This window comes from Bombella sp. ESL0378 (assembly GCF_009725845.1).
Lineage (GTDB): Bacteria > Pseudomonadota > Alphaproteobacteria > Acetobacterales > Acetobacteraceae > Bombella > Bombella pollinis.
The window spans coordinates 171,353-286,695 of the sequence record NZ_WNIF01000006.1; the positions used below are offsets into that span (position 1 = coordinate 171,353).

The window sequence follows — 115,343 nt, forward strand, 5'->3', positions numbered from 1 at the left end:
CATAGGCCTGCTCCTGCGCTCCTAACCATAAGGTGGGGTAATGTGCGGATTGTACGCCTAAAGCGCGCGCATGTTGAGCCAGCTTTAAGCCCTTTTGCCGCCCTCCACGAACCTTATAACGCGCCCTGCTCCATACCCCATAACTGACAAGAGAGGCCCGTAAATCCACCACCGCCTCCCACCGATAACGCACAACATCGCGCCATAGAGCAAGCCAATGCTGATTATAAGGGCCTTTCTCCATTACAATCAGCCGTTCGCAACGCGGCATATAACGAAAGAGGTCACACACAGCCGGGCCGCATACGATGGTAAAATATGCCTGCGGATAGCGTGCCATCATGGCCGAAAGGGCAGCTAAAGAGATAACAGCATCCCCCAACCGATGCGCCGTGATGAACAGGACGCGCTTCACTCTCGCATCCAAAGGGGGTTATCGACCGCCTCTAAAAACTGGGCATGACGGGCTAATGTAGCTTCATCTGGCAAGGCCATAGGGCGCGGGGTTCGCCCTGTTACCGCCTTACGCTTTACCCGCCCCTCTGATAAAGTTCTTTGTGTTTGCTCATTACCCAGCCCCAAACCGCGTTGTCGTCCACCGATAAGCTCTACATACACATCGGCAAGCAAGCGGCAATCAAGCAACGCATTATGCGTGCCACGCTCGGAGAGGTCGATATTAAAACGACGGCAGAGCGCATCCAAATTCGCAGGCATACCGGGGAACTTCTTCCGCGCCATAATGACTGTATCAACCGCGCGGCTTTCATAATCCAATGGTGGACGCCCGGCCCGTTTTAGCTCCGCATTGATGAACTTGAAGTCAAACGGTGCATTATGGGCTATCATCTTCCCATCACCGATGAAGGCTAAAAACTCATCAGCAATATCAGCAAAAAGGGGTTTGCTCTCCAAATCGGCCAACGTAAAACCATGCACTTTTGTGGCCTCAGCCGGGATGTCTCGCTCTGGATTAATGAGGACGTGGAAGTAATTTTCCGTCCGCAAATCATTCACCAATTCCAAAGCAGCAATCTCAATGACCCTATCGCCAGTATCAGGGTCTAGCCCTGTGGTCTCTGTATCAAAGAGGATAGAACGCGTCATATCTTCCCTTCCTGTGCAGAAGCCTCATCCCTCTCCTGCCGTAATTGCTGCAAAAAGCGATGAATCTGCCGCGCACTAAACGCACGAGACAGTCCCGTTTTTATCACGATATCGGCCCGCTGTCGTCTCTCTTGGTCTGTCATTTGGCGTGTCAGAAAGGCTTTGGCCTCCTCAACACTCATCTGCCCGCGATGTTGATGACGCTGCCGCAAACGCGCTATCCGCACAGCGAGCGGGGCCTCCACCACCATCACGGCTGTGCAATCACGCTCTGCTCCTGTTTCCCACAATAAAGGAATATCCAATACGCAAAACGGCACGCCCCGCGCCCGACACCGCGCCAAAAATGCGCGTCTTTCTTGCCTAACAAGGGGATGGATTATCTGCTCCAACCGGGGCAACACAGCTGCATCTTGCCCGATGAGCCGCCGCAGAGCCACACGGTCTAACTGCCCATTATGCACCACCGCAGGGAACGCCCGTTGCAAAGGCCCAATAGCCCGCCCATGAGGGGCTTGTAGGCGACGCACGCAAGCATCAGCGTCAAAAACTGGGACCTTAGCACGGCGAAATAAAGCCGCGATCGTACTTTTCCCCGCTGCCATTCCCCCTGTAAGGCCCAGAACATACATAACTAAGTAAGGTCTGCCATCAAAAGGTCAAAGCTCTGCTTATCAACCTCTGGCCATAGACCAAACCACGCATGAAACCCAGCCCGCGCTTGATACAGCAACATCCCTAAGCCCTCTACAGTGCGTAACCCACGCTGTTGAGCAGCGCGCAATAAAGGAGTTTGGAGGGGGGTATAAACAATATCAGCAACACTCAACCCTAATTGAGCCTGTTGGAGGATGCTGGGCCAATCTGTCTCATCATGGCCACCCATACCAAGTGATGTCGCATTGATGAGTATCTGCATCTCCCCTAAACGGGCAGGCCAATCCGCCCATGGCAACACAGCCCCTGCCCCAAGAGCCGAGACTAAGGCTTCAGCCCGTGCGGCCGTCCGATTGGTGATGAAAACATCGCACCCGCAATCCTGCAAGGCTGCAGCAATCGCCCGTGCTGCCCCACCTGCACCAAGAATCAACACAAACCCGCTGGGAGATACGGCATGAGCCCGCAAATTATCGCAAAAGCCCGTGCCATCCGTACAATCACCAAGGATGCGCCCATCCTCAAAGCGTAGCGTATTAGCCGCACCGGCCCGCTTTGCGGTCATTGTTAGCTCATCACATAAGCGAAAAGCCTCCTCCTTATGGGGGATTGTAACATTTACGCCGCGAAATCCCGCTGCTGCCAAGCCACGCAACGCGACCTCTAACTGCCCCGGCGCAACAGGCAGAGGGACATAAGCCCCATTGATCTGATGCACCTTACACCAATGATTATGCAACATAGGCGAGCGTGAATGGGCAACAGGCCACCCAATAACGCCCGCTAAAACCGTTTTACCATTAATCATCATGCTCTCTCTTTGCGTTGCGCCCATAAAAGCGGCAAGAGACGTGCCAAACGCTCCGCCCATGCGCGTTGCCCAGCGTCATCGGAGATTAAATCTTGCCTAATTTCAATCTCCAAAGCAGGGAGCTGACGCCGCCCTGCATGATAAGGCACGCTATATTCATTATGGCTATTTAACACATAAGGCTGATTATCCCCCACACATAACCCGCCTTCTGCCTCCAAAAGGGTACGCATAAGGCGCGCTGAATGTGGGTCATGATCATGCAAAAGGCCAATCTCCCACGGGCGCGGCTCTCCACCCTCCATAGCGGGGGTAAAGCTATGGAGAGAGACAAACAAAAACTCCCCTTTATCCCGCTGAGCAAGATGACGCTCTATCTCATCATGATAAGCATGGAGTATCTCCTCCTCCCGCGCATACCGCTCTTGCTGGGAAAGATTCTGATTCCCCGCAATCGCCGTGCCATCACTCACCGGCGGGATAGACGTCGGATGCCCTGCGGCTCGGTTACAATCAATCACCAGGCGAGAATAGACCTGCTCAATCAACAAACATCCCAAAGCGTTTTGCAGATGCCGCCCAACCTCCTTAATGCCAATATCATAAGCGATATGCCGCTCCCATGCCTGAGGAGGTACCCCCATATCCCCCAGAGACGAAGGCACAGCCCGCCCGGCATGGTCGCTAATCATCACAAAGGGACTTTCCTCCCTTGCGGGGAGACTATGATAGGGCAAAGGGTCTGCCGCGCTTAATAACGGCATGGTTGGCGCGCGCGTCATTCAGTCTCCTGCAATAAATTACGAATTATAGACGCAGCCTGAGCTTCATCCCATGTCACCCCACCATCGGAGATAGCCCGCACCTGACCGCTTGCATCAATGAGCAGCGTCATCGGCAAGCCCGGATCTTTCACCGTTTTGATGAAAGGTTGCACATGCTCACGCTCTGCGACCCATACGGGTAAACCCACAGCATGCAGGCGGGGCAAAGCCGCTACTACTTGCTCTGCTGACCCACTATCTAACGCTACAGGCACAATGGGAAGATCGGGATGCGCCTTTAACAAGGCTGCAAGCTTAGGCAATTCCTCCCGACAAGGTAGGCACCATGTCGCCCATAAATGCAGCATATAAGGCTTATTTTCATGCAATGGGAGGGTCGCCTTCTGCCCTGCTACGCCAGTGACGGGAAGCATCACCGGGGCAGAGAGAGCGGGCTCTGGCTCCAATTCTTGCAGATTCTGCAATCCATCAGCCTGCGCGTAATTGTGCCTTACCCCCACAGCCGCTACAGTAAGGAGAGCCAAACAAACGGCACCTACGCGAATCTTCTTTAAGTATCTCATCATATCGGTCCTCATGACGCACCCTAATACCAGCAACGCCTCCCCTGCAAATAAACCAGCCGCTCCCGAAGCTGCCAACCCCCAATGGGGTGGACGTTTTGCCAGTGGCCCCGCCGCGATTATGGAGGAAATCAACGCCTCTATTGGGTTTGATAAAACCCTCTGGCGGCAAGATATTCGCGGCTCGCTCGCTCATGCAGCTATGCTGCGCAAGGTTGGCCTACTTACAGCCCAAGAAGAAGCCGAGATTCAGAGCGGCTTAGCAGCCATTGGTAAGGAGATTGAGGAAGGGACATTCCCCTTCTCCCCCGCTTTGGAAGATATTCATATGAATATCGAATCCCGCCTCTCTGAGCGCATTGGTGAGGCTGGTAAACGTCTACACACCGCCCGCTCTCGCAATGACCAAATCGCAACGGATTTCCGCCTTTGGGTGCGGGATTCCATTGATGGCATCATAGAGCAAACCGAAGCCCTCATGCGGACCCTCGCCCGCCGCGCTTTGGAGTATCACGATACCCCCATGCCGGGCTTTACGCATCTTCAAGTTGCTCAGCCTGTGACCTTTGGGCATCATTTACTCGCCTATGTGGAGATGCTCTCCCGCGATGCCTCTCGCCTGCGTGATGCGCGCCGCCGGATGAATGAGTGCCCCCTTGGCTCTGCCGCGCTTGCGGGGACCTCTTTCCCCATCGACCGCGAGATGACGGCCCAATCCCTAGGGTTTGACCGCCCTACAGCTAACTCTCTTGATGCTGTATCTGACCGTGATTTCGCGTTGGAATATCTCTCCGCCCTCTCCCTAGAGGCGATGCATCTCTCTCGTCTCTCTGAGGAGATTGTACAATGGGCGTCTGCCGCGTTTAATTTTGTGCATCTCTCAGATGCCTTCACAACGGGCTCCTCCATCATGCCGCAAAAGCGTAACCCTGATGCGGCGGAGCTTGTCCGCGCCAAAGTCGGCCGCATTACGGGAGACCTCATCGGCTTACTAACCGTCATGAAGGGCCTGCCCCTCGCTTATGCGAAAGATACGCAAGAGGATAAAGAGCCTGTTTTTGACGCAACAACGGCCATCACCCTCTCCCTCGCCGCGATGGAAGGCATGATTCGGGACCTCAAAGCCAATAAGGCACGCATGAGGGAGCTAGCGGGGGCAGGTTTCTCCACCGCGACAGACCTTGCCGATTGGCTTGTACGCGCACTGCGCCTCCCCTTCCGCACGGCGCATCATGTTACAGGGCGGCTTGTGAGTTTGGCCGAGCAAAAAGGCTGTGACCTTGCCGACCTCTCCTTAGAAGAGATGCAGGCTGTAGAGCCCGGGATTAATGCCTCTCTCTATGAGGTTTTGACGGTTGAATCCTCCCTCGCGTCACGCACGAGCAAGGGCGGGACCGCTCCGCAGAATGTACATGCTCAAGCCACTGCATGGCTAGAACGCCTTAATCATCATAAAGAAGGAGAGTAAGATGCGCTCCATCCGTACGACACTCATCAAACTAAGCCTTCTTGCCCTTGTGGGGGGAAGCATGCTGTTTGGGCTAAATGCTTGCGGTCAATATGATGACCCGCAACCACCCGGCCCCGCTAACAAAGTAACGTACCCGCAGCCTTATCCGCCAGAATAAGGCTAAGACAGTAAACATCATCTAATGCATGGTGCTGCAACATTTAAGGGGACAGCACCATGCCATCCCATGCGGGCCTTACATCCTCTGGCAATAAGCGGCAGAGGGACTCATAATCCATATCCGGCCCCATATGGGTCAGGACTGTATGACGGGGGCGGAGTTGTTCACGCCACTCCAACACGCGCCCTACCCACCCATGAGAGGGATGAGCCTTCCGTTGAAAGCACCCTACCACCCACATGGATAGATTCTGCAAAACCGTGAGGGATTCAGGGGGGAAGCTCTCAACATCAGTGCAATAAGCAAAATCCCCTACCCTAAGGCCGAGGCTCCTCGTCCAACCATGCTTCTGCGGGAAGATATGGCCTGTTAAAGGGCCAAGACTAAAGGGGCCATAATCTGGGACCTCTTGTACGTCAAAAGCCGGGCAATAGAAATTACCGCCCTCCCACGGGCGAAAAGCGTAAGAGAAACGCTGCCGCAATTCACTCAATACCACCTGGCTCGCTAACAGTTGGATGGGACGGCCAATCACACGATTCACCGCCCGTAATTCATCTAGCCCTGCGATATGATCACTATGTGCATGGGTGTAAAAGACTGCATCAATATGTGTCAGCCCATTATGAAGCATTTGCTGGCGGAGGTCTGGCCCGCTATCGACTAACAGACGAAACCCCTCATACTCTATCACAATAGAAGAGCGCAGCCGATAATTCCGCTGATTAGCAGGGTCACACACGCCCCATATCCCCGTAGCAGCTCCTTCAGCACCCCCAATCATCGGGACACCGGCCGAGCCACCACAACCGAGGATTGTCACCTTCATGCAGCACTCTTTGTAAAAAGACGCTGCGTATTAGCCCGCGTCACTGCCGCAAGCTGCTCCATCGTCATCCCACGCTCCTCAGCTAAACGCTGCGCCGTATGCATAACATAACCCGGCGTATTGGGCTTGCCACGCTTAGGCACAGGGGCCAAGAAGGGGCTATCAGTCTCCACCAAAAGCCGATCTTCAGGGGCATGACGCGCAACCTCGCGGATTTCCTCGCATTTTTTAAAGGTCAAAAGACCAGAGAAGCTAAGATACCCCCCCAACGCCAAAGCCGCCTCAGCAAGCTTCGCCCCAGAGGCAAAACAATGGATTAAGAAAGGGAACGCCCCTTTCTCATGCTCATCCCGCAAGATAGCAATCGTATCGTCATCAGCTTGACGCGTATGAATCACCAACGGCAAACCCGTTACCCGCGCGGCCTCGATATGACGGCGAAAAGAGGCTTGTTGCGCAGGCTTCACCGCCTCTGTCCCGTGGAAATAATCCAACCCAGATTCCCCAATCGCCACAACTTGCGGGGCCTCAAGAGCTGTGAGCATCTCATCAAGACTAGGGAGGGCCTCCTCATGGGCATGGTCGGGATGTGTCCCCAACGCACACCACACACGCAGCTCCGGGCTATCATGCGCGGTTAAAGCCAGTTGGCGCGCCCGCTCTGACCAGCGCGTGCCAATCGTAATCATCCCCGCTAACCCATGATGCCGCGCAAACTCCAAAGCGGCTGGCACGTCCTCTAGCCGGTCCAAATGGCAATGAGTATCAATCAGCCCCTTCATGCGCCTTTTTCATCCTCCACAAAGCGCGGGAATAGCCCTTGCGGTTTTGGCAACACCCGCCCGCCGGGGAGGGGTGTTTCCAACGCTTTAAAACAACGCTCAGCCTCCTCAACACCTAGCTGGTCGAGCATCTTCGCCATCGTATCAGGCATATAAGGTTGGAGCAAAGTCGCCACTGTGCGGATAACATCGACCAACACGCGCAATACATCAGCCATGCGGGCGGGGTTTTCCTTCTTCAACACCCAAGGGGCTTGCCTATCAATATACGCATTCGCCTCACGGATGAGTTTCCAAATCTCCTCCAACGCATCACTAATGGCCAAACGCCCGATATAATCACGCGTCATAGAGGGCAGAAGGCTGGCTTGTGCTAAAATATGCTCATCATCTTCCTGCAATGCGCCACGCTCTGGCAACACACCATCAAGATTACGCGCAATCTGGCTGAGTGTTCTTTGAGCAAGATTGCCGAGGTCATTGGCTAATTCGACATTCATCCGCGTAATGAGCGACCGGCGGCTAAAGTTAGAATCCCCTCCAAAGGGGACTTCCCGCATTAAAAAGAAGCGCAGCTGGTCTAGCCCGAACTCATCAGCAAGGGCTTTGGGGTCCAACACATTACCAAGCGATTTGCTCATTTTCTCGCCTTCAACGGTCCACCATCCATGAGCAAAAACACGTTTAGGCAAGGGCAAACCTGCGGCCATGAGGAAGGCAGGCCAATAAATGCAATGGAAGCGGATAATCTCCTTACCCACCACATGCACATCCGCTGGCCAATGCACATGCCGCGGGTCCTTCATATCAGGATAGCCCACGGCGGTGAGGTAATTCGCCAAAGCATCGAACCACACATACATGACATGGTCCGCATCGCCGGGTACCTCAATGCCCCATTTAAAGCTCGTCCGGCTGATGGAGAGGTCCCGCAGACCCTGCTTTACAAAGCTAATCACTTCTCGCTTTGGCCCATGAGGGCCGATAAAGTCGGGATTCTCCTCATATAACGCCAATAATTTGTCTTGGAAGTCAGACAGGCGGAAGAAGTAAGAGGGCTCCCGCACCCATTCTAGCGGAGCCCCAGAGGGAGCCGTCCGGCTGCCATCGGGATGTTTGGTAATCTCATCCTCGCCCACGAACATCTCATCGCGTGTGGAGTACCACCCCTCATAAGCATCCAAATAGATATGGCCATTTTCCGCCACTTTTTCCCATAATGCTTGGGCGGCCTTTTTATGGCGCGGCTCTGTCGTGCGGATGAACTCATCAGTCTGCACCGCCATATCACGCTGCATCTGACGGAAGCTTTGGGAGATACGATCGGCAAACTCTTGCGGCGGAACAGACTGCGCTTTTGCGCTTTGCTCCACTTTTTGACCATGCTCATCCGTCCCGCTGACAAACAACACCTCTTGGCCATCTAACCGATGGAAACGTGCAATGACATCACACGCAATAGAGGTATAGGCATGGCCAATATGTGGCGCGCCATTCACATAAAAAATGGGGGTCGTGATGGTAAAACGCCGCGTCATAAGCCGTCCTATCTCGCTTCAAGTCTTTATACTGCCACCTGTTATTGCCAGCCTTTAGGGGGCTAGAGCAAGGGCTTCTCGGAGTGCTTCTGCTTTATCAAGGTTAAAGCGTTCTGTCTGCTGGCGCAGTTGCGCTAGCTGACGAACACGCTCCGCCCGCTCTGCGGCTTGTAGGCTGTTGCCTTCCATCGCCGCATCCCGCGCTTGCGTGGCTAAAGCCTCACTAAACAAATCACAAAAAAGGGCAAAGCCCTCCCCTTCGCGCGCAATCTGCTTAACACGCTCCCACATCTCAGAATCCATAGCCGTGCCTGCTATCACCTGCTCAACCAAGCCCGCGCATAAGCCATCACGATCTTGTGCCAAAAAGAGCGCACGCCCCGGTGAGCCATGAGCGCGGCGTAGCAAATCAGCAGATATATCGGGAATCAAGGCCCGCATGGCCTGCTCATCCAAGCCAGAAAGCGTTAAAGGCCGACAACGGCTCCGCAGCGTAGGCAATAACGCGCCGGGAGCTGATGTTGTCAAAAATAACACAGCCTTAGGAGGAGGTTCTTCCAGAATCTTTAACAGCGCATTCGCCGCAAAGCGATTTAAGCTCTCCACCCCATCTACAATCACAACGCGCCACCCGCCCTCTGTAGCGGTATGATGAAGAAACGTCTGTACCGGCTGGACCTCTGCAACCGTAATCTCGCCCTTCAACCGCCCTTTGCGCGGGTCAATCTTACGAGCAATCTCCAACAAATCCCCATGTGTACCAGCGGAGATGCGCCGCCCGGCAGGGCTATTTAGGTCACTTCCCCCCAATAATTTACGCGCAAGATGAAAGGCCAAAGTCGCCTTCCCCACCCCCGCTGGGCCAGAAATCAACCACGCATGATGCAAACGCCCAGACTGCCACGACTCCTCAAACCGTTGTACAGCCGCTTCATGCCCCCATAAACGCGCGGCCTGTCGCGGTTCTGGCAGGCTCACGATGCTCCCCTCTTTTGGGCGAGATATTGGGTCACAACCTCATATAAACGGGCTTGTACCTCTGCCTCTGAAGGCTCTGCATCCACCCGAACAATGCGCTCCAAATCGCACTCAGCCATGGCCTGAAAGCCTTCACGCACGCGCTCATGAAAAGCCGCTTGCTGGCCCTCGTAACGGTCCAGCTTGCCCCCACGTTGTGCGATACGTTTATGAGCGACCTCACAAGGGAGGTCCAACCATAAGGTCAGGTCTGGCTCCCCACCAACAAGCTGACGCAACGCATTGATGAAGGCTAAAACCTCCGGCTTCTTCTGGCCTATCCCATAACCTTGATACGCCCATGTGGAATCGTGGTACCGATCACACACCACAATCTGCCCCTCAGCTAAGGCGGGGTGAATCACTTTGGCGAGATGGTCCGCTCTAGCTGCCATATGCGCCATAATCTCGGCCTGCCAGCAAAACTCCGCCTCGCCAAAAAGGAGAAGATTCCGCAAGGCTTCCGCCGCAGGGGTACCACCGGGCTCGCGCGTTTGATAAACGCGCCATCCATCCGCCCGCAAACGCTCACTCAAAAGGTGGGATTGGGTAGTTTTACCCCCGCCTTCTCCACCTTCTAGCGTGATGAAGATACCGGGATGCTTACTCCGGCGCATGGCCAAATCGTGCCATAAGCCGCCCCACAATGCCCAACTCCTCCACAGAATCCACCGTATAAAGCGGTGAATATACACGCGGCTGACCGGGCAACCCAGCCGATACATGGCCGGACTTCTGCCCTACAACAACGGGTGCAGCAATCGGAGATGGATAATCCACGCTAATTTGCACCCTCGAGGACCAGCCGATAGGGATTGTCAAACTAACATCCTCTGCCACGGCAAGGGCCACGCTGCGATGCTCTCCCATCCAAACAGCCGCTTTAGGCTCGACCACCTGCCCACGACTTAGGAACTTAACTGTCTCAAAGCTAGAAAACGCCCAGCTCATCAATCGTTCCCCTTCATGAGCGCGCTCATTGGTAGAAGAAGTCCCGTTAATGACGACAATAATGCGATTCCCATTATGCTCCGAGCTTGCACAGAGGCCAAAGCCACCCGCATCCGTATGGCCTGTTTTTAAACCATCGGCTAACCCTTTATCGACAAGAACATTTCTGTTGCCTTGGCGAATATGATTAAAGGTAAACTCCTTCTCCCCAAAGAAGTGATAATAACGCGGGAAGTCAGAGATGAGATGTTGGGCCAGTGCTGCCACATCCCGCGCGCACATATAATGGTCATCCGCAGGCAGGCCGGTCACATTCATAAAATGAGAATTATGCAAGCCGATACGATGGGAGGCTTCATTCATCAAGGTGACAAATCGTTCCTCAGAGCCAGCAATCCCCTCCGCTAAGACCACGCAGGCATCGTTACCCGACTGGATGAGCATGCCGCGGATTAAGTCCTCCACGCTGACAGAACTCCCCAGCGGCACGAACATACGCGAGCCTTCCATCCGCCACGCCTTATGGCTAACGGGGAACATCTGCTCCAGCCGAATACGACCAGAGGCGAGAAAGGCAAAAACAACATAAGCCGTCATCATTTTTGTTAAGGATGATGGCGGCATGCGCTCCTCCGCATTGCGACTGAGCAATACGGTGTTGGTCGTACTATCAAGAATATAAGCCCAACGCGCAGAGGTTGGCATCGGCCCCATAGGGGTTGTGGCATCCCCTGTAGCCGAATCCGAAACACTCGCCGAATGCGCGGCAATGGCTTGTTTTACAGCCAGATTCCCTTGCTCTGACCGCGCGGCCCCTTTAGCGTGCCCCAGCCGTGATAATGCCAGTAAGGAACAGGCCGAAAAACCTGCTACTCCCCCCATAAGAGAACGTCTTGTCTGCACGTCAATCCCCGCGCTATAGGCCCTGCCACAATGGCGAAGCCCTCTTTTTAGAAACCATCATGCCATACCCGATAAAACATCTTAGCGGGTAATGTAATCACCTAAAATCCCAACCGCTAATGCGTAATAATCGGACGGATTATAAGCTCGTATCGCTCGGAAATTACGATAAACAAGGAAGGCTTGTCCACCAGGCCCATCAGGTTGAAGCAAACTCCCCTCAGCTTGCGGGGCTAAAAAACGCGATGACTGCACAGGCCGGACACCTAACGCCGCCCATGTCCCCACCGGATGAACGGCAGCGTGACGCGATTTTGTTGCAGCAATTTGTTGGAACTGCCCATGAACTCCCAAGGGAACCGTTACTTCCTCCCCCCATGGCTCCCCACGCTGCCAACCAGACCGGCCTAAATAATGCGCAATAGAGGCAAAAACATCGGCCTCAGAGGTCCAAATATCGCATTTGCCATCACCATCACCATCGGCACCATAACGCAGATAAGCACTCGGCATGAATTGCGGTTGCCCCATCGCCCCTGCATAACTCCCCATCATCCGCGCGGGAGCTATCGCCCTTTGACCAAGAATATGCAGGGCCTTTAATAATTCACTCCGAAAAAAGGCGGCCCGGCGTCCATCATAAGCGAGTGTGGCAAGGGCGTCGATCACATTAAACCGCCCTTGCGTAGCCCCAAAGCCGGACTCCAAACCCCATATGCCCATAACGCTCGATTCATCACTGCCAAACCGCGCCCCTAATGGGCTGAGTGTGCCTTTAACACGCTGATAAACCTGTCGCCCTTGCTCTATGCGCGATGAGGTAATGACACGCTGACGATACTGCGCCCATGTCATTGTAAACTCAGGTTGATGACGGTCTAAGCGTAAAACCTCCTGATTCGGCTGTGCCGTCAACGCTAACGCTGCCTTCAACACATCAGAGGGGACATCTTCTGCAAGGGCCTGTTGGCGAACTCCCTGCAAAAAGGCCTGATACGAATCCCCACGCGCCCATGCATTCCGTGCGCCCCAGAGCGGCACGCTAGAGGCTACCGTACTGGCCATCATAGTTGCTAAAAGCTTACGTCTACCTAGCATATTAACCATCCCACACTATCCCTTCCTCTATAAAAACCTTATCCCACATCATGCGTTGTAGGAATTGAAGAACAATCTATTTCGTGCCACAACGCGCTCTCTTCATAGTTAAGGCCGTTTCTTTGTGATTCGTCTCAATGCTCTTATGGCGTCCCAGCCTCTTTGGTTGAAGGCGTTCTCAATCATCCTTGGTACGTTCATCCTAGAGGATGTTGCAACCGTCTTAGCGGCCACTGCTGCTAAAAATGGCAATATTTCCAGCATAGCCGCTTTATTAAGCCTTTATGTAGGAGTTGTTGTTGGGGATGTTGGATTATACGGCCTTGGCCTTGCTGGGAGCCATTGGCAATTTCTTAGACGTTTTCTCACATTGCCGAGTGAGGAACAGGCCCGCAAATGGTTCTCCCGCAACATCATTGCAGTTGTCGCTATTGCGCGTTTTGTCCCCGGTGTGCGCTTGCCACTTTACACGGCTTGCGGGTTTTTCCGTGCTCCTTTCTGTGCGTTTGCCCTTACAGCCATTGCCGCAACATTAGTATGGACGAGCTTACTCTTTCTTCTCTCCCTACATATTAGCGGGTGGCTTCTCGCCCATAAAACCGGCTGGCGTTGGGCGGGTATTGTAGGATTCGTACTCTGTATTTTCATGATGGGCCGCTTCATCGGTCATCTTCAGCGTAGAAGTCACAAATCATGACCCTTCAGTCCGACCATAATGGTTCCTCCCTCTCTCTATTTGAGTTTTGGCCTGACAAAATCTTCTATACCCCCATTGCACTTTATTGGTTCTTTATGGGGTTACGCTACGGGGATTTAACCATCCCTACCGCGGCTAACCCTCGTATTGAAACAGGCGGGCTGTGTGGGGAGAGTAAAAGCTCCATCTTCGATCTCGCTGGCCCTATCGCCCAAGAAGTCATCGCCCCTTATCGTGTTATCCAAAATGACGCTCAGGCCTTCGAAAAAGTACTCGCTGCTTTGGATTCATTAGAGATTACCTACCCCTTCGTATTGAAGCCTGATATTGGCTGCAACGGAACAGGCGTAAAGCTCATCACCTCTCAAGACATGCTCCAAAATGTCCTGCCCCTGTTCCCTACCGGGGTGGCGTTGATGGTGCAAAAGCTTGTCCCCTATCCATCGGAAGTTGGCGTTTTTTACATTCGGCATCCTCGTGATGAAAAAGGCCATATTACCTCCCTCACCTACAAGGAGTCTCCCATCCTTACTGGTGATGGACATTCAACATTAAAAGACCTTATCCTCAACGACCCACGCATGGGGCAGATTCCTCAATTATATCTTCCTCGTATTAAGGGGCGGGAAAATGAGGTTCTGCCTGTTGGAGAGACGCTTTCACTCCTCTTTGCGGGGAATCATTGCAAAGGGTCCATCTTCCGTAACGGTAAGCAAGACATCACCCCTGCGCTAGAGGAACGAATCTGCGCCATTGTGCAGGATATACCTGATTTCCACTTTGGACGAATTGATCTTAAAGTCCTCTCCCCTGAATCCCTGCGTGAGGGGAAGGACTTCCAGATTATCGAAATTAATGGTGTCGGGTCAGAAGCTATCCATATTTGGGACCGCAGAACGACTCTAGCCGAGGCCTACCTCACCCAGTTCTACCATTATCGGCAGGCCTTCCTCATTGGGGCTGAAAAACGCAAACAAGGGTGGAAAAGCTCAGGCATCCTCGGCACGCTGCGTTCTTGGTTAAAGCAACGCCGCCTCCTCGCCTCTTATCCAACAAACGACTAAGCCACGCGCTTTTTTAAAGCTGCCCCGCACCGAAGATATAATTGCTAATCTGCTGCTCCAAAGAGAGCAGCGGATGCGCGTCCATAATTACAGCCCCAGCAGGTAAAGTCTGGGTCGCCTTACCGGGCATTATCTGCAAGGCATTATCCCCACCCACAGTGGGTGCCCCGATACCAACAGCCGTATCGGACGGTAATTTTAAACGATCCTCCACCACAAAGGACACATCCACAACGGCTGTCTCTGGGTTCAGGGTAATCGCCTTCACCCGGCCAACCGTCACCCCGGCAAGGTCTACATCCGCACCATTGGCTAGACCATTTGCGGAGCTAAAAACAGCATGATAGCCCACCATATGCCGCCCCGGCCCCTTTAGCAGCCCCAGCCCATAGGCCAAGAACGTGCAGGCCGCTATAAGAACACAGCTACTGGCGATAAATGCCCCACCACGCCCTTTAATCATTGCCTGCATAGACACCTCGAAATCTCATCGACCTTCTGTTACCATTATGGCGAAATGAAGGGCTTGATAACATATTACACATTCACGTTATCATGTCCTTTTACACCCTACCAGCGTTGACGCGTATTTTCCCCGCTTCTCCGTAATGAAGCACGACATCATGGTCCTTTTATGACATTATTTCAGGCTGTTATCCTCTCCCTCCTCCAAGGTATTACAGAGCCCTTCCCTGTCAGTAGCTTGGGTCATGCTGTTCTCCTTCCTGCTTTGTTGCATTGGCCATTGGATGAGCATAGCCCACTCTTTCTGCCCTTCTTAACCATGTTACATGTTGGCACACTGGTTGCTCTCGCTCATGTCTTTTGGGCCGATTGGTGGATGATTCTTTCTGGGCTTTTTACGCCGCGTCAAACCCCACAAAAACGCTCTCAAGCACTACATTTATGCCGTTTGCTCGTAGTGGCAACGCTACCAGCGGTGTTCATCGGGGGGATATTTGAGCATTATCTCCGCCATATATTTGCCAGCCCCCTTATGGTAGCGGGTTTTCTTACCCTCAATGGCCTTTTGCTCATCACGACAGAAGCTATGCGCCGCCGTGCTTTACGCCAGACACACTTTAGTAAAAACGATTCACCTAAGCTTGATTCCCTAACCCTAAAAGATGCTCTTTCGATAGGTTTTTGGCAGTGTCTTGCCCTGCTCCCCGGCCTCTCACGCTCTGGCGCAACCATCAATGGTGGTTTAATGCGCGGGCTAGACCATCTTACAGCCACACGTTTCTCCCTCCTCATGGCTCAACCGATTATCCTTGCCGCTACGGCTAAAGAAGCGTGGCAGCTCCGCCATGCTCACCTCTCCACCCCTATCATTGAACAATCCCTCTTAGGGGCCTTCATTGCCGGAATCACGGCGTTTATTTGCTCGCGCTTATTATTGCGCTTCTTTAAGGAGGAGAGCCAACATACCTTAACGGGCTTTGGTCTTTACTGCCTCATTGCCGGTATTGGCAGCGGATTATGGCTCTATATCGCCCCCTAAAAGCAGAAAAAAGACATCTCATAATTTACAAATGCGCTCTAAAAGGCCATGAAAGAAATATTCCGGTATCATACCGTTTTCGGAGCGTTATGGATGAATAAAGCCCGCCGCAAAACTCTTGCCCAAATCCAAGCCACAGGCAAGCAACACAACCTCAAGCGCAGCCTTGGGGCAACGCAGCTCCTCCTCTTAGGGGTTGGTACGGCTATCGGGGCGGGGGTTTATGTCATCACCGGGACAGCCGCGGCGGAATATGCTGGCCCTTCTGTCTTACTCTCCTTTCTCATCGCTGCAGCGGCCTGCCTTTTTGCTGCACTTTGTTACGGAGAGTTAGCCTCTACCTTCCCCGTATCTGGCTCAGCTTATTCTTACGCTTATCTCTCCATGGGGGAGAGGATGGCATGGGTTATCGGCTGGCTCCTCTTGTTGGAATATGGCGTTGCTGGCACGGCTGTTGCCGCTGGTTTTTCGGGGTATCTTACCTCGTTGTTGGAAAACTTTAACATCCATCTCCCCGCCATTATTACCCAAACGACCTTTCAATCTATTCCTCATTCCACCAGTGGGCTTTTATCATTTCACCATAGCATCAACCTACCGGGGCTGCTTGTGATGCTCTTTATCAGCCTCATTCTCATACGCGGGATTGAAGCTGTCGCACGGTTTAATACGACTTTTGTGTGCATCAAAATCGCTGTTCTTGCCCTCTTTGTGGCGATTGGTGTGTTTTATATAAGCCCTGCCAACTGGCATCCCTTTATTCCCCCCTCACAAGGGAACTTCCATTTCGGCATTGCGGGGATTTTTCGGGCAGCGTCTATCATCTTCTTTGCTTATGGCGGATTTGAGACCGTCTCCACCGCTGCGGCAGAAGCCCGCAACCCAACGCGTGATGTCCCTATCGGCATCATTGGTAGCCTTGTAATTTGCACCATCGTTTATGTAACCGTTGCCGCTGTCCTTTTAGGGGTAGCCCCTTACCATCTTCTTGATAGAGCTGACCCTTTAGCGGTTGCCACAATGCTCATCCATAAGCCATGGCTTGCTTTGCTCATCAATGCAGGGGCAACCATCGGCCTTTTCTCGGTCCTAATTGGGCTGCTTTATGCAATCTCCCGCATGGTCCATGCCATTAGTCATGATGGTTTATTGCCACGCGTCTTCAGCATTATTCATCCCCAGTTTAAGACCCCATGGCTCGCCACAATTCTGCTCGGCCTCCTCATGGGAGTGATGAGTGCAACCATGCCTATCGCCCTCCTAGGAGACCTCCTTTGCATTGGGACGACCCTAGCCTTTGCCATGGTCTGCTTTACCGTTATCTGGCAACGTAATCAGGACCCCAAGGCGCATCGTCCCTTCCAAGTGCCACTGGGGGCTATCTATATTCGTGGTATTTGGTTGGGCATTACCCCTTTATTAGGGATTTTCTTCTGCCTTTGTATGCTCATACCCCTTGGGCTGAACATTATACGCTCCACACTCAACGGAAATCTCATCCCATTGCTCTTTTTCATCATCTATGCCGCTCTCGGGGTATGCACTTATCTCTTTTATGGGCGACATAACTCGACTATGAACCAGAAATCTCCCCATCACCCTCATAATCATCACTCCTAACGCCATTACTGGATAGCCTCTCACTCTTATGCCTAAACACTCTCGTCACTCCGCTAAGAAACGTCGTGATCCACGGCGGAAAACGATGGATCAAATCACGGCGGAAAATGATTCCATGACGCTTAAACGCAGCCTAACGGCCACCCAATTACTGCTAATGGGAGTGGGGACGACCGTTGGGGCAGGTGTTTATGTCATGACGGGTACTGCCGCGGCAGAATATGCAGGTCCGGCCGTCCTGCTCTCCTTCCTTATTGCCGCAGCATCCTGCTTATTTACGGCCTTTTGTTATGGGGAACTTGCTTCAACCTTTCCCGTAGCAGGCTCCTCCTACTCTTATGCTTATATCGCTATGGGAGAGCGCACGGCATGGAACATTAGCTGGCTCATGCTGTTGGAATATGGCATCTCTTGCACGGCAGTGGCGGCTGGGCTTTCGGGCTATCTAAACTCCCTATTAGGCATCTTCCACATCCATCTCCCGCAATGGTTAACCCATACCAGCCTACAGCCTGTCCCCGGCTCTGAAGGGACTGCCCTAACAGCGGGATGGCGGCTCGATCTTATTGGGTTTCTCTCCGTAATTTTGGTGACGGCCTTATTAGCCCGTGGGGTGGAGGAATCGGCACGCTTTAACTCCCTCATCGTAGCGTTAAAGATTGGCGTGTTATTTCTCTTTCTCATTATCGGCGTGGGCTATATTACCCCTGCCAACTGGGTCCCTTTTATCCCGCCTGCTCAAGCGAATTTCCATTTTGGCGTGGCAGGGATTTTCCGTGCCGCCTCAATTATCTTCTTTGCCTATGGCGGGTTTGAGGCCGTCTCCACCGCCTCCTCCGAAGCCCGCAATCCAACGCGAGATATTCCTATCGGGATTATCGGCAGCTTGCTTATCTGCACCGTTATCTATGTCGCTGTAGCAGCTGTTCTATTAGGGATTGTCCCTTACGCTAAGCTTGATGTTGCAGACCCCCTCGCCGTAGCCACGCAAATTATGGGCAAGCCATGGCTTGCGCTTTTAGTCAATGGTGGGGCAACCATTGGCCTTGCCTCTGTGCTGCTGGGTTTAATGTATGGGCAATCGCGTATCCTGCTAACCACTGGGCGCGATGGATTAATCCCCTCCGTCTTTAGCGAAATACATCCCCGTTATCGTACCCCTGCGCGTGGAACCTTCATTATGGGCGGGATTATTGCCCTTATGACGGCGACCCTCCCTATTGATATTATCAGCGACCTCGTTTCCCTCGGTACGGCCCTTGCCTTTGCCATGGTCTGCTTTACCGTCATTTGGCAACGTAATTACGCACCTGAAACTAAACGCCCTTTCCGCGTGCCTTTAGGGGGAATCCGCATTCGCGGTTTTTGGATTGGTGTTACACCCCTTCTCGGAATTATCTTCTGCCTTGTGATGATTCTACCGCTGCTCTTTAATATGGTGCATGCCCTATTGGGAGGAAACCCCGTGCCTGTCCTTCTCTTGGTCGGCTATTTCCTCATCGGGGTACTAACATATCGTTTTTATGGATTTCACAACTCCCTCATGGCCCCATCGCGCCCTCACGAGCAAGGGACATCATCTCACCCGGAGTGAGCCCCACTCTCCGGCCCCCTATAGCTGCCCGGCGGGGGGCAGTGTATAGGGGGTGAGAGCAATGTATCGGGGTCTGTTATGTCCAGCTTCGCCCCTGTCTCGGGCGAGACAAATGCCACACGCCGCCGCGGCAGGGCTTGAGGGAAATGCTCCCGAATATGGGCAATAGCCTTCTCCCGAATATCGCAGCGTAAATCCCAGCTCTGCATCGCATTGCGCGCACTCGCAATGATACGCACTGACATAGCTTGGTCTGTACAGTCAGACACTTGGGCATCAAACACCTTGCCATCCCATAAAGGGCAGCCCCGTACGATTTCCCGCAACACATCGCGGATTTCATCCATTGGGGCATCATAATCCAACCAAAGAAACACAACCCCCGTAATCGCTGCGGAATTATGAGTCCAATTCTCAAAACGATTTTCAAGAAAATAAGAGATAGGCACAATATGACGCCGCCAATCCCAGACGCGCAGCACCACATAGGTGGCTGTTATCTCCTCCACCCAGCACCAATCCCCATTAATCACCACCAAATCTTCCATACGGATAGGCTGGGTAATGGCAATTTGTACCCCAGCGATAAGATTCGTCAGTAAGCCACGGGCTGATAAACCGACAATCAAAGACGCTGCACCAGCAGAGGCAAAAAGAGACACCCCATATTGCTTCACCGAAGGAAAGAGCATTAACGCTGAAGCAACCGTGATAAGGCCAATTAGGATCTCCCCCAGCCGCCGCAATACTTTAATTTGCGTCTGATGGGCACGCGCCATGATGTCATCTGCATAATCTAGCCGCTCCAGACGGTTAAGATACGCCTCTGACATTAAGCGAAATGTAGTGATGAGGGAGAAACCAAATACCAAAATCAACACAAAGAATAGGAAAAGGCGAAGGTCTTGCTCTTGATCGTAAGAAAAGCCTGTCGCTGCGGGTAAGGCGGCGAGGAGCGCAAATACCGTCACCATCACCTGCATAGGCCGCCGCAATGCACTCACCGTATTGCGAATCATCGCCCCGCTACGCGTACCCGGAATACGCAAAATGAGCGCACTAGCCCCATAACCTAAATAAAAGGCCGCCAACCCCACAATCAGCAACATAAGGATAGATACGATGGCCGGTGGTAACCAAGACAACGCATTGCTGAAAGTGAACAAGACATCTGTAAAATGCTGAGACAAAAAGGCCGCCCCCATTCTCTTATGGCTAATATGGCTGAACGTTCACGAGGGAGAAAAATAACAGCCACATCTCTGAAAGAACATAGAAAAGAATAAAAAACGCAAACTCTATTCCCCTAGAGTGTTGACTCACCCAGCCGCTTGCCATAAAAGCACACCCATCGTGAGCGCGGGCTTACGAAGACATGATGGCGGCGTAGCTCAGTGGTAGAGCAGGGGAATCATAATCCCTTGGTCGGCGGTTCAAATCCGTCCGCCGCTACCATCTTCTTCCTATAAAATGATGTGGCGTTCTTCGATATGCGTGCTTTAGCGCAAGCGCGTTATATTGCTTGGCGTTTTGCACCACTTCTCTTTATAAAAAAAGCAGATTGACCTAAGGCCAATCTGCTTCCTCCATCTCCCCCTTACGAGAGATAATCAATCTTCATCATCCTGAGGCTCAGCGTCCTCCTCATGACGTTCAGCACGTCTCCGCCGTTCTGTGGGGCGGCGTTCACTGCTGCTCGCTACAGGGGCAGAATCATCTTCATCCTGCTCTCTACGCTCCCGTGCATCGCGGCGTTCTTGCCGTGCTTGCTCATAATTGCGCTGCCGCTCGGCACGTTCTTGCTGAGCAGCTTGTGCGGCTTGATTCATCGCATTCAAAACGCGGAAATAATGCTCCGCGTGTTGGAAATAGGCCTCCGCCTGCACACGATCGCCTGTCCCAGTTGCATCGCGCCCTAGCTGAAGATATTTCTCAAAAAGCTGCTGAGCTGTGCCACGAATACGCAAATCCGGCCCGTGACTCTCAAACACATGGTTCCGGTTCAGAGGAATCTGACCATTATTGCCGCGGGACGTTCCCCCGCCCCCGCCTGCACGATGATGACGGTTCCTCATTCGCTTCATATTCTCAAACCCGCAATCTTTTCAAAATGGTGCATTAAAGTCGCCAATTTGTTGCTTCTTCTTATTACGCTTGGGAAGAAACACCAGAACAAAGAGGCAAGGGCTATCGCTGCCCGCATCACCTCTCTCTTTAACAAAGCGTAATCTATCAGGCCTTAGCGCATAAGCCAACCGCTTTCCTACGAAAAGGTAAGAACCAACGCACGTTCTATCCCGCCAAGGTCTTTCCGGCACGCTACACGCTTTAACCCCTCGGCCTCTGCTAATAGGGTTACGGCCTCGGCTTGGCCTATCCCTAGCTCTAAAATTGCACAGCCATCCTCTGCCAATAAATGCGGTAGGCTTTTGCATAAAGCACGATAGGCGATTAACCCATCATCTCCACCATCTAAAGCACGATGTGGCTCATACTGCCGGACCTCCGGCATGAGCTGTGCCATGGCCTCATGCTCAATATATGGCGGGTTAGAGAGCACCACATCAAAAGGCCCTTTCACTGCCTCTGCCCAGCAGCCTGCAATAAAAGCGGCTCGCTCTGCTAAGTGATTCCGCCGCGCATTATGCTGGGCTAACTGCGCAGCTTGGGGCGCAATATCCACCCCCAATCCCCACGCTTGCGGATACTCACTAAGAGCAGCCAGGAGCAAGCAACCCGTCCCTGTCCCTATATCCAGAATCGAGCGTACAGACTCACGCTCTGGCTTATGCGCCAATAACGCCTCAATTAGGCTCTCACTATCCCCGCGTGGGATGAGTGTCTCTGGTGAGACGGAGACATCCAACGTCCAAAAGCCCTGCTCCCCCGTGATGAAGGCCATAGGCTCCCGCGCACATCGCCGCTCCAGCGCGGTGGAAAAACGATCCACAGGTGCTGCCTCAATCTCCGTAAGGTGCATAAGCTCCAGCGGCGTACATTCACACGCCCAGCAAAGTAATAAACGTGCCTCAGAGCTAGCATCTTCAATCCCTGCGAGAGAAAGCCTCTCCACGGCGTGCCGTAAAAGGTCTATTTTACGCATAACATCATCTCCGACGGCTCACCTGTCTTTTTTGGGAGGATAACATGACCATACGCCCGTACCTTCGCTCCGTACTCTTATCCTCTTTAGGCGGTTTCATCCTCACCGCCTCGGCATGGAGTGCCACAACACCCCCCATGCCCGATGGCCCAACGGGAGGGAGTTTTACCGTCCATGATGGCCGCGCCTCGGATGAATTATCCGAGGAATCACGCCTTTATGTAAATGGACAGCTTGCAGCGACCTTCCATCTCGACCTCGCCCATGCTGATGATTCCGCTATTATTCCACTACCTTTAGGCCGGACGGACCTGCCTTACAGCCTGTGCGGTACAATCACCATTATGCGTGATGGCCATGCTGTAACGCGCTCAGTAAGTGGGGAAGGTATCCTCCATAACCCTGATGGGCATTATTACGAAGCCATCGGCACAGAAGAGTTTAAAGATTTCTTCTTGATGGATGAGGATGACCCTACCGCCGCTGAGCATCGCAATGGCCCTTCTTCCCGCTGTATTACCTCCAACAGCTAATCGCGACCATTAAGGCTGGCCGATTTCCTCTGCCAAGAGGGCCATCTGCTCATGATGGGTGAGCGCATTGACAATCTCACCAAACTCCCCGCCCATCACCTGAGCAATCTTATAAAGAGTCAGATTAATGCGGTGGTCCGTCACGCGCCCTTGGGGGAAATTATAGGTCCGAATCCGCTCTGACCGATCCCCCGTCCCCACTTGGGACTTACGATCTGCCGCGCGGTTCTCATGGGCTTTTTGGCGTTCTGCCTCATAAAGACGAGCGCGCAAAATCTGCATTGCCTTGGCCTTATTGCGGTGCTGGCTCTTTTCCTCCTGCATCGCTACGACAACACCCGTGGGTAAATGTGTGATACGGACAGCACTTTCAGTCTTATTCACATGCTGTCCCCCTGCACCGGAGGCACGATACACATCAATCCGTAAATCTTCCTCATTTACCTCCACATCCACTTCTTCCGCCTCTGGCAGAACAGCGACTGTAACAGTGGAGGTATGTATCCGGCCTTGGCTCTCTGTCGCAGGGACACGTTGAACCCGATGCACACCAGATTCATACTTAAACCGTGCAAACACGCCGCGCCCTGTGATGGTCGCCATCCCCTCCTTCATGCCAGAAAGTTCACTCTCTGTGAGGGACATGACCTCAAAACGCCAGCCGTTATTTTCAGCAAAACGGCGATAAGCCTCAAATAATTCTGCAGCGAAAAGAGCCGCCTCATCCCCACCAGCCGCGGGTCGAACCTCTAAAATCGCGCTACGCTCATCAGCATCATCGCGAGGGAGCAGTGCAAGCTGCATCGCCTGCTCCAAAGCGGGCATTTCCGCCTCGACCTCTTCTAGCTCTTGCTGAGCAAGCTCTTTCATCTCCGGATCTTGCAAAAGGCTTTGCGCCTCTTTGAGACGTTTCTGCCCCTCTTGCCATGCCCGAATCGCCGCAACAGGCTCCTCCATCGCCGCATAATCACGCGATAGACGGGAGAAAGCCTCTCCCTCCACCTCACCAGAGGCCATGAGAGCCTGCAATTCCTCAAAACGAGCAATAATCAGCTCTAGCTTATGCTCAATCGCCGTGCTCATGAGTTCCGAGCGCGCTCCAAAGCCTCAACAAGCTGCCCAATGGGGACTTCCTCTTGCTCCCGTGTGGCCAGATGACGCAACTGCACCACATCACGAGCGAGGTCATCATCACCGAGGAAAAGAACATGAGAGGCACCAGATTGCACAACGCGATCCATCCGCTTCTTCATATTCCCCCGCGTCTCTATCGCAAGGGAGAAACCATGGTCACGCAATGTGCGGGCAAGAGACGCTGCCTTAAGCAAGGCTGTATCTCCCATAGGGAGAATCGCAACATCGCTCACCTCCTCCGCAGGGGGGGCAATTAATGCCGCAAGACGCTCAATCCCCGCAGCCCAACCGATACACGGCACGGCAGGGCCGCCCATCTCCTCCACTAATCCTTCATAACGACCACCAGCCAACACCGTCCCTTGTGCGCCCAATTTATCCGTGACGAACTCAAAGACTGTATGGCTGTAATAATCCAACCCACGCACAATGCGGGGATTCTCCACAAACGCGACGCCAAAAGCCGCTAAGGCCGCCTTCAACTCCTGCCAGAAATGACGAGAATCCTCATTAAGGAAATCATCAAACGCAGGGGCATCCGCTAAGAGGGCTTTATCCTGCTCGGCCTTACTATCCAAAATGCGCAAAGGATTCAGCGCAAGCCGTGCCCGACTCTCTTCCGAGAGACGCTCTTCATGCTGGCGAAAATAAGCGACCAACGCCTCCCGCCATGCCATACGGCTCGCTTTATCGCCCAGCGTATTTAGCTCCAACGTGAGGTCATCACCCAAGCCAAGCGAGACCAGAAAATCCCGCGCCATGGCGATAATCTCTGCATCTCGAAAAGCACTCTCCGCCCCAATCAGCTCCGCCCCAATTTGATGAAACTGGCGAAAACGGCCTTTTTGTGGACGCTCATAACGGAACATCGGTCCCGTATAGAAAATCTTCTGCGGGAGGGCTTGCGTCAACGCATTGGAGACTAACGCCCGTGCAACCCCCGCTGTTCCTTCTGGACGTAAGGTGAGGCTCTCACCACCGCGATCCTCAAATGTGTACATCTCCTTAGAGACAACATCCGAGCTTTCCCCTAAGGAACGCGCAAAAACGGCCGTATCCTCAAAAATAGGCGTTGCCCATTGGCGAAAACCATAGCGGTGGAAGATTGTCTGCCCAGCGTCAATCACCCGCTGATGGCGGCGCATATCCTCGCCTAAAAGATCCTTTGTCCCGCGCGGGGGTTGCAAACGTGCCATTAATGTGCGGCCTTCTCAGCTGTACCGGCCTCTATAGCCTCCACGCGTGCTTCTACCAGCTGAACAATATGCTCAATCATATTGTCAGCGGGCATTGTATGATCCTGCTTACCCGCAGCATAGACCATATGGCGACCAGAGCCACCGCCTGTCACCCCAATGTCGGTCATCAAAGCTTCACCCGGACCATTAACCACACAGCCAATGATGGAGAGTGTCAACGGTGTTTTAATATGCTGCAACCGGTCCTCTAACGTCTGGACGGTTTCCACCACATTAAAGCCCTGCCGCGCACAAGAGGGGCATGAAATAATCTTCACCCCACGATGACGCAGACCAAGGGATTTGAGAATATCCCACCCAACCAGCACTTCTTCCTCTGGAGGGGCAGATAGTGAGACACGCATCGTATCACCCACGCCAGCCCAAAGGAGATTGCCAAGCCCTAGTGCGGATTTCACCGTCCCCGCACGTTTAGACCCGGCCTCTGTAATGCCAATATGAAGCGGATGGTCACAACAAGCAGCAAGCTGCTTATAGGCTTCCACCGCCATAAAGACATCCGAAGCCTTCACGCTGATTTTAAACTCATGAAAATCATGATCCTGAAGAATCTTCGCATGCTCTAACGCACTTTCGACAAGAGCTTCCGGCTTTGGCTCACCATATTTCTCCAATAGGTGACGCTCCAAAGAGCCAGCATTGACCCCAATACGAATGGAGCAGCCATGATCACGCGCTGCCTTTACAACCTCGCGCACACGCTCCGCACTGCCGATATTCCCCGGATTAATCCGCAAACAAGCGGCCCCGGCCTCAGCAGCCTCAATAGCCCGTTTATAGTGGAAATGGATATCCGCAACGATGGGGGTGTTGACCTCCTCCACAATGGTTTTTAAGGCCTCCGTACTCCCCACATCAGGACAAGATACACGCACAATATCCACGCCAGCTAATTCAGCTTTGCGTATTTGAGCAATTGTACCTTCAATATCTGTGGTGAGTGTGTTCGTCATAGTTTGCACCGAGACAGGTGCATCACCACCAACGGCAACATCACCAACATAGATCTTCCGTGATTTACGGCGTTCAATATGCTGATAAGGACGTAAACTGCTCATTAAAACCTCTCCGGGTTACTTCTCTTATAACCCATGATGAACCAACCTGCTCCCACATACAGAGCAAGCATAATAGTATGGCGGCGTTTATCAGTGCGCAGCCGCTGCAGGGGACGCTCCCGTTAATGGAGAGCCATAGCCATAATGACCCTGCGTGATGGCGGTAGCATCCACAGTTAGATTACGCACCACGCGCCCACGCTGCCCTAAAGGTGCGCTTACAACATTCCCTGTCTGAAAAACAACACCCCCCGCATTACCACAGGTGATGCGATAACTCGCCCCAGCCGTACCTTGCCATGTTTCACCCGGCTTCAGAACCTTCGCGAAAAGGACCTTCCCCGTTGAATCACTTACCTGCACCCAACTATCCTCACGCGCCACAATGCTTACAGCATCTTCCACGGGCTGAGCAGGCTGAGACGGCTGAACAACCGGCTTTTGTGCAGGTGTTGCCGCAACAGGTTGAGCCGCAGTTGAGGGGACATCCACCGGCTTTTGCTCCGCTGGCCCCTGCGTTGGAGACGTTGTTTGAACAGATGTAACAGGCCCATTAGCGATAGCCTGTCCTTCTTTATCAAAAGAGCTGCTTCCCTCCGTGGAGGATGGTAGAGCCTCCGGTGCTGGTGGTATGTCGGGCGTATCTTTGGCCGACTCATCTACCTTCTGCGCGCCTTCCTGCGGTGAGGTCGCTCCTACTGGGGGAGATACTGTAGCAAGCTGCTGAGGTTGTGTCTCTGAAGTGGATGTGACAGTCGCAACGGCCTTTTTCTCCACTGCTTGAGGGGCATTAGCCTCGCTTGTCATATGCGCAGGCAAAATGGACGAGCCTAACTCCCCATGGGAATAGAAATGATACCACCCCACATAACCACCGGCGATAACGATCAACCCAACGCCCAGTAGGAGCCACAAACCCGCAGAGCGTCCCTCTTGCGGGCCGGGAAGGTCTAGCTGCATTGTGTGTCGTTTTGGCACAAGGGAGGCAAGCTCTCGCTCGGCTTGCTCCATAACATTTGCAACATCAAGACCAAGGAAGTGAGCATAGCTTTTGATGAAACCAAACGCATAGACCTTATCGGGCAAATCCGCATAACGCTCGCTCTCAATCGCCTGAAGAGTCGCATGTCGCATTTTAAGATACGACTCAACCTGCTCTAAGCTCCAGCCTAGCTCTACGCGCCGCTTCCGCAAGCGGGCACCAAGCGTCACAGATGCCTGCCCGGCCATATCATGCCTTTTATTTGCTTCTGTCATGGTACCCTCTTGCTTGCCTTATTCCATACCCTGAAGGCGACGCTCACGCACTTGCAAAGCCTCGACTGCTTGATCCACCAATGTTGTAATAATCTCTGCAACAGGGCGAATCTCTTTCACCATCCCCACAGATTGTCCGGCCATCATCGAGCCATTTTCAACATCGCCTTCAATCACCGCGCGCCGCAACGCCCCAGCCCAGAAATGCTCAATCTCTAACTGGGCTGCTTCACGCTCAATCTGACCTTTACGGAAACGCTCAATCACATCAGCCTGATGTTCCATAAAATGACGCGTTGCAGCATTGGCTAAGCCGCGTACCGGGATGACGGGGAACCGCTCATCCAACTGTACGGACATTACAGCATCACGCGCATTACCGCGGCGGAAAGCCTGCTTAAAACGCTCATGCGCAATACTCTCCTGCGAGGCCGCAAAAATCGTCCCAAATTGGCCCCCAGCCGCCCCTTGCTCCAAGTAAGAGAGAACCGCATCCCCGCGGCCTAACCCCCCTGCAACAAACACGGGCACCTCGGTGATATTCGGTAATATCTCTTGAGCAAGAACATTCAACGAGACGGGACCAACATGCCCCCCGGCCTCAGACCCCTCAATCACCAGAGCCTCAATCCCTAGCTTGACCAAGCGTTTCCCCAAGGCCACAGCCGGCGCAAAACCCATAGCCCGCGCCCCACCATCACGCACACGGCGGATAATCGACCCGCTCGGCACGCCACCAGCTAAAACAACATGGCTGACATTATGCGCTAAGCAGACATCCACCAAGGCTTCTAACTTCGGGTGCATAGTGATGAGATTCACACCGAAAGGCTGGTCCGTAAGAGCTTGTGTCGCCACAACCTCCTCCTCCAAACGCTCCGGCTCCATCGCTCCACAGGCAATTACGCCAAATCCCCCTGCATTAGAAATCGCAGAAACAAGATTGCGCTCACTCACCCATGACATCGCCCCGCCAAGAATAGAGTACCGGCTCCCTAAAAAGTCACAGCCCGGCTTCCAAAGCTGGTCTAATACAGCGCGTGCCTTCATCTCGTCACTCATGGCTGTTCTCCAACAGGTGCATCCAAGCCATAAGCTGTGTGCAATGCACGCATAGCCAGCTCCATATATTCTGCATCAATAAGGACGGAAATCTTAATCTCACTGGTGGAGATTACCTGAATATTAATCCCCTTCTCCGCCAAGGTGCGGAACATGGTTGCCGCCACGCCTGTATTAGAGCGCATACCAACGCCCACCACGCTTATTTTGGCCACATTGCGGGAGGTACTTAATGCCCCATAGCCAATATCAGCCCGCATTTCCTCTAAAATCTGGCATGCCCGCTCAGCATCACCTTTCCCTACGGTGAAGGTCATGTTCGTGCTACGATCTGCCCCAATGCTTTGGACGATCATATCAATATTCAAACCTGCAGCCGATAAAGGGCCAAAAATCCGTGCGGCTATACCCGGTTCATCGGGCACTTGTCGGATGGTGATTTTCGCATCATCCATAGAATAGGCAATCCCGGTAACCAGCTTCTTTTCCACGCTTTCGTCCTCATCCACAACTATGGTCCCGCTCTTATCGTCCGTTTCGACAAAAGAAGACAGAACGCGCACATGCACCCTCTCGCGCATGGCAAGCCCAACGCTGCGTGTTTGCAGCACCTTAGCCCCTACAGAGGCTAGCTCTAACATTTCCTCATAAGTAATACGATCTAACCGCTGGGCCTGCTTTACGATGCGCGGGTCGGTTGTATAAATCCCATCGACATCAGTATAAATGTCACATTGGTCCGCCTTAATCGCCGCCGCTAATGCAACGGCTGATGTATCGGACCCACCGCGCCCTAACGTGGCAATACGCCCATGCGCATCTACCCCTTGGAAGCCAGCGATAACTGGCACTACCCCTTCATCCATACAGGCGCGCAAAGCACGTCCCTCCACATCTTCAATCGCAGCACAACCATGTGATTCATCGGTCCGTAATGGGATTTGCCATCCTTGGAAGGACCGCGCAGGCACCCCAATCGCCCCCAAAGCAATGGCTAATAAACCACTCGTCACCTGCTCACCAGAGGCGACAACAGCGTCATATTCAGCAGGATCAGCCTGTGAGTCGAGGTCGCGACAATAATGCACCATTTGGTTCGTCACACCCGACATCGCCGAGACAACCACAGCCACACGTTGCCCACGCGCACGCTCTTTTTTAACTTTCTCCGCTACAATGCGAATACGCTCTAAGTCTTTGACGGACGTACCGCCAAACTTCATTACGACTGTACGAGAAACAGATGGCGACGAAAGCGCATCATCAACGGACTGCGCTGTATCATCTGAACAGTCGGGCATGGACATCTGAAAGGCGGCTCCAATATTAAGGCTATCATTGCATAAATATCTGTCTCACATAGCTCCCCTGCCCTTTTCCGTCTAGCCACAACATGGCAGAAAAGCATCTCGACTCTTGGAGAGGTGCCAAAATGCCCATTTCATCACCATTACACGAACACTCTCACACGCACACCTCGTCCGTTGTGGAGGATGAAATTAACCAATTCGCAGCATTAGCCGCACAATGGTGGGACCCTAAAGGGCCTATGGCCCCCCTCCATGCTATGAATCCGCTGCGGACCTCATGGGTTTTCAAGCGTCTCCCCTCCGCCTTATTCTCCCAAGCGGCACCACCCAGCCTCCTAGATATTGGCTGCGGCGCGGGGATCGCTTGTGAACGCTTTGCAAGCCTAGGCTTTAACACATTAGGGGTTGATGCCAGCCAAGAGGGCATTAAGGCCGCCCAAACCCATTTGGAGCGTTACCCTTTACCCCCCCATGCAGCCCCTCTCCATTATATATGCAGCACAGCAGAAGCATTATTGGAGGAAGGACGGCAATTTGATGTTATCTCCGCTTTGGAGGTCATCGAGCATGTACGGGACCCGCAAGAGTTCCTCTCCACACTTGTAAGCCTGACAAAACCCGGCGGGTATATTGCCATCTCGACCATGGATCGCAGCATCCGCTCCTTCCTCATGGCGAAATTGGGAGCGGAATATCTGCTGCGCCTTCTGCCCATCGGCACCCATGATTGGAAGAAGTTTATCCGCCCAGCGGAGTTAGACCAAATGGCACGCCGAGCAGGCCTGCGGCTTTTGGACCTCAAAGGCCTTAGCTATCGGCCTCCTCAGTGGTATGAGAGCCATGATACGAGCGTGAATTACATCGCTCTTTTCCACAAACCCTAACATTTCAGCAAAAAGAAAAGGCACCTCATCACAAGGTGCCTTTCTTCCAGAAAACCCTACCTTATAGCGAGCTTATGAATCCGCCACCATAAAGGCAAAGGTGGTGGGGCTGCCCACAGCGGTAAAGTGATTGGTGAAGACAGGCTTGCCCGTCTCCCGGTCCACACGGAAGGCTGTCACAGAATCAGACCGCTGGTTCGCACAGAAGAGGAAGGTCCCGCTGGGGTCGAACATCATCGCACGGCCATAATCGGCATGCATCCAGACCTCATCCTCCAGCGTCAATGTGCCATCAATCCCTACAGAGAAGACAGCCAAAGAATCACCAAGACGGTTGGAGACATAAACAAAGCGGCCGCTCTCTGCGATCAAGATCTCAGCAGCAAGCGTGGAACCACGGAAGTGAGACGTCACCGTGCTGACAGATTGAATCTGGGTAATCTCCCCCGTTTGCGGATTAAACTTGGAGACCACAACCTTGGAGTTCTGCTCACACAGATTATACAGCACACGCCCCGTATGATCGAAGACGAAGTGACGCGGTGCAGAGCCCGGCTCCATCTCGTAGAACGGCTTCTTCGCAGGGATCAACTTACCTGTATTAAGGTCCAGCCGCCAGACATATACACGATCCAACCCAGCATCATCCACCAACACGAATGTACCGCTGGGGTCTGTGGCAATCATATGCGGATGCGCACCAGAGTGATCGGACACAGCGAAATTACCCTCTGGGTTATCAGCTGCGCGCTCAGGCTGTTTAGGGCCAGAATTATGTACAACATCCGTTGCTTTACCCAAAGACCCATCAGCATGGATAGGCAGAACAGACACGCTACCGCCCATATAATTAGCAACAAGCAAATATTTGCCTGAAGGATGAACACTTAGATGCGCAGGCACTGCCCCGCCAGAGCTTACCGTGTTCAACTTGGCCAATGTGCCATTGCGCGTATCAACCGAGAATGCCGTGACAGAGCCGCTACCGGCCTTATCAAAATCATTAACCTCGCTCAGCGCGTACAGGAACTTCCGGTTCCGGCTTAATGTGATGAAGGATGGGCTCGGGATGTCCATAAAGGTGGTAACCAAGGTTAAGAAACCCGTTTCCCGGTCCATCTCGAAAACGGCAATCCCCTTACCATAGCCTGTCACACCGGGCGGCCCGTGTTCCGTATAACCACCAACGAAACACAAAATACGCGGCTGTTGCGCCTGCTCGGCTTTAACACTACGCAGCGGTGACAGGGCTGTCGCAGCCCCTAGCCCAGCAAGCCCTAGAGCGAATTGACGCCGGGAAAAACTCTGTGACATGACGTATCTACTCTCCTTCAACTGCACCCCATGGCCAAGAAAATAAATTAAAATTTTATTTTCTGCCGATTCACTCCACCCCTACAAGAAAAAAGGGCCTAACACTAGCCACCTTTCTGCATACGACATTGCGCACCAATAGCAGGAGAGTCTATGCGGCTCCATGTCTGGGTTTGGCCAAAAAGACTCAGCCCTACATAGCCGCGTAATTTCAACGTCCCATCTTTTGCCAACCACATACTCGCCTGATACCGGCTTCCCGTCCGTGGGTTAAGCACCGTTCCATGCCAATGACCATTCTTACGGGGAATCATATCGCTGATGATTTCCATCCCACATTCCGAATGACCCGTATAATCCTTCTCTGGCTCGGCTTCGGTATAATCCATCCCGACCAAATAGCCGCATAATTTAGCAGCATCATTTTGGCATGATTGGATGAGGAAAATACCATCCTTCTCCTTAACCAACCATGTACCAGCCAAAGGCGATGATGCCGCATAGGCGGATGAAAAGGCTGCCATGACCAGCCCCCCAACAACGCCCATCAAACCTGTATGAAAGGCGTTAGGAACGGCCCAAAAGCGCATCCAACTGGCCCGCTTTCTCCAACTGCATAAGCTCACTGCACCCTCCTATGGCTTTCCCATCAATAAAAATCTGTGGAACAGTTGTCTTCCCACCAGAACGCTCCTGCGCCTTTTCGCGCTCGGCAGAGCCACGAGGGGCGTGGATTTCCTCAAAAGGCACGTCTTTCGCTTGAAGCAGCGTAATTGCACGCACGCAATAAGGACAACCTGGTTGCGTATAAATCTCGATCTTTGGCATTACAAAACTCCTTCCCTCTCAAAGTAACGTTACCCGCGCTGCCACTAGAATATCTACCGAAACACAGCCAATCTCAAACAATGCTTTTGCACAACTCCCCAATGTTGCGCCTGTCGTCAAAATATCATCCACCAAAATGACAGAACGCCCCTGTAGGAACTCACAATGCCGCGGATTCACCGTCATGGCCCCCGCTAATTGGTGATGCCTCCCATGCCGTGATAGATGAGCTAACGCCTCCGTACGGAACTGCCGTTTTAGCCCATTAGGGCAATGGGCCAGCCCCTGTTTACGCGCAATGACGCGCGATATTAGAGCCGCTTGATTATAACCACGCGTCCATAAACGCCAACGATGGACTGGAACAGGCACAAGTACCGTATCTGGCTTTAAAATGTCCGCCCCAGCAGTGGTCATAAACCGTGCTAATGTTGCAGCATGTTCGGTTTTACTGCCATATTTTAAGCCCATGATGAGCTGACGCGCTTGACCTTCATATAAAAAGGCAGACCGGCCTTTCCGCCATAAAGGCGGGCGTATTTCGCACGTCTCACACAGCCACCCGCGCTCTGCCACCTCATCTTGGGTAAGAGGCAAAGCGCATACATCACAAAAGGGCGGATGCACAAAACGGATCGCATTAAAACACGCCCCGCACACACCCGCACTCCCGGGTGCGATTTCACAACCGCAAGATAGACAACTGGGCGGGAGGAGCCAATCCAGAACATTACGCCCGCATTGCCGTCCCCAACGAGCTAAACCCGCCGGTACATCCCCCTCCCACATCAGTTTAGAGCTTAATGACCAGCGGCCGCCGCATCAAAATCCGGGGCTTGCAGGCCAGACGCCTCTAATTGCGCGGTAAAAGCTGCTTTAAGCCGCGCTAACCCCTCATGAGTGCGTGCCTCAATCCGCCCGACTAGCACTGCCTGCGTGTTAGAGGCCCGCAAGAGCCACCAGCCATCATCCGTGTTCACCCGCACACCATCTACGGAGGAGACATCAGCCCCTTCCTTCTCCAGACGGGAGGCGACCTCTTTGATAACATCAAATTTTCTAAGGTCATCACAGGGGAAGCGCAACTCTGGCGTATTGACCATCTGCGGCAAGCCCTCACGCATCTCCGCTAATGTACCGGTGAGACGGGCAACAATGCCAAGCACGCGGATAGCCCCGTAAAGAGCATCATCAAAACCGTACCATTTATCTGCAAAGAAAATATGGCCCGACATTTCCCCTGCCAGGGGTGAAGACGTCTCCGCCATTTTACTTTTGATGAGCGAATGACCCGTCCGCCACATGAGCGGTTTACCACCGGCTTTGCCGACTTCATCAAAAAGAACTTGGCTCGCCTTCACATCAGCAATGATGGTCGCACCAGGATGCTTCTTCAGCACATCACGCGCTAAGAGAACGAGGATTTGATCGCCCCAGAGAATCTCTCCCTTACCATCCACAACGCCTACGCGGTCCGCATCGCCATCAAAAGCGATACCAACATCGGCCTTACGCGTCCGCACCTCTTTGATGAGGTCCTGTAAATTGCCTTCCACAGTAGGGTCAGGATGATGATTGGGGAATGTCCCATCAATCTCTGGATATAGAATCGTATGCTCACCGGGGAGTTTCTTAATCAGACGAGTGAGGACCTCCCCCGCGGCGGAATTACCATTATCCCACACTACCTTGAGCGGCCTCTCGCCGTCATAATCCTCAAGAAGGCGGGCAATATAGGCTTCGGAAGGGTCGATGGTCTCAACGCGACCTTCAGCCTTAGGCACAACATCGCCTTGCGCGGCCAAACGCCCCACCTCACGAATCTGCTCACCAAAGAAGGGCTTGCCCTTCATCATCATCTTAAAGCCATTATGATCCGGCGGATTATGGCTTCCTGTAACCATAATCGCCCCATCAGATTGCCCCGTAACGGCTGCATAATAGAGCATCGGTGTTGGACCACGACCTACACGCCGCACTGTCACGCCAGAATCCACAGCCCCACGGACCAAGGCTTCTTCCAAAGACGGTGAGGAGAGACGGCCATCATAACCGACCGTCACCACATGCCCACCATTACGGCGAACCATACTGGCAAAGACGCGCCCTAGAGCATAAGCATCTTCGGGATGGAGGGTTTTACCTACAATGCCGCGAATATCATATTCACGCAGGCTTGTTGGCTCAAAATCATGCTTAAACGCAGTCATCTTACGGCTTACCCCTCACACATATTTCTTTAAGAAAGCGCGGACATCATCAGCAAGGTCGTCGCGTTCCAATGCCATGGCGACCTGAGCCTCCAAAAAGCCGAGCTTGCTCCCACAATCAAAGCGCGTCCCTTCGTAGCGCAACCCGTGGAAGGGCACCTTACCAATCATCTCCGCCATAGCGTCCGTCAGCTGGACCTCTCCCCCTACGCCCGTTTTTAACGCAGAGAGCGGTTTCAAAACATCCGCTGTGAGAACATAACGGCCAATAATCGCGAGGTTCGAGGGGGCATCCTGCGGGGCGGGCTTCTCAACAAGGCCGGTGACTTCCACCTTCTGCCCATCATCTTTACCAATCTTGAGGACACCGTAACGGTCTGTCCATTCGTGAGGGACCTCATTTACGGCGACAACATTACCACCTGTTTGATGATACACATCGGCCAATTGCGCTACACAACTACGCCCCCCATGGACGATATCATCCGGCAGAAGAATGGCAAAAGGATCATTACCAATAAAGTTACGCGCACACCAAATAGCATGACCCAAACCAAGTGGATTCTGCTGCCGCACAGCCACGAGAGATCCCGCCTCCACGCTGCTACTCTCCAGTGCTTTCATGGCCGATTCTTTTTGACGTGCCTGCAGCGTGGCCTCAAGCTCATAAGCAACATCAAAATAATCAATCAAATTATCTTTACCACGAGCCGTTACAAGACAGAACTCCTCAATCCCTGCGGCACGGGCTTCATCAATCGCATATTGAATTAAAGGTTTATCAACAACTGGGAGCATCTCTTTCGGCATAGCCTTTGTCGCCGGGAGAAAGCGCGTCCCCAAACCTGCAACCGGCAAAACGGCTTTTTTCAATGGCTTAATCATCTTAGCTCTCTTTCTGTCCGTTCCTACTCTTGTACATTCATACTGAGAGGCATGCGTTAACTTAATAAACACCCTCTCCGAAGCGGGGCTAGTGTAAAAGAAAACACAAGCTTAACGCCACCCCATACAAGGAGATGAATACAAACGAATAGGGGTTTTTTTATGAATTTATAGCAATCTGCCAGATGGGCAGAGGAACCATCCCTTCATCCTTATGAAAGAAATGGTGCGGCCGAGAAGACTCGAACTTCCACGGGGTTATCCCCCACAAGCACCTCAAGCTTGCGCGTCTACCATTCCGCCACGGCCGCTCCGTGACAAGCGGTCTTTTTTGCCTAAGAAGGCGTGACCGCTTCGGTGACATCGCCTATAGCTTAGCCACGCAGAAAGGGCAATGGTCATGACACAGTTTTATGAAGAAATTATTTGGCAGAGAGACAATACCCTCTCCCCCTACCCCCACGCTCTCACGTTTATGCAGCAAAATGTGGAGGCCATTGCCCATCACCAAGCCCCACAACGTATTTGGCTAACAGGACATCCACCACTCTACACAGCTGGTACATCAGCGAAGGCAGAAGACCTCATCAACCCACATCATTACCCAACATTTGAGGCCGGACGCGGTGGGCAATGGACATATCATGGCCCCGGCCAACGCATTGCCTATATTATGCTCGACCTCACACGCCCGCACGGCCCCCTCCCCGCACGGGATATACGCGCCTTCGTCCAATATTTGGAACATTGGCTCATTATGACCCTCGAATCCCTCAATATCGAAGCCTTTACGCGGGAGGGACGCATTGGCGTATGGTGCTTTGATGCCCAAACAGGGCAAGAGGCAAAAATTGCCGCTTTAGGCATCCGTGTAAGCCGCTGGGTCAGCTGGCATGGGATTTCCCTCAATGTCGCGCCAAACTTAGAGGATTTTGATGGTATCATCCCCTGCGGCATACGCGATTACGGCGTTACCAGCCTGCAACGCTTTAACCCCTCCCTTACCATGGCGGAAGCTGATGCCGCCTTGCTAAAAAACTGGGTTGCCCTCTTTGGCCCTGTTAAGCAGGAGGGATGAAGTGGCTTTCATCCAGCGGTTGATTCTCTTGCACATCAAAGAGGGAAAGGCCGAAATGATGATGCCGCCCATCAACCCCCTGTATGCCAATCAAGCTCAACTTGCCCCGCACATCAGAAAATTGCAGGGTCAGCAACCCTTGGGAAGGGTCGTTCGCTTCCGCTAGGGAAATTTGCAGCGATTCTTCACCCCGTGCGACTTGTGTTACCTGCACATCTTTATCAAAGCTGATTGGATGGCGTAGTAGCAACCCCATTGGGTTACGCTTTAGCGATAAATGCGTCACGGCTCCATTATCGTCATTGCGTAAAATCAGATGACCATCACGCGCAACAGCCCGCGTTGCATGTGGGACGTCATACACCATCTCAAAACGCCCCGGGACGTAGAAGAAACGACCATCTCCCTGCTGCTGGGCCGGTCCATCCTGAGCAAATTGCGCTTGGATGGAACTCAACCCGTTTAAATATGCTTCGACCCGATGAATATCATGCCGCTCCCCTGCGGCAAGATGGTCATATCCTGCTGTAGCGCACCCTATTAAAGAGAGCGACATGACCAGCAAAACAGACCACAGCCTGACATGATAAATCGCACCATAGCGCATGAGCCGAGAGCATAAATCCTTCACGCAGATATCTCCCCTTTTAAGGTCAAAGAAAGGGCGTGCAAACCGCTCTCAAACTCTGCGGCCAAAAGCTGATGAACAAGGCGATGGCGTTCTACCGGCTTCATCCCATCAAAATGACGACTCACAATATGCAGACGATAATGCGTCTCGCCCACCTGCCCCGGCCCTCGCGCCTCCTGCTGTGCACTGCGTGCGTGGGCATGATGGCGATGGCGTGCGCTTTCATCATGAATCTCTAGCTGAGAGGGCATCAATGCTTCCTCCAGCATTGCCTTCATACGCTCGGCTCTTGTCATTAACTTTCTTCCACGCTGACCCACAGATAACTAGGGAACATACGCCCCTTCACCGCCTTGTATAATAGAAAACTTTCCTTCTCTAAAAAAGGATGCTTGCATCTAAGGCGAACCTCTCCCCATATCGTCCATTATGCAACGCAAATCCTCTCGTCATAAGGCCTTCGCGCCCGACCCAGATGCCCCAGAGCAATGCTGCGACCATCCTGATTGCGACCTTCCTGCTGGCTATCGTGCCCCACGCGGGCGGGATAATTTGCGCGCTTATTACTGGTTTTGCCTAGAACATGTCCGCCTTTATAATGCGAACTGGGATTATTACCGGGGCATGACACCCGGCCAGATTGAGCGGCATCTACGTGAGGATACCTCATGGCAACGCCCCTCTTGGAAGATGGGCACACCGGGGCACGATTCTGCACGCACCTCTTTTACGCTTGATGGGCTGCATGACCCGTTGGATATTCTTGCAGGCCGTAGGGCTCGCCCTTCACACGCTGCTGAGACTCGCAAGCAAGCTCCCCCCGCCCTGCGTGACCCCCTTGCTCAGCTTGATCTCGACTGGCCAACCACTATTGAAGTGGTAAAAACACGTTATCGTGTCCTTGCGCGCCGTTATCATCCCGATGCGAATCAGGATGACCCGCGTGCAGAAGAACGCTTTAAAGTCATCGGGACGGCCTATGCCACACTCCGCGCACACTTCGCCCATAATACAGACTATGAGGACAGCAATGTGCCATAATGACGCTGCCCCTCTTTTCTTCCCATTATAGGGTGATTATGTAATCGTACTGATGAAGTCCATAATCAGAGGTTATTCCCTCCTCCGCCACATTTCTTCATGACAGGATTTTCGCTATGGCTCTTCCCTCTACACAGTCTCTTTCTGACATATTGCCAGCGACTCCCGATGCACAAAAATCAGCACGGGAGCTTTTCGGCCTGGATTTAGATTTTGATGTGCCCCTCTGGTCCAAAAAGACAGACCATGTGCCAGAGATTGACCCGAGCTATCAATTTGACCGCGATACGACCCGCGCGATTCTGGCGGGGTTTATGTATAATCGCCGTGTGTTAGTGCAGGGCTTCCATGGGACGGGGAAATCCTCTCATATCGACCAAATTGCCGCACGTCTTAACTGGCCTTGTGTACGCATCAATTTGGACAGTCATATCTCCCGCATCGACCTCATCGGCAAAGATGCCATCACGCTAGAGGATGGCAAACAAATCACCGAGTTCCGCGAAGGCTTGTTACCATGGTGCTTACAAAGCCCATGCAGCCTCATTTTTGATGAATATGATGCTGGGCGGCCTGATGTAATGTTCGTCATCCAACGCGTGTTGGAGACTGATGGTGCCCTTACTTTGCTGGACCAAAATCGTGTTATCCAGCCTCATCCCTCCTTCCGCCTTTTTGCAACAGCCAATACAGTAGGGCTGGGTGATACAACGGGGCTGTATCACGGCACGCAGCAAATCAACCAAGGGCAGATGGACCGTTGGAACATCGTCACCTCCCTCAATTACCTCCCCAAAGAGCAGGAAGTCCGCATCATCAAAGCCAAAATGGGCGGTAAGCTGGATGATACACTCATCGGGCAAATGGTAGAGCTTGCCGACCTTAGCCGCGCAGGCTTTATGAATGGCGATATTTCCACCGTTATTTCCCCCCGTACGGTCCTCTCTTGGGCGGAAAATATTGACATCTTTAAAGATGTTCCTTTCGCCTTCCGCCTCAGCTTCCTCAATAAATGTGATGAGGCAGAACGCAGCATCGTTGCTGAATATTATCAGCGTTGTTTTAATGCCTCACCTTTAGGGTGATTTATGTCTGACCCGCACGACCTTTTCCGCAAGGCGACCTTAGCCACACAGCGTGCTTTAAGTGGGCAGCAGGACATTCCCTTAACCCCTGCTCTAGCCTCTTTAGAGCGTGCGGCTCTTACCCCGGAGGAGATAGCTTATATCCGTGGGGCGACCGATGCCGCAGCCCTACAGCAACGGCATCACGACCCTGCAAAGCGCGTCACTTTGGCGGATGCTCAAACGCAAATCATCACCGATGGGATGGAGCAAGCCCGTTGTGAGATTTATGGCTCCCGCCATATGGCCGGGGTGCGGGCGAATATAAATAACCACCTCGCCCGGCGGCTCTACGCGCTTAATAGCGCGCGCATGATGGAGCGTGCAGATATGCCCGCCCCCCTCGCGTTAGAACTCCTCACGCGCGAGGCACTCTCTGGCCAAAGATTACCAGAAGAGATAACCGGCCCCGCCTTGGCAGAATGGCGACAAGCCCTTGGCCCCAAAGCCCGCGCTGCTTTAGAGACGCTCGCCCTCGTCCAAGACGACCAATCACGCTTCCACCAAGCCACACAACATTTTGTAAAAACCTTCACTCTAGAAGAAACGGGCCAAAGTGATGAGGAAGAGCCGGAATCCTCTAGCTCCCGTAATCAAAATCAGAGTGAAGACAGTGAAGCTGGAGAGTCCGCCTCCCCCGACCCACAAGGCGAGGAGGAAGAAGAAGGCAGCTCTGACGATGAGCACTCCATCCTCAATGATGAAGCGGAAGATTCCACCTCCAGCGGGGAGGACCCGGCCTCCGATGAGATTGAGGCCCTTCTTGCAGAAGGGGAAAATGGGTTTGAGCAACCTGCTGGCCCCTCTGAGATGCGTGAGGATGAGCCACCCTGCCCAATTACGGGCCTTGGAGGGTACCATGCTTACACGCAGGAGTTTGATGAAGAAATCCACGCCCATGAGCTTTGCGACCCGACCGAGCTAGACCGTCTGCGCGAAAGGCTGGATGAGCAGTTGCAACAAACCCAAGGGTTTGTCTCCCGTCTGGCGCATCGTCTGCAACGTAAGCTTTTGGCCCAACAGCAACGCCGTTGGCATTTTGACCAAGAAGATGGGATTCTTGATGCAGCCCGCCTGCCGCGTATCATCAGCAATCCTTCTCTCCCCCTCTCTTATAAGCAAGAGGGCAAGGCGGATTTCCGCGATACGGTCGTCACTCTCCTGATTGATAATTCAGGCTCTATGCGCGGCCGTCCCATCACCACAGCGGCCATTTGTGGCGATATTCTTGCCCGCACGCTCGAACGCTGCGGCATTAAAGTGGAGGTTCTCGGCTTTACTACCCGCGCTTGGAAGGGCGGCCAAAGCCGTGTGAAATGGAGCGAAGATGGCCGCCCTAAAGAGCCGGGGCGGCTTAATGACCTCCGGCACATCATCTATAAATCAGCCGACACTCCATGGCGGCGTGCCCGGCGTAATATTGGGCTGATGCTCCGCGAAGGGTTGTTAAAAGAAAATATTGATGGTGAGGCCCTCCTCTGGGCATGGAAACGTCTAAAACATCGGCCAGAACATCGCCGTATTTTAATGGTGATTTCCGATGGGGCTCCAGTGGATGATAGCACCTCCTCCGCTAATGGGCCGGAATATTTGGATCTGCATCTCCATCGCGTCATTCATCAGCTCGAAAATGACCATGCAGGGGAACTCTTGGCCATCGGCATTGGGCATGATGTCACCCGCTATTACGCCAATAGTGTGACCATTAGCTCGGCTGAGGATTTAGGCGATACGATGGTGGCCCAACTCACAGCTCTCTTTGCCCCGCCCTCTGGTAAGACAAAACGGCGCGGATAATTTTCCCGCGCCCCATTGCCAGAAGGGCCAGACTCCGCCACTCTGCAGGGTACTATGTTACATTCTTCTACACATCGTCTCCGTATGGCAGCGCACGCAAAAGGCTTAGGCTTACTGGCTCTTTTAGGGGTTATGGCCCTGCCAGCAGCATATGCTGAAACACTGCCCCATCTTTCAGCCAACTGCTTTACCTATAGCCCCGGGCAAGTGAGTAAGACGAAGCAGGGCGGCCTCATCATCAAAAACATGCAGGCGGAACTTACTGGCACGCAACATCGCATCACCGTGCGCTCCAGCACAGTGGTAGACCATAAACGCACCCTTGATGCAGCCGGTCTAGCCCGCCTTAATGCCGCTGTTGCTTATGCTGCCCTCACCGCTTATCACCGTGGCATGACGGAGGCTTGCGCTAACCAACCTCTACCGGGAGTGCAAGAAGTCAAAAATGCGCTGCCAGAAATGAGCTGGCAAGGCATCACCCTTACCCGGCCAGACCGAGCCTCCACCGCAAGCACGGCTCATGTGCGTGTCCTCAGCACAAGCCCGGCTATTCATTTCCTTTTTGATGCAAACGGGATGACCTCCCCACAGGCGATTCTCCTACCGCCGTCTGTCTCGGGAGATATTACCTTTATCCCCTCTTCTCAGCCGCCTTATCATGTAACGGTCAATCAACTCCATACGGCTTTAAATGGTAGTGATATTGATGGCCGAGGTGATGTTCTCGCCACGGTAGGGCGTGAAAATCTCAAAGCTGATGTTCATCTCTCCATCAGCCATATTGGGGAAATGATAGACCAGCTTGGCAAAATCGCCCCCACAAAAATCACCGCAGCTTTGCTTATTGCCCGCATCATGGGGGAGAGAGAACCCAACCACCGCACGGGGTGGCACATCACGCTAGAGCATGACACCATCCATGTGAATGGCGTTAAAGTCCCCATGCCTTTTTAAAAGGATGCGATAACGTCTTGCTTATTAGAGGCCACCCTTCCCGGTGGCCTTTTCTTTTACGCTTGTTTTAACTCCTTAATCCCCTCCAACGTCTTCATCTGCTCGGCAAGACGTGGGGTAACGCGATAGAATCCGGGCAGCCTAATCTCAATCGCCTGCGTTTCCTCCAGCTCTGGCAGCAAGACAACACGGCCTCGGCCACCCTTTACATCCTCTAACATTGTCTGAAGGGGGGCTAGAGCGATGGCGCGGTTAATCCATATCCGCAATTCCCCTTGCTCCTCAGCTGCAGCAGCCTCTAAATCTTGCACATGTTGGGCCGTAATACGCAGTGCATCACCATCTAGCTTCAACTCCGCCTGCACCAACACAGCCTGCCCTGCAACCAGCAAATCCCGACAGGCTTGCAATGTCTCGGAAAAGAGCGTGACCTCGCAACTCCCGCTCGCATCGGTCAACGTCACCCACGCCATTTTCTTTCCTGTTTTGGTGGGGCGTTCCTTCTTCTCCACCACACAACCAGCAATAGCAACACGCATCTGCCCTTGATGCGCCTTTGGCTCTAGCTGCACCGCAGGGGTCACAGCCAGCCGCCGCAACACATGCTTATACGCATCTAAAGGATGTGCGCTCATATGGAAGCCAATCACGCTAGCCTCATGCGATAACCGCTCGAAATCCGGCCAAGGGCGTACCTTCTTCAGCCGCAAGACTTCACGCAGGCTACTATCCACGCCGCCGCCAAAAAGCCCCGCTTGCCCGACCTCTTTCTCCTGCGCGCGCGATTGGGCACGGCGTAACACAATCTCCGCACTGGCAAAGACTGTGTGCCGGTCAGGCTCTAAATTATCAAACGCTCCAGCCTTGGCTAAACTCTCCATCTGAAGCTTATTGATATGACGGGAATCACAACGCTCGGCAAAATCTGTCATATCGCAAAAAGGCTGTGTGCCACGGTCTTTTACCAGGCCTTCCATCGCCACAAACCCAACACGCTTTACAGCAGCCAAAGCGTAACGAATCCCCAACTGCCCATCCTCTAACCGCTCGATAGAGAAATCAGCTTGGGATTTATTAATATCCACGGGCAAGACGGGAATCCCCATCCGTTTAGCCTCTTGGCACAAGGCGGCTAGCTTCTCCGTCTTTTCCCGTGCGAGGGACATACAGCCCGCAAGGAAAGGCACCGGGTGGTTCGCCTTCATCCATGCGGTTTGATAAGAAACCAACGCATAAGCCGCCGCATGGGATTTGTTAAAGCCGTAATTGGCAAATTTCGCCATGAGGTCGAACACTTCCTCGGCCTTCTCTGCCGTAATGCCCCGCTTTGTTGCGCCCTCACAGAAGATGGCCCGTTGTTTTTCCATCTCTGAGGCAATTTTCTTCCCCATCGCCCGGCGTAATAAATCCGCCCCACCAAGACTATAACCCGCCATCTTCTGAGCAATTTGCATCACCTGCTCTTGATAGACCATAATCCCGTAGGTCTCCTCAAGGATGGGACGAATCTCCTCATGGGGCGGCTCCCACGGGGCTCCATGTTTCCGGCGGCAATATTCGGGAATATTCTCCATCGGGCCGGGGCGGTAAAGCGACACCCCAGCAATGAGATCCTCCAACCGGCTGGCTGCCATCTGCTTGAGCATGTCGCGCATACCCGCGCCTTCAAACTGAAAGACGCCCGCCGTATCCCCCCGCGCCATCATATCGAAGGTTTTTTTATCATCGAGTGGAATATGGGAGAGGTCCACCTCCTCCCCTAAATCACGCAGAAAATCGACCCCGCGCTTGAGGATGGTCAATGTCGTCAAACCGAGGAAGTCGAACTTCACCAGCCCGGCTTGCTCAACAAACTTCATATTATATTGCGTAACGAGCATCTCACTACGCGGGTCTCGATAGAGGGGGACAAGCTCTACAAGGTCACGGTCCCCAATCACCACACCGGCTGCATGGGTGGAGGCATGGCGAAATAACCCCTCCAACTGCAAGGCAATCTCCAAGAGGCGGCGAATCATCTCATCATTATCGCGCATCTCCTGCAAGCGTGGCTCTTCCTCAATCGCTTGCGCTAAAGGCGTTGGCTTAGCCGGATTATTCGGGATAAGCTCTGCCACACGATTGACCATACCATAAGGCAAGCCCAACACACGCCCCACATCGCGCACTGCCGCCTTGGCTTGTAACTTCCCAAAGGTGATGATTTGCGCCACACGCTCATGGCCATATTCATCGCGCACATAGCGAATGACCTCATCGCGCCGGTCCTGACAGAAATCGATATCAAAGTCCGGCATGGAGACACGTTCAGGGTTGAGGAAACGCTCAAATAACAGACCAAAGGGGATGGGGTCGATGTCGGTAATCGTCAAAGCATAAGCCACTAATGACCCTGCACCGGAGCCACGCCCCGGCCCTACAGGAATATCATGCGCCTTCGCCCATTGGATGAAGTCCGCCACGATGAGGAAGTAACCAGGGAACCCCATGCGGGCGATGATACCGAGTTCCGTCTCCAATCGTTCTTCATACTCAGCGCGGCGGGCCTCGCCATCCTTCATAACCGCAAGGCGTTTTACCAGCCCTTCTTGGGCCATAGCACGCAAGGTTTCCTCCTCCGTGCTGCCTTCGCGCACTTTAGGGCAAACAGGCAAAAGCGGCTTGCGTGTATTCACCGCCGCAGCGCAATGCTGCGCGATAATCAACGTATTATCACATGCCTCTGGCAGGTCATGGAATAAAGCGCGCATCTCCTCCGGTGTTTTAAACCACGCTTGTGGGGAGACACGCCAGCGGTCCTCCTCCGCCATTGTCCGGCCTTGAGCAATACAGAGCAAAGCATCATGCGCCTCATGCAAATCCGGCGTAGGGAAGAAACATTCATTGGTGGCTACTAAAGGGAGGTCAAGCTCATCAGCTAAAGCGATGAGCTGAGGCTCTGTAACATCCTCACCCGCTTCATCCAGCCGGTTAATCTCCACCGCCACATAGCCATGAAACGCTTCTTTAAAGCGTTGGAGCATCTGTTTTGCTGCGTCTCTTTGCTCACCTAGCAATAATTTATTGATAGGCCCGCGATTACCGCCTGTAAGCAAAAATAACCCATTAGCCCGGCTGCATAAAACATCCAGCGGCATAGAAGGATCCGCCGAATCCCCGTTCAAAAAACCTTGGGTGGAGAGATATTGAAGATTCTCCAAGCCTTCTTCCGTGCGCGCCAACACAACCAACGGTTCTGCTGGAATACCGGGCCGAGCAGAGGGAGATGGTAAAGCTAATTGGCACCCAATAATCGGCTGAATCCCCGCCTTACGACATTGTTGGGAAAACTCCAGCCCGCCAAACATATTGCCGCTATCAGTCAATGCGACAGCTGGCATGGCGTTTCCTTCTGCCAACTTCACAAGGTCAGGCACGCGGATAGCACCCTGACTAAGAGAATAGGCTGAATGATTACGGAGATGGACAAAATGAGCGTAAGACATGCCCTCCATTTACCACGCCCTCATCCCCGCATGGAACAGAAAACAGATTTACGCGCGGAATGGGACGATGTGCCCTTCCGCCAATGTCACGGTGCGGTCCATCGCAGCAGCCAGTGCCTCATTATGAGTAGCAATAAGCGCGGCTACGCCTTCTTCTCGCACGATGCGTGTTAATTCCGCAAAAACAAGCTCCGCTGTTTTTGTATCAAGATTACCCGTTGGCTCATCAGCCAAGAGTAAACTAGGACGATTCGCTAGAGCGCGAGCAATGGCTGTGCGTTGCTGCTCCCCACCGGACATCCGCCCCGGCAAAGATTCTAACCGATGAGACAGGCCAAAGCGTGTTAATAAATCAACCGCTCGCAAACGTGCCTCGACACGGCTTACCCCCGCCGCTAATTGAGGCAGCATGACATTCTCACAGGCTGAAAACTCACCCAGAAGATGATGGAATTGATACACAAAGCCAATCTCATCACGCCGCAATGCTGTCCGCCCGCTCTCGCTCATTTTGCGAGTGCTACGCCCTTGAATCAGCACATCCCCAGAATCAGGACGCTCCAACAAACCTGCTAGATGCAGTAAGGTCGATTTCCCCGTCCCACTGGGGGCAACCAAGGCCACCAGCTCCCCGCTTTGTAGGGTGAAATCCGCCTCTTTAAGGATATGCAGCTCCTCATCACCGGAGCGGAAAAACCGGCTTAATCCCTCAAGGGATAAAACGTAAGCCTCTGAATCCTTACTCATGACGCAGAGCCTCCACCGGGTCCGTCTTTGCCGCACGCCATGAGGGATAAAGCGTAGCTAAGAGCGATAAAACCAACGAGAGCACCGCTACCTCTACCACTTGCGACCACACTAACCGCGCCGGGAGACGCGCTAGGAAATAGACTTCCGGGTTAAATAAGTTCGTCCCTGTTAGGGATTCCAAAAGATGGCGAATATGCTCGATATTGAGGGCAAAGCAAATGCCCAACCCCGTCCCTACCAGAGTGCCCACCACACCAACAGAGGCTCCGCACATCAAGAAGATACGCATCACGCTCCCACGGCTCGCCCCAAAGGTGCGCAGAATGGCAATATCGCGCGTTTTATCCTTCACCATCATAATGAGGGAGGAAATCACATTAAACGCCGCCACAAGGATAATGAGCGTGAGGATAAGGAACATTACATTCTGCTCCACCGTCACGGCATCCAAAAAGCCATTGGCACTATCTGTCCAATCCAGCACTTGCAGGCGCGGATCATTCAACGCATCCTCAATCTGGCGGCTAAGAGGCTGAATATTGAGCGGGTCATGCGTACTCACTTGTATAAGAGAGACACTATCGCCCATCATCAAAAAGGCCTGAGAGGCTGCCAAAGGCATGAGGATGACATTGCTGTTATAGTCGTTCCAATTCGCATCAAAAATGAGCGCGACATGCACCTTCCGCACCCGTGGCATCGTGCCAAACGGCGTTGCTTGACCATTGGGGGACAGGATGGTCAAGCTTGAGCCAACATGCAGTCCTGCACGCTCGGCCAAAGTCACGCCAATGGCCACCGCATCATTGCCGCGGAAATCCTCTAACCGGCCATCCATCACCCCTTGGGTGAGGGCTTTCCACCCCTGTAAATCCTCTGGGCTTAGCCCCTCCAACAATGCCCCGGTGGAGTAACGCCCCGCCTCTGCCAAAACAGTGCCTTGCGTCATGGGCAGAACCTGCGTCACACCGGGCACCTTACGGATGATAAACGCATCATCACGATAATTGCGAATTGGCTGCCCATAGGCATAGACGTTCAAATCCCCATGCAGGCCGAGAATCCGGCCCATGAGGTCTGCTTTAAAGCCATTCATCACGGCCATGACGATGATGAGCGTTGCCACCCCTAAAGCAATGCCAACAAGGGAGAAAAGCGCAATGACAGAGGCAAAACGCTCCCCCTTGCGGGCCCGCAAATAACGCAGGGCGATTGTTCGCTCAAACCGTCCGAACATGTTAGCCCAGCCCTAGCTTGGCCAAAGCGTCATCAAGCGGCAATTCACTCCGCTCGCCAGTAACACGGTGTTTTAGCTCCACCATACCGGCTTTAGCCCCACGCGGGCCGACAATAATTTGCCAAGGATGGCCCATCAGGTCAGCATCATTAAACTTCACACCAGCACGATCGGCGCGGTCATCATAAAGCAACCCTTCTGGGTCACGGCTATAAATGCTCTCACAAAGCTTATCACAAAGCTCATCACCGGGGCGAAGATTGAGCAAAGCTGCCCGATAAGGAGCCACTTCCTCCGGCCAAATAATACCGGCTTCATCATGAGAGGCTTCAATAATCGCCCCGACCAGACGGGAGACGCCAATCCCATAGGACCCCATATGCGGGTGCAACGGTGCCCCATCAGCCCCATTAACCTCAACGCCCATAGCCTCGGTATATTTCGTCCCGAAATAGAAGATATGCCCGACCTCAATGCCACGGCCACCACGCCGGCGCGACTCTGGCACGCTCTCCCAAGCTGAGAGGTCATGCTTTTCATCTGTAGCGGAATAGGTTGTCTTCACAATCTCGCGCAGTTTTTGGAGGTCATCCTCCTTCTGCGGGTCAAGACCGATGCTATCCCAGTCGATCTCATCCCACCCGGCATCATAAAAGACTTCACTCTCCCCCGTTGGGGCAAGGACGAGGAACTCATGGCTCAATTCCCCACCAATAGGCCCCGTATCAGCAGCCATAGGCACGGCTTGCACACCCAACCGGCGGAAAATCTTCAAATAAGACAACATGATACGATAATAGCTGCTTACGGCATCCTCATAAGAGAGGTCGAAGCTATAACCGTCCTTCATGTAGAACTCACGACCACGCATCACACCAAAGCGCGGGCGGATCTCATCCCGGAACTTCCATTGGATATGATACAGCATCTTCGGTAGTTCACGGTAGGATTTCACCGTGCTGCCAAAGAGGTCCGTCACCATTTCCTCATTGGTTGGGCCATAGAGCATCTCGCGCCCTTGCCGGTCCTCAATGCGCAGCATCTCCGGCCCGTACGCATCATACCGACCAGACCGCCGCCATAGCTCGGCAGATTGAACAGTCGGCATCAGGATTTCCTGACCACCAATTTTATCCTGCTCTTGCCGCACAATAGTAGCAATGTTGCGCAGGACACGCAGCCCTGCTGGCAGCCATGTATAAATGCCAGATGACGTCTGCCGCACAAGCCCCGCCCGCAGCATCAAGCGATGAGAGGCGATTTGTGCCTCGGCGGGGACTTCCTTCAAAGTGGGCTGAAAAGCCTGACTTAGACGCATAATATTAAGGCCTCAGACACGCAGAAGATGGACATCAACCAGCGGACGCTTCCGCAATTTCCGCCCCAAAGCGCGGCGCAGAGCCGTGCGTGCTGCATCGCGGAACGCTTGATCATCTTGGCGGAACTCATCGGGGATTTCATCAATCGCATAAGCGAACTCTTCCCGAATCCGTGCGCTTTCAGGGTCATCCCGCTCCAGCAAGCCTGGTGCGCTAATACGTGGCTCGCCGATAACATAGCCCTCATCATCCACGGCAAAGCTTGCCAGAACGATGCCGTTAAAGAGCATCCGCCGCCGCGCCGCTAAGACCCCACCCGTCATGGGGAGGAGGCGGTCGCCATCCAGAGCCAACAAACCCGTTGGCGCGGTATCAATCACCTCGACAGGCCCCGGCCCTAAATTGAGGATATCGCCATCCTCTAACAACACAGCCTCTGCCCCCGCCTCACGCGCTAAAGCCCCATGAGCGGTAAGATGACGCCATTCCCCATGTGTTGGGATGCTATAACGCGGGCGCACCAAGCTATAAAGATGCCGAATATCCCCACCTGTTGCATGGCCGGATGTATGAACCATGCCGTCTTTATCCGTCAGCACCGTAACACCACGGCGCGTTAGGTTATCTTGCACGGTCATCACCGCTTGCTCATTGCCCGGAATCACGCGGGAGCTGTAAATGACCGTATCACCCTCACCAAGTGAAATGGTGGAATGTGTATCGCTCGCAATGCGCGATAGAGCTGAACGCGCCTCACCTTGGCTGCCTGTGATAATCATCAACAGATTATCATCAAGGACATCCTTAATGTCATATTCCGTCAAGAAGGGCGGCAAATCAGCAAAATAGCCACATTCCCGCGCTGCTGATTCAAGATTGCGTAAAGAACGCCCTACCACCATGACCTCACGGCCAGAGGCTAACGCTGCTTTGGCGATGCTCTCCACACGGGCTACGTTACTAGCAAAGCAGGTCACAGCCACGCGCCCTTCTAGCCCGGCAATCATTTCTGTTAAGCCAACGCGAACATCCGCTTCGGACTGGGACCGCCCCTCCTTCATGACGTTCGTGCTATCACCGACAAGGGCCAACACGCCCTCATCCCCCAAAGCACGGAAGGTCTCTTCATCCGTCACAGGCCCAACAAGTGGGGTAGGGTCTAACTTCCAATCCCCAGTATGAATAATAATCCCGTGCGGTGTACGAATAGCTACCGATTGTGCTTCCACAATCGAATGGGTCACCGGGATGAATTGGAGGTCAAACGGGCCAACCTCAAAACGAGAGGATGGCATGATGATATGGATAACAACCTGATTCTGTAATCCAGCCTCAGTTAATTTACGGCGCAACACCGCAGCGGAAAAAGGCGTGGCATAAACCGGGCACTTTAAATACCGCCATAAATGCGCGACCGCCCCGATATGATCCTCATGCGCGTGGGTAATCACCAAACCGCGCAAATCCTTCTTACGCTCTGCAATAAAAACAGGGTCTGCAATAAGGACATCGGCCTCTGGCGTATCATTACCCGAAAACCCAATACCGCAATCAATCGCCAACCAATGCTCCTCACCGTTTTCACGCATACGGTAGAGGTTAAAATTCATACCGATTTCGCCCGTCCCTCCTAAAGGGAGAAAGGCAAAATCACTTACTTGCTCTGTCATAAACGCATCTGATCCTCTTCAAGCGTTACCATTATGCCCAAAGGCATTGCGGGCCTGTTGCCCAGAAAAATCAGTGATGAAACGCCCCTCATTCTGCTCCGCGAGAAGTCTTAACCCCTCCAGCGTGAGGTCTGGTGCTACTTCATCAAATAATGTCGTCCCCTCGGAGAAAAGCGGGGCTAAACCGCCTGTCGCCACAATTTTGGGACTCTTATCCATCTCACCGGCAATACGGTGAACAATCCCTTCAACCAGACCAACATAACCCCAAAATAAGCCTGACCTCATCGCCACACTCGTATTGCGGCCTATGGCCGTCATTGGTCGTCCTACACTCACACGCGGCAACCGTGCTGCAGCTTGATGCAACGCATCCATCGAGAGATTCACCCCCGGTGCAATCGCCCCACCGCAATAACGGCCCTGCGCATCAACAACATCAAATGTTGTCGCCGTACCAAAATCCACCACAACCAAGGGACCGCCACCATAAAGCTGACGTGCCGCAAGGCCGTTTAACAACCGGTCTGCCCCCAATTCTGCCGGGGTATCAACCAGCACATCCATTCCCCATTCCAGCTCATGATTCGCCACCAAAGGCTCCACATGCAGCCAGCAACGGCAAAAACGCCGCAAATCATACAACGCAGCCGGCACCACTGTGCCAATAATCGCCTGCGTTACACAATCCGCACCAATGCCTGCACGCTCCATCAACCCCAAAAGCCACGCGGCATATTCATCCGCTGTTCTACGGTCATCGGTCGAAATACGCCAGCGGCCAATCCATGATGAACCATCATGAATAGCAAAAACCACATTCGTATTGCCTGCATCAATGACGAGCAGCACAGCTCCCCCTACTCACAGATAACATCACCCGTCACAACCGAGGTCACAGTGCCATCATCTTGTGTGAGCAAAAGACGCCCCTGCACATCCAGTCCGGCAAATCGGCCTGATGTCCTCTTACCATGTCTTTCTAATATCAGTCGAGTACCTAGAGGGTGCGCACGTTTAAGCCATGCCTTCCATAAGGTAGCCTCGCCCTCCTTCTGCCACTCATTCCACCATTTATCAAAAGCCCGCAGAATAGACTCGGCACATAATTGTGGCTCAGGCGGTGGCTTTAATGCGGAGAAAGCCACAACCTTACGTTCGGTAAGGGTGGGAGCTTTCTGCAAATTGACCCCTATGCCAATAACAACCCAACAGACCGTTGCAAAGACCACTCCAGTCTCGATGAGGATACCAGCCATTTTATGAGAGTTAAGCAGAAGGTCATTCGGCCATTTTAAGTGAAGCTGCTGACACTCATCAGGTGATAAAGCCGCTGCTTCAACAAGCCCATCATAAAGAGCCAACCCGGCCAAATAGGGTAAAATTGAACGAAAAGACGCTGTCTCTGGTGCATGAAACAAAAAGGAGAAAGCGAGGTTCCCCTCTCCACTCTCCCATGTACGGCCACGGCTACCGCGTGCTGCGCTTTGGCGTCGTGCCAAAACAGCTAGCCTCGTCTTCTCGCCGGCCTCAGCGCGCTCTCGACAAAAATCGGAGGTAGATGCCAGCGTTTCATAAATCTCGAAACGCCAGGTCATAATAATAAACTTACAAAGGGATGGTGGGCAATGACGGGATCGAACCGCCGACCCTCTCGGTGTAAACGAGACGCTCTACCGCTGAGCTAATTGCCCGCCACGGTTTATAGACAAAACCCTAATGGAAGGCAACGGGGAATTTTCTTTTTTTACAAAAAAACTTCCCCGCTAATCTGTCAGGCAATTACTTGCTGACAGCGTCCTTTAAGCCCTTACCCGGCTTGAAACGCACAGAGGTAGAAGCAGGAATATCAATTTCCTCACCTGTACGCGGGTTACGACCCTTAGCAGCCTTACGCTGTGCTGTAACAAAGCTACCAAAGCCTACGAGACGAACTTCCTGCCCTTTGGAGAGGGTCTCCTCAATCGTCTTGAAAACAGCGTCCACAACATCCCCAGCCTTTGCTTTAGGGAGGTCAGCAGCTTCAGCAACAGCAGAAATAAGCTCCTGCTTGTTCAATGGTTTCTCCATGACAAACCTTTCTTATTAGTTAAGTGAATCAACCCACTGGGATTAGAATCACCTGATAGCGTTTCCACCTGCACTATGAAGCGGATTTTCCCTGCGTCAACCATCAGAAAGCAAGAATAGCCTCACTTAATGCCGAAAAGAGCGAGAAAGTCCCTTCGGAGTCTCTTTTTTGCCTTTTGTGCCTACTATATGCGCTCCCGGCAGAGCCTTAGGGGCCTCTGTCAATGCGACACTCAGCACATCATCCATATGATGAACGGGGATAATCTCCAGCCCTTCTTTCACATTTTCTGGAATCTCGGCGAGGTCTTTAACGTTCATTTCAGGGATTAACACAGTCTTAATCCCTGCGCGCAACGCAGCAAGAAGCTTCTCCTTCAATCCGCCAATCTCCAACACGCGACCACGTAAGGTAACCTCCCCCGTCATCGCAATATCATGCCGGATGGGGATGCGTGCCAGCGCACTGACTAGAGAAGTCGTCAAGGCTGCACCGGCAGAAGGACCATCCTTAGGTACGGCCCCTTCAGGCAAGTGCACATGAATATCGGTTGTCTCTAAGAGTTTAGGGTCAATCCCCCAAACATCCATACGCGACTTCACATAAGAAAATGCCGCAGAGACGCTCTCTTTCATAACATCCCCAAGCTTACCAGTTTGGCGAATATTGCCTTTACCGGGCATGGTCAGGCTCTCGATCGTCAGAATCTCACCACCAACTTGCGTCCATGCTAAGCCTGTGACGATACCAATCTGATCCACCTTATCTGTTTCGCTATGGCGATAGCGCGGAATACCGGCATATTTCTCCAGCGTTTCCGGTGTGACCTCAATGCTCTTTACCTTACTGCTGAGAAGCTCGCGCACCGCTTTGCGGGCAAGACGTGCAATCATGCGCTCCAAATTACGCACCCCAGCTTCCCGCGTGTAAGAACGAATCAACGCCAGCAGAGCCTCATCACTCACATGCCATTCACCGGGACGCAAATTATGCTCTTTAGCTTGCTTAGAGAGGAGATGCCGTTTTGCAATCTCCAGCTTTTCTGCCTCCGTATAACCAGAAAGACGGATAATCTCCATCCTATCCAGGAGCGGTTGCGGCATATCCAAAGAGTTCGCCGTGGTGATGAACATAATATCTGAAAGGTCGTACTCTACCTCCAGATAATGATCACCAAAGGTGCTGTTTTGCTCAGGGTCTAGCACCTCTAACAAAGCAGAAGATGGGTCACCACGCCAATCCGACCCCAGCTTATCCACCTCATCCAGCAAAAAGAGCGGATTATTTACTCCAACCTTTTTAAGCCCCTGGATAATCTTCCCCGGCATGGCCCCGATATATGTCCGGCGATGGCCGCGAATCTCGGATTCATCCCGCATACCCCCTAGGGACATACGCACATATTTCCGCCCTGTTGCGCGCGCAATGGAGCGTGCAAGAGATGTCTTACCCACACCCGGCGGGCCAACCAAGCAAAGAATAGGGCCTTTCAACTTCTTAGCCCGACTCTGAACAGCGAGATATTCTAAAATCCGCTCTTTGATTTTCTCCAACCCGTAATGGTCTGCATCCAGAACATCTTCTGCTTTTTGGAGGGATTTTGTAAGTTTGCTGCGCTTAGCCCATGGCAAGCCTACCAACCAATCCAAATAGCTACGCACCACAGTGCCCTCGGCGGACATCGGGCTCATATTCCGCAGCTTTTTCAACTCACTGCGCGCTTTTTCTTTCGCCTCTTGACTCAGGCCTTCTTTTTCAATCTTATCTTCAATTTCACTAAGCTCATCACGGCCATCCTCGCCTTCACCCAGCTCCTTTTGGATCGCCTTCATCTGCTCATTCAGATAATATTCGCGCTGCGTCTTCTCCATCTGTTTTTTAACACGGCTGCGGATGCGCTTCTCCACCTGAAGCACGTCAATCTCCGCCTCCATGCAGGAGAAAACACGCTCCAACCGTTCCTCAACAGACACAATCTCCAAAAGCTCTTGCCGCTCCGGAATCTTAAGATTCAAATGGCTGGCAATCGTATCAGCTAAACGTGATGGGTCCTCAAGCTGACTAACAGAGGTAAGAACCTCCGGTGCAACCTTGCGATTTAAACGGGCATAATCCTCAAAACGAGATAGAGCAGAACGCGCCAGAGCCTCACGCTCACCCGGCCGTGCCCCTAACTCATCAGGCACTATCTCCGCAGAGCTTTGGAAATAACCATCCTGCTCTTTCAGCCCCACTAAATGAACGCGGTGCAAGCCTTCCACAAGGATTTTTACCGTGCCATCAGGCAGTTTTAAAAGCTGAAGAACATTCGCAACCGTGCCAACACGAAAGAGGTCATCAACTGTTGGCTCATCTTTTGCCACATCCTTTTGGGAGACAAGTATAATCTCCCGCACATCCTCCGGCATTTGCTCTAGAGCATGAATGGACTTCTCCCGCCCCACAAAAAGCGGCACAACCATGTGAGGGAAAACCACAATATTGCGTAGCGGCAATACAGGCAGAACAGGCTTTTTAACGCGCGCTGGCCGCTTAACCCGCGCTTTAGCCGCGGCAGGTTCGGCCTGTTTTGCTTCCTCTTTCGCGCTAGAGGCCCGCACACGCCGTGCAGGGACCTTGCGCGGAGATGTTGGCGTTGCTTTATCAGCCGTTTTGCGGCGGCTAGTTTTTGTTTTCTTTTCGTCACTCATGATTTCAAGATCTCCATAACGGACGATCAAACCCCTATACCGCCCAATTAAGGCACGGCAGGGGCTTTCACTCTATGGGCTCAATGTGGGGTGTTGGGAGATGAGGGGCAAGACCCAACACCACAGGAAGCATACATAAACAGACCAAAACCGCTACAAAGCCGGTCAGTCTGCCTCCGTTTTAGCGTCATCACCTTCTGCATAGACATAGACCGGCTCGGCTTTGCCCTCTGCAACATCGCGATTAACAACCACTTTCTTAACCGTCTTTCGCCCGGGAAGGTCGAACATTGTCCCCATCAAGATTTTCTCCATGATGGAGCGCAAACCCCGCGCGCCTGTTTGACGTTCGATCGCACGAGCTGCAATCCCTTTAATCGCCTCCTCCTCGAACTCCAACTCCACCCCTTCCATTTGGAAGAGCTGCTGATATTGCTTCACCAAAGCATTCTTTGGTTCGGTCAATATCTGCACCAAAGCGGCTTCATCGAGGTCATTGAGTGTGGCGATAACAGGAAGACGGCCTATAAACTCCGGGATAAGGCCATATTTCATCAAATCTTCAGGCTCAATATCCTTAAGAATATCACCAAGCTTGCGATCATCTTCAGAGCGTACATCCGCCCCAAAGCCAATCCCACTTCCCTTACCGCGTGCGCTAATGACTTTGTCCAACCCAGCAAACGCCCCGCCGCAAATAAAGAGCATGTTCGTGGTATCGACCTGCAAAAACTCTTGCTGAGGATGTTTACGCCCCCCCTGCGGTGGAACGGAGGCTACGGTCCCTTCCATTAATTTTAGCAAGGCCTGTTGCACACCCTCACCGGAGACATCCCGCGTGATAGACGGGTTCTCAGCTTTACGGGAAATCTTATCGATTTCATCAATATAGACAATCCCTCTCTGGGCCCGCTCAACATTATACTCGCACGCTTGCAAAAGCTTGAGGATGATATTTTCAACATCCTCCCCCACATAACCGGCCTCTGTCAGCGTTGTGGCATCGGCCATTGTGAAGGGGACATCCAAAATCCGCGCTAAGGTTTGGGCTAATAAGGTCTTACCGGTCCCTGTCGGGCCGATGAGCATAATATTCGCCTTACCAATCTCTACATCACTGCCTGATTTTTCGGTATGCTCGAGGCGTTTATAATGATTATGCACCGCAACGGAGAGGACTTTTTTCGCATCGTCCTGCCCAATGACATAATCATTTAAAATCGCACAAATCTCACGCGGCGTAGGGACCGAACCGCCAGTCGTAATAGGGCCTGCCCCACGCTCCTCACGGATAATATCCGTGCATAACTCTACACATTCATTGCAAATAAAAACGGTCGGCCCGGCGATGAGCTTCTTCACCTCATGTTGAGACTTCCCACAGAATGAACAATAAAGCGTGTTTTTAGAATCGCTCTCTTTTTCGCTCATTACAGCTCCTCAAACCCATACTAGCGGGTATGTTCAGGCACCGGCCTTCTTCTCTGCTGGGTGGCGCAGCACGACTTCATCCACCAATCCGAAATCTTTCGCCTCTGTTGCGGAAAGATAGCGGTCACGCTCCAACGCTTCTTCAATTTCCTCTAAAGCGCGGCCTGTATGCTCACGATAAATCTCGTTCAAGCGGCGGCGAATCTGTAGAATCTCGCGCGCTTGAATCTCGATATCAGAAGCTTGACCCTGCGCCCCACCAGAGGGCTGATGCACCATCACGCGGGCATTGGGCAAGCAAAAACGCCGCCCCGCCTCACCAGCAGCTAACAACAAAGAGCCCATAGAGGCCGCCTGACCAATACACACCGTACTCACGGGCGAGCGGATATATTGCATTGTGTCATACATCGCTAAGCCAGCCGACACCACGCCGCCGGGACTGTTGATGTAAAAGGAAATCTCTTTAGTGGGATTAATACTCTCCAAATACAGCAACTGAGCGCAAATTAATGAGGAGACCTGATCATACACAGGCCCTGTGAGAAAAATAATGCGCTCCTGCAAAAGGCGGGAGTAAATATCAAAAGAGCGTTCCCCGCGCGAGGTTTGCTCCACCACCATTGGCACGAGTGTATTATTAAACACTTCCAGAGGGTTACGATCTTCAATGCCCATAGGTATTTTCCTTTACAACGTCCCCTCACCCTAGCCAGCCCGTTAGGCTTTGTCTTTGTGAGATAAAACAGCAACGCGGCTATACAAGAGGGCCAGCACCGGCAAGAGCAAAAAAAAGGGGCAGCGGCAGGCTGCCCCTTCTTTATATAATGCGGCGATTATTCCGCATCTGGCATATCAGCAAGCTCCTCGGCTGTGACTTCTTTATCCGTCACATCAGCAAGCTCAATGAGATAATCCACCACCTTATTTTCTAAGATAGGACCACGGAGGCTCTCAATGGCCTGAGGATTCTTTGTAAAGAACTCAAAGACCATCTGTTCTTGACCCGGATAGCGGCGTGCCTCCTGCTGTAATGCAGAAAGTAGCTCCTCCTGAGAGACTTGAATCTCTTGCTTACGACCAATCTCTGCCAAAAGCAGGCCGAGCTTTACGCGGCGTTCGGCAATTTTGCGATAGTCAGCGCGCAGGGTGTCTTCATCCTTCGCGGCATCTTGCTCATCAAGAGTGCCGTTTTTACGCTCTTCCTCAATCCGACTCCAAATCTGAGCAAACTCGGCATCCACCATGCTCTCAGGCGCATCAAAATTGGTCTTTTCGGCAAGAGCGTCCAACAGCTCGCGCTTAATCCGCATACGGGAAAGCTGTTTATACTCACCCTCGGCCTGCTCGGTGATGAGCTTACGCATTTGCTCAACACTCTCTAGGCCCAGCCCTTTAGCGAACTCATCATCAATGGTTGGGTCAACCGGCTTCTTTAGCGCGTTTGCTTTAATGTCAAACGTCACTTCTTTACCGGCAAGGTCAGCAGCTTGATAATTCTCTGGGAAGGTCACAGTAATGACGCGCTCATCACCGGGCTTCATACCTTCCATCTGGTCAGCAAAACCGGGGATGAAGCCTTCGCCACCAATCTCGACATTCACATCATCAGCGGTGCCACCCTCAAAAGGTGTGCCATCTTTTTTGCCAACGAAATTGACATTCAGCACATCACCCTTCACAGCAGGGCGGCTTTCTTCAATCACTTCAAATGTGCGGTTACGTTGTGCAACCTCACGCAGAGCTTTCTCTACGACCTCATCAGCAACTTTCGCGCTATAACGGGTCAGCTTTGTGCCAGATACATCGGGGATGGTAATCTCAGGCAGGACTTCCATCTCGATTTTAAACTCAAGGTCCTTACCGTCTGTCCCGGTAGAAACAACATCAACTTGCGGCTGCATAGCTGGGCGAATCGCCTCATCCTCTAGCAGCTTACGCACACTCTCCTGCACCAGCTTCTCAGCCACCTCAGCTTGAACAGACTCACCAAAACGCTGCTTTACAACGCTGGCGGGCACTTTACCGGGGCGGAAGCCGGGGAGTTTAACATCGCGACTCACTTCAGCCAGACGAGCCTCACACCGGCCCTGCAGGTCAGCGGCAGGAACAACTACTGTGAAAGACCGTTTCAGGCCCTCATTGAGGATGGGCTTAACCTGCATGAATCCGACATTCCTTCTCTATAATACAGGGGATCTCCAGCATCGTACATTTAAATGGAGAGTGCCTTGGTGCGGGCGGAGGGACTTGAACCCCCACAGCTTGCGCCACCAGAACCTAAATCTGGCGTGTCTACCAATTTCACCACGCCCGCATAAACCAGACGGCTATCTCCAGTACCAGCCCGTTTAAGGACCGATGCCTTCATTGTTCTGCGGATTTAACGCATGAACCCCTTCACGGCAAGGGGCCTTTCCTGCAAATCTCTCTTTTATGCTGTAAATTATCCCTTAATGCGCCATTTTCCTGCATCTTCCGGGCTATGAGAAGCTGCCTGACGCGCCAAACCAAGCTGGGCGAAGATATCTTCTGGCACAATCCATCCCCCCTTTAACGCCGCAGCGCGCCGTGCCGCCTCCCCGTGCACCCACACACTTGCCGCAGCAGCCTCCCAAGCGGGCATCCCCGCTGCGAGACATGTCGCGATAATACCGCTAAGCACGTCCCCTGCCCCTGCTACAGCTAAAGCGGGAGTGGCGTGACTATTAATCGCGACCCGACCATCAGGGGCTGCAATGATGCTATCGGCCCCTTTCAGCACGACCACAAGATTCAACTGCTTTGCTGCGTGACGGGCTGCCTGTAAGCGATCCCCCTGAATAGGCCCGAAAAGTCGTGCAAACTCCCCCATATGCGGTGTCATAACAGTCGCCCCCTTTAAACGCTCGGGATTCCCCGCAGCCCAAGAGAAGGCACCTGCATCAACAACAATCTGCCGCCCTTCCTTTTGGAGTAACGGAAGGGTGCGTCCCACTTCATCAGGCTGCAAACCGGGGCCACAAACCCACACATGCCGCCGTTTATCCTCCAAAGCAGCGGCTAAAGATTGGGTATCAACAATCGCGGCTGGAGAGGCGAGTCGATACATCATGGCGGCCGCCTCTGGCACTGTCAGCCGCACCATACCCGCCCCAACATGCCGCGCTGCCTCAGAGGCAAAAAAGGCTGCACCGGGCATCTCGGCCCCGCCGCACACACTTACCACACCACGGCTATATTTATGATCAAGCGGCTCTTGCTGCGGTAATGCCCATAAGGCAGGGCCATTCTCCCACATTATACTGCGCGTATCAGCTAAAATCGCTTCAGGAATGGCCAAATCAGCACACAGCACCTCCCCACAAACCGAACGTCCCGGCAAAAGCAAATGCCCCGGCCGCTTGCGGATAAGTGCAATGGTCTTAGCACATGGTGCTACCTGCCCCATCAAGCTGCCCGTTGCGCCATCAAGACCAGAAGGAACATCAATAGCAATAATGCGCGGTGCCGCTGCAAAAAAGGCTTCTACAAGAGGCGGTAATGGCCGATTCACCCCGGCCCCAAAGACGGCATCCACCACCAACTCCGCCCTTGCAGCTTCCTGCGGGGTAAAATCGACCACATCACCATGCCAGCGCGCCGCCATTTGCTGGGCCAAGCTGCCCTCAACAGGGGGCTGCGTCATCGCAACACGCACCGGCCACCCCCATGAGAGCAAATGCCGTGCCAGCACATAGCCATCCCCGCCATTATTCCCCGGCCCGCACGCCACCACAACACGACAGGGCTTTACATGCTGGCGGATTAGCCGTGCGGCCATCATGCCTGCACGCTCCATAATCATAGGGAGAATCGCCTCCATGGCTTGGTCCATCTGGCGTGTTTCTTCTGGTGATAAAAGAGCTGATGACAAAAAACTTTGCTGGGAAAGACAGGACATAAAGCAATCTTCTCTCTATAAAGGTGGGCGAACAGATTATGACACAGTATGGATGAACTATGACCAGCTCTCTGCTTTGGGGCGTTGTCCTTGCCCTACATCTTCTTTGTATCACCTATTGGGTTGGTGGGGCTATTTTCTGCCTACAAACACGCCGCACCACACGTTTATTAGACGCCCAACAAGCCAGCACGGTTTTATTACAGAGCTATAGCCGTTTTTTAAGAGCATTATGGCATGTTATTCCTCTTGCTATTCTCAGCGGCATTGCGCTCATCATCCACGCAGGTGGGCATCTACCATGGCCGTATCATCTTATGGCCCTGTGCGGCCTCTTAATGATTATTCTCTTTCTAAGCATGACTTTTGGCCCCTTACGGACGGCACGCCGTGCTTTGCGGCCTCAACCGCAGCTCTTTACCACTTTACACCGCCGTACTGCGCTCATGGCACTTTGTGGCATTATTGCCATCTTTGCCGGGGCTCTTGGTGGGGTGGGCTAATAAACACCCTGTTTTAACTATAAACCGCTTGGCCTTCACCTTGCCAAAAAGGGCTTTTGCAGATAACAAACGGGAAACGCATACTGCAGAAGGTCGTTTCCCCTATCTGCAAAATGCGCGTGGGGCTGTCCGACGGGGTGCCGGATGGCCAGACCTGTAACAGCAATAGTCCGAGAATCATTTGAGCAGCAAAACCTCCTCTGGTCCGTCCAAAACCCGCAGCAGCACAAGCCGCACACGGAAAACCCCTTCCCCACGCACCAAAACAGCTAAGGCAGAGGCCGAAACGGGAACGGAACCATTAAGCGATGAGGATGTGAAGGCCGACTCTACGCCTACCCCCCCTAAAAAGACGACCACGCGCCGCCGCACAACGGCAACGAGCCGCAAAAACGCCGTCACTCCTGCTGAGACAGAGAGTGGAGCTGATGCTTCTATTGAGGCTGAAGCTGCAACTGAGACGCCAAAACGCAAAACACCCACCCGCCGCCGTACAACCAAAGCTACCGCAGCGGAAGAGACCATTCTTGCTGACGGACCTGAAAAGAAGCCCGCTAAACGGACACGCCGTAAGACGGTGAGTGCAGATGAGGCCCCTACCACCACGGACGATGGCGAGGCCAAAGCCAAACCGGCTACGCGTAAAAGAACGACCCGCGCCAAAGCAAAACCCGTAGCCTCTGAGCCTGAAGTGACGGATGCGGACGAGGCTCCAGTCCCCAAAACGCCGCGTACACGCCGTAAAAAAGCGGTTGAATCAAAAACCACTGCACCAGCCGATAAGGCTATAGCAGATGGCGATTCTACCACACCAAAGACAAAGCCCCGTACTACTACGCGGAAGCGGGCAAGTACGCGCAACACTAAGAGTGCAGACGCCAATAAACCTGCTGAGCAGACCGAGACACAGCCCGTCACAGCGTCTTCATCGCAGCATAAAGACACCCCTCATCATGAGGATGCGGAGCAGGAAGGCCGTCCGCGCTTCCAAGACCTTGCCTTATCAGCCCCTATTCTTAAAGCTGTTGAGGCCATGGGGTATACTCACCCAACGCCTATCCAAGCTCTTGCCACGCCGGCAATTCTAGCAGGGCGTGATGTGCTGGGGGTTGCCCAAACAGGGACGGGTAAAACAGCCTCTTTCACGCTGCCTCTTCTAGAGAAGCTCTCCAAATCCCGCGCACGAGCGCGTATGCCGCGTTCGCTCATTCTGGAGCCCACGCGGGAACTAGCATTGCAAGTAGCAGAGAACTTCAAGCTTTATGGGGCACATCTCCGCCTGACCCACGCTCTATTAATCGGCGGGGGGAAACTGAATGAACAACGCGATATTCTTAATCGTGGGGTAGATGTACTCATCGCCACACCGGGGCGTTTACTAGATATGTTCGACCGCGGCGGGCTGCTGCTTACACAAACGGACACGCTCGTTATTGATGAAGCAGACCGTATGCTAGATATGGGCTTCATCCCTGATATTGAGCGCATTGTCAGCCTCCTCCCTCGCCAGCGTCAGACGCTTTTTTTCTCTGCGACGATGGCACCGGAGATTCGCCACTTAGCGGATAATTTCCTCAATAACCCGAAGGAAATCACCATTGCGCGGCAATCCTCTGTTGCTAGCACGATTACTGAAGGGCTGCTCATTGTCGAGAAACGGGATAAAAACCGCGCTATCTCCGCATTACTACGCCATGATGATGTTCAAAATGCCATTATCTTCTGCAACCGGAAGCGCGATGTTGATTCCCTAGAACATTACCTTACTAAACAGAAGTTCTCTGTAGGGCATCTCCATGGTGACCTCGCCCAAGATGTGCGTTTTGATACGTTAGAGCGTTTTCGCTCTGGTGAGTTATCCATTCTTGTTTGCTCTGACGTTGCAGCACGCGGGATTGATATTGGCGGGCTTTCCCATGTTGTGAATTACGACCTCCCCTTTAATGCGGAGGATTATGTTCACCGTATTGGTCGGACAGGCCGCGCAGGGAAGGAAGGAATCGCCTATAGCCTCGCCACGCCTGATGAGCAAAAGCTGCTCGAATCTGTTGAGGCCCTCACCGGTAAGAAAATTAAAGCTATAGAGGTTGAGGATTTCCCCTCCCTGCAATGGCGCGGCGAGGATGAGGCGAAACCATCTCATAAAAAAGATGGGGCGAAAAATACCCGCCAAGGGCGCAACAAACGCGCCCCAGAGGCAAAAACGGACGAGCAACCCACACCGCCGAAGAAGCAAGCTTCACGCGCTCTTCTTCCTGAGGCGCGTAAGCATGACCATAAACGCTCTGGTCGGGCGGAGCTGCTCCCCCCTGTGCCAGAGACAAATGGCATGCAGGATGGTTTTGGTGAGAACGTCCCTGCCTTTATGAAGGTCAGCTATCTGCCAGATCCGCATGAACCTTCTGATTCATGAGGGGGGATTCCCAGCAATGCCATCTCACGGTTGAGCAGCTAGGCCGCTCAGGCGATGGGATGGTGCGTTACGAAGGACGCAGCTATTACATCCCCGGCACATTGCCCGGTGAGCAGCTTCATCTACGTTTTCATCACGAATCAGTAGAGCTTTTGGGGTGGGATCATTATGCCCCGGAGCGTGTTGACCCCCCTTGTAGCCTTGCAGGCCGTTGTGGGGGGTGTACCCTCCAACATATGGAGCCTACCGCTCTCCTGCATTGGAAGGCCCAGCACATAGAGCGCGCTTTAACCAAAAGTGGGTTTACCGACCTCCCCACCCCCATAATGTATCAAACCCCACCTCATAGCCGCCAAAGGCTGGATGTGGCCCTGCAACGCGTGCCCGGTGGGGTTATTCTCGGCTTACATGAACGCGGTGGGGACCCCGTTGATATGACGGAATGTCCGCTCATCCGGCCAGAACTATTCGCTCTATTGCCCCCATTGCGTACATGCCTTGCCTCATTAGGGGCTTTGACAGGCCGGGGAGCTTTAGCAATTAATCTACTCGAAAGCGGACCAGACCTCACCTTAGAAACCCCCGCCCCTTTGAGCGGCTCAGACCGTGAAAAACTCGCAGCTTTTGCGCGTGCGCACCATATACCACGCATCACATGGCGGCCTGCCCCCGGCAAAATGATGGAAACTGCTGCCCAGAATGGCCCCGTTTTTCATCATTTTGGGGGTGTAAAAGTCACCCCGCCCCCCGCTAGTTTCCTCCAAGCCAGTAGCGAGGGTGAGGCCGCTATTTGCGAAGCCGTATTAGCAGGGCTGCCTCCCCTCAACCGTAAAGACCGCATTATTGAGCTTTATGCAGGCTGTGGGACATTAACCTTCCCCCTCGCACAGCATGGTTTTGTGAAAGCCTATGAAGGCGATAAAGCGGCTATATCCGCGTTACGCGCAGCCACGCATGGAAGTCGCGCTGAGGGAGCAGAGCGCGACTTAAACCGCCAACCTCTCCTCCCAACCGAGCTTAATCAGGCACGCGTTGTTGTGTTGGACCCACCCTATGCAGGGACGGGCAAGCAACTCGCCTCGCTTATACGCTCGACTGTGCAGGACATCATCTATGTAAGTTGCAGCCCTGCAGCGTTGGAGAAAGAACTTCCAGCCCTCCACAAAGCTGGGTTCGCCTTGCTCTCATGGCATGTGATTGACCAGTTCCTATGGTCAAGCGACGTAGAGGCCGTCTTAACACTCTCGCGCGACCCCAAACGCATCCGCAAGGCAAGAAAAGCACGGCAAAGCTAATCTCTATACCGCTTAAACGTGGAAACTTTCCCCGCAGCCGCACCGGCCTTTCTCATTAGGATTGGTAAAGGTGAATCCTGATTCAAGCTCCTTCACCTCATAATCCATCACAGTACCGATGAGGAACAAAGTGGCCTTGCGGTCCACCAGCAACGTCAAGCCATGGTCCTCAACGCGCTCATCCCCTGCTGTGGCCTCAGAGACAAAATCCATCTCATAAGACATGCCAGAGCAACCGCGCTTACCAACACTAATCCGCAAAAGCTTACCCTGCTCTGCCCCTTCATAAAGGGCTTTTAAACGGGTAGCGGCTTTATCTGTTAAGCTCATCAAGGGTGGTAAAGAACGCTTCTTGGGCATTTCTGTCATGATATTCCCCTTGCTTAAAACATATTCAAGGCCAAACGGGCCTGATCGCTCATCCGGCTCATATCCCATGGCGGGTCCCACACGACCTTAACGGTCACTTCCTTCACCGTGGGGACGGAAAGAACAGCGTAACGGACCATCTGGGGTAATTCTTGCGCGCTAGGGCAGTTAGGCGCGGTAAGGGACATCTCAATATCCACACGGCCATCATCATGCAAATCAATCGTGTAAATCAGCCCTAGCTCATACACATTCACTGGAATTTCCGGGTCAAAGACCGTCTCAATCGCAGCAATGACTTCATCTTGCTGTGGCGGCGCATCCACTGGTGGGGGGACAAGCTCCTCCTCCCCCGCATAAGCCTCCTCTTGCGTAGGCAGGGGCATCCCTCCTGTAGGCGTAGTCGCCTCACCTACCAGAGGGGCTGTGGAATCATTCATCATCTGGTCATCTGCGCCTGTCATAACACCCTCACGCAAGTAAGCTACGCGTACGCTCAATCCCGTGTGCCAGAGCGTCTATATCATCACATGTTGTATAGATAGCAAAGCTAGCGCGTGCTGTCGCTTGCACGCCAAGCTCATGCATCAATGGTTCGGCACAATGTTGCCCCGCACGGATGGCAATGCCCTGTTGGTCCAGCAGTACAGCCAAATCATGCGGATGAGCCCCCTCCACTTGGAAAGAGAACACCCCCCCACGCTCTACAGGGCGGCCCATAATGCGAACACCCTCTAGCCCCTCAAGCCGCTCTTGCGCATAAGCCACCAACTCACGCTCATGCGCTTCTATCCGCTCAGCCCCTATGCCCTCAACAAAGCGAATAGCCGCCCCAAGGCCGAGCACCTCCAAAATAGCGGGCGTCCCAGCCTCAAACTTATGCGGCGCATCCGCCCATGTTGCTGCTTTAAAAGAGACAGAGCGAATCATATCCCCGCCCCCTAGGAAAGGCGGCATCTCCTCCAGCAAAGGCAGCTTACCCCACAAAATGCCAACACCAGTTGGGCCATATAATTTATGCCCCGTAAAGACAAAGAAATCCGCACCAAGAACCTGCACATCTACCTTGCGATGCACGATAGATTGGGAGCCATCCAAAATGATTTTTGCCCCATAATGATGGGCCAGCTCCACAAGCCGCTTGGCCGGTGTAATGGTCCCCAACACGTTGGACATATGCGTGACTGAGACAAGAGCCACACGACCATCACGCAGCAAATCCTCATAAGCGGTCAGGTCAATATCCCCCGCAGCATTAAGCGGTGCAACGCGCAGCTCAATACCCAACCGCTCTCGTAACATAAGCCACGGGACGATGTTCGCATGATGCTCCAAGGCGGAAATCAGCACCGCTTGACCAGGTTTTAGCTGATTGCCTAAGGAATGAGCCAAAAGGTTAAGGCCCTCTGTGCTATTCTTTGTAAAGACAATCTCACGCCGGTCCGCTGCATTAAGGAAGCGCGCTACATCATCACGCACGGCCTCATAAGCCTGCGTGGTCCGCTCGCTCATATCATAAAGGCCGCGATGAATATTCGCATAACAATGCCGCGCCGCATGCCCCATAGCCTCGATGACACATTCCGGCTTTTGGGCCGAGGCCGCACTATCTAAAAAGACAAGCGGGCGGCCATGTGCCGTCTCTGAAAGAATGGGGAATTGGGCGCGTACATCATCCAACATGGCCGGGTAATGCCTTTAGCAAATAATGACGGAGGCTCTCATGCTCTACGAGCTCTACCGTCTCTAGCAAGAAAGCCTGTACGAGCATATCACGCGCCTGCGCCTCTGGCACACCGCGCGAGCGTAGGTAAAAAAGCTGCTCCTCATCCAACGCCCCCACAGTCGCCCCGTGGCTGCATTTGACATCATCAGCATAAATCTCAAGCTCTGGCTTGCTGTTCATCTGCCCTTTTTCAGAGAGAAGCAGGGCCTGATTCATCTGATACCCGTCCGTCTTTTGGGCAATTTGGTCTACCAAAATCTTACCCTGAAAGACCCCTTGCCCTTGCTCGGAGAGGACTGTCCGCACCGTTTGGCGGGATGTGCAATCCGGTGCGGCATGATGAATCATAGAGGACAGGTCATTCAGCCGCTCTCCATCCACAAGCTGAATCGCATTCACATTCGTATTGCTAAACGGCCCATTAAGCTGGCTAACAACCTCTTGCCGCGCTAAGGCTCCCCCTTGATTAAGGGTAAAGCTATCATAATTGCCTCGCTCCTCAATCTTGGCCCCAGCAATCGCAAGGCGTGCTGCAAGGGGGCTCTCTTTTTGATGCGTGATATGGCTGAAATGAGCCTCCTCCGCACAATGAACATCCATTTGCGGGTTTGTCAGATACCGCCCAGTCCCCAGCTGAATATCCAGCAAAGTCAACTTTGCCCCTTTTGCTAAGGTAACACTATGGTGCAAATGGGTGGAGACATCCTCGCCCTCAGTAAGGCTGACCATAATCACCAAACCCGCATCCCGCCCAGCGGGAACCTTCAACCGCGCACCCGGCTGACGCAAAGCGGCATTCAATCCCGCTGAAAAGCGCCCTGTTAGCAAGCGCGGTACAGCGGCCCCATCACCATATTCTTGCACTTCCATACAAGCAGGTAGATGGGACAATGCAGGGCAGAATTGCCCATTGGCAAAAACCAAAATCCCATCATGCTGAGGGAGGTCTAGCTCTGCCACGCTCTGCTTAATGCGCGCCTCCCCCAACGCAGGAGCAGCCTGCCATGCCACCCCATTAAGCGACTGCAGCGGCGTATAATGCCATGCTTCCACTCGTCTTGTCGGCAGCCCCTCCGTACCGAGCAGGGCTGCACGCTCCCCAGCACGACCCGTTAGAGCCTGCCAAGCTGCTGCCTTATTCTCACTCACGCTGCGGCCTCAAGAAACTGTTTATAGCCTTGTTTTTCCAGCAATTTGGCCACCTCTGGCCCACCGCTATGGATGATACGCCCATGGGCCATCACATGCACACGGTCTGGCACGATGTAATCCAAAAGACGCTGATGATGAGTAATCACCAAAGAAGAGAAATCCGGCCCACGCAGGGAGTTAACCCCCTCTGCCACAATACGCAGCGCATCAATGTCCAAGCCGCTATCTGTCTCATCCAAAATGGCTAAGGAAGGCTTCAATAAGCGCATTTGCAGCACTTCATTACGCTTCTTCTCACCACCGGAGAAGCCGACATTCACGGCCCGTTTGAGCATCTCATCCGACATGGAGAGACGCTTTGTCTCTGCCCGTACGAGTTTGAGGAAGCTTACAGCATCCAACTCCTCCTCCCCGCGGGCCTTGCGCACGGCATTAACGGCGGTCCGCAAGAAGTTAGCGTTATTTACCCCCGGCAATTCCACCGGAGCTTGAAAGGCCAAAAACACACCAAGAGCAGCGCGTTCTTCTGGCTCTAAAGCTAATAAATCTTGCCCCTTAAACTGCGCTGAGCCTGCCGTAACTTCGTAATCCTCACGCCCTGCCAGAACATAAGAGAGTGTGGATTTACCAGAGCCATTCGGCCCCATAATGGCATGAACCTCCCCTTTGGGAATCTCCAAGCTTAGGCCCTTTAGAATCTCCTTTGGGGTGCCATCAGCATCAATCTGGGCTTTCAGCCCCTCAATTTTTAGAAACTCACTCATACCTTACCCCACGCTTCCTTCTAGGCTGATTTGAAGCAATTTCTGCGCTTCCACAGCGAATTCCATTGGCAGCTCTTTAAGCACTTCCCGGCAAAAACCATTGACGATAAGCCCCACAGCTTCCTCCTCGGAAAAACCACGGGAGCGACAATAAAAGAGCTGGTCCTCAGAGATTTTGGAGGTTGTGGCCTCATGCTCGACACGCGCACTCAGAGAGCGGCTCTCGATGTAAGGCACTGTATGCGCCCCGCATTGGTCGCCAATAAGCAAGCTATCGCATTGCGTAAAGTTCCGCCCATTGCGTGCCTTTGGCTGCATCCGCACCAAACCACGATACGTGCTATCGGACTTCCCTGCCGAGATTGTCTTTGCCACAATGGTGGAGCGTGTATCGGGGGCGAGATGGATCATCTTCGTACCCGTATCAGCTTGTTGATGACCATTTGTTACGGCAACGGAGTAAAACTCCCCCACTGAGCCTTTACCGGCAAGAATACAGGAAGGGTACTTCCATGTAATGGCAGAGCCTGTTTCTACCTGCGTCCACGAGATGCGGGCGCGATCGCCTTTACAAATCCCCCGCTTGGTTACGAAGTTATAGATACCGCCTTTGCCATCCTCATCACCGGGATACCAGTTTTGCACTGTGGAATATTTAATGGAGGCATCCTCCATCGCCACAAGCTCTACAACAGCAGCATGAAGCTGATTTTCATCACGCTGCGGGGCTGTACAGCCCTCCAGATAGGACACTGTGGCACGGTCCTCAGCGATGATTAAGGTCCGCTCAAACTGCCCAGTATTACGAGCATTAATGCGGAAGTAAGTGGATAGCTCCATCGGGCAACGTACCCCTTTAGGCACATAGACGAAAGAACCATCGGTAAAAACAGCTGAGTTTAACGCCGAGAAGAAATTATCCCCCACTGGCACAACCGTGCCGAGATACTTCTTCACCAAGTCTGGATGCTCAATAATCGCCTCAGAAATTGGGCAGAAAATCACTCCCGCTTCGGCCAATGTTTTACGGAAAGTCGTCGCAACAGAGACGCTATCAAACACCGCATCAACGGCAACGGGCGTTTTTTGCCCGGCCCCCTCAACACCAGCGAGCATCTCTTGCTCATGCAGGGGGATGCCGAGCTTCTCGTAAGTCTTCAGCAGTTCGGGATCCACCTCATCAAGGCTTTTAGGCCCCGGCTTCTTTTTAGGCTGAGCGAAATAATGGGCATCTTGATAATCAATGGGAGGGTGCTTCACCTTCGCCCAATTTGGCTCGCTCATCTCCTGCCAAGACCGAAACGCCTTTAACCGCCATTCCAACATCCATTGCGGTTCTTTCTTCCGTGCAGAAATGAGCCGGACGATGTCCTCATTCAGTCCCTTAGGGGCGAGGTCCATCTCCACATCTGTCTCAAAGCCCCATTCATAATTGGACTTTGCCAGTTTCTCTACAGCTTCACGAGTTTCCGACACAGCCGGCATGGCATCCTCCCTGTCCTTCAGCTACACGCATTGTCGCTCCCGCCGATGCGGCAGAGGACGGATCAAACTTGAGAGCGGGGTTGGCCATATCCGCAAGGCTAATACTCTCTAACGCCTGACGAACAGCCTGATTGACCATATCCCATTGACCAGAGAGACCACAGGTCTCCCCATGGGCACATTCCCGCCCATCACAACAGGCGGTAACACGAATGGGACCATCCACAACCGTAATGACCCGCGCTACAGAAATATCCTTTAGCTCATCAACTAACCGGTACCCCCCACGCGCACCACGAAAGGAAACCACAAGCCCACCAGCGGCAAGGCCTTTTAACAGCTTTGCCACGGTTGGCTCTGGCACGCCTGTCTCCTGCGCGAGAGCCGCCGCCGTGGCCAAAGTCCCACGCTCCCCTAATCTTACGAGGACAACAGTCGCATAGTCAGCCAATTTGGATAGTCTCAGCACGGTGAAAACCCACAACCTCTGTTACGATTCTTTATTTAAGACCTGCACGGTCCGTATTCAAGGAGGTGGCCTATATTTTCCCGGGGGTCAAGCTTTATCTTGGGTTTTTTAGGCTATGGTACAAGCCAAACCAACAAAGCTTCTAACAAAGCTCCTACCACAAAACCCACCACGGTGCCATTCACACGAATATAAGCGAGGTCACGCCCAATACCGGCCTCTAACCGTGCCGAAAGGCTCTCTGCACTCCATTCTCCCATCACGCGCTCTATCATCCCTGCGGCATAATGCTGCGTAGCAGGCAGAGCCTTTATTACTGCTTGCTGAACTGCTTGGTTCATCCGATTAGACAAAACCGTCCCATGCGTTAAGCTCTCAATAAATTGCTGATAAATCGTGCGTAATGCCTGCATGCTTAGCCCATCATCACGCGCGCTATCATCCTCGACCATCATCCGCAAACGCTGCCATAAGCTCCCACTCCATTCCTTGACACTTTCATGGGCAAAAAAGGCCGTAATGCTCTCCATCACATCATGCGCACTTTGTGGGTCGTCCTCTAACTCCTGAATCTTTGTGCGTACCCACCGGGTAAAGCCATGTCTTAAATCGGAATCCATGGGGTCCACACGTCCCAACTCGGCCCGTAATGCTGTAAGCACTTGTGTTGCAATAGATGTTCCCATAGCCCAGCCAATCAGCCGTCCACCTTGCTCCTTCACCCGTTTTTCTACAAAACCTCGTAAATCCTCCTCGCGCGTTGTAACAAACTCCTTCAACTGAGCGAGAAAGAAGGAGAACACCTCCTGATGTATCTCCTCATCCACTAACGCTTTAAAGCCTCTCAACACTAGAGCTGTGACATCTTCACGCTTTAAGAGTGTGGGAAATAACGTCACTAAAAACGAACTACCGCGCCCATCGCCAATACGCTCTAAAATCGCTGGGGTCAGGTTGCGTAAATATCTTAGGATTTGATTCTCGATCTCTGGCTTTTGCAAAAAGCGCGCTAACAAAACAGGGAGATCAACTTGCTCTAATAGGCGAATCACCTCCACTTTTGTGAGAAAATGCTCCACCATAAACCGCCCCAAAGCACTCCCAAGCTGTGCTTTGCGTTGCGGAAGGATAGCCGTATGCGGGATAGGCAGCCCTAGAGGATGGCGAAATAAGGCCGTCACGGCAAACCAATCAGCAACCCCACCAACCACACCAGCTTGGCTACCAGCTTGGAGCATGTCCAACCATAATGGTGTGCCATATAGATGTTGCCATAGGCTCAACCGGCTAATAATTGCCACGCCGGAGGCTCCTGCCAGCAACAATGTCGCACTCAGAGAGACCCGATTTTTCCGCTGTGGAACGGACATGATAACGGTCACCCCCTCCTAAAGCCTCGATAAAACCCACGCTTATTAAAACGGAGGGGCTTATCCTCGCTCCTTAAAGTAAGTACGCAACAGTTTTTATCAATGCTTGGCTCTCTAGCACGATTCCGCCTATACAGGAACAATCACGTTAGAAGGGGAAGTGAGCCTTCCCTACCTAATAACCACAAATGAACACAAGCGAGACTGTTCCTCATGCCAGATTGCGCCTCCCCAACTGACGCATCGCCTGCCGAACTGATTAAATCCTACGCGGCTACGCTTACACATAAGCCGCATGACCTCTCCAGCCTCATTATTACATTAGCGGAAAAAATAAGTGCTCCGGGAGAGAATGAGACAATCAAACAGGCGATCCGTCTATTACGGGACCGCAACTTCACAACACGCGCTGCCGCCCTGCGCCGTTATATCGGCTTAGAGCAAAACGGGGCGGAGGCATCCCCTACCGAACGGTTACGCCATGTAGCAGAGCAGCTTGTAGCCCATGCAAAAACGCCGGATGACCTCGCTATAACGGGTTTTTCTGCCGTTTTTACAGCCCATCCCACCTTTGCTTTAGCCAATGATGTGTACGACCTTCTCGCCCAATGTGCGGAGGACCCGACCCATCCTCTCCCCATCCTACCGACCCATCGCCGTGCTGCCCCTCCCACATTGGATGAGGAACAGGCCCTCGCCCTTGCCGCCATCACGCGCGGACGCGATGCATTGGATGTCCTCGCCCAAAACATCTTCCAAGCAGCACGTCAGCGTTGGCCAGAGGTCAAGAACCTAAATCCCGCCCCTATCAAACTCGCAAGCTGGGTAGGATTTGATACTGATGGACGTAATGATATTGGCTGGTGGGATACAATCCGCATCCGCCTCGGCCTTAAAATCGCCCAGCTAGAACGCCTCTTAGAGGGGCTGAAAAAGATTGGACTGCACGATTCCCCTCTCGGGGAGCGCGTTCTTGCGGCCCTTATGGCCACTATGCAGCAACGCGATGCCTGCCCACGCTCCATCCCGGGGAAAAGCTTAACGCCAGAAGAGATTGTTCAATTCTCACACAAGCTCATCTCATTGCGCGAGACGGCCTTGCTTCATGCGGAAGATTTGCTCCCGCTCTTCCAAGCAGAGCGTGCCAAGCTGGATGACGCAACGGCTCAAGAGCTTGATGTCATCCGGGCTGGCTTTCTCAATCACGGTCTTGGTATCTCCCATATCCATACCCGCCTCAATGCTGCGCAGATTTATAATGTCGCACGCACGCGTTTAGGGTTGACGGACGATCCAACACTCCCCTTCCATCGCCGGGCTTTACTCTCCCATATTGATGCCGCGATGGATAACCTCAAACCCCTCGCGATTGATTTCGGGGCCTTGTTGGTTGAACCAAGTGCCGCCTCGCGTTTGATGATGGTGATGGCGCAGATCCTCAAACATATTGATTCCGGCTCGCCCATTCGCTTCCTCATTGCAGAAACGGAGAGCGGCTATACGCTGCTTGCGACTTTGTGGTTAGCGCGCCTCTTTGGGATTCGGGATGAGCAAATCGAAATATCTCCCCTCTTTGAGACTGAAACAGCTCTCGAAAATGGGGCGGAGATTCTTGAGGAAGCCTTCCGCTCTCCCCATTGGCGGGCTTATCTCCGTGTTAATGGGCGGCTCTCGCTGCAATTTGGTTATTCCGATTCCGGCCGGTATGTCGGCCAGCTCGCAGCAGGGCCAATGGTCGAGCGGCTACGGTTACGCACCTTAGAGCTTATGAAAGAACACGGGCTGGATGACATCGCCCTCACTATGTTCGACACACATGGTGAGAGCATTGGCCGTGGGGCACATCCTTTCAGCCTTAAAGAGCGGTTGGATTATTTCTCCCCCGCTAATACCCGCCAAGCGTTAAAAAAGGCCGGTATCACCAGCCGGGTGGAAACGGCCTTCCAAGGGGGGGATGGGTATCTTCCCTTCGGCACGGCTAAGCTTGCTGCCTCTACCATCGCCACATTAGCGGAGTTTGTCGCCGCTCAACATGAGCCAATCGACCCTATTGCTTTAAAAGACCCCCTCTTTAGCAAGCCTGATTTTGCGATGGATTTCTTCTCCACCATCGCCCTAAAGATGGGGGATTTGGTGGATGACCCCGGCTATACAGCCCTCCTGAGTGCTTTTGGCCCCGCTTTGGTGGATAAAACAGGCTCCCGCCCTTCTGCTCGTCAATCCGATACAGCGCGGGTGACGCGTATTACGCACCCAAGCCAAATTCGCGCTATCCCTAATAACGCCATCCTCCAACAACTTGGCTGGTGGGCCAATGTGCTACATGGCCTTGGGGGCGCAGCACGACGTCATAGCGAGCAATTTGAGCAATTACGGCATAAATCTCCCCGTTTTCGCCAGCTTATGGATTTCGCAATCCAAGCTCTTAAACATTCGGACCTGGATGTCCTGCGTGCGACCATCCATCAGCTTGACCCCGGCACATGGCTCAACCGCGCAACAGAGTGCGATAATGCCGATGACCGTATGCACTTCCTCAGCATCGCGCGCGACTTGGAGGAGCTAGAGTTCTGGAAGAGTGTGCCCGCCCTTTTCCGCCGGATTCAACGGGAGGATATTGCTCTCCGTTCCGCCTGGCCAGAAACACCCCGCATGGAGGTTGAAGAAAAGCTCCTCCATGTCATCCGTTTCGCTTTGATGGAACGGATTTGGACATTAGGCACCCAGATCCCCTATTTCGGCCCACGTGGCGGCCTCACGCGTGAGGCCATCACCACCTTGATTCTCTGCCTCGATGTCCCACGGGCCTTGCGCCTCTTGGATGATCTTTTCCCCATCTCTGCCCCCAGCATTGCCGACCTCGACTTCGGTGAACCCGGCGGGGCGGGAGAAGCCCAAGGCTTTGCACGCGAACATCGGGAAATCTTCCAACCGCTGCAAGAGGCGTTTGACCTCCTTCGTGAGGTTGGCATCGCCATCATGCATGCAAACCATTGCTTTGGCTAACACGCTTATAATGGTCCCTTCCCTCTGAAAGGGACCATCAAGCAAAAAAGCAGAGCGCGCGAGCGGTTAGTCCTCCTCCCGCCACACACCGTTTCTGGCACGTTTTAACAAGATACCAGGTTGGAAATCAGCCCGCCAAATCTTGGGGATACCAACCCGTTGGGAGAGATAAATCCCCGTATGGCCGGAGCATAAATACGCAATAAAACAACCCGTTGCGTAATAAACGATGTTCGTACCCCCAAAAAGCTCGACCCCCATAATGGTACAAGCTAATGGGGCATTTACTGCGCCCCCAAAGACAGCCACCATGCCTACACCGGCTAGCAAATCCCCCGGCACACCTAAAAATGGTGCGAGGGCATTGCCTAACCCAGCCCCTATGAAGAAGAGCGGCGTAACCTCCCCTCCTTTATAGCCTGTTGCCAAAGCAATGACGGTAAAGAGCAGCTTTAATAACCAACTCCACGCATAATGTGTTGAGCCGAAGAAATTGACAATGGACGCCCCGCCAAGCTCCGGTGCTGTAACGCCCAAGCCCAAATAATCCCGCGTCCCTAAAAGCCAGACCAGTGCAATCGTTGCGACACCGCCAATAGCTGGCTGCAACCATGTTTGAGGACAAAGTTTTTTAATAAGCGGGGCAAGCCTATACACCCCCTCGGAGAACGCCTTACTCGCAAACCCAAAGGCTACCGCTGCAAGGGCCACCTTAACCCATAACAACGCATCCACATGGAAAGCAGGCTGACCTTGAGCTGCAAATCCTTTAAAACTAACGATGTAACTCGCATGATGAATCCCCCATTGATGGCATGTCCAATCCGCTATGATGGACGTTACTGCAACGGGCAAAAGTGCTGAATAATCCAACGCCCCAAGCGTGACGACCTCCAGCCCAAACACCGCCCCGGTAATTGGTGTGCCATAAACTGCCCCTAGGCCGGAGGCCATACCAGCCATGAGGAGGATACGCGTCTCTCTTTCATCAAGGCAGAAGAGTCGCGCAAAATTACTGGCAAGGCTTCCGCCCATCTGCACTGCTGTACCTTCCCGCCCGACAGATGCCCCGAATAAATGGCTCACCACCGTCCCAATGAACACAAGGGGAGCCATACGCAACGGCACGCCTTCACCGGGCTTGTTAAGCTCATCAAGAATGAGGTTATTGCCCCCGCCAGCACGGCCACCCCACCAATAATAGGATAACGCCACAGCAACACCCGCCAAAGGCAGCCCATATAGAATGTTCGGATGGGTAAAGCGATAATGCGTTACCCATTCCAACATCCACAGGAACAGAGCGCAGAAGCTCCCTACAAACAGGGCAAGCGGCACTAAAAGGCAGAACCAACGGCCCAAGCGCAGCATAAAGGCTATAATTTCTTTAAAAGATACCATATCAGACTCCTACACCATGCCCCTTATCCTTAATTCATAAGGGGATTCATTGGTAGGAATCATCAGCCTTTCCCTCGCGGGTGGCAGTTCGGCCTATCGGCCCGGTGGTAATCCATCACCGTATAACGAGGATAACATCATTCTTAGGGATAAGGTCAAGCCCAAAAAGAAAACCCTCCGCCAGATGACTGACAGAGGGCCTCCCCTAAGCAAGACTTACCTGCAAAGCGTCTTAGGTACGCTCTGCGATAATCTCATCCTGCACGTTGCGCGGCACAGCTTCATAATGATGGAACTGCATTGTAAAGGATGCACGGCCCTTTGTTGCAGAACGCAGATGAGAAATGTAACCGAACATTTCCTTCAACGGTACCTGAGAGCGAATCAGAACAGTAGAGCCAGAGGTCTCCTGATTCTGAATGATACCACGGCGGCGATTAAGATCACCCACAACGTCACCAACATGATCGTTCGGTGTGGTGATCTCCACATCCATGATAGGCTCCAGAATGACCGGGCCAGCCTTCTTCATCCCCTCACGGAAGCACGCCTTAGCGGCGATCTCAAAGGCCAGAGCGGAAGAGTCAACATCATGGTACTTACCGTCTTCCAGCGTGAACTGAAAGCCCACAGTCTCGAAGCCTGCTAGAACACCCGTGCTGGCCTGCATACGGATACCTTTTTCCACCGCAGGAATATATTCCTTCGGCACGGCACCACCGACAATCTTATTCTCGAAGAGAATCTCTTCTGCGCCCTTCTCTGTCAGCGGCTCGAAGGTGATCTTCACCTCAGCGAACTGACCAGACCCACCGGACTGCTTCTTATGCGTGTATGTCTCGGTGTGGGACTGTGTGATGGTCTCACGATAAGCCACCTGCGGAGCACCGATATTGGCATCCACGCCATATTCACGGCGCAGGCGGTCCACGATAATGTCCAGATGCAACTCACCCATACCGGAGAGGATGGTCTGGCCTGTCTCTTGGTCTGTACGCAGATGCAAGGACGGATCCTCAGCTGTCAGCTTTTGGAGAGCCAGCGTCATCTTCTCAACAGCGTCTTTGGTCTTCGGCTCGACAGAAATATCAATCACCGGAACCGGGAACTGCATACGCTCCAAAATGACAGGGTCAGCAGCATCAGCCAAAGTATCACCTGTTACAGTGTCCTTTAGCCCCACGAAGGCAGCAATATCACCAGCTCCAACAGACTTTACTTCCTGACGCTTATCAGCGTGCATTTGGAACATGCGGCCCACACGCTCCTTGGTGCCCTTGGTGGTGTTCAGCACGGTATCACCCGTATTCAACACACCACGATAGACACGCACGAAGGTCAATGTGCCGTATTTATCGGAGATAATCTTAAAGGCCAGACCAGCAAACTTACCCTCTGGGTCAACCGGGATGATCGGCAAGAAGCTCTCATCAACTTCCTTATCTTCCGGCGGAGCAATACGGATGCCCTCAACCTCATCAGGAGCAGGAAGGTAATCAATCACGGCATCAAGAAGAGGCTGCACACCCTTATTCTTAAAGGCAGTACCGCACAGGACAGGGCGGAACTCACCAGCGATTGTACCTTTTTTGATACAACGCTTCAGTGTGGCGACATCCACCTCACCTTTATCGAAATATTCTTCCATCGCAGCGGTATCGACACTCAAAGCTGTGTCGAGAAGGTTCTGGCGTGCTTCCTCAGCACGTTCCTTCATATCGGCTGGAATCTCTTCGTAATGGAACTTCGCCCCAAGCTCGCCACCTTCCCATACGATGGCGCGCATCTCCACGAGGTCCACAACACCGACCATATTCTCCTCAGAGCCAATCGGTAGCTGAAGGGGAATCGCCACGATGTCCAGCTTTTCCTTCAATGTGCTGAAAGCGTAGTCGAAGTCAGCCCCGGTGCGGTCCAGCTTATTGATAAAGATGATACGTGGCACGTTATAGCGGTCTGCCAAACGCCAATTGGTCTCAGATTGCGGCTGCACACCAGCCACACCCTCGATCACGAAAATCGCACCATCCAGCACGCGCAGGGAGCGGTTCACCTCGATGTTAAAATCGATATGGCCGGGAGTGTCGATGATGTTGATGCGGTGGTCATTCCACTCACACGTCACAGCAGCGGAGGTAATGGTAATACCGCGCTCACGCTCCTGCTCCATATAGTCAGTTGTGGTGTTCCCGTCATGCACTTCACCGATACGATGAGACATACCGGTGTAGTAGAGCATACGCTCTGTTGTGGTCGTCTTACCGGCATCAATATGTGCGGTAATACCGATGTTACGAATCTTTGAGAGAGCGGACTTCGCGCCCTGGACGCTATCGTCGGTCACGGGAAACCTCCAAAATCAAGGAAAGGTGCCTCGGCTTAATACCGGGGCACCCTCATAAGCCCTGTATGAATATCATAAATCGTCCTCCAGCAGAGCCACCCCAGAGGAACCATCAAACCCTTATCAGGCTGCGGACTGTGCCGTCTTACGCTCCTGAACGCGCAGGATACGCCGCTTAATCACCAGAGCTTCTGGCGTTAGCTTACGGTTTGGCGTGCCGAGCAGGAAGGAATCCAGCCCGCCATTATGCTCAACCGTGCGGATGCCCTTGGCAGAGAGGCGCATACGCACAGGGGCCCCAAGAATATCGGAAAGAAGGGTGGCCTCCTGCAGATTCGGCAGGAAACGACGGCGGGACTTGTTATTGGCGTGGCTGACGTTATTGCCCGTCAGTACCCCTTTGCCCGTGACATGGCAACGGCGAGACATAGAACTTCCTCGATACTGTGATACGCCAAGCAACGAGGCTCGGCGTGTTCCGTAAATAAGGCGGGCTTATGACTTACTAACGACGATACGTCAAGTCTTTCCTGCCTTTCTACCGACAGAAGCAGCCCGCTATCCCTCTACAACCGAATGAGCCTTAGTGAAACCCCCTCTTACCTGTAATCTCCACATTCCTGCATAAATACCCGCTTTTCTCAGCAATTCTTCATGCGTTCCCTCCTCCACCACACGCCCGGCCTCCATAACGAGAATATGGTCAGCCGTTTGAATCGTGGAGAGGCGATGGGCAATGACAAGTGTTGCCCGCCCTTGAGAGAGCTTCAATAATTCTTGCTGAATAGCATGCTCGGTGCGCGTATCTAACGCACTGGTGGCCTCATCCAACACAAGCAGGGGCGGATTGCGCAAAATCACACGAGCAATCGCAATGCGTTGCCGCTCCCCGCCGGAGAGGCGTATCCCACGTTCACCCACTATACTCTCTAGCCCATCAGGCAACTGCGCTAATAGGGGACCAAGCTGAGCGGCTTCTGCCACGCGTTGAATCTCATCCCTACTAGCCCCAATCCGCCCATAAGCAATGTTCTCAGCAATCGTGGCGTTAAAAAGGGATGTCTCCTGTGCAACCACACCGATGTGACCACGCACAACATCCACTGCAAGCTCTGGCAAGGGCACGCCATTCATGAATACAGTACCAGAAAGCGGGTCATAAAGGCGGCTCACCAATTTCGCTAACGTAGATTTACCAGAGCCACTCCGCCCCACAATCGCTACCCTCTGCCCCGCATGAAGCTTAAAACTCACATCCTTGAGACGCAGCTTATCAGCCTCATAGCCAAAGCAGACATGCCGCATTTCTATCCCCACACTACCTGATGGCCCTTTGGGCAATGGCGTAGGATGTGCAGGCGAGCGTATCTCTGGCTCTAAAGCAAGAAGCTCAAGATAGGATTCAATATCTACACGCGCATTACGCCAGCCAGCCCCAACATAATTTAAGGCCCCCACCGCGCTATAGACACTCCGCAAATAAGTGCCCATCAATACAAACTGCGCTACACCAAGACGATGCGCTAAAATATCCCTCACTGCCAGCCCCAATAAAGCCGCACTAGCAAAGGCGATTACGCAATTACGGATAGCTTGGGAGCCCCCAACAAGCCATTGCAAATGGCTCTCGGCACGATTTAACCCCCGCCATACGACTTTTTGCCGCTCACATTCATAGGCTATATTCCCAAAAGCACGCACAATATCGGCATTGAGCAGACTATCCACTATATGCCGATACACCATATTATTCGCCGCATTACGCGCCCGCCGCGCCCGCATACGCCAGCGTGTAAAAAGATACGATATTGCGCTATATAAAAGGAGCGTGCCGCACAGTAGAACGAGGTACTCCCCACTAAACACACGCAACACGACAAAAAAGGTTAGCCCCAATCCCAGCATATTCGGCAATAGATTGGAGAGGGCCATATCCACAATCATGCTTGCCGCGTCCGCCCCTCGGTCAATAATCCGCGTTAAGGCCCCTGTTTGCCGGCTTTGATGAAAGCGTGCGCTAAGATGATGGATATGCTCCACTCCCAACACGCTAATACGTTCTTTTAAGGTCGTCCTTACCGGCATCATCAACACGCTACGTGCTGGCCCTGCTACGGCCCCTAAGACACGCAGCACCGTATATTGTGCAAGCAAGGCTATCATGGCTGCCGCTACGACATCACGCCCTGAAAGCTGACCAACCATACGGCTAAAAAGCCATGGCGTGGCCACTGTTGTGCCACTTTCCACCACTAATAGAAGGCAGGACACACCAAAGCGCATCACCCAGCCATACAGCCTTGCTGGTCGCACCTTTTGCCATAAAACACGCAGGGATAAACGCTGTGTCGTGCTGGATGCCATGAGCCCCTATCCCTTTTAGCATTGGAATGAGCTGAATAAGAATGACAATTTTTTTACACAGATAGCCCTTTTCTGCCAGTGGTTCCCTGTTATGGCTGTTACAAGCACGCCTTCCTAAGCAGGCTATCTTTTACGCATCCGAGCCTCTATCGAGGCCTTGAGAGGGACTTATGCTATCCCCTGCCGCCGCACCATTCCTCCGCCATATAAAACGCTGCCACAATGTCACACTCCCCGCAGGGCGAATCCCACTTTTATATCAAGGCATGACAATAGGATTAGTGGACCCTAACGCCCTAGACTGGCTCACCAGTGGTCCATGTGCATCCTTGCTCCATGTGACCTCTAACGCCATTACCCTCCCCGCGGGGGAGCATCTGCGTGACATCAGCACCGCCCTCATCGCGCAAGAGCGTGTTGTACCGTTTAATGAATGGTTTGATGTACGCACACCAGAAGGCACCATCATCGGGCAAATTGACCGCGCTCTTATTCCTGTTTTTGGTGTGGAGGCCTCTGGCGTCCATATGAACGGCCTCGTACGTAAAACAGATGGTTTATATCTCTGGGTTGCCCATCGTAGCCCCCATAAACGCCTAGACCCCAGCAAGTTAGACCATCTTGTTGCTGGCGGTATGAGCAGTGGCCTTACACCTCTTGAGACCCTTGTTAAAGAAGCGGAAGAAGAAGCGGCTATCCCTGCTGACATTGCCCAACAAGCACATCATGCCAGCACACTCCATTATGCTATGACACGCCCAGAGGGCCTCCGGCGTGATAAGCTTTATTGCTATGACCTCACTTTACCTGAAACATTCATCCCTCATGCAAATGATGGTGAGGTCGAATCCTTTCATCTCACCCCTATTCAGGAGGTTTTTCAACGCGTGCGGGAAAGTGATGACTTTAAATTTAACGTCAATCTCGTTCTCTTAGACCTTTTCCTCCGCCTTAAGATGTTCGATAAGCAGGATAGTCTATTATTGACACGCGCTCTACACGGGCAGACTAAGCCCGCTTAGTTTCTCATTCCTTCATAGCCATAGAGCGTTGTAGTATTTTTTGGAACAACATGACCGAAACACCTCCTCCCCCCACACAAAAACCCTTCCCTAAAGAAGCACGCCAGTTGCGTCTGCCTGCGCCCTCCAAAACATTACAGCGGCGCGCACGCAGTTTTCTTGCGCTCTTCTTCATCATCGCTGCCCTTTGGACGCTAAGAAACATGCTGCCAGCCCTACTATGGGGCTGTATCTTTGCAATTGCGTTATGGCCTCTTTATAAACGGGCTACCAAACGCTTCGGGACCTCCATTTGGCTTCCCCTCTCATTCACCGCTATTCTAGCCTTGGTCTTTTTGGTACCGGTCTCCTTCATCAGCCTAAAAATCGCCGATGAGGTCAGCGGAGCTTTGTTGTGGGTCGATCAGATTCGTCATCAAGGCATCCCTACCCCAAATTGGGTGGACCGCCTTCCTATTGCCTCCGCGCAAGTGAAAGCCTTCTGGGCGCAACATCTCAATAACCCCGATACGTTAAACGAGCTTGTCCACTCCCTCAGAATGGGGCGCGGGGTTGCGTTTGGTAAACAATTTGGCTCTGAGATTCTCCATCGCGGTATCTTATTTGTCTTTTCTTTGCTTACGCTTTTCTTCCTTCTCAAAGATAGTGAGAGCATCATCCGCAAATGCCTCATCGGCTCACAGCGGCTTTTCGGCGCGCAAGGGGAAACATTAGCGCGGCAGATTATCTCCTCCATTCATGGCACTGTCTCCGGCCTTGTCCTTGTTGGGCTTGGTGAAGGGGCCATCATTGGAGTGTGTTACATCATAGCCGGAGCCCCACAGCCACTCATCTTCGGCCTCGCCACAGCCATTGCTGCCATGGTGCCACTACTGGGGTGGATTGCCGTAACGGGTGTATGCTTCCTCATCGCCTTTAAAGGTAGCATGCTCGCCGCTGTCATTGTGTGGCTTATTGGGGCGATTGTTCTCTTTATTGCCGACCACTTCATCCGCCCTATCTTAATCGGCGGTAGTACAAAAGTACCCTTCCTATGGGTTCTGCTTGGCATCCTTGGGGGGGCAGAAACATGGCATCTCATGGGCCTGTTCCTTGGCCCGGCCATTATGGCAGGCCTGCACATGCTCTGGAGCCTCTGGACCAGCAATAAAGGCCCGGGACTGCGTGTTGTGCGTTATCATAGGAGGAGATGAACCGCAGGAGATGGTCGGGCAGGCGGGATTCGAACCCACGACCCCCAGTCCCCCAGACTGATGCGCTACCAGACTGCGCTACTGCCCGTCGTCCTGCGGTGAGGAAGCTCTAGCAGCCTCGCGCCATTCCTGCAATGGGGCGAGGCTCTTTTTTAACTTTTTTTACTCTGTAATGAGCTGTTTCAACTGGTACAGCTCACCCTGTAACTCTTGTAGGAACTGCTGAATCCCTGCCTGTTTCTGCCCTACAGCGTGATGTTCTTCATCCCGGGCAGATAAGGCTTGCTGCAAAGAGGATCGCTCTGCCTTTAAGGTCGCATTAGCACTCTCTAGGGCTTGAACACGCTCTGTTAACCGTACCTGCTCCTGCCGCATCGCCTCCCCTTCCTTCAGAGAGCGTTTAAGCCGCACATTCTCATCTTCTAAAGTTTGCATGAGAAGGACAGACTGCTCAAACTTTTGAACCAACCTATGCCGCTCATTTTCTAACAACGTCTGTCGTTCTTCTCCCGCGCGAGTCTCAGCCTCATGGGTCGTTTGTCTTTTTTGCTCAGCATCGCGTAACGATTTACACTCTGCTCGACTGCGCGCAAGCTCCTCACGCAAAGCCACAAGGGCGGCAGTATGCTCACTCTCTTGCACCTGCATATGGGCTTTGTGCCCAGCTAACTCCCTCTTTAGCTGCTCTATCGTATCATGTAGGGCGGCGTTATCTTCCTCCAACGCACGCTTAGAAGCTTCATAGCTCTGACGCTCATACTCATCGCGACTCTGCGCGGCCTCTTGCTTTTGCCTTAGAAGCTCATTTTCATCCTCAAGTGTTTTGAGGGAGAGAGCAATCTGTCCAAACGCTTCCAACTGCTCCCCAAGCTGTTTATTTTCTTGCTCTAGCTGCTTCAATCTCTCTGTCAAAGAAGTCACATCATGACGTGATAAACCATGATTCTGAAACGAGTCTTCTTTGGAAAGTCGTTGCGATTCTGCAGGTTTTTCCGTCTTAATCACCCCATCTTGTCGCAAGCAAGAGATAATCTCGTGGCTTTTGGCCCCCTCTTGATAAAGCAGGCGCGCAATATGCCTTACAACTTCAACGGCATGAGCATCATAATAACTCTGCCCATCCTCACCTTGATGAGTCGCAAAAACGGGATATAAACTCTCCCACGAATGAAGACGATAAAGAGGCAGGCCTAGCTCCTCCGCCACACTCAAAGCTGAGCGTAACCTTTCCTGATGGAGGTGATGTGATGGCGTTGCTGTCATAACTGAACATCCTGCATCGGTGATGAGCTATTCACACTCTCTCGTAATAAGCGTGAAGGACGAAAGAAGGGCACACGCCGCGCAGAGATAACAGCTTCCTCCCCCGTTAGCGGGTTACGGCCTAACCGGGGGGCTTTATCCCGTACGGCGAATGTCCCAAACCCACTAATCTTCAGCGGCTCGCCTCGCTCAAGCGTTTGGACGAAAAGCTCGAACATTTCCTCCAAGAACAAGGTCGCCTGCTGACGCGAAAAACCCTGCTCCTCTTGAAGAAAATCTACCAAATCGGCGCGTGCAATGGTCTCCATAATGGATAAACCGTATCACGCGCTTCTCATTTAGCACACTGAAAAAAATGCAAAGCCGTTAATAACCGCATATCACATACGGATTAAGGCTGACCCCCATGTTAAACCACCGCCTAGAGCTTCCATCAAAACAAGATCACCTTGTTTGATGCGCCCATCGCGTACTGCCTCATCCAAAGCAAGTGGAATAGAGGCCGCAGAGGTGTTTGCATGGCGGTCTACCGTGACCACAACGCGCTCTGCAGGGAGATGAAGCTTCTTAGCCATCCCCTCAATGATTCGAAGATTAGCCTGATGTGGGACCATCCATTGGATGTCCGTCCCCTTTAAGCCGTTTGTCTCCAAAGCTTCATCCACCGCTGCTGCCAGATTTACCACGGCATGACGGAAAACCTCACGGCCTTGCATCTTCAAGGCAACCTTGCCAGACGCACAACCAACCGCACCATCCACATAAAGGAGGTCACCCAAATGGCCGTCCGCATGGAGATGAGTTGATAAAATACCCTCTCCCTCACCAGCACCTGACTCTAGCAGCACAGCCCCGGCACCATCGCCAAATAACACGCATGTGGAGCGATCTTCCCAGTCCAGCAGGCGTGAAAAAACCTCAACCCCGATGACCAAGACTCGCCCCACTTGGCCAGCACGAATCATAGAATCAGCTACCGATAGCGCATAAACAAAGCCCGAGCAGGCCGCACTAACATCAAAGCCAAAACCACGCTCCATCCCCAAAGCGGCCTGCACACGCACCGCAACAGAGGGAAAAACTTGGTCAGGTGTCGAAGTCGCTACGATAACAGCATCCACATCATCTGCTGTTTTGCCTGCGTAATCTAACGCATTCTGCGCTGCTTTATGAGCTAGAGAAACGGCTGTCTCGTCACCAGAAACGAGATAACGCTGACGAATACCTGTCCGTGTCCGAATCCATTCATCTGACGTATCAATCTGTGCAGCAAGCTCATCGTTACTTACAGCACGCTTGGGAAGAGCCGCCCCAACACCTGTTAACCGACTACCAGCTCTCTTATTCTCAGAGGAAGGATTCTGCGCCATGGGAGGTCTCACTCCTGCTCTTTTGCCTCTACGGGCTGGCCGAGCATCCCAAGCTGCTCCAACCGATGACGAATCTTATCATTGAGGGTGTTTTCAACAGCATCAATCGCGACATCCACAGCAGAAGCAAATCCCTCTGCATCTGCACCACCATGAGATTTTACAACAATCCCATTCAACCCGACAAACACCGCACCATTATATCGGCTAGGGTCAATCCACTCCCGCATGCGGCGCAAACCGGGGCGCACTAACATATAGCCAAGCTTCGTCAACCAATTCGTTTGGAAGACATGCCGCAGGAGACCTAGAGCCAGCTTTAAAGCCCCTTCCCCCGTTTTTAGCGCAACATTGCCCGTAAACCCATCGGTCACAACAACATCCGTTACGCCTGCGGTAATATCATGTCCCTCTACAAAACCATGAAAACTATCGGCCAACACACTATCACGCAGTCTTTCCGCTGCTTGCCTTAGCCGCTCATCACCTTTTAGATCTTCTGAACCAACATTGAGCAAGCCAATAGTCGGGGCTTTTAATGACAGAGTTGCTTGAGCGAAAGCCTCACCCATAATCGCAAACTCGACAAGGTTACGAGCATCACACACAATGTTCGCACCAAGGTCCAACATCACAACATCGCCACGCGCAGAGGGTTGAACTGCCGCCATAGCTGGGCGGGAAATACCCGGTAAAGCCTTAACGATAATCTTCGCTAAAGCGAGCATTGCCCCGCTATTACCAGCAGACACAACACCGCGCGCTTCCCCCGCGGCAACAGCTTCCATCGCAGCGCGCATAGAAGACCCACGCACACGCAGAGCCGCGGTGGGTTTCATGTCCATAGGGATGCTCTCTGGTGCATGGCGCACCGTGCAAGCAGCACTCAGCCGAGGATAATTTTTAAGTGATTGATTTAGAATCTCCTCATCACCGATGAGAAGAATCCGAATCTTCGGATGATGGATGAGTGCCGTCTCCAGCCCTGCTAGGACGATTTTGGGAGCGTTATCCCCCCCCATAGCATCAACAGCTAGGGTAAAAGGAACTGAAGCTTGCGCCATCTGTTTATCAGCCTCGCCCTCAGCTCTGACGACAGACGCCTCCGTCATGAGTGCAGCCCCCTGAAAGTTCTTCCATCTTCCCTGTTTGCACAAACGCAAGACAGGCGCAGCCCTAAGCCATACTCAGGGCTTTTCCCCTTTATACAAAGGGATGATTAAGCGCGGACAGCTTTCAGCGCACGGCCTTCAGCATTAACAACCTCACGCCCATCATAATGGCCGCAATGGCTGCATACATGGTGCGGACGCTTCATTTCACCGCAATTTGCACATTCTGCATGAGCCTCAATACGAAGCGCATGGTGGCTACGGCGCATACCGCGACGGGACGGTGTCGTTTTTCTCTTAGGGACGGCCATGGGTCTCTGCCTCTCACTGGGTTATATTCCGGCTCCTGCTACCGCATAGCGCGGCCTCAAGCCAGAGAAATCTCAATTACTCTCACCACCGCCATAAGCTACGGTGCTTAGGCGTGGGGCTCTAGCAGAGAGAAAGCCTCCCTGCAAGCCATCAATGCCTTACGACATCACTACTCTGCACGCTTTTCTATCAGAATCGTTACAGAAAGGCCACTCTTGGCTCTATTTTTCCTGCATTTTTTTCAAAATATCAAAAGGAGTCTTTCTCTCTGCCCCAGAGCCTGCATCAAGCTCATCATCAGAGGGCGTAACATCCACAAAGCTCTCCAGCCCTGCTCCAGCACGGCGTGGATAAGGCGTTAGGCATAAAGCTAATTGCTCCGCTGCCGCTTCACCAAGGTCAATCATCCGTCCATCATAAGGGACATCATCCGCATCTTCTTGCAGCAAGCTTTCAATATCAATTTCATCATCAGCAGGCATAGCGGATTCTGGCACAAAGCGAAGCTGGAACACTTCATTCAGCACCTCCTCTACCGGCTCGCCTGTAATGATACAGGCTTGCTCAGCCTTTGCATGAAGATGCCCACCCGCTAATACAATACCATCTTGCCCCCGCTGAAGCTGGAACTCACATTTTAGCTGGCTTAACGACACTAACCCAAAACGCTGTTTAAGGGCCTCGCGCTCCTCAGCATTAGCCTCCACACACTCCTCTAAGGGGCGACCAAGCTTTGCTAAAGGAATACGGCGTGAAAACTCCGGTGTTATACGCTCCAGCGGTACGACTGCACTAGGCTCGGCTGGGTTTTTAGGGGGCATCGTAACCTCACGAATGAAAGCATTTATAGTCCTTAACTATGGCACAAATGCTACGAAAACGCATGAAAAAAGATTGACATATCTCGCTCGCTAGGGCACCGGAAAGAGCCATATAACTTGCCCGCATGCTATCAGGACAATTCGCCCTCCCATGACTACCCTTACGACAAGTTGCTTTCGCCTGTTCCGGTCCCTAATAACGCGCCCCTGCTCCATGGCAGGTCTAGCGGCTGTCGGGCTCCTCATGCTCAGCGGTTGCGAGGCTATCAGCCCGCCGCCTATCCCACGCGGAGCTTTGGTGGAGAAGATGGATTATGACCAGCTTGTCCTTAATTCCAGCACGCAGAATGATGCTCTAAGCATCCTCGGCTCCCCAACGGCGCATGCGACATTTAATGATAACACATGGATTTACATCTCCATGACGAAGGACCTCGTCCCACTGGCACATCCTGTTATTGATAAGCAGCAAGTCTTGGTACTCAACTTCGATAATTCTGGCATCCTGCGGAAGATGAATGTGCTGAATAAACGTGATGCCATTCATGTTCATATGGCAGGCGGGGTCACCCCTACACCGGGGACGCATATCTCCGTTATTCAAGAGCTGTTAGGCAATGTTGGCCGTTATAACCCGATGAACAGCATGGGCAACACCTTCGGCGGAATGGGCAATGGCATGGGCCCGATGAGTGGCCAAGGCACAGGCAATGGGGGCGTTGGCAACTCCATGCCATAACGCGACTCATACCGTTATGGATAATGTTAGGGCGTGCCTGATGATGGGTACGCCCTTTTTAATGCGAAACGCTTAAAGCCTCGACTGCCCGTAGCACACGGCGAAATCCATCAACTGCATTACCATCAACCTGTTTATAAGCCTGTATCACAACAGCCCGAATAGCCCCGAATAACTCACGCTCTAAATCCTTTCCCTTCGCTGTTAAGAAAATGGGACGGCGTCTTTTATCAGCACCATCCTCACGCTGCTCTACCAAAGCATTATCCTTCAACTCCCCCAAAGCACGGCCAAGTGATTGTTTTGTAATGCCTAGTTTTGCGCATAATGTGCTGGGCAATAAGCCTTCATGACTACCTAGCATGAATAAAATCCTATGATGTGCAGGGCCTAACCCATGATGGGCTAACCCCTCCTCACAGGCCAAAGACAGGCACCGCCACATCGTTAGCAAGCCCTCAAAAGACTGCCTGATGGAATCCTCACGCAAATATAGATGCGTCTCTACCATCGCGCGCCCTTCATCCTGCATCATACCCTCCTTTGCCACTATTAATGATGTGATTATGCCCATAATTCATAAATAATCGCTCCTCCCCTCTTTCCTTATCTAGAAACTATTGTCTCATCTTTTGGAGTATGATAGGCCCTTACGCACTGTAATCGGATCCCATCCTTTCAGTGTGCTGTGGTTATAACACATGCTGGAGGATCAGAACCCCCAAAGGAGATGACGACACCGTGCAGGTTCTCGTTCGTGATAATAATGTAGATCAGGCTCTGAAAGCCCTTAAGAAGAAAATGCAGCGCGAAGGCGTCTTCCGTGAGATGAAGCTGCGTCGCCATTTTGAGAAGCCGTCTGAGCGGCGCGCTCGTGAGGTGGCCGAGGCTGTACGCCGCGCCCGTAAGATGGAGCGTAAGCGTCTGGAGCGTGAGGGCTTCTAATCCTCTCATCTCGTACTGTTACGAATGAGAAAGCCATCCGCTACGGGTGGCTTTTTTCATAAGCGCATAAGCACTCTTACCGAATCTGCCAGCCTGTGCTCTTAGATTTTAGCTCAATACGATAAGCCCGCACACGTTGAGAGCCGCTATACCGCGTAATCTGCTCCCCCCTCGTTTGGGCAAAAGCATAATGCGCATCTTCTATCAAAAGGACAGGCTGCACATTCATCCGTGGGAGTTGCTCAATATATGCCCAACGCGCATCTAACCCGATTATCTGAAGGCCGCGCGGGTGGTAAAACGCTAAAATAGAGGCCAAGGCATAATCCCGCACAGCAATAGTTGAGATAGTCTTCTGCTGCGCCTGAGCTATAATATCCGCTGTTAATCGCCCCCATCCTGCACTAAGGCGTGTGATAGGATTCATCGAGGCGGGCAGAGCCATAAACCCCGTCAGAGCTTGGCTATAGATTAAAAACGAGCTTGCCATCCCCATCAGCACAGCCCCCTTTATGTGGCCTCCATACCCGGCACCTGCGACAATAAGAAGGGGATATAATACCCACACCCAATTTGCCTGAACGCGATCTCCTAGTGCATGACATAAGAAGACGGCCATCATCGGCAAAGCAAGCCATAAAAGCACGTTTTGCCGACTACGCGCCCGCCATAGCCCTAACATGCACACCCCTGCTACCCACGGGGTCAGCAACGCCGCTTGCCCTAGAAAAAACTCCCCCAGAAACTGCCCTGCACGCTCTGGGTGCCATTGCATAGTGCGCCCCCCCTGCTTTAACAGCCCAGCCCAATGATGCTTCAGATTCCAATATAGAGTCGGCACTGTCATCACACAGGCAGCACAGCCCGCAACCCAGGGGCCTGCCATACGCCACAAACCGCGCTGGCTAAAGAGGATGTATCCCGCAAGCCCAAGCCCCCATAAAACCGCTGTGTATTTTGAATCCATCGCTAAGCCGAGGCATATACCGCACAGCACCCACCACCCCCAGCGGCTTTGTGGCTGCCCAACCCTTAGCGCGTGAGCCAAAGCCCATAGGGACATGGATAGAAAAAGACATAATGGTGCATCTGGCGTGGCGGGAATAAGCCCAATACTCGCCATCAGCGTAGCATTAAAGAGCCATATAGCCCGCCTCCCTGCTGATTTTTCCTCTGGGAAGAATTGCTGTGCTGTGAGAAAGATGAAAAGATTCGCCACACCGAACCCGACCAGCCCAACAAAGCGCACACCAAAGGCTGTATCACCCCATAAAGCCGTGCCCCCACGCACCCATAAGGCCACCATAAAGGGGTGATCCAGATAGCCCCACTGCATATGGCGCGACCATAGCCAATAATAGGCCTCATCCGGTACGAGCGGGATGCGTATGGCGAGCAGAAGATGCAACAGCCAAAGCAGCCCTAGAGCACCATATAAAAGACGCGGCCCGCGCCAAAAGGTGCATCTATTCCCGCCCGTGCTTGGCATATTTATCTTGGCATATTTATATAGGCACACCAGCCCGCTCGCAGCTTGTCCTAATCACCTGCAAGGTCTGCACACGCACCACATGGGTAACCTCTATCAAATCCCGTGTAAGGCGATTCTGATGCTCAGCATCGCGAACCATGAGGCGTAACAGGAAGTCCTCTCCACCACGAATCATGTGACATTCCCGCGTCTCTGGCCATTGTGCAACGAGGGCTTCAAACTCCTCCAACACCACACTTTTCTGACTATCTAAACCTATGAGCGCGTAAAAACTAATCGTCCACCCTAATTGAGCCGGGGCTAAAGCAGCATGATAGCCTTGGATAAGCCCCATCTCCTCCAGGCGTCTTACCCGCCTTAGACAAGGGGGAGCGGAGATTCCGACACGGCGCGCAAGCTCCACATTAGTCACCCGCCCATCTTGCTGCAATTCAGCGAGAATGCTCCGATCAATTTCATCAAGGTCTGCAATGCTCATATACCGTCCCAAAAGGCTGCGGGAGAAGACTATACCAGCTTATATAACCTGCTCTTTTTAATGTGGAAACCATTTCCTCCTTTCTGGGCAATAATCTTTCATATTTCTTCTCTTATCATTATTTTTATCGACATCTTTCATATACTATATTTGTTACCCAACAGGCTTAGGTCAGTGCCATAATGGTCCTACCCTACGAGGGCCATCTGGTCATCCTCTTTAGAATTATGGAGCTTATCATGGCTAAACAACACCAAACCGATATGTTAATTGTTGGTGCTGGCCCCGCAGGATATACCGCTGCTATCTATGCTGCCCGCGCGGGAATGAATCCCCTCCTCGTCACCGGTATGCAACCCGGAGGGCAGCTCACCATCACAGATGAGATTGAGAACTTTCCCGGTTTTGCCAAACCTGTCCAAGGCCCTTGGCTGATGGAACAAATGCGCGAGCAAGCCGAGCATGTTGGCACGACATTACTCTACGACCTCATTACAGAAGCCTCCCTTAAACAAGGCCCCGATGCGGAAGGTTATTTTCACCTCACAGGAGATTCTGGTGATCAATTCCGCGCCTGTACGGTTGTTATCGCTACAGGGGCCCAAGCGAAATGGCTCGGTTTAGAATCTGAAAAAGCCTATCAAGGGGCGGGCGTCTCGGCTTGTGCAACTTGCGATGGATTCTTCTATCGCGGCAAAGAGGTCGCCGTTATCGGTGGGGGCAATACAGCTGTGGAGGAAGCCCTTTACCTCACTCATCATGCTTCTGTTGTCCATCTTATCCATCGGCGTGATAGTTTGCGCGCAGAGCGTATCTTGCAAAAACGTCTGCACGCAAACCCCAAAATCAAGCTGCATTGGAACAAAGAGGTCCACGAGATTTGCGGCAGTGGAAGCCCTGCCGTTGTTACAAAGCTGCGCCTTGCTGATACAAAACAACCCGGCGTTATAGAGGAACTCCCCGTAGATGGCGTATTCATTGCCATTGGTCATAGCCCTAGCATTGGGCCTTTCCGTCATGAGGTCGCTTGCGATGAGGAAGGCTACATCATCACCAAAGCAGGGACGGCGAGCACCTCCATCCCCGGTGTTTTCGCGGCGGGTGATATTCAGGATAAAACCTACCGCCAAGCCATCACAGCCGCCGGGACAGGGTGCATGGCCGCATTAGAGGCGGAACGTTACATTGCCGAACTCGGTCTAAATGACGAAAAACCGCGCTAAAATACCGCTTATTCCCCTTCACAAAGAACGATACGCAAAAGAAACGCATTTGATTGCTATTCTGCCCTTGACCATTCAGTGCTTTTCAGGAAGTTTTTACCAAAGAAAACACTGAAGGTCAGGGCGTAGGGTATATGAGCAAAGCAGGCCATGATTATTGCGAAGGGGCGTACGGGAATCAAAAAATGGATTGGGATAAACTCCGCATCTTTCACACCGTAGCTGAGGCCGGGTCCTTTACCCATGCAGGGGACCGCCTTAACCTGAGCCAATCTGCTGTATCTCGACAGATTTCTGCCCTTGAGGAAGTACTCGGCGTACCACTTTTTCACCGTCATGCGCGTGGCCTCATCCTGACCGAGCAAGGTGAAGTCCTCCACCGGACGGCGCGAGAGGTCTTCTCTAAACTGGCTCTAACCCAAGCGTTTTTAAGTGAAAACCGCGAGAAAGCAGCCGGCAAGATTAAGGTCACAACAACCTCTGGCTTCGGCCTCTCTTGGCTAACACCGCGCCTTCATCGTTTTGTGGAGAAGCACCCTCATGTTGAGGTCACTCTCCTACTTGAAGATTCCGATTTGGACCTCAGCATGCGCGAAGCTGATGTAGCTATTCGCCTGCATCCCCCAACCCAGCCGGACCTTATTCAACGTCATCTCGCCAGTTTTCACATGCCTATTTATGCCAGTAAGGAATATTTAGAGCAGCACGGCACACCAACTACCCTTAAAGAACTTGCCCAGCATAACCTTATAGGATTTGCAGGCTGGCACCTTCCCCTACCTCATGTGAATTGGCTCATAGAGCGACTTTTAAAAGATAAAATTATCCTTCACCCCAAAATCAACCTTGCTATTAATAATATAGCTGCCGTTGGTATGGCTATTGCCCAAGGTAATGGGATTGGAACCCTACCCTTTTACACAGCTTCTGCTCATCCCAATCTAGTCCGTATTCTACCAGATGTTCATGGACCATTGGCAGAAGCCTTTTTTGTCTATCCTGAGGAGCTAAAAAGCTCTAAACGCATTTCTGTCTTCCGGGACTTCTTGTTAGAAGAACTCAACGCCGCACGCACAGGGAAGGATGTGCCCTCCCATAGCGCAGAGGCCTTTATTACTTCGCACGATTGACCCGTTCGCGCAGCTCCTTCCCCGCGCGGAAGAAAGGAACGCGCTTTGCCTTAACATCAACGGCCGCCCCTGTCCGGGGGTTGCGCCCTTGGTGAGCGGTGTGTTGACGCGTCCCAAAGCTACCAATCCCCCGCAGCTCTGCCCGATTGCCAGCTTCCAACCCTTCGGCAATATGCGTAAAAATCCCATCGACAGCCTTGCTGACTTTCTCTTTAGCCATGCCATCCAGACGTAAGGCTAACAAGGCGACAAACTCCGACCGCGTCATTTCTACCCTCCGTCATTTTGTTCCCTAACAAGCAGAGTGGCAAGATGTAGGCCGGAGCGTCAAGCAAAAAGCAGTATTATAGAAAAAGCCGGGAACATGCCCGGCCTTCTCATTACTCATAGCTTCTACTTCACTCTATTAGAGGTCACTATTATGACCACGCTTATGCTCCGCAGAGACCCCAATATTCCGCCCCAGACCAATCGTTCTGGCTAATTCAGAACGGCGTGCAGCATAAGAGGGAGCCACCATAGGATAATCCGAAGGAAGGCCCCATTTCTCGCGATATTGGTCCGGTGTCATATCATAAGTGCTTTTAAGATGACGTTTGAGCATCTTCAGCTTTTTACCATCTTCCAAACAGATAATGTAATCTGGGAAAACAGATTTACGAACGGGAACAGCCGGCTGCTGCTTAGGGGACGCACCTTCCTCTCTTAGGTCGCTCTCCCCTCCTGCCAAAGCTTCATATACCTGGCGTATCAGTCCCGGTAGACTATCAGCAGGCACATCAGAGCCTGCTAACTTAGCAACGACAATATCAGCCGTTAACTCTAAGAGCTGTTTACGCTCGGCATTGGAGGAACTTTGGCCTTCTCTAGCCGGTATATTTTCTGTCATTGAATAACCTTCTTCGCTATAAATCTTCATGAGAGGATTCATGAAACTTTTACTATTTTTCCTCTAAACAAAAAAGAGAAAATATTCCTACTTACAAAAAAAAACATCTTTCCCGTCCTCCTTCCTTCCACGAACTTTTCAATTACTAAGTGTTACCCCTCGCCTAAACAGACAAACAGAAGTAGGGTCCTATACAGAAATCTTTTTGGACCAGAACATGCTTACCCGTTTCCTAACTAACTTACATTCCAGAGGGGCTTCTTTTTTACCCTGGGTACTAGCCCCCTCTCTCAATGGGTTTCTCTTTGCCCTTCGCACGACCATTGCCGCCTGCCTAGCCCTCGGAATCGCCTTATGGCTAGAGCTTGATAGCCCCATCTGGGCTCCGATGACGGTATGGTCTGTAGCACAACTTACGCGTGGGGAAAGTCTCTCTAAGGCACGCTGGCGCATCATTGGCACGTTGATCGGCGGGACGGCGGCTCTTGTCTTTATTGGTATTTATCCGCAAGCTCCATGGCTCTTTTTCCCCCTCATTGCGGTATGGATTGGCCTATGCAGTGGGTTTGCTACCTTTGTAAGTAATTTTCGCTCATATGCGCTTGTTCTCTCTGGCTATACCTGTGCTATCATTTGCATGGATATTGTCCCAGAAACCAACAACATCTTTATGTTTGCTGTCTCGCGCGCCAGCTACATCATCCTTGGTGTGTTATGCGAGGCATTTATTGGCCTACTTTTTGCCTTTAACCAAGACCACCGCGCCCATATTAGCGTCCGCCAAAAACTAGAATCTGCTCTTACTCTTGTTTGTAATACTTTATACCACATTCTGCGGCAGGATCGTGGTGCCATAACAGAGGCCCGCAATCTCTTTGGGACCATTCTATCCATCAATGATCAAATCGAGTTTTCCGAGCTTGAGATGGGCGTGCATGGCCATGAAGGCGACCATGCCCGTGCAGCCTTGGCAGCCGTCTCCGCTTTGTTATCTCGCAGTTTTGGGATGGCCACACGCTTGGAGCTTCTCTCCTCCAACCATAAGGATTTTGATACAGTCATTGCGGCCTTCATCCAATTCTTGCAGCATTTCTCTAAGCGTCTCCCCCAGGAGAGTGAAATATCAGAGCTTCTTGCGGAACTTCAGCATCTCAGAGACCTTTGCCGCCGCTATGCGACTCCTCACCGCCTTATTCCCCTTACTCCGACCGACCCCACCACACCAACAGAAGATAGCCTCATCACCAACTCCGCCTTAGATGAACGTATTCTCTTTTCCTCTTTAGGGGACCTCATCGGTGACCTTGAAGAAGCCATTACAGAATATCACGCCAGTACCCACACAATTCGTGGTGACCATTTTCAGTTCCAACGTCATACACACCGTGATGGGCGGCTTGCTTTTAATAATGGCTTCCGCGCTGCATTGGCTGTTCTTGTTACATCTTTTATTTATGAAGTCACCGCTTGGTCAAATGGCAATACACTCATCAGCATTACCGCTCTAATCTGCGGCCTTTTCGCTACGAAGGAAAACCCTGTCCTAGGAACGATCAAGTTCCTAAAAGGATTGGCGGTAGCATGGTGTGTTGCGTGGCTACTCTGCTTTGTCTTCATCCCGATGGTAACAACTTATGAGCCCCTTATCATCATCCTCTCTGCTGCGATGATGCTCGGCGGCCTCGCACGGGCTAACCCTGCAACGGCCCCTGCGGCAGCGGCGTATAATCTACTCATGCCTCTTATGCTGGGGATTCAAAACCATCATATTATTGATGAATCGAAGTTCTATAATACAACATTAGCGATTATGCTTTCCGGCGTTACGGCGGTTTTAATCTTCCGCAGTATTCTCCCCTTTAATCGCAAAGCAGAAGCCTTCCGCTTACGCAAGGCAACCCTACGCGAGCTACGCAACCTCGCTAGCCTGGGCAGCACACCGCATATCAGCGCATGGATTGGGCATAATACGGACCGTTTCTCCCGCTTGCTCCGCCATGCCACAACCATCACTCCACTCGTAGAAGCTGGCATACAGGGGACATTAGCTACCCTTACCTTAGGGCTAAATATCATTCGCCTTCGCGGTTTGCTTAATCGTGAATATTTACCCGAAAGCGCGCGCCGGCCTATTACGCTTGTTCTCTATTACATCGAACATTCATCCCGCCGGCATGACCGCGCCGCCCGCCTGACCCGTGCAGCCATTCGCCGCCTCCGCGAGCTTGATACACAAGACCATGAGGCCATCATTCGGCTAGAAATCACCCGCGCCTTGACCCATCTTGTCGTCATTGAATACACATTGCGTACCAATGAGAACTTTCTTGATGCGAGCGAGCCTTTCCGTGGGGAAGGTCCCATCACCACACCTCCCCCTCAACCGCCAACATTGCAAGAGTTAGAAAGTACCTAACGATTATGAAAATCCATTATCTCGTCACAAGTTTAGAGACAGGCGGGGCGGAATTTGCCATTCCTGACATCGTTCATGCCCTTAAAACCTATGGGCATCATGTTGATGTCACCGCATGTGAACCCCGCGATATGGGAGCCGCCCCGTATCTTGATCGCGCAGGCATCCCGTATCGACTACTTGGGACAAAAAGGCGGCCTTTCCTCCTCACGCTCTTGCGTATTTTACGCTTACTCCGCAGAGACCGCCCTGATATTATTTGGACCTCCCTAAGCCGCGCTACGTTACTCGGCCAACTTGCGGGGAAAATCCTCTCCATCCCCGTTGTGAGCTGGAAGAATAGTGCAAGCATCCGTTTTACCACGACAGCGGGGCGGCCCATCACACGGTTATGGGTGGCGGATTCCCCTTATGTTGCACAATTTTTACAGGATGTTATGGAGATTCCTCCAGCAAAGATAACATGCTGGCCACTTTATATTGCTGCGCCTAACAGCCATCCAGCCCCGCAATGGGATGGCACAACACCGCTGCATATTGGCACTACAGGCCGCTTACATGAGGTTAAAAATTATCCCCTCTTGATTGAAGGCCTTGCCCTCTTCCGCCAGCGTTACCCACAATGGGCCGACCATATCCGCCTCTCCTTTGCTGGAGATGGCCCCCAACGTGCCGAGTTAGAAAGCCTCATCAAAACATATGGGCTTCAACACCATGTGTTTCTTTTAGGCTTTCAAACAAATGTCACGTCTTTCCTCAAGACACTCCATCTTTATACGCAACCCTCACGCTATGAGGGCATGTGCCTTGCCGCGCATGAAGCCATGAATATGAGCCTCCCTGTCATTGCCACACCAGTGGGGGAAATGCGTCATAGCGTCCAACCCGGTAAAACGGGGTTTATCCTCCAGCCTGACCATATCCCAGAAACATTCTGTGAGACCTTAGCAGAGATATTCCAACACCCTGAAGAACTGCACCGCTATGGCATAGCCGCTAAAAGCTATATTGATGCACATTATAGCCGAGACGCCTTCATGCAGCGATGTGGAACGATTGTTGAAAGACTGGCGCAGATGACTGGCATAAAGACATTGGAGAATACTCCATCATGACAAAACTCTGCCGCTATGGCCTCCTCGGCTCTGAAAAACCCGGATTAATTGATAGCTCTGGCACAATACGAGACCTCTCCAGCCTTTGGGATGATGTAACACCAGAGCGCCTCTCTCCCCACTCCCTTGCCCAACTAGCGAAGATTGATACAGCGACCTTGCCACTTGTAGAGGGCTCTCCACGGTTCGGCGTACCTGTTAGTCATGTTTCTAAATGTGTTTGCATTGGCCTAAACTATGCTGACCACGCCGAAGAAGCCGGTCTTCCCATCCCGCAAGAGCCAATCGTCTTTCTAAAAGCTCCTTCTGCCCTTTGTGGTGCTTATGATGATATTCCCATTCCCCCCCATGCCACACAGATGGATTGGGAGGTGGAGCTAGGCATCATCATCGGCAGCACGGCACGCTATGTGACAGAAGCGGACGCTTTGGACTATGTGGCAGGATACTGCATCATCAATGACGTGTCAGAACGCAGCTTCCAAATGCAATCCTCACAATGGGACAAAGGCAAAGGCTGCGATAATTTCGGACCTGTTGGTCCCTATCTCGTCACGGCTGATGAAATTGCCGAGCCACAGCAACTCCGTCTCTGGCTGGATGTGAATGGCACACGCCGGCAAGATGGCTCGACAGCGACTATGATTTTCTCCGTCAGGCAGATTATCGCCTATCTCAGCCGGTACATGACCCTCCTCCCCGGCGACATCATCGCCACTGGCACCCCACCCGGCGTGGGGATGGGGCACAAGCCACCCCTTTGGCTGCAAGAAGGTGATGAAATACGACTTGGTATTGAAGGGCTGGGCGAGCAAAAACAAACACTAATACGGTGGCGGCAATGAAAACACCGCCACCATCCTCGTGAATATGGAGCATCAGTTTCACAATACCGGGAGGAACAAGAATCATATTATATTGCTGATCCTCGGCACGTGAAGCTGAAACAATTTATGATCTTATTTTTCAACACAATATTATCTGTTTTATATCACAGCTTCTTTAACTTCTTCTGTGCATCTATATTACCCATAGATGCTGCTTTACGAAGCCAATTTGCCGCTATATGCACATCCCGCCTTGTTGAATGTTCTTCTAAATATATGAGCCCCAAAGTATAAGCCGCAACATCATCACCTTGTGCAGCGGCACTTTCCAAATAGGCTATCGCCGTATCGAGGTCTTGCCACCCCCAATAGATTGTCCCCAGTTTAGTTTGGGCAGGGGCGTAACCTGCCTCGGCGGCTTTTTTATACCACGCTAAAGCGGTATCTTCATCGCGCTTCACGCCCTGCTTATTCTCATAAGCCAAACCTATATCATAGGCTGCCGCTGCACTACCTTGCTTCTCTGCTTTTTGGAACAGAGCAAACGCCTTTGCATAATCACGCGGGACACCATGGCCATCCCTATAAAGCTCTCCAAGCTTTGCTAACGCCAAGTCATCATCTTGAGCTGCGGCCTTTTGATACCATTTTAAAGCTTCGTTATAATCTTGGGGAACGCCCTGCCCGTACTCGTATAATAACCCAATATTATATTGAGCCACTGAATCATCTTGCTCTGCGGCCTTCCGATACCATTCTAAGGCCTTGCCATAATCTTGAGGAACACCCCGCCCCAACCGGTATAACGTCCCAAGCCCCTCTTGGGCTGTAACATCATCTTCAACAGCCGCCTTCTGGTACCACATGGCAGCTTTTGCGTAATCTTGAGGCACACCTATGCCTTGGTCGTAAAACTCACCCATCTTCGATTGAGACGGCACATCACCTTGATCTGCCGCCTTTTTATACCATTCAGCCGCTCTTACTTCATCCTGTGCAACACTTATCCCAAAAAGATAAGCGTTCCCCATGACACTCTGAGCACTTGCATTGCCATGCTCTGCCTTATTGAAAATAACAAACATGCCCGGGTCTCGCGGGTCTATATTAGGATTCTGCTTAGACTTCGCACATCCAGCATGGCTTAAAGAGACCATAACCGTGGCTGATAATACCGTTAGAATGATACGCGTCTTCATCCTGCAGCTCCCTAAACTCTGCTGTATAAGCAGCAATCTACCCGAGACTAGCATCTTCTATGATGATTCATATGTAAAAAATACGGAATCCTTGGCGGAGAGAGAGGGATTCGAACCCTCGGAACGCTTGCACGCTCAACGGTTTTCGAGACCGCCCCAATCGACCACTCTGGCACCTCTCCGGGGCTTGGGGCTAAAGCCGGGACTATGCCCGGACACCACCAAGTAATGCCGGTGTTATGGCGAGATTTTACCCACTTGGCAAGGGGTTTCCCCTCTCATCCTCTCGTCAATCCTCCCCTGCAACCCATAAATCCTACTTTATTTATTGACGATACAAGGGAAAAGCAGTACAGAACCCCACTGTTCCTATGGTTTTCTACCACTGGTAGGAAATTGTTTGAACCAATGAAAAAAAGCGAGCGGGTCTGCCAAACCTACAAAGCTAGGTGAGGCTAAGGGCCAGAGGCTTCGGTAACATAAAGAGAGTTTTGCATGTTTGCAGTCATCCGCACGGGCGGGAAACAATATCGCGTTGCTAAAGACGCTATCTTGAAGGTCGAAAAGCTAGAGGCTGAGGCTGGTAGCACAGTGACCTTCTCCGATGTTCTTATGGTTGGTGGTGAAGGCAGCACCAAGGTTGGGGCTCCGCTGGTCGAAGGGGCTAGTGTTACCGCTAAGGTTGTTGCCCAAGATCGCTTGCCAACGGTCATCATCTTCAAAAAACGCCGCCGTCAGAATAGCCGCCGTAAGAATGGCCATCGCCAGCCGGTAACTGTTCTGCGTATTACCGCAATCAACGCCGCGTAACTTCGCCCGTTCTTTAAGGAGACACAGTCATGGCACAAAAAAAAGCAGGTGGTTCCAGCCGTAACGGGCGCGATAGCGCAGGCCGCCGCCTCGGTGTGAAAAAATTTGGTGGCCAGAGCGTCATCGCTGGGAACATCATCGTCCGTCAGCGTGGCACAAAGGTGCATCCGGGTGAGAATGTCGGTATGGGCCGTGACCATACACTTTTCTCCCTCGTTGATGGCCGCGTGCGCTTCCAGCGTCGTGCTGGTGGTAAGGTCCATGTGTCCGTTGCCCTAGCAGAAGCTGCTGAGTAACACTCTCTGTTGCCCTTATAGGCGCAGAGCATGAGGAAGGGTCGGCTCCATCATGGTGCCGGCCTTTTTTCTTCTCCCCTCCTCCCTTCGTACATGCGGTCTTTCTCATGAAATTTCTTGATCAAGCTAAAATCTATGTCCGCTCCGGTGATGGGGGGGATGGTGTGGTCGCTTTCCGGCGCGAAAAATATATCGAGTTTGGCGGCCCTGATGGCGGTGATGGTGGCCGGGGTGGGCATATTTACGTCCGGGCTGTGCCGAGCCTTAATACATTAATCGACTTCCGCTACACTCAACATTTCCGCGCCCGTAAGGGAGGGAATGGGGCTGGCTCCAACAGAACGGGGGCTGGAGCGGATGATGTCATCATTGATGTGCCCATCGGTACGCAAATCTTTGATGAAGACCGTGAGACCCTTCTTGCTGACCTTGATGAAGATAATAAAACCGTTCTGCTCTGTCAGGGGGGTGATGGCGGGCTTGGTAATGCTCATTATAAAAGCAGCACCAACCGGGCCCCGCGCCGTGCGGATAAAGGCTTCCCCGGGGAGGAACGCTGGGTTTGGCTCCGACTGAAACTCATTGCCGATGTCGGCCTTGTGGGCCTACCCAATGCAGGTAAGTCCACTCTCCTCTCTGTTGCCTCGCGTGCCCGGCCAAAGATTGCTGATTATCCCTTCACAACCCTACATCCTCAACTTGGCGTTGTGCGTCTTAACGCTATGGAAGAGTTCGTCATTGCCGATATTCCCGGCCTCATTGAGGGCGCAAGCGAAGGTACAGGGCTGGGTGATCGCTTTCTCGGCCATGTGGAACGCTGCGCGCTACTCATCCACCTCATTGATGGGACAGATGAACATTTCGTCCAAAATTGGCGGATGATTCGTAAAGAGCTCAAAGCCTATGATGAAGGCCTTGCTGCTAAACCAGAGGTTTTAGTCCTTAATAAATGCGATGCACTTCTGCCAGAAGATATTGCAGAACGTAAAGCCGCTTTGGAAGCTGCCTCTGGCGCGGAGGTCCATCTCCTCTCCGGGGTCAGCAGGGATGGGCTGCCAGAATTACTCCGCTATGTACAAGACCGCGTAACAGCCTCTCGTAACGCTTAAACCTTTAAAGGGAGGGACGCCTTCATCCCAACGCCCCTCCCCTTTATCGCTACGCCCATATAACCGAAAGGCTGCGCACGCCTTGTGCGCCGCGGATTAAGACCCCTTCAATATCCGCTGTGGCAGAAGGACCGGACATTAACACGCCATACCCTGCTGTACGGAACTCCGAACGTTCCCGGTAGGCATTATGCATGTTCCCGACCAACTCATCTTTGGCGAGCAGAACAACCAAATGCTGTGCAAGATGGACATCTGCGAGATGGTCCTTCAACTCCACTTCGCTAAGGAAGATACCGCCCATCTCCGCCACGCCAAAGGCTGCACGCACCACCATAACATCCACTGTATCTGCCTCTTGGTGCGTGGTGAGGTCCTCTATTCGTAACGTGCCTTTTACTTCAGGCACAGCGGTGCAGAGATTACGCCGTTTAGGGAAAGCACGCGCAATCGCTGCCTCCACCGTCTCACCATCTTGGCGATGAATCATCTGCCCGCCCATCAAAGCAAGGTTGGATTCAAAACGCTCCGGGCTAGCATCTTGGTCACCCAGCATCACAATGGGAGGCAAAGGGTAAGCCTCCTCCGCAGGGGACTTCACCGCCCGTAAACGACCAAGAATGACATCACGCGCGCTCATAGCCTTATCACTCATGATGATGTCCCCTCCTGCGCGGTAGTCTCTTTCTTTAAACGGTTCTTTTTGTACCAACTATGGAATGTCTCCTTCACCGGGTGAGGGAGCTCGCGATGTTTTCCCCATGGGTTCAAATAATTATACAGCACAAAACGCGGCATGGTTTTTAAAGCCACCTCTGTCCCGCTAATGGAGAGGCGATATAATTTCGGCTGGGATAATAACCGCCCGGCCATCTTCATAATTTCCTTTTTCACAAAAGGAATTTCATGCCGCTCGGCTAAAATACGCCGCCATTTATAAAGCTGGTCGTGAATATCAATCTTCACCGGGCATACATTAGTGCAGCTTCCATTCATCGTGGAGGCAAAGGGAAGTGTGCTAAACTTCTTCGCATTAAACGTAGGGTCGATAATCGCCCCGATAGGGCCAGAATAAACCGCACCATAAGACTGACCACCAGACCGCCGATAAACGGGACAGGTGTTCATACACGCCCCACAGCGAATACATTTGAGCGAGGACCAAAAATCCTCCATCCCCAACCGTTCTGAGCGGCCATTATCCACAAGGATGACATGCATCTCCCCGCCCTTCTTCGGCTTACGGAAATGCGTTGTATATTGCGTAATGGGTGAGCCAAGCGCGCTGCGGGATAATAAGCGTATAAACACGCCTAAATCCTCCATCCGCGGCACAAGCCGTTCAATCCCTAATGTCGCGATATGTAGATTCGGCAAATTCGCGCTTAAATCCGCATTGCCTTCATTAGTACACACCACAAAACTCCCTGTCTCTGCAACAAGGAAGTTCCCCCCCGTCATGCCTGTATCGCCACTCAGCAAAACGGGACGCGCTGCATTGCGTTGTGCCTCTGCCAAAGCGTGAGGGTCATCAATCGCAGGGTCTGTGTGGTAATGTTTGGCAAAAACCTTCGCAACATCTTTGGTAAGCTTCTGCACCGCGGGGACCACCACATGGCTAGGCAGCTGATTATCCAACTGTTGGATGCGCTCGCCGAGGTCTGTCTCCGTAACGGTAATGCCTTTAGGCTCCAAATATTCGCGCATTTCACATTCATCGGTAATCATCGACTTACTTTTGATGATGGATGAATGACCATGCGCCTTGAGGATGCCCTCTACGATGCGGTTATGCTCTGCCCCATCGCGTGCCCAATGGACGTGAATCCCATTCTTTTTTGCATTCTGCTCAAATTGCTCCAAATAATGCGGCAAATGGGCGAGTGTATGCTCTTTAAGCCGGGATGCTTGTTGGCGCAGCTCCTGCCATTCTGGCAGCTCATGCATTTGTTCATCCCGTTTCTGCCGCATCCCCCAAAGACGTTCATCATGAAAAATGCGATGCAGATCATCCTTTAAAAACTCAGCCGCCAATGAGGCATGCGGGACTGGCTTCTCCCTCATGAGCGCGCTCCATTAAGAATATCAGCAATATGAATAAAGCGGATTGGCACGCCATTGCGCTCCGCACAGCCTTGTTGGTGCATCATGCAAGATGTATCGGCAGAGACAATATATTCCGCCCCCGCATTATGGTGATCATTCACTTTATCCAACCCCATCCGTGCTGAGACGGCTTCCTCCGTTACGGAATATGTGCCGCCAAAACCACAACATTCATCAGGGCGTTTCGGTGTTGCGAAGGAAATACCCTTCACCGCAGAAAGTAACGTCTTAGGTTTGGAGAAGAACGGCTCGCCCAACTCGGACATGCTGGCCGTACGCAAAGCGCGTAATGTTGCACAACTATTATGCAGCCCTACTTTGTGAGGAAACTCTGCCCAAGGGAACTCCCGCACCCGCAGCACATCATGAATGAACTCTACAAGCTCATACGTATTTTGCCGCACATGACGGACCTCATCAGTCTGCTCAATCGCATCAAAGTTCTCACGAATATGATGAACACAGCTCCCAGATGGAGCCACAATCATATCATATTTAGCGAAATTGCGGATAAAGAGTGCTTCTGTCTCTTTCGCATCGCGATTGCACCCGGAGTTCGCCATAGGCTGACCACAACAGGTTTGGTCCATAGGATACTCAACATCCTGCCCCAATTTCTCCAGCAACTCCAACGTTGCAATGCCTGTTTTGGGAAAGAATGCATCTATATAACAAGGAATAAATAAGCCAATTTTCATAATGGCTTGTTGTATGAGGGGCTTAATGAACAATCAATAAAACAAAATGTGACTAAACTTAATAATCAATGAGATTACTAAATGATAATCACTCTCATCTATACTAATACCTCTGATGAAAAAAGGGGGCGTTCATCACGCCCCCTCTCCTCACGACCTAATAAAAGGCTACCTCTTACTTAGTAAGAGCCGGTAGCGGGTCCATTAGGCCAGGGTTATCGGCATAATCAACAGGCACAGCAATCACAACCGGGCCTTGTGTCTCCATCCCCTCACGCAGAGCAGCTTTAAAGCTCTCTACGCTATTGACGTTAATCCCCTTCGCCCCAAAAGAGCGGGCAAAGGCTGCAAAGTCAATCGGACCGAATGCTACTGCGGCATCACGGCCATATTTCTTCTCTTCCTGAATACGGACCATGTTGAAGTGCTGATCCACCCAGATGATATGGATGAGGTTGCTCTTCAGACGAACAGCCGTCTCCAGGTCCATAGAGGACATCATGAAGCTACCATCGCCAGAGACGGAAATAACCTTCTGCGCTGGGTTAAGGATGCTGGCAGACATACCCCATGGCAGAGCAACGCCCATCGTCTGCTGGCCGTTACTGATGAGCATCTGCCGTGCACGGAAGACGTCCAAGAAACGCGCATGCCAAATATGGAAGGACCCCATATCCAAACAGATTGTCATATCCTGCGCGACGATGTCTTCCATCACCTTGATGATCTCAAGCGGATGGAGCATCCCCTGCTGGGTGCTTTTTGCCTTCTCGAAAGCGAGCTTTTGAGAGGCACGATACAGCTCTAAAATCTTATCCAAAGCGGCACCGTTGGAAAGGCCAGAAACCTCCCGCGTCAGATGCTTCAATGTATGAACAATGGAGCCAATCAACTCAATTTCTGGATTAAAGGCATTGTCCAGCTGAGCCGGAACGACATCAATATTCACAATCGGGCGATCAGGCTTCGTGTTCCAAAGGCCGGGATCATACTCAATGGGGTTATACCCAATAGCGATGACAAGGTCCGCCTCTTGCAGCAGGTAATCACCATACTGGTTGTGGAACAACCCAATCCGACCACAGAAGCGCGATTGCAAGTCTTTAGAGAGAGTACCAGCAGCCTGGTAGGTCTCCGTTACCGGTAAGTTGGTTGCCTTAATAAAAGCACGGATTGCCTCGGCATTTTCAGGCTTGCTGGCCTTCATCCCCAATAGGACGACCGGCTTTTTAGCCTTCTTAATCGCCGCAGCGGCATCCTTAATCTCATCCTCTGGGGCTGGGCCAGCTTTAGCAAAGCTGCGTTTACCCATTAGCGGATAATCTTTGGTGATTTCTGCGTTCAGCACATCCATCGGGATGCTTACAAAGGCACCGCCCTGCCGGGGGCTCTCTGCTGCACGCAACGCATTGCCGATAACCTCGGAGGCCGCAGCGGGATCACCAATCTCTGCGCTATATTTCGTCACCGGGCGCAACATGCTGACTGTATCCATGCTTTGATGGGTCAATTTCAGCAAATCAGCACGCCCAACAGCCCCGCCAATGGTGAGGACAGCATCACCCTCGGAGGTTGCTGTTGCCAAACCGGTTGTCAGGTTGGACACACCGGGGCCAGATGTGGCAATCGCTACACCAGCTTTACCCGTGATACGGCCAATCCCCCCCGCCATAAAGACGGCATTTTGCTCATGCCGCGCTACAATGGTGCGGATGGGAGAATCTTCCAATGCCTCAAAGAGACGGTCAATCTTTGCACCGGGAATCCCGACAATATGGTCAACGCCATGGGCTTCTAAATTACGGACGATAAGATCCGCTGTTGTTTTGCCCGCGTTAGGAGCTTTCTTCTGCGTCATGAGCTACGTTCCTAATCCCATATAACCCCGCCATTATCTAGGCGGTGTTATTGTAAACATATCAAACCAAGTAAAAATCAACCGCCCTCAGCCGTGCGAATAGCCTCATGCAAGCCTGCTGGCAGGAGGTCGGCCTTAGCGAATTCTTCTGTCTTTGGCAGGGAGATTTCCAAGTCGGACATACGGGCGACTTCCAGCTTGCCAGACTTCACACGGTAATCCGTCACATGCCCGCCATGCTTGCGATCATCACTCAAAACATGGAGGTGATAACCTGCAACATTAATCCCTTGCATATAAGGCGGGGTACGGAAGCCAAGCATCACACCGCTAATCTCCCCCATTTTGAAGGTCGGCTGCTTGGCCACAACCTCCAACATGCCCGGGTAAGGCTTATGCTGGCAAAAGACTGTGCGTGTATCGACTTTCTCAAACTCACCGGTAAACCGCACAGCCCCAAAGAGGTTAGGGTTATCGATAAGCTCATTTACAAGAGCCTCAAACTCTTCTTTGCTCATGGGCTTATCAATTGTGACGGTCTTTTCAGGCTCAAAATAGGTCACACAAGCGAAAGGGGTCTTCATATCCGCTGTCGTACCAGAAGCAATCCCCTCGGAGCGGAACTGCCGTACCTCCCCTTCGGTGACGATCATCTCACCATCTAGAGCATCAAACGTACCCAGACCGAAATCACCATGCTGAACCAGCTCACCCAGCGTCATTTCACCGTCATAAACAGCGTCCAACAACGCGGCCATGGTAGATGTCTGGAAAAGCCGGTTCGGCTTTACACCTGAAGGTCGAGTCATATTGCCCCCTGTGTTGTTACTCTCTTCTTCCCTAAAGCAGGTTAGGGAAGGTCACAAATATATAGTTACCATTACCACCATATATCTTATATATGGATCCTATGGAGATTCGTCATTTTCGCTATTTTGTGACCATTGCTGAGACTGGCAACATCACCCATGCTGCTGAAAAGCTAGGGATGGAACAACCACCCCTCAGCCAACAAATCCGCCGTTTAGAACATACACTCGGCATTGCCCTCTTTCGCCGCCAAGCACGCGGTGTCAGCCTAACAGAAGCCGGACGCGCACTCTTGCCCCATGCGCGTTTGATTCTCGACTTACGCCGTCAATTCATTGAGGATGCACACGGCCTTGCCAGAGGGGAGAAGGGCCATCTACGCATTGGCTTAGCAGGGGCTGTCCCCCTCCTCCCCAGCATTCCTTTTGCTATCCGCCAATTCAGCACCATTGCGCCGGGCGTTACCCTCTCCCTAGAAGAAAGCAATACCCCCGCCTTGTGCGAGGCCTTACTCTCCTACCGCACGGACATCACAATTTTGCGCCCGCCTGTGCCGGATCAAGCGAATGTCCATGTCATTCCTTTATTAGATGAACCGACCCTCATCGCCTTACCGAAAGGGCATCCTTTTACCGATGTAGCAGAGATTCACCTCAGCCGCTTAGCCACCGAGCCACTCATCATCTTCCCGCGGGAATTAGGGCCGGGATTCTTTGACGCTATATTAGCGGCTTATCGCGATGCCGGAGTTACGCCTGCCCTTGGCCAACAAGCCCCACAAATTGCAGGAACCATCCCCCTTGTGGCCGCAGGCTTGGGGGTGTCCATCGTCCCCCAATCACTCCACCAACTTCATACAGGTGGGGTGACATTCCATAAAATCGCACGGCCTGCCCCCCATGCAGCCCTCGCGATTGGGGTGCGCAGAGGCGAACAACCACCTCTCATCAACCATTTTATCAGCGTATTACAACAAGCCTGCAAAACACATACCGAATTACCTGACCTGCCATAACCGCCTTACATGCCTAAAGCGCGCCGATAAATATCCAGCAATGTTTCTTGCTCCTCAACCTCAGCAGGCTCTTGCTTACGCAATTTGATAATCTGTTTGACCACTTTTACATCAAACCCAGCGGATTTTGCCTCGGTGAAAATATCACGAATATCCGCCCCTAATGCTTTACGTTCCTCCTCCAAACGCTCCACACGCTCGATGATAGAACGCAAGCGATCCACCGCAATACCGCCTGTTACCGTACCTTCTTCATTATGATTCATATCCATAATCTCTCTGCCTCCCTACTCAACAATTACACGCTACGATGTTTAGGCGGCTTATCGCCCCCTTTTGAAGGGGTCAATACCGCTCCCTGTGGGAAAAAAGCACACCCTCCGTCATGAAGGGGATAAAACGACTTTAAAATCGCCAAAAATGCTCACAAAGAGCAAAATAGCAGTTCTAAATAAGGCGTAACAGCATCCCTCATAATTTTGCATAGCCCCACCATACCCTCCATCACTGCGGCTTCCTCACCTGCGATGCGGTTATGGCTTGAATAAACAAGGCTAGAGGCTTTAAAGGTAAGAAACCAGAAATAAGAGGTCGCTTTCGCCTCACCCTAATTTCCCCTTTAGGAAAGGTACGCCCATTATGGCTTACTCTCAACAAACCGCACCGTTTGATTATGTCATCTTCGGTGGGACGGGCGACTTGACGATGCGCAAGCTCCTCCCCGCTCTGTATAATCAGCTCCGTATCGGGCATGTTCCTGAAGATGCACGCATCATCGGCACGGCACGCTCAGAACTCTCATGCGATGAGTATCGGGAGCGGGCACGGGAAGCGTTGGAGCATTTTCTGCCTCCCGCCCATAAGGATGCAGCCCTCATTGAGCGTTTCCTCAAAAAAGTGCATTACATCACACTTGATGGCACTAAAAGCGACCATAATTGGGATGACCTCCATGCACTCTTAGAGCAATCCCCAGCAGACCGCATCCGCGTCTTTTATTTCTCCACTGCGCCACAGCTTTTTGAGGCGATTAGCGAGAATCTGAATCGCTTCAGCTTCATCACGCCACAATCCCGCGTTGTGCTGGAGAAACCCATTGGGACCGATAGTGCCTCTGCCCGCGCTATTAATGAAGGTGTAAGCCGCTTTTTTAAAGAAGAACAAATCTTCCGCATCGACCATTATCTCGGCAAAGAGACTGTACAAGACATCATCGCCCTGCGCTTTGCTAACCCTGTTTTTAACGCAGTATGGTCGGCTGAGCATATCCAAAGCATCCAAATCACTGCCGCAGAGACGGTGGGGGTCGAGGGCCGCGCTGCTTATTATGATACATCCGGTGCCCTGCGCGATATGATTCAAAACCATCTGCTGCAAGTGCTTAGCCTATGCGCGATGGAAGCCCCGGCAGACCTTGGTGCAGATTCTGTTCGCGATGCCAAGGTGAAGGTTCTCAAAGCCCTGCGCCCCATCCCAGCTGATAAGGTGGCACAGGAGACACTCCGCGCCCAATATGTTGCTGGCGAGATGGCTGGCTCGAAGGTCCCCGGTTATTTAGAGGAGCTGGGTACAGAGAGCGCAACAGAGACTTACGCCGTTATGCGCGCTTATGTCGATACCCCACGTTGGAAGGATGTCCCCTTCTATATCCGCACCGCCAAACGCTCTCATAAAAAAGTGAGCGAGGTGGTGGTGACCTTCAAAAAAACAGCTTCCTCTCTGTTTGGTAAAGACGGGGAGCATAACCGCCTTGTCATCCGCCTTCAGCCTGATGAGGGCTTTGGCCTGGCCCTGAACATCAAAAACCCCTCTGCTGCGGACTTTTCCCTCCAGCATGGTGCTATGGACGGACGCTTCGCCCCGGCTGATGGCTCTCTCATCCCCGATTCTTACGAGCGTCTCATGCTAGATGCTGTACGCGGCTACCCCGCTCTCTTTATCCGCCGCGATGAGGTAGAAGCCGCATGGGCATGGGTTGAACCTACATTGCAGACATGGGCGGCTAATAAAGTGCCCATGACACATTATCCCGCAGGTTCTTACGGACCAGAGGAGGCGCGTAAGTTCATCGCCTCAACGGGAGATGCATGGCATGAGGATATGGGAGCTTAAAAAAGCTCCCTCCCCTCGCTCTCCCCAGTCATCACAATGCAAGACCGTCCTGCTTTGCTTTTAGCAGGGCGGTTTTGCTATCTCACTGCTCATCCCCTCATTCAAAACATGCAGGTTCATCATCGTGACAGACAACACGCCCCCACGCCTTGGCCGCCGCCGCCCAAGGCCGCCGCGCTCTCTCAAACAGCATATCATCCGCCGACTCATTGTTATCGTCCCAGCCTTTTTCTTAATGTTCATTTTTGTGAGAACAGGCGCACTAGATAACCTCTATGACCGTTTCACCTTTAATAAGCTAAGCTGGTTCGATAATACGGCTTTGGTAGAGCATTTACGGACGGTCATTACCCGTAAAGGCCTTACCACCATGCCACGCCGCTGCCTTGTTATGGTCGTCAACGGGGATGCGAGTACACCCGTACCCTCCATTGATGTCTTGGGACGGCATGGGAATGGCTGCCCCGGCACAACACCATCGGCTGAGCTGTTATTTCACCTTCGCGTTGATCGTGCTGGCCAAAGCATCATGACCGACGCAGGCTCCCCCGGATTATATCGCCCCCTCACCCCCTAACCTTTTCCACTAACTTGACCTCCCCCCATGAGGCAGGCATAAGCAGCCCAGTCAGATGGTCGGGCGATCGCTGTAGCTCTTTAAAAGGGCTAGGGAGGAAAGTCCGGGCTCCACAGGAAGACGGTGCCGGCTAACGGCCGGCGGGGGTGACCCTAGGGACAGTGCCACAGAAACAAAACCGTCCGCCTATCCCCCTTTTTACAAGGGTGATGCGGATAAGGGTGAAACGGTGCGGTAAGAGCGCACCGCGCGGCTGGCAACAGCAGCGGACATGGTAAACCCCACCGGGAGCAAGACCGAATAGGAATGACAAGCCACATATGGCTGGGGGTGCCTGCCCCGTCATTCGGGTTGGTTGCGTGAGGTGTATTGCAAAATACATCCCAGAGGAATGATCGCCCCATCCCCGTAAGGGGATAGGACAGAACCCGGCTTACAGACCATCTGGCCCTTATCCCTCTTTCCCTAACATTCTTTTAATCACAACAAAGCTTCATCATGAGATTTGCCATCACCATGACAAGAAGGAGGCCTTTTTCTGTCATCCCACAAGCCCTTCTTTTCACAAGAGATACACTCCTAACAGCCCGATAGAATCTATTTACCCTCCATTCATCGTTCATTAATTTTAAAATAGTTTTCCCTCCCTTTGCCTCCTTTTTTCTGCCTAAAAAACGCACTTTATCGCCGTTTTTGCACAATAAAACTTTGACGACCCATAAAATCCCATGATACCCCATAAGCTCCCAATTTGTGGGACGTTGTATCCATCACTCAGGTAAAGGGGAGGAGCATTTCACAACATGACTATGTTTCTCGGTACCCATGCCAGCAAGGTGGATGCAAAAGGACGCATCTCCATCCCCTCACCCTTTCGGGCAGTCCTACGCGATAATGCCCGGCCGGGTGATGCGATGATGATTATCCGCCCTTCCCACCTCCATGATTGCTTAGAAGGTTGGACATCCTCTGCCTTCTTCGCCTTCTCCAATGCGTTGGATGAATATGATCCTTTCTCTGAGGAGCATGACGACCTCGCCACAAGCCTTTACGCTGATGCCTACCCGCTTGATTGCGATAAAGAGGGACGCGTCAACCTCCCCAAAGCGTTAAAGGAATATGCCAACCTAGAGGGGGACGTTACTTTTATGGGGCTTGGGCGTGTCTTTCAGATATGGAACCCCGCTCTTGCTGAAGACCGTAGGAAGCAGGCGCGCAGCCATGCGCGTGAGCTAGGCCGCCGCAAGGTCACCTCCCCGCGTGAGGAGTCCGCACCATGAACCACGATATGTATCGCATTGCCGAAGATATGCGGCAGGAAGGGCACTTCCCCGTTATGCTGCCAGAAGTGCTAGAGACATTAGCCCCTAAACCGGGCGGGACTTATCTGGATGGCACCTTTGGCGGTGGCGGCTATAGTCGTGCCCTCCTCCGCGCCGCGCCCTGCACAGTCCATGCGATTGACCGCGACCCTGATGCGATTAAACGCGGCCAGCCTCTCATTGCCGCCTCAGAGGGGCGATTGCACCTCCATCAAGGCACCTTTAGCGCGATGGAGAAGCTTGTCGGCGCATATGGACCTTTTGATGGCATCGTCTTGGACCTCGGTGTTTCATCCTTCCAACTCGACCAAGAAGAACGCGGCTTTTCCTTCCGTCATGATGGGCCTTTGGATATGCGGATGAGCGCAACCGGCCCTAGTGCGGCCGATATCGTCAATGGGGAGAGCGAAGCTGCTCTGGCAGATATTCTGTACCATTATGGGGAGGAACGCCGCTCCCGCCGGGTTGCCCGCGCTATTGTAGATGCCCGCCAGAGCGGCCCCCTCCAGACGACAGGGCAACTTGCCGAAATCATCCGCAAGGCTGTGCCGAAAGAACGACCCAATTTCGACCCTGCAACGCGGAGCTTCCAAGCCATCCGCATCGCTGTGAATGACGAATTAGGCGAGCTAGAGCGCACCTTAAAAACGGCCCCTAACTTGCTCGCCCCGGGCGGTATTTTCTGTATTGTGACCTTCCATTCCCTAGAGGATAGAATGGTTAAGCGCGCCCTTGCCCAGCTAACGGGCCGTGTTGCAGGGCCGTCACGCCATACCCCTCTCTCCTTACAGCAGGCAGAAGCCCCCGCTTTTGCGCTGCTCCATACACGCCCTCGCTCTCCCTCCGAGACAGAGCTTACCCTTAATCCTCGTTCCCGCAGCGCACGTTTGCGCGCTCTGCGGCGCATTTCCGCCCATGGAGCTTCCGCATGATCCGTTTTGCTACTCTTCTCTGCGCCGCGATGGCCGCTGGGTCTGGCCTCTTTCTTTATACAAAGAAGCATGAAACCCTCGTGCTCAATCAGGATATTCGCAAAACAGTGGAGGAAACCCGCCGCGTCCAGCAAGAGACGGCAATACTCCGCACACAATGGGCGTTGCTCAACCAGCCAGACCGCCTCTCTGCGTTATCGCAACGTGTGCTGCCTCAACTAAGGCAGGTCGAGCCTACACAATTTGTTCAGCTTGCCAATTTACGAGAGAGACTCCCTGCAATCAGCCATCATGTCATTGCCA

The 115,343-nt window shown here is 52.6% G+C and carries 110 protein-coding genes, 6 tRNA genes, 1 other RNA gene and 1 riboswitch (2 of these 118 running past the window's edge); of the genes, 38 read left to right on the forward strand and 79 right to left on the reverse strand.

Going from position 1 to position 115,343, the window contains the following annotated elements; genetic code table 11:
• The 6 genes in view from GM556_RS04285 to GM556_RS04310 are tightly spaced (at most 14 nt apart) and all read right to left on the reverse strand, a layout consistent with a single transcriptional unit that may run on beyond the window.
• Positions 1–415: the 5' portion of a glycosyltransferase family 9 protein gene (locus tag GM556_RS04285; RefSeq protein WP_370513585.1), read on the reverse strand. The gene continues 494 nt to the left of window position 1, outside the view; only the first 415 of its 909 coding nucleotides appear in the window; the start codon lies at positions 413–415; the stop codon falls past the left edge of the window.
• Entirely contained in the window at positions 412–1,107 is a 696-nt protein-coding gene (gene dnaQ / locus GM556_RS04290; protein ID WP_155579375.1) for a DNA polymerase III subunit epsilon, read from the reverse strand. Before dnaQ ends, GM556_RS04285 begins: the two co-directional genes overlap by 4 nt.
• Positions 1,104–1,739, reverse strand: a complete 636-nt coding sequence (gene coaE / locus GM556_RS04295; RefSeq protein WP_155579376.1) for a dephospho-CoA kinase — start codon at positions 1,737–1,739, stop codon at positions 1,104–1,106. Before coaE ends, dnaQ begins: the two co-directional genes overlap by 4 nt.
• 2 nt (positions 1,740–1,741) lie before the next feature.
• Positions 1,742–2,572 carry a shikimate dehydrogenase gene (locus GM556_RS04300; RefSeq protein ID WP_155579470.1) on the reverse strand — a complete coding sequence of 277 codons (831 nt, stop codon included), beginning with the start codon at positions 2,570–2,572 and terminating at the stop codon, positions 1,742–1,744.
• Positions 2,572–3,339 (reverse strand): N-formylglutamate amidohydrolase, encoded by a 768-nt coding sequence (locus GM556_RS04305; protein WP_155579471.1) that lies wholly within the window; start codon positions 3,337–3,339, stop codon positions 2,572–2,574. The genes GM556_RS04300 and GM556_RS04305 overlap by 1 nt, the downstream gene beginning before the upstream one ends.
• A 14-nt stretch (positions 3,340–3,353) precedes the next feature.
• Complete coding sequence (locus GM556_RS04310) at positions 3,354–3,926, reverse strand: TlpA disulfide reductase family protein (RefSeq protein ID WP_196424770.1); 573 nt, start codon at positions 3,924–3,926, stop codon at positions 3,354–3,356.
• A 10-nt stretch (positions 3,927–3,936) separates the two neighbouring features.
• Between GM556_RS04310 and argH the strand changes: the two genes are divergently transcribed.
• Together argH and GM556_RS08605 are read left to right on the forward strand one after the other, a co-directional pair.
• Positions 3,937–5,391, forward strand: a complete 1,455-nt coding sequence (gene argH, locus GM556_RS04315; protein WP_155573259.1) for an argininosuccinate lyase — start codon at positions 3,937–3,939, stop codon at positions 5,389–5,391.
• 1 nt (position 5,392) lies between these two features.
• A complete protein-coding gene (locus tag GM556_RS08605; RefSeq protein WP_196424597.1) occupies positions 5,393–5,551 on the forward strand; it encodes a hypothetical protein in 159 nt (52 codons plus the stop codon).
• A 43-nt stretch (positions 5,552–5,594) separates the two neighbouring features.
• On the opposite strand, the gene GM556_RS04320 is transcribed toward GM556_RS08605, so the two are convergent.
• The 7 genes from GM556_RS04320 to GM556_RS04350 all read right to left on the reverse strand — a co-directional run bounded on the left by GM556_RS04320 (position 5,595) and on the right by GM556_RS04350 (position 12,672).
• Positions 5,595–6,383: an MBL fold metallo-hydrolase gene (locus tag GM556_RS04320; protein ID WP_155573260.1), complete on the reverse strand. Its 789-nt coding sequence runs from the start codon at positions 6,381–6,383 to the stop codon at positions 5,595–5,597.
• Complete coding sequence (locus GM556_RS04325; RefSeq protein WP_155579378.1) at positions 6,380–7,165, reverse strand: TatD family hydrolase; 786 nt, start codon at positions 7,163–7,165, stop codon at positions 6,380–6,382. Before GM556_RS04325 ends, GM556_RS04320 begins: the two co-directional genes overlap by 4 nt.
• A complete protein-coding gene (metG, locus tag GM556_RS04330) occupies positions 7,162–8,703 on the reverse strand; it encodes a methionine--tRNA ligase (RefSeq protein ID WP_155573262.1) in 1,542 nt (513 codons plus the stop codon). The genes GM556_RS04325 and metG overlap by 4 nt, the downstream gene beginning before the upstream one ends.
• Positions 8,704–8,757: 54 nt before the next feature.
• The gene (locus GM556_RS04335) at positions 8,758–9,675 is read right to left on the reverse strand and encodes an AAA family ATPase (RefSeq protein WP_155579472.1); all 918 of its coding nucleotides are present in this window, start codon (positions 9,673–9,675) and stop codon (positions 8,758–8,760) included.
• Between the two features lie 2 nt (positions 9,676–9,677).
• Positions 9,678–10,337, reverse strand: a complete 660-nt coding sequence (gene tmk, locus GM556_RS04340) for a dTMP kinase (protein ID WP_155579379.1) — start codon at positions 10,335–10,337, stop codon at positions 9,678–9,680.
• Positions 10,324–11,553, reverse strand: coding sequence for a D-alanyl-D-alanine carboxypeptidase family protein (locus tag GM556_RS04345; RefSeq protein WP_155579473.1), 1,230 nt, complete (start codon positions 11,551–11,553; stop codon positions 10,324–10,326). The genes tmk and GM556_RS04345 overlap by 14 nt, the downstream gene beginning before the upstream one ends.
• Before the next feature lie 102 nt (positions 11,554–11,655).
• On the reverse strand, positions 11,656–12,672 hold the full coding sequence (locus GM556_RS04350) for a lytic transglycosylase domain-containing protein (RefSeq protein ID WP_155579380.1): 1,017 nt from the start codon (positions 12,670–12,672) through the stop codon (positions 11,656–11,658).
• Between the two features lie 124 nt (positions 12,673–12,796).
• On the opposite strand from GM556_RS04350, the gene GM556_RS04355 reads away from it, so the two are divergent.
• Both GM556_RS04355 and GM556_RS04360 read left to right on the forward strand, forming a co-directional pair.
• On the forward strand, positions 12,797–13,369 hold the full coding sequence (locus GM556_RS04355; protein ID WP_266137436.1) for a VTT domain-containing protein: 573 nt from the start codon (positions 12,797–12,799) through the stop codon (positions 13,367–13,369).
• On the forward strand, positions 13,366–14,433 hold the full coding sequence (locus GM556_RS04360) for an ATP-grasp domain-containing protein (RefSeq protein ID WP_155573265.1): 1,068 nt from the start codon (positions 13,366–13,368) through the stop codon (positions 14,431–14,433). Before GM556_RS04355 ends, GM556_RS04360 begins: the two co-directional genes overlap by 4 nt.
• 13 nt (positions 14,434–14,446) lie before the next feature.
• On the opposite strand, the gene GM556_RS04365 is transcribed toward GM556_RS04360, so the two are convergent.
• The gene (locus GM556_RS04365) at positions 14,447–14,905 is read right to left on the reverse strand and encodes an MlaD family protein (RefSeq protein WP_155573266.1); all 459 of its coding nucleotides are present in this window, start codon (positions 14,903–14,905) and stop codon (positions 14,447–14,449) included.
• A 162-nt stretch (positions 14,906–15,067) separates the two neighbouring features.
• Here GM556_RS04365 and GM556_RS04370 point away from each other — a divergent pair, with 162 nt between their 5' ends.
• Genes GM556_RS04370 through GM556_RS04380 form a run of 3 tightly spaced genes read left to right on the forward strand, consistent with a single transcriptional unit; the run spans position 15,068 to position 19,151 of the window.
• A complete protein-coding gene (locus GM556_RS04370) occupies positions 15,068–15,937 on the forward strand; it encodes an undecaprenyl-diphosphate phosphatase (RefSeq protein WP_155579381.1) in 870 nt (289 codons plus the stop codon).
• 48 nt (positions 15,938–15,985) lie between these two features.
• Positions 15,986–17,557 carry an APC family permease gene (locus GM556_RS04375; protein WP_230873284.1) on the forward strand — a complete coding sequence of 524 codons (1,572 nt, stop codon included), beginning with the start codon at positions 15,986–15,988 and terminating at the stop codon, positions 17,555–17,557.
• Positions 17,558–17,585: 28 nt separating this feature from the next.
• Positions 17,586–19,151 carry an amino acid permease gene (locus GM556_RS04380; protein ID WP_155573268.1) on the forward strand — a complete coding sequence of 522 codons (1,566 nt, stop codon included), beginning with the start codon at positions 17,586–17,588 and terminating at the stop codon, positions 19,149–19,151.
• Here GM556_RS04380 and GM556_RS04385 read toward each other — a convergent pair.
• Complete coding sequence (locus tag GM556_RS04385; protein ID WP_155573269.1) at positions 19,139–20,341, reverse strand: mechanosensitive ion channel family protein; 1,203 nt, start codon at positions 20,339–20,341, stop codon at positions 19,139–19,141. The genes GM556_RS04380 and GM556_RS04385 overlap by 13 nt on opposite strands.
• A gap of 190 nt (positions 20,342–20,531) precedes the next feature.
• On the opposite strand from GM556_RS04385, the gene GM556_RS04390 reads away from it, so the two are divergent.
• Positions 20,532–20,606 (forward strand) — tRNA-Met (locus tag GM556_RS04390).
• 155 nt (positions 20,607–20,761) lie between these two features.
• On the opposite strand, the gene GM556_RS04395 is transcribed toward GM556_RS04390, so the two are convergent.
• Together GM556_RS04395 and prmC are read right to left on the reverse strand one after the other, a co-directional pair.
• A complete protein-coding gene (locus GM556_RS04395; protein ID WP_099027112.1) occupies positions 20,762–21,235 on the reverse strand; it encodes a DUF4167 domain-containing protein in 474 nt (157 codons plus the stop codon).
• A 179-nt stretch (positions 21,236–21,414) separates the two neighbouring features.
• Positions 21,415–22,254, reverse strand: a complete 840-nt coding sequence (gene prmC, locus GM556_RS04400) for a peptide chain release factor N(5)-glutamine methyltransferase (RefSeq protein WP_155579382.1) — start codon at positions 22,252–22,254, stop codon at positions 21,415–21,417.
• A 44-nt stretch (positions 22,255–22,298) separates the two neighbouring features.
• Here prmC and GM556_RS04405 point away from each other — a divergent pair, with 44 nt between their 5' ends.
• A complete protein-coding gene (locus tag GM556_RS04405; protein ID WP_155573271.1) occupies positions 22,299–22,787 on the forward strand; it encodes a hypothetical protein in 489 nt (162 codons plus the stop codon).
• Positions 22,788–22,796: 9 nt separating this feature from the next.
• Here the strand turns inward: GM556_RS04405 and prfA are convergent, their stop codons facing one another.
• The 6 genes from prfA to GM556_RS04435 all read right to left on the reverse strand — a co-directional run bounded on the left by prfA (position 22,797) and on the right by GM556_RS04435 (position 29,864).
• A complete protein-coding gene (gene prfA / locus GM556_RS04410) occupies positions 22,797–23,870 on the reverse strand; it encodes a peptide chain release factor 1 (protein ID WP_155579383.1) in 1,074 nt (357 codons plus the stop codon).
• Positions 23,867–25,117: a histidine--tRNA ligase gene (gene hisS, locus GM556_RS04415; RefSeq protein WP_155573273.1), complete on the reverse strand. Its 1,251-nt coding sequence runs from the start codon at positions 25,115–25,117 to the stop codon at positions 23,867–23,869. The genes prfA and hisS overlap by 4 nt, the downstream gene beginning before the upstream one ends.
• A complete protein-coding gene (gene ispG, locus GM556_RS04420; RefSeq protein WP_155579384.1) occupies positions 25,117–26,238 on the reverse strand; it encodes a flavodoxin-dependent (E)-4-hydroxy-3-methylbut-2-enyl-diphosphate synthase in 1,122 nt (373 codons plus the stop codon). The genes hisS and ispG overlap by 1 nt, the downstream gene beginning before the upstream one ends.
• Positions 26,239–26,328: 90 nt before the next feature.
• On the reverse strand, positions 26,329–27,495 hold the full coding sequence (locus tag GM556_RS04425) for a RodZ domain-containing protein (protein ID WP_155579385.1): 1,167 nt from the start codon (positions 27,493–27,495) through the stop codon (positions 26,329–26,331).
• 18 nt (positions 27,496–27,513) lie between these two features.
• Complete coding sequence (locus tag GM556_RS04430; RefSeq protein WP_155573276.1) at positions 27,514–28,557, reverse strand: nitronate monooxygenase family protein; 1,044 nt, start codon at positions 28,555–28,557, stop codon at positions 27,514–27,516.
• Positions 28,554–29,864 carry an aspartate kinase gene (locus GM556_RS04435; RefSeq protein WP_155579386.1) on the reverse strand — a complete coding sequence of 437 codons (1,311 nt, stop codon included), beginning with the start codon at positions 29,862–29,864 and terminating at the stop codon, positions 28,554–28,556. Before GM556_RS04435 ends, GM556_RS04430 begins: the two co-directional genes overlap by 4 nt.
• A gap of 125 nt (positions 29,865–29,989) precedes the next feature.
• On the opposite strand from GM556_RS04435, the gene ubiG reads away from it, so the two are divergent.
• The gene (gene ubiG / locus GM556_RS04440; RefSeq protein WP_155579387.1) at positions 29,990–30,751 is read left to right on the forward strand and encodes a bifunctional 2-polyprenyl-6-hydroxyphenol methylase/3-demethylubiquinol 3-O-methyltransferase UbiG; all 762 of its coding nucleotides are present in this window, start codon (positions 29,990–29,992) and stop codon (positions 30,749–30,751) included.
• Positions 30,752–30,823: 72 nt separating this feature from the next.
• On the opposite strand, the gene GM556_RS04445 is transcribed toward ubiG, so the two are convergent.
• From GM556_RS04445 to GM556_RS04475, 7 genes are all read right to left on the reverse strand, one after another.
• Complete coding sequence (locus GM556_RS04445; RefSeq protein WP_155573279.1) at positions 30,824–32,065, reverse strand: lactonase family protein; 1,242 nt, start codon at positions 32,063–32,065, stop codon at positions 30,824–30,826.
• A gap of 104 nt (positions 32,066–32,169) precedes the next feature.
• The gene (locus GM556_RS04450; RefSeq protein ID WP_155573280.1) at positions 32,170–32,655 is read right to left on the reverse strand and encodes a DUF2147 domain-containing protein; all 486 of its coding nucleotides are present in this window, start codon (positions 32,653–32,655) and stop codon (positions 32,170–32,172) included.
• Complete coding sequence (grxC, locus tag GM556_RS04455; protein WP_099027124.1) at positions 32,633–32,893, reverse strand: glutaredoxin 3; 261 nt, start codon at positions 32,891–32,893, stop codon at positions 32,633–32,635. The genes GM556_RS04450 and grxC overlap by 23 nt, the downstream gene beginning before the upstream one ends.
• A gap of 18 nt (positions 32,894–32,911) precedes the next feature.
• A complete protein-coding gene (locus GM556_RS04460; RefSeq protein WP_155573281.1) occupies positions 32,912–33,682 on the reverse strand; it encodes a ComF family protein in 771 nt (256 codons plus the stop codon).
• A gap of 11 nt (positions 33,683–33,693) precedes the next feature.
• A complete protein-coding gene (pgmG, locus tag GM556_RS04465) occupies positions 33,694–35,103 on the reverse strand; it encodes a phosphoglucomutase/phosphomannomutase PgmG (protein WP_155573282.1) in 1,410 nt (469 codons plus the stop codon).
• A gap of 15 nt (positions 35,104–35,118) precedes the next feature.
• The gene (gene galU, locus GM556_RS04470) at positions 35,119–35,988 is read right to left on the reverse strand and encodes a UTP--glucose-1-phosphate uridylyltransferase GalU (protein WP_155579388.1); all 870 of its coding nucleotides are present in this window, start codon (positions 35,986–35,988) and stop codon (positions 35,119–35,121) included.
• Positions 35,989–36,212: 224 nt separating this feature from the next.
• A tRNA-Leu gene (locus tag GM556_RS04475) sits at positions 36,213–36,299 on the reverse strand.
• An 83-nt stretch (positions 36,300–36,382) separates the two neighbouring features.
• On the opposite strand from GM556_RS04475, the gene lipB reads away from it, so the two are divergent.
• On the forward strand, positions 36,383–37,066 hold the full coding sequence (gene lipB / locus GM556_RS04480; RefSeq protein WP_370513433.1) for a lipoyl(octanoyl) transferase LipB: 684 nt from the start codon (positions 36,383–36,385) through the stop codon (positions 37,064–37,066).
• On the opposite strand, the gene GM556_RS04485 is transcribed toward lipB, so the two are convergent.
• Positions 37,050–37,697 carry an outer membrane lipoprotein carrier protein LolA gene (locus GM556_RS04485; RefSeq protein ID WP_266137443.1) on the reverse strand — a complete coding sequence of 216 codons (648 nt, stop codon included), beginning with the start codon at positions 37,695–37,697 and terminating at the stop codon, positions 37,050–37,052. The two genes, lipB and GM556_RS04485, sit on opposite strands and share 17 nt — an antisense overlap.
• Positions 37,694–37,975, reverse strand: coding sequence for a BolA family protein (locus tag GM556_RS04490; RefSeq protein ID WP_370513586.1), 282 nt, complete (start codon positions 37,973–37,975; stop codon positions 37,694–37,696). Before GM556_RS04490 ends, GM556_RS04485 begins: the two co-directional genes overlap by 4 nt.
• A 151-nt stretch (positions 37,976–38,126) precedes the next feature.
• Between GM556_RS04490 and GM556_RS04495 the strand changes: the two genes are divergently transcribed.
• The 4 genes from GM556_RS04495 (at position 38,127) to GM556_RS04510 (ending at position 42,613) form a co-directional block, all read left to right on the forward strand.
• Positions 38,127–38,738, forward strand: a complete 612-nt coding sequence (locus GM556_RS04495) for a J domain-containing protein (RefSeq protein ID WP_155579390.1) — start codon at positions 38,127–38,129, stop codon at positions 38,736–38,738.
• A 116-nt stretch (positions 38,739–38,854) separates the two neighbouring features.
• Positions 38,855–39,823, forward strand: a complete 969-nt coding sequence (locus GM556_RS04500) for an AAA family ATPase (RefSeq protein WP_155573287.1) — start codon at positions 38,855–38,857, stop codon at positions 39,821–39,823.
• 3 nt (positions 39,824–39,826) lie between these two features.
• On the forward strand, positions 39,827–41,659 hold the full coding sequence (locus GM556_RS04505) for a cobaltochelatase CobT-related protein (RefSeq protein ID WP_155579391.1): 1,833 nt from the start codon (positions 39,827–39,829) through the stop codon (positions 41,657–41,659).
• Positions 41,660–41,713: 54 nt separating this feature from the next.
• A complete protein-coding gene (locus GM556_RS04510; protein WP_155573289.1) occupies positions 41,714–42,613 on the forward strand; it encodes a hypothetical protein in 900 nt (299 codons plus the stop codon).
• A gap of 56 nt (positions 42,614–42,669) precedes the next feature.
• On the opposite strand, the gene dnaE is transcribed toward GM556_RS04510, so the two are convergent.
• From dnaE to GM556_RS04585, 15 genes are all read right to left on the reverse strand, one after another.
• Entirely contained in the window at positions 42,670–46,098 is a 3,429-nt protein-coding gene (gene dnaE / locus GM556_RS04515) for a DNA polymerase III subunit alpha (RefSeq protein ID WP_155579392.1), read from the reverse strand.
• Positions 46,099–46,146: 48 nt separating this feature from the next.
• Positions 46,147–46,845 (reverse strand): ABC transporter ATP-binding protein, encoded by a 699-nt coding sequence (locus GM556_RS04520; protein WP_155579393.1) that lies wholly within the window; start codon positions 46,843–46,845, stop codon positions 46,147–46,149.
• Positions 46,838–48,085: a lipoprotein-releasing ABC transporter permease subunit gene (locus GM556_RS04525; RefSeq protein ID WP_155579394.1), complete on the reverse strand. Its 1,248-nt coding sequence runs from the start codon at positions 48,083–48,085 to the stop codon at positions 46,838–46,840. Before GM556_RS04525 ends, GM556_RS04520 begins: the two co-directional genes overlap by 8 nt.
• A 1-nt stretch (position 48,086) precedes the next feature.
• Complete coding sequence (gene proS, locus GM556_RS04530) at positions 48,087–49,403, reverse strand: proline--tRNA ligase (protein WP_155579395.1); 1,317 nt, start codon at positions 49,401–49,403, stop codon at positions 48,087–48,089.
• 12 nt (positions 49,404–49,415) lie between these two features.
• Positions 49,416–51,074 (reverse strand): ribonuclease J, encoded by a 1,659-nt coding sequence (locus tag GM556_RS04535; RefSeq protein ID WP_155573292.1) that lies wholly within the window; start codon positions 51,072–51,074, stop codon positions 49,416–49,418.
• A gap of 18 nt (positions 51,075–51,092) precedes the next feature.
• On the reverse strand, positions 51,093–51,926 hold the full coding sequence (locus GM556_RS04540) for a type III pantothenate kinase (protein ID WP_266137447.1): 834 nt from the start codon (positions 51,924–51,926) through the stop codon (positions 51,093–51,095).
• An 8-nt stretch (positions 51,927–51,934) separates the two neighbouring features.
• Complete coding sequence (locus tag GM556_RS04545; protein WP_155579396.1) at positions 51,935–52,672, reverse strand: biotin--[acetyl-CoA-carboxylase] ligase; 738 nt, start codon at positions 52,670–52,672, stop codon at positions 51,935–51,937.
• Positions 52,673–52,693: 21 nt separating this feature from the next.
• Positions 52,694–52,768 (reverse strand) — tRNA-Val (locus GM556_RS04550).
• An 88-nt stretch (positions 52,769–52,856) separates the two neighbouring features.
• Positions 52,857–53,144, reverse strand: a complete 288-nt coding sequence (locus GM556_RS04555; RefSeq protein WP_155573294.1) for an HU family DNA-binding protein — start codon at positions 53,142–53,144, stop codon at positions 52,857–52,859.
• A 126-nt stretch (positions 53,145–53,270) separates the two neighbouring features.
• Positions 53,271–55,835, reverse strand: coding sequence for an endopeptidase La (lon, locus tag GM556_RS04560; RefSeq protein WP_155579397.1), 2,565 nt, complete (start codon positions 55,833–55,835; stop codon positions 53,271–53,273).
• Between the two features lie 165 nt (positions 55,836–56,000).
• Positions 56,001–57,266, reverse strand: coding sequence for an ATP-dependent Clp protease ATP-binding subunit ClpX (gene clpX / locus GM556_RS04565; RefSeq protein ID WP_155573296.1), 1,266 nt, complete (start codon positions 57,264–57,266; stop codon positions 56,001–56,003).
• A gap of 33 nt (positions 57,267–57,299) precedes the next feature.
• Positions 57,300–57,944 (reverse strand): ATP-dependent Clp protease proteolytic subunit, encoded by a 645-nt coding sequence (locus GM556_RS04570; RefSeq protein WP_155573297.1) that lies wholly within the window; start codon positions 57,942–57,944, stop codon positions 57,300–57,302.
• 158 nt (positions 57,945–58,102) lie between these two features.
• Positions 58,103–59,431: a trigger factor gene (tig, locus tag GM556_RS04575; RefSeq protein ID WP_155573298.1), complete on the reverse strand. Its 1,329-nt coding sequence runs from the start codon at positions 59,429–59,431 to the stop codon at positions 58,103–58,105.
• 67 nt (positions 59,432–59,498) lie between these two features.
• Positions 59,499–59,583: transfer RNA gene (locus GM556_RS04580), tRNA-Leu, on the reverse strand.
• Between the two features lie 129 nt (positions 59,584–59,712).
• Positions 59,713–61,188 carry an NAD(P)H-hydrate dehydratase gene (locus tag GM556_RS04585; protein ID WP_155579398.1) on the reverse strand — a complete coding sequence of 492 codons (1,476 nt, stop codon included), beginning with the start codon at positions 61,186–61,188 and terminating at the stop codon, positions 59,713–59,715.
• A gap of 59 nt (positions 61,189–61,247) precedes the next feature.
• On the opposite strand from GM556_RS04585, the gene GM556_RS04590 reads away from it, so the two are divergent.
• The 3 genes from GM556_RS04590 to GM556_RS04600 all read left to right on the forward strand — a co-directional run bounded on the left by GM556_RS04590 (position 61,248) and on the right by GM556_RS04600 (position 65,399).
• Positions 61,248–61,691, forward strand: coding sequence for a hypothetical protein (locus tag GM556_RS04590; protein WP_155579399.1), 444 nt, complete (start codon positions 61,248–61,250; stop codon positions 61,689–61,691).
• A gap of 181 nt (positions 61,692–61,872) precedes the next feature.
• Entirely contained in the window at positions 61,873–64,104 is a 2,232-nt protein-coding gene (locus GM556_RS04595; protein ID WP_155579400.1) for a DEAD/DEAH box helicase, read from the forward strand.
• Positions 64,101–65,399, forward strand: a complete 1,299-nt coding sequence (locus tag GM556_RS04600) for a class I SAM-dependent RNA methyltransferase (protein WP_155579401.1) — start codon at positions 64,101–64,103, stop codon at positions 65,397–65,399. The genes GM556_RS04595 and GM556_RS04600 overlap by 4 nt, the downstream gene beginning before the upstream one ends.
• Positions 65,400–65,411: 12 nt before the next feature.
• Here the strand turns inward: GM556_RS04600 and GM556_RS04605 are convergent, their stop codons facing one another.
• From GM556_RS04605 to GM556_RS04640, 8 genes are all read right to left on the reverse strand, one after another.
• Positions 65,412–65,768 (reverse strand): iron-sulfur cluster assembly accessory protein, encoded by a 357-nt coding sequence (locus GM556_RS04605; protein WP_099027147.1) that lies wholly within the window; start codon positions 65,766–65,768, stop codon positions 65,412–65,414.
• 14 nt (positions 65,769–65,782) lie between these two features.
• Positions 65,783–66,154 carry an SUF system Fe-S cluster assembly protein gene (locus GM556_RS04610; RefSeq protein ID WP_370513593.1) on the reverse strand — a complete coding sequence of 124 codons (372 nt, stop codon included), beginning with the start codon at positions 66,152–66,154 and terminating at the stop codon, positions 65,783–65,785.
• A gap of 85 nt (positions 66,155–66,239) precedes the next feature.
• Positions 66,240–67,451, reverse strand: a complete 1,212-nt coding sequence (locus GM556_RS04615) for an aminotransferase class V-fold PLP-dependent enzyme (protein ID WP_155579402.1) — start codon at positions 67,449–67,451, stop codon at positions 66,240–66,242.
• Entirely contained in the window at positions 67,441–68,643 is a 1,203-nt protein-coding gene (gene sufD / locus GM556_RS04620) for a Fe-S cluster assembly protein SufD (protein ID WP_370513587.1), read from the reverse strand. Before sufD ends, GM556_RS04615 begins: the two co-directional genes overlap by 11 nt.
• Complete coding sequence (sufC, locus tag GM556_RS04625; RefSeq protein WP_099027151.1) at positions 68,640–69,410, reverse strand: Fe-S cluster assembly ATPase SufC; 771 nt, start codon at positions 69,408–69,410, stop codon at positions 68,640–68,642. Before sufC ends, sufD begins: the two co-directional genes overlap by 4 nt.
• 3 nt (positions 69,411–69,413) lie before the next feature.
• Positions 69,414–70,895 (reverse strand): Fe-S cluster assembly protein SufB, encoded by a 1,482-nt coding sequence (sufB, locus tag GM556_RS04630; protein ID WP_155573306.1) that lies wholly within the window; start codon positions 70,893–70,895, stop codon positions 69,414–69,416.
• Entirely contained in the window at positions 70,870–71,364 is a 495-nt protein-coding gene (locus GM556_RS04635) for an SUF system Fe-S cluster assembly regulator (protein ID WP_370513436.1), read from the reverse strand. The genes sufB and GM556_RS04635 overlap by 26 nt, the downstream gene beginning before the upstream one ends.
• 113 nt (positions 71,365–71,477) lie before the next feature.
• A complete protein-coding gene (locus GM556_RS04640; RefSeq protein ID WP_155579403.1) occupies positions 71,478–72,734 on the reverse strand; it encodes a DUF445 domain-containing protein in 1,257 nt (418 codons plus the stop codon).
• 213 nt (positions 72,735–72,947) lie between these two features.
• Between GM556_RS04640 and GM556_RS04645 the strand changes: the two genes are divergently transcribed.
• Positions 72,948–75,740, forward strand: a complete 2,793-nt coding sequence (locus tag GM556_RS04645) for a phosphoenolpyruvate carboxylase (protein WP_155579404.1) — start codon at positions 72,948–72,950, stop codon at positions 75,738–75,740.
• Positions 75,741–75,806: 66 nt separating this feature from the next.
• On the opposite strand, the gene GM556_RS04650 is transcribed toward GM556_RS04645, so the two are convergent.
• The 4 genes from GM556_RS04650 to GM556_RS04665 all read right to left on the reverse strand — a co-directional run bounded on the left by GM556_RS04650 (position 75,807) and on the right by GM556_RS04665 (position 81,849).
• Entirely contained in the window at positions 75,807–77,141 is a 1,335-nt protein-coding gene (locus GM556_RS04650; RefSeq protein WP_155579405.1) for a voltage-gated chloride channel family protein, read from the reverse strand.
• Between the two features lie 46 nt (positions 77,142–77,187).
• A riboswitch (Fluoride riboswitch) is annotated at positions 77,188–77,270 on the reverse strand.
• A gap of 103 nt (positions 77,271–77,373) precedes the next feature.
• Positions 77,374–79,485 (reverse strand): elongation factor G, encoded by a 2,112-nt coding sequence (gene fusA / locus GM556_RS04655; RefSeq protein ID WP_266137457.1) that lies wholly within the window; start codon positions 79,483–79,485, stop codon positions 77,374–77,376.
• 123 nt (positions 79,486–79,608) lie between these two features.
• Positions 79,609–79,914, reverse strand: a complete 306-nt coding sequence (rpmB, locus tag GM556_RS04660; RefSeq protein ID WP_099027157.1) for a 50S ribosomal protein L28 — start codon at positions 79,912–79,914, stop codon at positions 79,609–79,611.
• 129 nt (positions 79,915–80,043) lie between these two features.
• On the reverse strand, positions 80,044–81,849 hold the full coding sequence (locus GM556_RS04665; protein WP_155579406.1) for an ABC transporter ATP-binding protein: 1,806 nt from the start codon (positions 81,847–81,849) through the stop codon (positions 80,044–80,046).
• A gap of 170 nt (positions 81,850–82,019) precedes the next feature.
• Between GM556_RS04665 and GM556_RS04670 the strand changes: the two genes are divergently transcribed.
• Entirely contained in the window at positions 82,020–82,871 is an 852-nt protein-coding gene (locus tag GM556_RS04670) for an NUDIX domain-containing protein (RefSeq protein ID WP_230873285.1), read from the forward strand.
• 50 nt (positions 82,872–82,921) lie between these two features.
• Positions 82,922–84,064, forward strand: a complete 1,143-nt coding sequence (locus GM556_RS04675) for an AI-2E family transporter (RefSeq protein WP_099027159.1) — start codon at positions 82,922–82,924, stop codon at positions 84,062–84,064.
• An 11-nt stretch (positions 84,065–84,075) separates the two neighbouring features.
• On the opposite strand, the gene GM556_RS04680 is transcribed toward GM556_RS04675, so the two are convergent.
• The 7 genes from GM556_RS04680 to GM556_RS04710 all read right to left on the reverse strand — a co-directional run bounded on the left by GM556_RS04680 (position 84,076) and on the right by GM556_RS04710 (position 88,942).
• Positions 84,076–84,152, reverse strand: a tRNA-Pro gene (locus GM556_RS04680).
• A gap of 74 nt (positions 84,153–84,226) precedes the next feature.
• Positions 84,227–85,327: a MerR family transcriptional regulator gene (locus tag GM556_RS04685; RefSeq protein ID WP_155579407.1), complete on the reverse strand. Its 1,101-nt coding sequence runs from the start codon at positions 85,325–85,327 to the stop codon at positions 84,227–84,229.
• Positions 85,324–85,635: an integration host factor subunit alpha gene (locus GM556_RS04690; RefSeq protein WP_155573313.1), complete on the reverse strand. Its 312-nt coding sequence runs from the start codon at positions 85,633–85,635 to the stop codon at positions 85,324–85,326. The genes GM556_RS04685 and GM556_RS04690 overlap by 4 nt, the downstream gene beginning before the upstream one ends.
• A 72-nt stretch (positions 85,636–85,707) precedes the next feature.
• Positions 85,708–86,697, reverse strand: coding sequence for a beta-ketoacyl-ACP synthase III (locus GM556_RS04695; protein ID WP_155573314.1), 990 nt, complete (start codon positions 86,695–86,697; stop codon positions 85,708–85,710).
• A gap of 8 nt (positions 86,698–86,705) precedes the next feature.
• The gene (plsX, locus tag GM556_RS04700; RefSeq protein ID WP_155579408.1) at positions 86,706–87,809 is read right to left on the reverse strand and encodes a phosphate acyltransferase PlsX; all 1,104 of its coding nucleotides are present in this window, start codon (positions 87,807–87,809) and stop codon (positions 86,706–86,708) included.
• A gap of 107 nt (positions 87,810–87,916) precedes the next feature.
• Positions 87,917–88,120, reverse strand: a complete 204-nt coding sequence (gene rpmF, locus GM556_RS04705) for a 50S ribosomal protein L32 (RefSeq protein WP_099027164.1) — start codon at positions 88,118–88,120, stop codon at positions 87,917–87,919.
• Between the two features lie 222 nt (positions 88,121–88,342).
• Positions 88,343–88,942, reverse strand: a complete 600-nt coding sequence (locus GM556_RS04710; RefSeq protein ID WP_155579409.1) for a DUF177 domain-containing protein — start codon at positions 88,940–88,942, stop codon at positions 88,343–88,345.
• 214 nt (positions 88,943–89,156) lie between these two features.
• Here GM556_RS04710 and GM556_RS04715 point away from each other — a divergent pair, with 214 nt between their 5' ends.
• The gene (locus GM556_RS04715) at positions 89,157–89,681 is read left to right on the forward strand and encodes an outer membrane protein assembly factor BamE (protein ID WP_230873286.1); all 525 of its coding nucleotides are present in this window, start codon (positions 89,157–89,159) and stop codon (positions 89,679–89,681) included.
• 58 nt (positions 89,682–89,739) lie between these two features.
• On the opposite strand, the gene GM556_RS04720 is transcribed toward GM556_RS04715, so the two are convergent.
• Positions 89,740–90,216 carry a MarR family winged helix-turn-helix transcriptional regulator gene (locus GM556_RS04720; protein WP_155573318.1) on the reverse strand — a complete coding sequence of 159 codons (477 nt, stop codon included), beginning with the start codon at positions 90,214–90,216 and terminating at the stop codon, positions 89,740–89,742.
• Positions 90,217–90,422: 206 nt separating this feature from the next.
• Between GM556_RS04720 and rpsU the strand changes: the two genes are divergently transcribed.
• Positions 90,423–90,626 carry a 30S ribosomal protein S21 gene (gene rpsU, locus GM556_RS04725; RefSeq protein ID WP_026294133.1) on the forward strand — a complete coding sequence of 68 codons (204 nt, stop codon included), beginning with the start codon at positions 90,423–90,425 and terminating at the stop codon, positions 90,624–90,626.
• Positions 90,627–90,702: 76 nt separating this feature from the next.
• Here rpsU and GM556_RS04730 read toward each other — a convergent pair whose 3' ends face one another.
• Entirely contained in the window at positions 90,703–92,115 is a 1,413-nt protein-coding gene (locus GM556_RS04730) for a glycosyltransferase family 39 protein (protein ID WP_155579410.1), read from the reverse strand.
• 16 nt (positions 92,116–92,131) lie between these two features.
• Positions 92,132–92,596: an Lrp/AsnC family transcriptional regulator gene (locus GM556_RS04735; protein WP_155573320.1), complete on the reverse strand. Its 465-nt coding sequence runs from the start codon at positions 92,594–92,596 to the stop codon at positions 92,132–92,134.
• Positions 92,597–92,835: 239 nt separating this feature from the next.
• Between GM556_RS04735 and trxB the strand changes: the two genes are divergently transcribed.
• Both trxB and GM556_RS04745 read left to right on the forward strand, forming a co-directional pair.
• Positions 92,836–93,819 carry a thioredoxin-disulfide reductase gene (gene trxB, locus GM556_RS04740; protein ID WP_155579411.1) on the forward strand — a complete coding sequence of 328 codons (984 nt, stop codon included), beginning with the start codon at positions 92,836–92,838 and terminating at the stop codon, positions 93,817–93,819.
• A 185-nt stretch (positions 93,820–94,004) separates the two neighbouring features.
• Positions 94,005–94,949 carry a LysR family transcriptional regulator gene (locus GM556_RS04745; RefSeq protein ID WP_155579478.1) on the forward strand — a complete coding sequence of 315 codons (945 nt, stop codon included), beginning with the start codon at positions 94,005–94,007 and terminating at the stop codon, positions 94,947–94,949.
• Here the strand turns inward: GM556_RS04745 and GM556_RS04750 are convergent.
• A complete protein-coding gene (locus tag GM556_RS04750) occupies positions 94,933–95,217 on the reverse strand; it encodes an HU family DNA-binding protein (protein ID WP_155579412.1) in 285 nt (94 codons plus the stop codon). The two genes, GM556_RS04745 and GM556_RS04750, sit on opposite strands and share 17 nt — an antisense overlap.
• Before the next feature lie 138 nt (positions 95,218–95,355).
• A complete protein-coding gene (locus GM556_RS04755; RefSeq protein ID WP_155573323.1) occupies positions 95,356–95,838 on the reverse strand; it encodes a MucR family transcriptional regulator in 483 nt (160 codons plus the stop codon).
• 217 nt (positions 95,839–96,055) lie between these two features.
• Between GM556_RS04755 and GM556_RS04760 the strand changes: the two genes are divergently transcribed.
• The 3 genes from GM556_RS04760 to GM556_RS04770 are packed head-to-tail and all read left to right on the forward strand — an operon-like array spanning position 96,056 to position 100,214.
• Positions 96,056–98,254, forward strand: a complete 2,199-nt coding sequence (locus GM556_RS04760; protein ID WP_155579413.1) for an FUSC family protein — start codon at positions 96,056–96,058, stop codon at positions 98,252–98,254.
• Between the two features lie 5 nt (positions 98,255–98,259).
• Positions 98,260–99,369 carry a glycosyltransferase gene (locus GM556_RS04765; protein ID WP_155579414.1) on the forward strand — a complete coding sequence of 370 codons (1,110 nt, stop codon included), beginning with the start codon at positions 98,260–98,262 and terminating at the stop codon, positions 99,367–99,369.
• A complete protein-coding gene (locus tag GM556_RS04770) occupies positions 99,366–100,214 on the forward strand; it encodes a fumarylacetoacetate hydrolase family protein (protein WP_155579415.1) in 849 nt (282 codons plus the stop codon). Before GM556_RS04765 ends, GM556_RS04770 begins: the two co-directional genes overlap by 4 nt.
• A 146-nt stretch (positions 100,215–100,360) precedes the next feature.
• Here GM556_RS04770 and GM556_RS04775 read toward each other — a convergent pair whose 3' ends face one another.
• Both GM556_RS04775 and GM556_RS04780 read right to left on the reverse strand, forming a co-directional pair.
• A complete protein-coding gene (locus GM556_RS04775; RefSeq protein ID WP_196424771.1) occupies positions 100,361–101,395 on the reverse strand; it encodes a tetratricopeptide repeat protein in 1,035 nt (344 codons plus the stop codon).
• 92 nt (positions 101,396–101,487) lie between these two features.
• Positions 101,488–101,577, reverse strand: a tRNA-Ser gene (locus GM556_RS04780).
• Between the two features lie 313 nt (positions 101,578–101,890).
• Here GM556_RS04780 and rplU point away from each other — a divergent pair.
• The 3 genes from rplU to obgE all read left to right on the forward strand — a co-directional run bounded on the left by rplU (position 101,891) and on the right by obgE (position 103,610).
• Positions 101,891–102,205, forward strand: coding sequence for a 50S ribosomal protein L21 (gene rplU / locus GM556_RS04785; protein WP_155579417.1), 315 nt, complete (start codon positions 101,891–101,893; stop codon positions 102,203–102,205).
• A gap of 29 nt (positions 102,206–102,234) precedes the next feature.
• Entirely contained in the window at positions 102,235–102,501 is a 267-nt protein-coding gene (gene rpmA, locus GM556_RS04790) for a 50S ribosomal protein L27 (protein WP_099027177.1), read from the forward strand.
• Positions 102,502–102,608: 107 nt separating this feature from the next.
• Positions 102,609–103,610, forward strand: coding sequence for a GTPase ObgE (gene obgE, locus GM556_RS04795; protein WP_155573328.1), 1,002 nt, complete (start codon positions 102,609–102,611; stop codon positions 103,608–103,610).
• A gap of 49 nt (positions 103,611–103,659) precedes the next feature.
• Here obgE and GM556_RS04800 read toward each other — a convergent pair whose 3' ends face one another.
• The 5 genes from GM556_RS04800 to budA all read right to left on the reverse strand — a co-directional run bounded on the left by GM556_RS04800 (position 103,660) and on the right by budA (position 109,081).
• Entirely contained in the window at positions 103,660–104,250 is a 591-nt protein-coding gene (locus GM556_RS04800) for an LUD domain-containing protein (RefSeq protein ID WP_155579479.1), read from the reverse strand.
• An 11-nt stretch (positions 104,251–104,261) separates the two neighbouring features.
• Positions 104,262–105,674 (reverse strand): lactate utilization protein B, encoded by a 1,413-nt coding sequence (locus GM556_RS04805; protein WP_155573329.1) that lies wholly within the window; start codon positions 105,672–105,674, stop codon positions 104,262–104,264.
• Complete coding sequence (locus GM556_RS04810; RefSeq protein WP_155573330.1) at positions 105,671–106,414, reverse strand: (Fe-S)-binding protein; 744 nt, start codon at positions 106,412–106,414, stop codon at positions 105,671–105,673. Before GM556_RS04810 ends, GM556_RS04805 begins: the two co-directional genes overlap by 4 nt.
• 175 nt (positions 106,415–106,589) lie before the next feature.
• Entirely contained in the window at positions 106,590–108,272 is a 1,683-nt protein-coding gene (gene alsS / locus GM556_RS04815; RefSeq protein ID WP_155579418.1) for an acetolactate synthase AlsS, read from the reverse strand.
• 77 nt (positions 108,273–108,349) lie between these two features.
• Positions 108,350–109,081 (reverse strand): acetolactate decarboxylase, encoded by a 732-nt coding sequence (gene budA, locus GM556_RS04820; protein ID WP_099027182.1) that lies wholly within the window; start codon positions 109,079–109,081, stop codon positions 108,350–108,352.
• Between the two features lie 101 nt (positions 109,082–109,182).
• On the opposite strand from budA, the gene GM556_RS04825 reads away from it, so the two are divergent.
• Positions 109,183–110,097, forward strand: a complete 915-nt coding sequence (locus GM556_RS04825) for a LysR family transcriptional regulator (RefSeq protein WP_155573332.1) — start codon at positions 109,183–109,185, stop codon at positions 110,095–110,097.
• A 5-nt stretch (positions 110,098–110,102) separates the two neighbouring features.
• Here GM556_RS04825 and GM556_RS04830 read toward each other — a convergent pair whose 3' ends face one another.
• Positions 110,103–110,369, reverse strand: a complete 267-nt coding sequence (locus GM556_RS04830) for a DUF2312 domain-containing protein (RefSeq protein WP_155573333.1) — start codon at positions 110,367–110,369, stop codon at positions 110,103–110,105.
• A gap of 367 nt (positions 110,370–110,736) precedes the next feature.
• Between GM556_RS04830 and zwf the strand changes: the two genes are divergently transcribed.
• The 6 genes from zwf to GM556_RS04860 all read left to right on the forward strand — a co-directional run.
• Positions 110,737–112,209 (forward strand): glucose-6-phosphate dehydrogenase, encoded by a 1,473-nt coding sequence (zwf, locus tag GM556_RS04835; protein ID WP_155579419.1) that lies wholly within the window; start codon positions 110,737–110,739, stop codon positions 112,207–112,209.
• Positions 112,210–112,333: 124 nt separating this feature from the next.
• Positions 112,334–112,786 (forward strand): hypothetical protein, encoded by a 453-nt coding sequence (locus GM556_RS04840; protein WP_370513588.1) that lies wholly within the window; start codon positions 112,334–112,336, stop codon positions 112,784–112,786.
• A 51-nt stretch (positions 112,787–112,837) separates the two neighbouring features.
• Positions 112,838–113,238: RNase P RNA component class A (gene rnpB, locus GM556_RS04845), an RNA gene on the forward strand.
• Between the two features lie 351 nt (positions 113,239–113,589).
• Entirely contained in the window at positions 113,590–114,066 is a 477-nt protein-coding gene (gene mraZ, locus GM556_RS04850; RefSeq protein WP_155579420.1) for a division/cell wall cluster transcriptional repressor MraZ, read from the forward strand.
• A gap of 29 nt (positions 114,067–114,095) precedes the next feature.
• Complete coding sequence (gene rsmH / locus GM556_RS04855; RefSeq protein WP_155579481.1) at positions 114,096–115,040, forward strand: 16S rRNA (cytosine(1402)-N(4))-methyltransferase RsmH; 945 nt, start codon at positions 114,096–114,098, stop codon at positions 115,038–115,040.
• On the forward strand, positions 115,037–115,343 hold the 5' portion of the coding sequence (locus GM556_RS04860; protein WP_155579421.1) for a hypothetical protein. It continues 437 nt past the right edge of the window; only the first 307 of its 744 coding nucleotides appear in the window; its start codon is at positions 115,037–115,039; the stop codon falls past the right edge of the window. Before rsmH ends, GM556_RS04860 begins: the two co-directional genes overlap by 4 nt.

Bases quoted from the DNA above. Each gene is read 5' to 3' on its own strand.
- dnaQ (WP_155579375.1), bottom strand. From the start codon at position 1,107: ATGACGCGTTCTATCCTCTTTGATACAGAGACCACAGGGCTAGACCCT.
- hisS (WP_155573273.1), bottom strand. From the start codon at position 25,117: ATGGCACGTTTGCAACCCCCGCGCGGGACAAAGGATCTTTTAGGCGAG.
- sufC (WP_099027151.1), bottom strand. From the start codon at position 69,410: ATGAGTGAGTTTCTAAAAATTGAGGGGCTGAAAGCCCAGATTGATGCT.
- GM556_RS04395 (WP_099027112.1), bottom strand. From the start codon at position 21,235: ATGAAGCGAATGAGGAACCGTCATCATCGTGCAGGCGGGGGCGGGGGA.
- trxB (WP_155579411.1), top strand. From the start codon at position 92,836: ATGGCTAAACAACACCAAACCGATATGTTAATTGTTGGTGCTGGCCCC.
- GM556_RS04310 (WP_196424770.1), bottom strand. From the start codon at position 3,926: ATGATGAGATACTTAAAGAAGATTCGCGTAGGTGCCGTTTGTTTGGCT.
- GM556_RS04375 (WP_230873284.1), top strand. From the start codon at position 15,986: ATGAAAGAAATATTCCGGTATCATACCGTTTTCGGAGCGTTATGGATG.
- GM556_RS04610 (WP_370513593.1), bottom strand. From the start codon at position 66,154: ATGCCCCTGCCTACGCAAGAGGAGGCTTATGCGGGGGAGGAGGAGCTT.
- sufB (WP_155573306.1), bottom strand. From the start codon at position 70,895: ATGCCGGCTGTGTCGGAAACTCGTGAAGCTGTAGAGAAACTGGCAAAG.
- GM556_RS04405 (WP_155573271.1), top strand. From the start codon at position 22,299: ATGACCATACGCCCGTACCTTCGCTCCGTACTCTTATCCTCTTTAGGC.
- GM556_RS04300 (WP_155579470.1), bottom strand. From the start codon at position 2,572: ATGATTAATGGTAAAACGGTTTTAGCGGGCGTTATTGGGTGGCCTGTT.
- GM556_RS04430 (WP_155573276.1), bottom strand. From the start codon at position 28,557: ATGAGTGACGAGATGAAGGCACGCGCTGTATTAGACCAGCTTTGGAAG.
- GM556_RS04670 (WP_230873285.1), top strand. From the start codon at position 82,020: ATGCTATCCCCTGCCGCCGCACCATTCCTCCGCCATATAAAACGCTGC.
- prmC (WP_155579382.1), bottom strand. From the start codon at position 22,254: ATGCGTAAAATAGACCTTTTACGGCACGCCGTGGAGAGGCTTTCTCTC.
- rsmH (WP_155579481.1), top strand. From the start codon at position 114,096: ATGCGGCAGGAAGGGCACTTCCCCGTTATGCTGCCAGAAGTGCTAGAG.
- GM556_RS04690 (WP_155573313.1), bottom strand. From the start codon at position 85,635: ATGGAGACCATTGCACGCGCCGATTTGGTAGATTTTCTTCAAGAGGAG.
- GM556_RS04570 (WP_155573297.1), bottom strand. From the start codon at position 57,944: ATGGGCATTGAAGATCGTAACCCTCTGGAAGTGTTTAATAATACACTC.
- coaE (WP_155579376.1), bottom strand. From the start codon at position 1,739: ATGTATGTTCTGGGCCTTACAGGGGGAATGGCAGCGGGGAAAAGTACG.
- GM556_RS04775 (WP_196424771.1), bottom strand. From the start codon at position 101,395: ATGAAGACGCGTATCATTCTAACGGTATTATCAGCCACGGTTATGGTC.
- GM556_RS04600 (WP_155579401.1), top strand. From the start codon at position 64,101: ATGAGGGGGGATTCCCAGCAATGCCATCTCACGGTTGAGCAGCTAGGC.
- GM556_RS04445 (WP_155573279.1), bottom strand. From the start codon at position 32,065: ATGTCACAGAGTTTTTCCCGGCGTCAATTCGCTCTAGGGCTTGCTGGG.
- alsS (WP_155579418.1), bottom strand. From the start codon at position 108,272: ATGACGCAGAAGAAAGCTCCTAACGCGGGCAAAACAACAGCGGATCTT.
- GM556_RS04495 (WP_155579390.1), top strand. From the start codon at position 38,127: ATGCAACGCAAATCCTCTCGTCATAAGGCCTTCGCGCCCGACCCAGAT.
- GM556_RS04760 (WP_155579413.1), top strand. From the start codon at position 96,056: ATGCTTACCCGTTTCCTAACTAACTTACATTCCAGAGGGGCTTCTTTT.
- GM556_RS04750 (WP_155579412.1), bottom strand. From the start codon at position 95,217: ATGACGCGGTCGGAGTTTGTCGCCTTGTTAGCCTTACGTCTGGATGGC.
- GM556_RS04615 (WP_155579402.1), bottom strand. From the start codon at position 67,451: ATGTTGGATGATGTACGCGCCCAATTCCCCATTCTTTCAGAGACGGCA.
- GM556_RS04745 (WP_155579478.1), top strand. From the start codon at position 94,005: ATGGATTGGGATAAACTCCGCATCTTTCACACCGTAGCTGAGGCCGGG.
- GM556_RS04590 (WP_155579399.1), top strand. From the start codon at position 61,248: ATGACCAGCTCTCTGCTTTGGGGCGTTGTCCTTGCCCTACATCTTCTT.
- GM556_RS04360 (WP_155573265.1), top strand. From the start codon at position 13,366: ATGACCCTTCAGTCCGACCATAATGGTTCCTCCCTCTCTCTATTTGAG.
- prfA (WP_155579383.1), bottom strand. From the start codon at position 23,870: ATGAGCACGGCGATTGAGCATAAGCTAGAGCTGATTATTGCTCGTTTT.
- GM556_RS04370 (WP_155579381.1), top strand. From the start codon at position 15,068: ATGACATTATTTCAGGCTGTTATCCTCTCCCTCCTCCAAGGTATTACA.
- zwf (WP_155579419.1), top strand. From the start codon at position 110,737: ATGGCTTACTCTCAACAAACCGCACCGTTTGATTATGTCATCTTCGGT.
- GM556_RS04800 (WP_155579479.1), bottom strand. From the start codon at position 104,250: ATGAGCGCGCGTGATGTCATTCTTGGTCGTTTACGGGCGGTGAAGTCC.
- GM556_RS04830 (WP_155573333.1), bottom strand. From the start codon at position 110,369: ATGGATATGAATCATAATGAAGAAGGTACGGTAACAGGCGGTATTGCG.
- ubiG (WP_155579387.1), top strand. From the start codon at position 29,990: ATGCCCATTTCATCACCATTACACGAACACTCTCACACGCACACCTCG.
- ispG (WP_155579384.1), bottom strand. From the start codon at position 26,238: ATGAGCAGTTTACGTCCTTATCAGCATATTGAACGCCGTAAATCACGG.
- GM556_RS04665 (WP_155579406.1), bottom strand. From the start codon at position 81,849: ATGGCATCCAGCACGACACAGCGTTTATCCCTGCGTGTTTTATGGCAA.
- obgE (WP_155573328.1), top strand. From the start codon at position 102,609: ATGAAATTTCTTGATCAAGCTAAAATCTATGTCCGCTCCGGTGATGGG.
- argH (WP_155573259.1), top strand. From the start codon at position 3,937: ATGACGCACCCTAATACCAGCAACGCCTCCCCTGCAAATAAACCAGCC.
- GM556_RS04525 (WP_155579394.1), bottom strand. From the start codon at position 48,085: ATGTTCGGACGGTTTGAGCGAACAATCGCCCTGCGTTATTTGCGGGCC.
- GM556_RS04735 (WP_155573320.1), bottom strand. From the start codon at position 92,596: ATGAGCATTGCAGACCTTGATGAAATTGATCGGAGCATTCTCGCTGAA.
- lon (WP_155579397.1), bottom strand. From the start codon at position 55,835: ATGAGTGACGAAAAGAAAACAAAAACTAGCCGCCGCAAAACGGCTGAT.
- metG (WP_155573262.1), bottom strand. From the start codon at position 8,703: ATGACGCGGCGTTTTACCATCACGACCCCCATTTTTTATGTGAATGGC.
- GM556_RS04450 (WP_155573280.1), bottom strand. From the start codon at position 32,655: ATGCGCTTTTGGGCCGTTCCTAACGCCTTTCATACAGGTTTGATGGGC.
- GM556_RS04730 (WP_155579410.1), bottom strand. From the start codon at position 92,115: ATGCCAAGCACGGGCGGGAATAGATGCACCTTTTGGCGCGGGCCGCGT.
- rplU (WP_155579417.1), top strand. From the start codon at position 101,891: ATGTTTGCAGTCATCCGCACGGGCGGGAAACAATATCGCGTTGCTAAA.
- GM556_RS04380 (WP_155573268.1), top strand. From the start codon at position 17,586: ATGCCTAAACACTCTCGTCACTCCGCTAAGAAACGTCGTGATCCACGG.
- rpmB (WP_099027157.1), bottom strand. From the start codon at position 79,914: ATGTCTCGCCGTTGCCATGTCACGGGCAAAGGGGTACTGACGGGCAAT.
- GM556_RS04720 (WP_155573318.1), bottom strand. From the start codon at position 90,216: ATGATGCAGGATGAAGGGCGCGCGATGGTAGAGACGCATCTATATTTG.
- GM556_RS04675 (WP_099027159.1), top strand. From the start codon at position 82,922: ATGACCGAAACACCTCCTCCCCCCACACAAAAACCCTTCCCTAAAGAA.
- GM556_RS04305 (WP_155579471.1), bottom strand. From the start codon at position 3,339: ATGCCGTTATTAAGCGCGGCAGACCCTTTGCCCTATCATAGTCTCCCC.
- GM556_RS04365 (WP_155573266.1), bottom strand. From the start codon at position 14,905: ATGCAGGCAATGATTAAAGGGCGTGGTGGGGCATTTATCGCCAGTAGC.
- rpmA (WP_099027177.1), top strand. From the start codon at position 102,235: ATGGCACAAAAAAAAGCAGGTGGTTCCAGCCGTAACGGGCGCGATAGC.
- budA (WP_099027182.1), bottom strand. From the start codon at position 109,081: ATGACTCGACCTTCAGGTGTAAAGCCGAACCGGCTTTTCCAGACATCT.
- GM556_RS04640 (WP_155579403.1), bottom strand. From the start codon at position 72,734: ATGTCCGTTCCACAGCGGAAAAATCGGGTCTCTCTGAGTGCGACATTG.
- pgmG (WP_155573282.1), bottom strand. From the start codon at position 35,103: ATGACTGCGTTTAAGCATGATTTTGAGCCAACAAGCCTGCGTGAATAT.
- GM556_RS04490 (WP_370513586.1), bottom strand. From the start codon at position 37,975: ATGAAGGCAATGCTGGAGGAAGCATTGATGCCCTCTCAGCTAGAGATT.
- galU (WP_155579388.1), bottom strand. From the start codon at position 35,988: ATGATTAAGCCATTGAAAAAAGCCGTTTTGCCGGTTGCAGGTTTGGGG.
- GM556_RS04585 (WP_155579398.1), bottom strand. From the start codon at position 61,188: ATGTCCTGTCTTTCCCAGCAAAGTTTTTTGTCATCAGCTCTTTTATCA.
- GM556_RS04500 (WP_155573287.1), top strand. From the start codon at position 38,855: ATGGCTCTTCCCTCTACACAGTCTCTTTCTGACATATTGCCAGCGACT.
- rpmF (WP_099027164.1), bottom strand. From the start codon at position 88,120: ATGGCCGTCCCTAAGAGAAAAACGACACCGTCCCGTCGCGGTATGCGC.
- GM556_RS04605 (WP_099027147.1), bottom strand. From the start codon at position 65,768: ATGACAGAAATGCCCAAGAAGCGTTCTTTACCACCCTTGATGAGCTTA.
- GM556_RS04685 (WP_155579407.1), bottom strand. From the start codon at position 85,327: ATGACAGCAACGCCATCACATCACCTCCATCAGGAAAGGTTACGCTCA.
- GM556_RS04345 (WP_155579473.1), bottom strand. From the start codon at position 11,553: ATGGGGGGAGTAGCAGGTTTTTCGGCCTGTTCCTTACTGGCATTATCA.
- GM556_RS04695 (WP_155573314.1), bottom strand. From the start codon at position 86,697: ATGGCGCAGAATCCTTCCTCTGAGAATAAGAGAGCTGGTAGTCGGTTA.
- GM556_RS04520 (WP_155579393.1), bottom strand. From the start codon at position 46,845: ATGAGTAAGGATTCAGAGGCTTACGTTTTATCCCTTGAGGGATTAAGC.
- GM556_RS04320 (WP_155573260.1), bottom strand. From the start codon at position 6,383: ATGAAGGTGACAATCCTCGGTTGTGGTGGCTCGGCCGGTGTCCCGATG.
- GM556_RS04650 (WP_155579405.1), bottom strand. From the start codon at position 77,141: ATGGTATCTTTTAAAGAAATTATAGCCTTTATGCTGCGCTTGGGCCGT.
- GM556_RS04350 (WP_155579380.1), bottom strand. From the start codon at position 12,672: ATGCTAGGTAGACGTAAGCTTTTAGCAACTATGATGGCCAGTACGGTA.
- proS (WP_155579395.1), bottom strand. From the start codon at position 49,403: ATGCGTCTAAGTCAGGCTTTTCAGCCCACTTTGAAGGAAGTCCCCGCC.
- lipB (WP_370513433.1), top strand. From the start codon at position 36,383: ATGGTCATGACACAGTTTTATGAAGAAATTATTTGGCAGAGAGACAAT.
- GM556_RS04825 (WP_155573332.1), top strand. From the start codon at position 109,183: ATGGAGATTCGTCATTTTCGCTATTTTGTGACCATTGCTGAGACTGGC.
- tmk (WP_155579379.1), bottom strand. From the start codon at position 10,337: ATGCGCCGGAGTAAGCATCCCGGTATCTTCATCACGCTAGAAGGTGGA.
- GM556_RS04715 (WP_230873286.1), top strand. From the start codon at position 89,157: ATGGCAGGTCTAGCGGCTGTCGGGCTCCTCATGCTCAGCGGTTGCGAG.
- GM556_RS04555 (WP_155573294.1), bottom strand. From the start codon at position 53,144: ATGGAGAAACCATTGAACAAGCAGGAGCTTATTTCTGCTGTTGCTGAA.
- mraZ (WP_155579420.1), top strand. From the start codon at position 113,590: ATGACTATGTTTCTCGGTACCCATGCCAGCAAGGTGGATGCAAAAGGA.
- clpX (WP_155573296.1), bottom strand. From the start codon at position 57,266: ATGAGCGAAAAAGAGAGCGATTCTAAAAACACGCTTTATTGTTCATTC.
- GM556_RS04435 (WP_155579386.1), bottom strand. From the start codon at position 29,864: ATGTCCATGCCCGACTGTTCAGATGATACAGCGCAGTCCGTTGATGAT.
- GM556_RS04545 (WP_155579396.1), bottom strand. From the start codon at position 52,672: ATGACCTGGCGTTTCGAGATTTATGAAACGCTGGCATCTACCTCCGAT.
- GM556_RS04505 (WP_155579391.1), top strand. From the start codon at position 39,827: ATGTCTGACCCGCACGACCTTTTCCGCAAGGCGACCTTAGCCACACAG.
- dnaE (WP_155579392.1), bottom strand. From the start codon at position 46,098: ATGTCTTACGCTCATTTTGTCCATCTCCGTAATCATTCAGCCTATTCT.
- GM556_RS04425 (WP_155579385.1), bottom strand. From the start codon at position 27,495: ATGACAGAAGCAAATAAAAGGCATGATATGGCCGGGCAGGCATCTGTG.
- GM556_RS04510 (WP_155573289.1), top strand. From the start codon at position 41,714: ATGTTACATTCTTCTACACATCGTCTCCGTATGGCAGCGCACGCAAAA.
- GM556_RS04645 (WP_155579404.1), top strand. From the start codon at position 72,948: ATGCCAGATTGCGCCTCCCCAACTGACGCATCGCCTGCCGAACTGATT.
- GM556_RS04770 (WP_155579415.1), top strand. From the start codon at position 99,366: ATGACAAAACTCTGCCGCTATGGCCTCCTCGGCTCTGAAAAACCCGGA.
- GM556_RS04460 (WP_155573281.1), bottom strand. From the start codon at position 33,682: ATGTGGGAGGGGGATGTACCGGCGGGTTTAGCTCGTTGGGGACGGCAA.
- plsX (WP_155579408.1), bottom strand. From the start codon at position 87,809: ATGACGGAGGCGTCTGTCGTCAGAGCTGAGGGCGAGGCTGATAAACAG.
- grxC (WP_099027124.1), bottom strand. From the start codon at position 32,893: ATGCCAAAGATCGAGATTTATACGCAACCAGGTTGTCCTTATTGCGTG.
- GM556_RS04755 (WP_155573323.1), bottom strand. From the start codon at position 95,838: ATGACAGAAAATATACCGGCTAGAGAAGGCCAAAGTTCCTCCAATGCC.
- GM556_RS08605 (WP_196424597.1), top strand. From the start codon at position 5,393: ATGCGCTCCATCCGTACGACACTCATCAAACTAAGCCTTCTTGCCCTT.
- tig (WP_155573298.1), bottom strand. From the start codon at position 59,431: ATGCAGGTTAAGCCCATCCTCAATGAGGGCCTGAAACGGTCTTTCACA.
- GM556_RS04765 (WP_155579414.1), top strand. From the start codon at position 98,260: ATGAAAATCCATTATCTCGTCACAAGTTTAGAGACAGGCGGGGCGGAA.
- GM556_RS04710 (WP_155579409.1), bottom strand. From the start codon at position 88,942: ATGCCCCCTAAAAACCCAGCCGAGCCTAGTGCAGTCGTACCGCTGGAG.
- GM556_RS04325 (WP_155579378.1), bottom strand. From the start codon at position 7,165: ATGAAGGGGCTGATTGATACTCATTGCCATTTGGACCGGCTAGAGGAC.
- GM556_RS04805 (WP_155573329.1), bottom strand. From the start codon at position 105,674: ATGAGGGAGAAGCCAGTCCCGCATGCCTCATTGGCGGCTGAGTTTTTA.
- GM556_RS04810 (WP_155573330.1), bottom strand. From the start codon at position 106,414: ATGAAAATTGGCTTATTTATTCCTTGTTATATAGATGCATTCTTTCCC.
- GM556_RS04535 (WP_155573292.1), bottom strand. From the start codon at position 51,074: ATGACAGAGCAAGTAAGTGATTTTGCCTTTCTCCCTTTAGGAGGGACG.